The organism is Agrobacterium pusense (assembly GCF_900102105.1).
Classification (GTDB): Bacteria; Pseudomonadota; Alphaproteobacteria; order Rhizobiales; family Rhizobiaceae; genus Agrobacterium; species Agrobacterium pusense.
Genome location: NZ_FNBB01000001.1, coordinates 221,846 through 334,743, shown reverse-complemented (window position 1 = coordinate 334,743; position 112,898 = coordinate 221,846). Strand labels below are relative to the sequence as shown.

Here is a 112,898-nt window from a genome sequence, read left to right as displayed (position 1 = left end):
TCTGCTGCCGGGCCGGGCGCTTGCCGTCACCCTGGGCGATCAACAGGTGTTCGAGGCGGTTGTTGCCGCCCTTGGTCTGCCGCTCGGCTGGCAGAAGCGGCTGGTACAGGCCTTCGGTGACATGGCGCAGCTTGACGCGTTGCTGGAAAGCCTCATGCATCCCAAGCCGATGACCGGGCTGGACGCCGGCGTTGCCGGGCTATTGGCGACCGGGGATGAGGCGGTGCTGGTCGATTATCTCGATACGGTGATGCAGGAAACCGGTTACTCCACCAATGCAAGCCGTTCACCACAGGAAATCGCCCGCCGCCTGAGGGAAAAACTGGCCCTTGCGGCCACACGTCTACCGGATGACAGTTTTGCGCTGCTGAAGCAGTTCCTCGCTTTGAAGGCGCCTTTGCCGCAGGCCTCGCAGGTTCTGGCCGATTTTGCTGCAAAGGCGAAGCTGAAACTGGACGGGGCGCTTTCCGCTTTCGACAAACGTGTCGCAGCTCTTTCTAACGCTGGCGTTGACCTCGAAACCGTCACCTATGGCGCGGCCTTCGGTCGTCCGCTCGACTATTATACCGGCCTTGTTTTCGAGGTGGTGGAAGCGGGTGGAGATAGTGTTCTCGCCGGTGGCGGCCGTTTCGACCGGCTGCTGACGCTGCTCGGCGCACAGGAAAAAATACCGGCCGTGGGCTTCTCGCTCTGGCTGGATCGCATCGAAACGGTGCGCGGGAGTAAGCCATGATCACTATCGCATTGCCCTCCAAGGGCCGGATGAAGGAAGACTCCTCCGCCGTTCTGGAACGCGCCGGGCTGAAAGTCGCTGCCGTCGGCAATGATCGTTCCTATCGCGGCCGCGTCGAAGGGCGCGACGATATCGAGATCGCCTATCTGTCGGCGTCAGAAATCGCCCGCGAGATCGGCGCCGGCACGGTGGATTTCGGCGTGACCGGGGAGGACCTTGTGCGTGAAGGGCTGACCAATGCCGATGCGCAGGTGGAATTCTGCGCCCGTCTCGGTTTTGGACATGCCGACGTCGTAGTCGCCGTGCCGGAAATCTGGCTGGATGTGGACAGCATGGCAGATCTGGGTGATGTCGCTTCGGAGTTCCGCGCCCGCCATGGTCGAAGGCTCGCCATCGCCACCAAATACTGGCGGCTGACGCAGCAGTTCTTTTCACGCCAGCACGGCATCCAGCTTTACCGCATCGTCGAAAGCCTCGGTGCCACCGAAGGCGCGCCGGCGGCGGGGCAGGCGGATATCATCGTTGATATCACCTCCACGGGTTCGACGCTGAAAGCCAACCATCTGAAAATTCTCTCGGACGGTATCATCGTGCGTTCGGAAGCCTGCTTTGTCCGCGCCCGCAAACCGGAACATGACGGCGATGGAAGGATTGAGGAGATCGCGTCGCACATCAGGGCGGCGGTCTGAGCATCAAAACACAAAAGCCGCTGGATCGCTCCAGCGGCTTTTTCGTTGGCGGGACGCCTGAATTAAGCGTGAGCCAGAGCGACGCCGCGCTTTGCATCGACGGAATAAGCGCCGGGACCGAAGGCGGCGAGCAGGATGTAAGCGCCGGCCAGGGTGATGTTTTTCATCAGCATGATGCCGTTCAGCGCATTGATCCAGCCAAGCGCCGGGTCAGGCCAGCCGGGAACGGCAACGGTGCCGCTGTGGAAAACGAGGCCGGTGAAGACGCAGAAGACGGCAAGCGCCCAGGCGGCGATTTTCGTCTGGAAACCGACGAGAATGGCAAGGCCGGTCACGAGTTCGAAGAGGCCTGCGAGATATGCAAGCGCGGTTGCGGCAGGCATGCCGGCACCGGCGATCATGCCGGCCGTACCGGCCGGATCGGTAAGCTTGCCGAAGCCGGCATAGATAAAGATGAAGGAAAGCAGAATGCGGGCAATAAGAACGAGAACGTTCTGGCTGCTGGACATGGAAATCTCCGGTAAATGATCGGCGTTTCGCCGGTTGGGGCAATGTCTGGAGATATCAATGACTGAAAATCATTCGCCAATAAAGATGAACAACAGAAGACGAATTGTCTTTATTTTGTGAACGATGGTGAAACTGGAAACAGGATATCAGGCGGCGAAGCGCATGTCTTCGAAACGGGGAAACAGGAACAGTCCCGTGATACGACCGGGCTGGCCATCTTCAAAATTGAAGGATTCACCCATGCAGATGACCGGTTGCCGCAGCGTCGGCAACATCGAGATGCCGGTTGAAAAGCAGAAACGCGAGGGGGCGGAAGAAGCCTGTTCGAATAGTTCCAGCACCCGGGCGTGGTCAGCGCGGTCGTAACAGCGGACAAGGCTGAGCAGGCCGCATTCACCCGGCGGCAGGCCATGCATGAAAGATGCGTGTTCGCCGAGCCGGATGACACCGCTCGAAAGCTCACTGCTCCATTCTTCCGAAATGAAGAAACGCGCCAAAGTCCGTGGATCCGGTGTGGTGGGAGCCGCGGCGGGCAAAGCATCGTTGCGTCTTGATATTTCGAACAATTCGCGCCCCCGTATGAACATCGCGCCGGCGCCGCTTTTGAAGCGTTATCGCCGGGTCGAACTTCCACCGCCATCCGCAGTCGGACGTATCTGCCAGGCATCGAAACCCCTTCAATGCTTGCGTCCCGTCGCGGCACCCTTACGGGGGCTGCTTATAGTTTATTTTCTTCTACCTACAACAACCAGTCAGTGAGAAATGTAAAAATAATATGTATTTCTTCTTCAAAACCGCGAGACTTGTGAAAAGCCACAACTAAATAGCGTACTTAGAGGTCACTTGGCGCCGATATCGAGTCCCGTGGTGATGATGATTCGCAGAAGCGCCACCGCAATATTCCATAGGCCGCAAAAACGGCTGGACAAATGCGGCGCTGTTCCAAAACGGGACAATATTTGAGCCCTTCCGCGTGGGCCTTCGAAATTGTGCAACCGGTTGATTTTACGAGGCATCTCTCTGGGAAGTGTCGACTTTCTGCTCAGTCTGGCGTCGAGGTTCACAGACTGCGCTCCTTTCTCTTCGGTCAGGGGATAAGGCCGATCCGACAAGTGCCGTTCATTATCCCGATGACAGAACTGGTTAGAAGTCCATGCCGCCCGTCCGGCGCGCTGGCGACGCCGGACCACTCAAGGGGCATGGGTGGCCAACGAAAAAGGGCGATCCGAAGACCGCCCTTTCATTATTCCGGAGACAGGACTGATTAGAAGTCCCTGCCGCCCGTCCGGCGCGCTGGCGACGCCGGACCACTCAAGGGGCATGGGCGGCCAACGAAAAAGGGCGATCCGAAGACCGCCCTTTCATTATTCCGGTGACAGGACTGATTAGAAGTCCATGCCGCCCATGCCGCCGCCCGGCATTGCCGGCATCGGAGCGTCCTTCTTCGGAAGCTCGGCGATCATGGCTTCGGTGGTGATCAGCAGCGAAGCAACCGAAGCTGCGTTCTGCAGAGCCGTGCGGACAACCTTGACCGGGTCGACGATGCCGAGCTGGATCAGGTCGCCATATTCGCCGGTCTGGGCGTTGTAGCCGTAGTTGTCTTCGTTCTTCTCAAGGATCTTGCCAACAACGATGGAAGCTTCGTCACCAGCGTTGTCTGCAATCTGGCGAACCAGAGCCTGCAGGGCGCGGCGGATGATGTTGATACCAGCTTCCTGGTCGTCGTTTTCGCCCTTGACGGCGATCTTCGTGGACGAACGCAGCAGAGCCACGCCACCACCAGGCACGATGCCTTCCTGAACGGCAGCGCGCGTCGCGTTGAGAGCGTCGTCGATGCGATCCTTCTTTTCCTTCACTTCGACTTCCGTCGAACCGCCAACGCGGATAACGGCAACGCCGCCAGCGAGCTTGGCAAGGCGTTCCTGCAGCTTTTCGCGGTCGTAGTCGGAGGTGGTTTCTTCGATCTGGGCCTTGATCTGGGCAACACGACCTTCGATGTCGGACTTCTGGCCGGCGCCGTCAACGATCGTGGTGTTTTCCTTGGAGATCGAAACCTTCTTCGACTTGCCGAGCATGTCGAGCGTAACGTTTTCGAGCTTGATGCCGAGGTCTTCGGAAATGACGGTACCACCGGTCAGGATGGCGATGTCTTCCAGCATGGCCTTGCGGCGGTCGCCGAAGCCAGGGGCCTTGACGGCAGCGATCTTGAGGCCGCCACGCAGCTTGTTGACGACGAGCGTTGCAAGAGCTTCGCCTTCGACGTCTTCAGCGATGATGACGAGCGGCTTGCCGGTCTGAACGACAGCTTCGAGAACCGGCAGCATGGCCTGGAGGTTCGAGAGCTTCTTTTCGTGCAGGAGGATGTAGGCGTCTTCGAGGTCAGCCACCATCTTTTCCGGGTTGGTCACGAAGTAGGGCGACAGGTAGCCGCGGTCGAACTGCATGCCTTCGACGACTTCGAGTTCGGTTTCAGCGGTCTTGGCTTCTTCAACGGTGATGACGCCTTCGTTGCCGACCTTCTGCATTGCTTCAGCAATGTCGAGACCGATCTGACGTTCGCCGTTTGCGGAGATCGTGCCGACCTGCGCAACTTCTTCAGAGGTGTTGATCTTCTTGGCCTTGGCCTGAAGGTCCTTGACGACTTCAGCGACGGCCAGATCGATACCGCGCTTCAGGTCCATCGGGTTCATGCCGGCAGCAACTGCCTTGGAACCTTCGCGAACGATGGCCTGGGCCAGAACGGTCGCGGTGGTGGTGCCGTCACCGGCGATGTCGTTGGTCTTGGAGGCAACTTCGCGAACGAGCTGTGCGCCCATGTTCTCAAACTTGTCTTCCAGTTCGATTTCCTTGGCGACCGAAACGCCGTCCTTGGTGATGCGCGGAGCGCCGAAGGACTTGTCGATAACGACGTTACGACCCTTCGGGCCGAGGGTTACCTTCACTGCATCAGCAAGAACGTCGACGCCCTTGAGCATCTTTTCGCGTGCTGTGCGGCCGAATTTTACTTCTTTGGCTGCCATTTTCAAAACTCCTGGTTTCGAATGGCCGGACGGGGTCCGGCTTGAAATTTAAGGAAGGATGGGGTGGCCGAAATCAGCCGATGATGCCCATGATGTCGGCTTCCTTCATGATCAGAAGGTCTTCGCCGTTGAGCTTGACTTCGGTGCCCGACCACTTGCCGAACAGAACGCGATCGCCAACCTTGACGTCGAGAGCGACGACCTTGCCGGCTTCGTCACGTGCGCCGGAACCGACGGCGACGATTTCGCCTTCCTGCGGCTTTTCCTTGGCGGTGTCGGGAATGATGATGCCGCCCTTGGTCTTTTCTTCGGACTCAACGCGACGAACAACGACGCGATCGTGAAGCGGGCGGAAATTGGTGCTTGTCATTGTCTAATCCCTCGATCAAATGACTGCGCGAGCTTTTGGAACTCGCCTGATGGGTGTTAGCACTCTCGTTTATCGAGTGCCAGCGGAACCGAGATAAGGAGGGCTTCTTCCGGAGTCAAGAACGCCCTGTCTGAAAAATTTCATGGCTTATGGTTACCAGCGTTCCATGACAGGAATTTCTATGTCTGCGCGATGCTATGAAGCTTCACATCGGGAGGCTGGAAGGCTCGAAAAGCGCGCCGCTGTCTTCCTCAGGCTTGTCCCGTGAATATGATCTGACAACGCATTGATTTTCGTGACGGGTTTGGGTGCGCGGGATAAGCCTGAGGATGACGTCGAGTGTGACGCGCCATTCCGTTCAGTCCGAAGCCCGGACCGGCGGCGCTTTTTTCCTTGCCATCGGCGTCCCGCTTTGCGATGTGACGCACACACTCTTCTCGCATCCGGAAAGCATCTCATGGCCCACCGCATTCAAACTCTCGGCGAAATCACTGATGGGTTCGACGTTATCCTGTCGGATGTCTGGGGCGTGCTGCACAATGGCGTCAGCGCCTTTCCGGACGCGGCCATTGCCCTGAGAAGCGCGCGCGAGGCCGGCAAGACCGTGGTTCTCATCACCAATTCACCGCGTCCCGCGCCCGGCGTCATCGCCCAGCTGCGTGTGCTCGGCGTGCCCGACGAGGCCTATGACCGCATCGTCACCTCGGGCGATGTAACGCGTGGCCTGATCGCGGAAGGCCCCAGAAAAGTCTTCCTGCTGGGACCGCAGCGGGATATGCCGCTGTTGGAGGGTCTCGATGTCGAGGTGGTTGGCGAGGCCGACGCGGACTCCGTGGTCTGCACCGGCTTCTTCGACGACGAGACGGAGACGCCGGAGGACTATACCGAAATGCTTAAGGGCTTTATTGCCCGCAACGTGCCGATGATCTGCGCCAACCCGGATCTGGTGGTGGAGCGCGGCGAGCGCATCATTCCCTGCGCCGGCGCCATGGCCGCCTATTACGAACAGCTTGGCGGCGAGGTTCGCATCGCCGGAAAGCCGCATGCGCCGATCTATGAGGCCTGCCTTGCAGCGGCCAAGGAAGTGCGCGGCGCCTTCGCCAAGGATCGCGTTCTCGCCATCGGTGACGGCATGCCGACGGATGTGAAGGGCGCGATTGCGAGCGGTCTCAACCTTCTTTATATCAGCGGCGGTATTCACGTCGCCGAATATACGCTGAACGGCCAGACGGACGAGGCGCTTCTCAATGCCTATCTCAAGGGGCAGGGCGCTTCACCCGGCTGGTGGATGCCCCGACTTGCCTGAGGACGCATTTCTACGTCTCGCCTCGGGAATAGCTGGCGCTGGAATGGATCGACTGTCATGACCGTCTTTCACCGCAATGAAAAAAAAGAGCCGCTGCCCGAAGCTCTTCGTGGCGGCGTCGTCGCCATCGGCAATTTCGATGGCGTGCATCGCGGCCACCGGGCCGTGCTGGATCGCGCGCTGGAACTGGCGGAAGCCCGCGGCGTCCCCGCGCTGGTGCTGACCTTCGAGCCGCATCCCCGTTCCGTGTTCAGGCCCGATACGCCGGTCTTTCGCCTCACGCCTGCGCCATTGAAGGCGCGCATCCTTGAGGCCATCGGTTTCCGCTCGGTTATCGAATATCCGTTCGACCGCGAGTTTTCGCAGCGCTCGGCGGAAGAGTTCGTCCAGTCCATCCTGATTGACTGGCTGCATGCGAGCGCCGTCGTCACCGGTTTCGATTTCCATTTCGGCAAGGGCCGGGAAGGTGGGCCGGCATTCCTGATGGAAGCCGGAAAACGCCATGGCTTCGATGTGACGCTAGTGGACGCTTTCCGCGACGAGGGCGCGGATGTCGTCTCTTCCAGCCGGATACGCTCGCTTCTGTGCGAGGGTGATGTGGCGGGCGCCGCAGGCCTGCTTGGTTACCGTTTCACGGTGGAAAGCGAAGTCATCGGCGGCCAGAAGCTTGGCCGCACGCTGGGTTACCCCACCGCCAACATGGCGCTGGCGCCGGAAACGGAACTGAAGGCCGGCATCTATGCCGTCCGCTTCCGCCGCCCCGATGGCTCGATCCGCGACGGCGTGGCGAGCTTCGGTTATCGCCCGACGGTCACGGACAACGGCGCGGCGTTGCTCGAAACCTTCGTCTTCGATTTTTCGAGCGATCTCTATGGCGAGGTCTGCTCGGTCTCTTTCTTCGGGCATCTGCGCGATGAGTTGAAATTCGATGGTCTCGATCCGCTCGTGGCGCAGATCAAGCGGGATGAAGAAGAGGCGAGGGCGATGCTGTCGGGTGTGCAGCCGCTGAGCGAAGTGGATGCGAAGATCGCGTTTTGAGCAAGCTGTGGGGCATGTCCTTATTCGCCCGCCCCTTGCCGTCGCTTTTCTCTTCCTTTTTACCGGAAAACCGCATAAACAACCGGCCATGTCCCAATACCGGTTGAAATTTGCAGTTCAGATTGGCCGAATTATTGGCCCGGCCTTCCGCCCGCTCTGAGAGAGCCGGAAGGTCCGGGATTTTGGCGCTTCTGTGACAGACGGACGTGGCGCTTTCCGAATTTGCCCTCTTTGCAATTGATATGGCGCGGCCCGCACGGCGCGCAACAACGGTATGATCATGAGCGACACCGCAGAAAAACTGGACTACTCCACCACCCTCTATCTTCCGCAGACGGATTTTCCGATGCGCGCCGGCCTGCCGCAGAAAGAACCGGAAACGGTGAAGCGCTGGCAGGAAATGGGTCTCTACAAGAAGCTGCGCGCCTCGGCCGCCGGCCGCGAGAAATTCGTGCTGCATGACGGCCCGCCCTATGCCAACGGCAACATCCATATCGGCCATGCGCTGAACAAGATCCTGAAGGACGTCATCACCCGCTCGTTCCAGATGCGCGGTTACGACGCCAATTACGTGCCCGGCTGGGATTGCCATGGCCTGCCGATCGAATGGAAGATCGAGGAAGCCTACCGCGCCAAGGGCAAGAACAAGGACGAGGTTCCGGTCAACGAATTCCGCAAGGAGTGCCGTGAGTTTGCGGCCGGCTGGATCAAGGTCCAGTCGGAGGAGTTCAAGCGCCTCGGCATCGAGGGTGACTTCGAAAACCCCTACACGACGATGAATTTCCACGCGGAAGCCCGCATCGCCGGCGAACTTTTGAAGATCGCCAAGAGCGGCCAGCTCTACCGCGGTTCCAAGCCGATCATGTGGTCGGTCGTGGAGCGCACGGCGCTGGCGGAAGCGGAAGTCGAATATCATGACGTCGAGAGTGACACGATCTGGGTGAAGTTCCCGGTCGTTGAAGGCTCTGCGGAGCTTGACGGCGCTTCCATCGTCATCTGGACGACCACGCCGTGGACGATCCCCGGCAACCGCGCCATCTCGTTTTCGTCACGCATCGCCTATGGCCTTTATGAGGTCACGGCGGCGGCCAATGATTTCGGGCCGCAGCCGGGCGAAAAGCTCGTCTTCGCAGACAAGCTGGCAGCCGAATGCTTTGCCAAGGCGAAGCTCGAATTCACACGCCTGCGCGATGTGAAGGCGGAGGAGCTCGCCGGTGTCACCTGCGCCCACCCGCTGGCATCGCTGGGTTACACCTTCCCTGTTCCGGTTCTCGATGGCGATCACGTCACAGACGATGCGGGTACCGGCTTCGTGCACACAGCCCCCGGCCATGGCCGCGAGGACTTTGACGCGTGGATGGCGCAGGCGCGCGATCTGGAAGCGCGCGGTATCTCCTCCAAGATCCCGTTCACGGTCGGCGATGACGGTTTCTACACCGAAGACGCCCCCGGTTTCGGCCCGTCGGCCGAAGGCGGTGCCGCCCGTGTCATGGACGATAACGGCAAGAAGGGTGACGCCAATGACCGAGTCATCAAGGCGCTGATCGCGGAAAACAACCTGTTTGCCCGCGGCCGTCTGAAGCACAGCTATCCGCATAGCTGGCGCTCCAAGAAGCCTGTCATCTTCCGCAACACGCCGCAATGGTTCGTCTATATGGACAAGGAACTGGGTGACGGCACGACGCTGCGCTCCCGTTCGCTTTCCGCCATCGACCAGACCCGCTTCGTGCCGGCTTCCGGCCAGAACCGCCTGCGCGCCATGATCGAAGGCCGCCCGGACTGGGTTCTGTCGCGCCAGCGCAGCTGGGGCGTGCCGATCGCCGTCTTCGCCGACGAGAAAGGTGAAGTTCTGGTCGACGAGGCCGTCAACGCCCGCATCCTCGAGGCTTTCGAGGCCGAAGGCGCGGATGCCTGGTTCGCCGAAGGCGCCAAGGAACGCTTCCTCGGCAATGACCACGACCATGCCAAGTGGCAGCAGGTCATGGACATCCTCGACGTCTGGTTCGACAGCGGCTGCACTCACACCTTCACGCTGGAAGACCGCCCGGACTTGAAGTGGCCGGCGGATGTCTATCTCGAAGGCTCCGACCAGCATCGCGGCTGGTTCCATTCGTCGCTGCTCGAAAGCTGCGCGACGCGCGGCCGTGCGCCTTACAATGCCGTTGTGACCCACGGTTTCACCATGGACGAGCAGGGGCGCAAACAGTCGAAGTCGCTCGGCAACGTGGTTGCTCCGCAGGAAGTCATGAGCCAGTCGGGTGCCGATATCCTGCGCCTGTGGGTGATGACCACGGATTACTGGGAAGACCAGCGCCTCGGCAAGGCCATCATCCAGACCAATGTCGATGCCTATCGCAAGCTGCGCAACACCATCCGCTGGATGCTCGGTACGCTCGCCCATTACAAGGGTGAGGAGATCGCCTATGACGATCTGCCGGAGCTGGAAAAGCTGGTGCTGCATCGCCTGTCCGAACTGGATGGCGTTGTTCGCGAAGGTTATGACGGCTTCGAGTTCAAGAAGATCACCCGTGCGCTGATCGACTTTGCCAATGTCGAGCTTTCGGCCTTCTATTTCGACGTCCGCAAGGACACGCTGTATTGCGACGCGCCGTCGTCACTGAAGCGTCGCGCGGCCCTGTCGGTCATCGCCAAGCTGTTCGATTGCCTGGTGACGTGGCTTGCCCCCATGCTGCCCTTCACCACGGAAGAAGCGTGGCTGTCGCGCTACCCGGATGCGGAGTCTGTGCATCTCGCCCAGTTCCCGGAAATCCCGGAAAACTGGAAGAATGATGCGCTGGAAGCGAAGTGGGAAAAAATCCGCAAGGTCCGCACCGTCGTGACGGGCGCGCTTGAAGTCGAGCGCCGTGAAAAGCGCATCGGTTCTTCGCTGGAAGCGGCTCCGGTCGTCCACATCGCCGACGCCGATCTTCTGGCCGCGCTGAAGGATCAGGACTTCGCCGAAATCTGCATCACCTCGGCCATCACGGTTGTGGGTGACGAAGGCCCTGCCGACGGTTTCCGCCTGCCGGAAGTTCCGAAGGTCGTGGTCGAGCAGAAGCTCGCGGAAGGTGAAAAATGCGCGCGTTCGTGGCGCATCACCACCGATGTCGGGTCCGATCCGGATTATCCCGATGTCTCGGCGCGCGATGCGGCCGCCCTGCGCGAGCTTGCGGCCCTGGCATAATGAAAATGGCCGGATGAATTGCGCTTTGCCTCTTCATCCGGTACACCTGCCTGAAAATGGCCGGATTTACAGGGCAATGCGGGCTGCCGCCTGCCGAAAGACGATGTCTGGCGAAGTGGGACGGACGGCTGGAAGGGTTTCAATGAAGACGATGCAGGGTAATGCGCAGGGTTTGGGCATGTTTCGCACGGTGGTTGGCGTCACGACGATAGGCGTGCTGCTCGGCGCGTGCACGAGCCCGACCTACGGTACGGGCAAGACGGCAGCCGAACAGCTTGTCGACGATCTCGGCAACGCAACCTCGATCACCGGCGACCAGACCAAGCGCAACCTGAAATATGGTCCTCGCCCGGGCCTCGTCGTTCCCGCCCAGGCCCGTGCCGAGCAGCTGGCTCAGCCGCAGCAGAACATGGCGAGCCGCGAAAACAACCCGCAATGGGTCGAATCGCCGGAAGAAACCCGCGAACGCCTGCGCGATGAGGCGGATGCCAACAAGAACAACCCGCATTATCGTTCGCCGCTGCTCGCCGGCAACGGCACCGCCGGTCAGATGACCGAAAGCCAGAAGTGGGAAGCCTTCCGCAAGGCCAAGGCCGAAGCCCAGGGCGGCTCTGTGGTCAACGCCCAGCGCAAGTTCCTCACCGATCCGCCGGCCGAATATCGCAGCGTTCCGCAGGATCAGCTGACCGATCTCGGCGAGCCGGAGCAGAAAAAGGAAAAGCGCCGCAAGAAAGAAGCGGCAATGGCCGGCACCGGCAAGAGCTGGTGGAACCCCTTCCAGTAATCGCGAATGGTTGATGGCTGGCGGGAAGGCTTACGCCTCCCGCGAGTCGCTCAGTCGTCGAGACGTTTCCCGCGGAAAAATTGCCGCAGGATGTCAGCACTTTCACTTTCCGCCAGTCCCGAATAAACATCCGGCGCATGATGGCATGTCGGCTGGCTGAAGAACCGCACGCCACTCTCCACTGCACCGCCCTTCGGGTCTTGCGCGCCATAATAGAGCCGACGGATACGGGCAAATGAAATTGCCGCCGCGCACATGGTGCAAGGCTCCAGTGTCACATAGAGATCGGCACCGGGCAGGCGTTCCTGTCCCAGCGCCTCGCAGGCCATACGGATCACGGCGATTTCAGCATGCGCCGTCACATCGTTCAATTCACGGGTGCGGTTGCCGGAACGGGCAATGACGCGACCGTCCAGTACCAGTACGGCGCCGATCGGAACCTCCTGCCGCTCGCCGGCGGCACGGGCTTCCCAAAGCGCCAGCTCCATGAAATGCGTCCTTTCGGCCATTGCGTTTCAATTTCCTCTTAACCCTTGTGCTTGGACCTGATAGGACAGCCCAAACAACAGGCAAACAGCAAATGACTTTTAAAGACAAGCCGAAGCGTGACGGCGGCAAGACATTTAGCCGAGACAGGAAGCCGAAAGGCCCCGGCAAACCTGCAGCCGAGCGCGAAAAGAAACCTGCCGAGGCAAAGGCCGCCCCGGTGCCGGAAACCGTTGGCGCCTCGAAGCCCGAGCGCATTTCCAAGATCATGGCGCGCGCCGGCGTGGCTTCGCGCCGCGATGTCGAGCGCATGATCATGGAGGGCCGCGTGTCGCTGAACGGCGTCAAGCTGGATACGCCTGTCGTCAACGCCACGCTGTCGGACAAGATCGAAGTGGATGGCATGCCGATTCGCGGCGCCGAGCGCACGCGGCTGTGGCTTTATCACAAGCCCGCCGGTCTGGTGACCACCAATTCCGACCCGGAAGGCCGCCCGACCGTTTTCGACAATCTGCCGAGCGACCTGCCGCGCGTCCTCTCCATCGGCCGCCTCGATATCAATACCGAAGGCTTGCTGCTGCTTACCAATGATGGCGGTCTTTCCCGCGTTCTGGAATTGCCGACCACCGGCTGGCTGCGCCGTTACCGCGTGCGCGCCCATGGTGAGGTGGATCAGGCGGCGCTCGACAAGCTGAAGGAAGGCATCGCCGTCGATGGCGTGCTCTACGGCGCGATCGACGCCACGCTTGACCGTACCCAGGGCCACAACGTCTGGATCAGCATGGGCCTGCGCGAAGGCAAGAACCGCGAGATCAAGAACGTGCTCGGCGCGCTCGGCCTCGAGGTCAACCGTCTGATCCGCGTTTCCTACGGTCCGTTCCAGCTCGGCGATCTGCCCGAAGGCAAGGTGCTGGAAGTGCGTGGCCGGATGCTGCGCGACCAGCTCGGCCCGCGCTTGATCGAACAGGCGGGCGCCAATTTCGATGCGCCGATCTACAATGCCCCCGTTGAGGACGAGGAAGACAACGCGCCGAAGCGGCCCGCGAAGGCCGAATGGGCAAAGAGCGATGCGCCGGAAGGCAAGCCGCGCTTCGAAAAAGGCGGCAAGTCCGAGGACCGCCGTGAAAAGGCGCTTGGCCGCCTCGACACCAAGCGGGGCGACAAGCCCGCCGGCAAGTTCGGCTCCAAGCCTGCCGGAAAATTCGGCGCCAAGGGCCGCACCGAGGACGAGGGTGACGACCGACGCCCCCGCCAGCCTGCCGGCACAAGCCGCACGGCCAATGTCTGGATGGCGCCTGGTGCGAAGCCGACCCGTGACGGCAAGGAACGCAAGTTTTCGGCCCGTGCTGAGGCGGAAAGCCTGTTCAAGAAGCCTTCTGCGCAGGACGAAGCCCGCCGCAGCCTCGTGCGCCATGCCGATGAAGACGGTGAGTGGATTCGTTCCGAACCCACCCGCGACGATGACCGCGGGCAGGGCCGTGGCGATCGCTCCGCACGTGGCGAGAAGAATTTTGGCGATCGTGGCGGACGCGGCGGCAAGTCGTTCGGCGATCGGCCGTTCCGCGACCGTCCCCGTGAAGATGGCGACCGCCCGCGTGGTGCCAAGCCGTTTGGTGACCGTCCGGCCCGGGGCGACAAACCCTTTGGCGACCGGCCCTTCCGTGACCGCCCGCGCGAAGACGGTGACCGTCCGCGCAGCGACCGCCCACGTGGCGAAAAGAGTTTCGGCGATCGCACCGCCCGGGGGGAAAGACCCGCTGGTGACCGTCCGTTCCGCGACAGATCCCGTGACGACGGTGATCGCGCCCGTGGCGAGCGGCCAGCGGGTGACAAGCCCCGCGGCGGCAAGCCGGGCGGCAAACCCGGCTTTGGCAAGCCGTCCTTCGGAAAATCGGGCGAGCGTGGCGAACGTTCGGGGTTTTCCGGAAAAGGCGCTGGCGGCAAGGGCCCCGGCGGTAATAAGCCGGGCGGCAAGGGCCCGGGTGGCAAACCTTCTGGAGGCAGGGGAATGACACGTAATGCGGATCGTAGGCGGTGAGTTCCGCGGCCGGACCTTGGCCGCGCCGAAAACAAATTCCATTCGTCCGACCATCGACAGGACGCGGGAAAGCCTCTTCAACATTCTAAGCCATGCCTATCCGGAAAGTCTGGATGGCACGCGCGTTCTGGACGTTTTCGCCGGAACCGGTGCGGTCGGGCTGGAGGCGCTTTCGCGCGGCTGTCGTGTGGCGCTTTTCGTCGAAAACGGCGTCGAGGGCAGGGGGCTGCTTTGGGAAAATATCGATGCGCTGGGTCTGCATGGCCGCGCCCGCATCTTGCGGCGTGATGCCACCAAGCTCGGCGGCGTCAACAATATCGAACCGTTCGATCTTCTTTTCGCCGATCCGCCTTATGGCTATGGCCATGGCGAAAAGGCTTTCGCGGCTGCCCATAGTGGCGGTTGGCTCAACGCCGGCGCGCTTGCCATTCTGGAAGAGCGTGGCGATGTGACGGTCAATGTCGATCCGGCGTTCAAGCCGCTTGAAAGCCGCATCTTCGGCGACACGAAGATGCATTTCTACCGCTACGAGCCCTGACGGGGAGTGCCCCGTCACGCCACGGTCTTGTCGTGTTTGCCGGATAGGCAGACCCCTTCACCGTGGTAACCAGTTTTGGGTGTTTCGCATGGATCAGGCTGGGAACGAAAGCGTCACGATCGTCCGCGCCGGAGAAGAAGTTCTCGAAGGCGATGGTGCCGGCAATCATGAGCCGACATTCGGACTGGCGCTCGGCGGCGGCGGCGCACGCGGCATCTGCCATATCAACGTTATCGAGGCTTTCGACGAACTCGGCATCCGGCCCGTGGCAATTTCCGGTTCGTCCATCGGCTCCATCATCGGCGCGGGCATGGCGGCCGGCATGTCTGGCCGCGAAATCCGCGAATACACGCTAGAACTCATGGGGCGCAAAGGCTCAGTCGCCAACCGGCTCTGGAGCCTCGGCCCGGCATCGATGCGCCATGCGGTGGACGGTTTTCGTCTCGGCCAGTTCAATCTCGAACTCATTCTCCACGCCTTGATGCCACAGGCGTTGCCGAAGGATTTTTCCGAACTCGCCATTCCGCTGAAAGTGATAACCACGGATTATTACGCCCAGACCGAAGTGGTGGTCGAGAGCGGCGAGATCATCCAGGCGCTGGCGGCTTCAGCCGCCATTCCGGCGCTGTTCATGCCTGTTCGTATCGATGGCCGCATCATGATCGATGGCGGTATCTTCAATCCGGTTCCCTATGAGCATTTGCTGGATCACGCCGATATCGTTATCGGCGTCGATGTCGTCGGTGGCCCGGAAGGGGATGGAACCACCATGCCCAGCCGATTGGAAAGCCTGTTCGGCGCCAGCCAGCTGATGATGCAGGCGGCGATTGCCCTGAAGCTCAGACTGCGCCCGCCACACATTTTCCTGCGCCCTCCGGTTCACCGCTTCGGCGTGCTGGACTTCCTGAAGTCGGAAGAGGTGCTGAACGCGTCGTCCAGCATCAAGGATGATCTTAAACGGCAGATTGAAATGCAGGTGGAGCTGTTTCATCGCGGGCAGGGCGTGGAGGCTTAAGCAGCAATCCCTGAGTATTCGCTAGGAACGAGCGGGTACCACTGGTTTCTTCTCCCCGCCGGCGAGAAGGTGGCCCGAAGGGTCGGATGAGGGGGAACGTTGCCGGATTTCGGAGAACTTGCCCCTTCATCCCGCTGCCGCGGACTTCTCCCCGGCGGGGAGAAGAGACAAGTGGCGCTATCCCAGCCACTACGAAGAACGCATTTCACAACGACACCTCCGTCTCGCTGTCCTCCATATTCTCTTCTTCCTCCCGCTTTTCCGCCTTGTTCTTCGGCTTCATCAGCGGTTCCGGCTTCACCTCGCGTACCGGCTTGTTGTGCAGCATCTGCCGGCCGGCGGCGAGGCCTTCCACGGCTTGCAACTGCAGTCGCTCCTCATCGCGTTCGCGAATGTCGTCGGCAATCGCCAGAGCCCTGTCGCCATCCATATCGAGCCCCTCGAGAATGCGCCTGCCAAACAGCAGGCCGGATTCCAGCGTTTCGCGGAGCTCATATTCCACGCCCTTCTTTCTAAGGTCGATCGAATGAATGCGGTCATAGGAGCGGGCATAGATGCGAACGCTTGGAAATTCCGACTGGATCATGTCGATGATACGGTCGGTGACTTCCTTCTTGTGGGTGCAGACAGCCACCAGATCGGCCCGTTCGATGCCGGCGGCGATCAGCACGTCCTTGCGGGTGCCATCACCGAAAAAGATACGGAAACCGAAACGGGCGGCCTGACGCACGCGATCGGCGGAACTGTCGATCACGGTCACGTCGCGCCCGCCGGCGAGAAGGATCTGCGAGGCGATCTGACCGAAACGGGAAAAGCCGATCATCAGCACATCCGCGCCGGCTCCGTCGAAATCCTCTTCCAGCTTGTCTTCTTCCGCATCCTCCGCCGTCAGCCGGCGTGAAATCACCGCAAGAAGCGGCGTCAGCGCCATGGAGAGCGTAACGACGGCAACGAGGATCGAGGCCGTTGCCTGCGGAAACAGCCCCGAGCCGGCAGCCGTGGTGAAGAGCACGAAACCAAATTCGCCGCCCTGCGGCAGAAGCAGCGCGATGCGGCTCGATGCATAACGCGACGAGCCTGCGATGCGGCAGAGGCCATAGATCAGCGCCGCCTTCACCGCCATCATGACAGGCACGGCGATCAGGATAAGCACGATGTTCTCATAAACGATATAAACGTGCAGCGACATGCCGACGGCCATGAAGAACAATGCCAGGAACAACCCGCGAAACGGCTCTATATCGGCTTCCAGCTCGTGCCGATAGGAGGATTCCGACAGCATCAACCCCGCCAGCAACGCGCCCATGCCCATCGACAGGCCGACCGCCTCCATGATCGCGGCGGCGCCGATGACGACGAAGAGGGCGGCGGCGATCATCACCTCCCGCGCGCCGGTGCGGGCGATGATCTGGAACATTGGGGTGAGAAGATACCGCCCGGCAAGGATCATTCCGGCCACCGCGACGACGGAGGCGATGAGATCGGACACCATGGAGTCCGTCGGCACATCGGGCCGGTTGGAAAGAATGGTGACAAGGGCAAGAAGCGGCACGATGGCGAGATCCTGAAACAGCAGGATCGAGAAGGACCGGTTGCCGTGCCTTGTATTCATGTCGCCGTCATCGGCAAGGATCTGCAGTGCAAAGGCGGTGGAGGAAAGCGCGAGGCCGAAACCTGCGACGAGGCTGCCGCGCCAGTCGATCAGCCCCGCCCACCATACAATCGCCGCAAGCACACTGCCCGTCACCAGTACTTGCGCAAGCCCCAGCCCTAAAATATCGCGCCGCATCTGCCAGATGCGCGACGGCTTGAGTTCCAGCCCGATGATGAAGAGCAGGAAAACGACGCCGAGTTCCGAGACGTTGAAGATGTCCTTCGCATCGGTAACCAGATGCAGGAACGGCCCGATGACGATGCCGGCCACCAGATAACCGAGCACGGTGCCAAGTCCGAGTTTGCGGAAAACGGAAGCCGCAATGACCGCGCCGGCCAGAAGCAGCAAGGGTTCGGAAAAGAGAGCGTCGTGCTCGGTCATGCGGGCGAACTTTCGAATAGGGTGGCGATGGCGCCCTCTAGACGGAGAAAGCGACGTTTCGCCCTTGATGCGGGGTTGCTGGCACAATAAATGGAACAGGAATGAAAGGCCAACTCATGTCCTCAGAAATAGATTCTTCCAAACTTCTCGAGCGCGCCAGCCAGCTTGTCGATCTTGCCCGGGCCGCCGGCGCGGATGAGGCGGATGCTGTTGTCGTGCGTTCGCGCTCACAGTCGGTCGGCGTGCGGCTCGGCAAGGTGGAAAGCACCGAATCCTCCGAAAGCGACGATTTTTCCCTGCGTGTCTTCGTTGGCCGCCGGGTGGCAAGCGTTTCGGCCAATCCCGGCTTCGATCTGAAGACCTTGGCGGAAAGGGCAGTGGCCATGGCGAAGGTTTCGCCGGAAGACCCATTTGCCTGCCTTGCGGACAAGGAACGGCTGGCAACTTCCTATGATGATCTCGAGCTTTTCGATGCAACTGACGTGTCTGCGGATCAATTGCGCGAGGCTGCCCTTGCTTCGGAAGAGGCGGCGCTGGCGGTCAAGGGCGTCAGCAATTCCTCCGGCGCCGGTGCATCGAGCGGGATGGGCGGCCTCGTTCTCGTCACGTCGCATGGCTTTGCCGGCAGCTATATGGGCAGCCGTTTCAGCCGTTCCGTCAGTGTCATCGCCGGCGAAGGCACGAAGATGGAGCGCGACTACGATTTCGACAGCCGCCTTTATTATGCAGATCTCGATGCCGCCGAAGAGATCGGCCGTCGCGCCGGGGAAAAAGTCGTGCGCCGCGTCGGTCCGCGCCAGGTCGATACCGGCAGCAACATCACTGTCGTGTTTGATCCCCGTATCGCCCGCGGTTTCGTCGGTGCGATTGCAGGCGCTATCAACGGCGCTTCCGTTGCCCGCAAGACCAGCTTCCTGCGCGACAAGATGGGCCAGCAGGTGCTGAAAAAAGGCCTGTACCTCACCGACGATCCTCAGATCGTGCGTGGCCCTTCCTCCCGTCCTTTCGATGGCGAAGGTGTTCGCGGCGAAAAGATGACGATGATTGAGGATGGCGTTTTGAAGCACTGGTTCCTCTCCACCTCCGCGGCACGGGAACTCGGCCTGGAAACCAACGGCCGCGGCGTGCGTGGCGGCACTTCGGTCTCGCCGGCCTCCACCAACCTTGCTCTGGAGCCCGGCGATCTTTCGCCGGAGGACCTGCTGGGGCAGGTCGGGTCGGGCTTTTACGTCACCGAGCTCATCGGCCACGGTGCCAACATGATCACTGGTGAATACAGTTGCGGCGCGAGCGGTTTCTGGATCGAGAACGGCGAAAAGACCTTTCCGGTTTCCGAGGTCACGATTGCCTCGAACCTGAAGGACATGTTCATGCGGATCACGCCGGCCAACGATATTGATCGCAAATACGGCATCGCGGCCCCGACGCTCGCCATCGAAGGCATGACGATCGCAGGCAAGTGAGGCGACCTGCGGGGTTTTCGCTGGCGCTTCATATGCAAGTGCGAACAGAAAAACGGGCGCGCCATCTGAGGCGCGCGGAAAAGACGGCAAGATGAACGACATGGATGAGGCCCGCTGGGCCTCCGATCTGAGGCTGGTCCTCGAAGCCGCCCGCAAGGCGGGCGAGACAGCCCTCGGTTTTTTCCGCAAGGATCCCGAGGTCTGGTGGAAGAATGGCGGGCTTTCGCCGGTAAGCGCGGCCGATTACGCCGCCAATGAAATCCTCGAAACCATTCTGCGCTCCGCCCGGCCGGATTATGGCTGGCTTTCCGAAGAGACGGATGACGACGCGGACAGGCTTTCCCGTTCCACCGTCTTTGTGGTCGATCCCATCGACGGCACCCGCGCCTTCATTGGCGGCAGGGATACTTGGTGCATCAGCGTTGCCGTGGTGCATGAAGGGCGGCCGGTGGTGGGCGTGCTCGTCGCACCGGCGCTGTCGGAGGAATTTACCGCGATAGAGGGCGGCGTGGCGTTAAAAAACGGAAGCCCCATCTCCGCAAGCGGCGGCAATACCGGCACCTTCCATCTCGCCGCCGCGGCAGAGTCGATCACGCATCTGCCGGAAACGATGCGCAACAATGTCGAGCGTGTCCCGCATGTGCCGTCGCTGGCCTACCGGCTGGCGATGGTGGCGGATGGTCGTATCGACGGTACGCTGGTCATGCCCAACTCACACGAGTGGGACCTGGCCGCGGCCGATCTCATTCTCGAACGCTCCGGCGGCCGGCTTGCCGATCTGGATGGCAAACCTCTGATGTATAATCGCCGCCGGGTGAACCACCCCGCATTGTGCGCCGCAGCAAATTATGCGCTGCCTGCACTTTTGAAAGCGTTTTCACATCCGTCTGGCAGTTGACGTTTGGCGGGAAATCCCGCAGATGAAGGCCTCTCTCAGAGTTCAAGAAAGAGATAAGACATGACGGAAACTGGCAAACCGAAACAGCTGCTGCACCTCGTCTTCGGCGGCGAACTGGAAAACCTTCAGGATGTTCAGTTCCGGGATTTGAGCGCGCTCGACATCGTCGGCATCTATCCAGATTACGCCTCCGCGCTCACGGCTTGGAAGTCGAAGGCACAGATGACTGTCGATAACGCCCATATGCGTTATTTTATCGTGCATATGCACCGTCTTCTCAATCCTGACGACAAAATTTGAGTCCCTTTGCCCTTGCGTTGTAATACTATTGGATGAAAGCGCGCTTTCCCGTGATTCCTGCGCGAGCGGCGCAGCCCGGGAATGCCGTTACGAGAAAATGTGATCGCGCTTTCGTTTCCGATGACAAAAAATGACGCAATTTGAGAAGAAGTAGGCGGCGATAACAACCAGAACAGGGGCAGGGCATTGCGCGGAATGATCAAGGGCAGACTGTCATGAGCAGCCGTATCGCACGTTTCGCTCTTTCCGGTTACCGCATTGCCGGTATCGCCGCTTACCCGTTTGCCAAGCCCTATCTTTCCTATCGGGCCGCCAAGGGCAAGGAAGACAAACGCCGCCGGCTCGAACGTTTCGGTTATGCGAGTGCCGAGCGCCCGCGCGGGCCGCTCGTCTGGTTCCACGCCGCAAGTGTCGGCGAAACGCTGGCGCTCATTCCGCTCATCCGCGAAATCCGCAAACGCGACATCTTCGTGCTTCTGACCACGGGTACGGTCACCTCGGCCGAACTGACCCGCACCCGGCTCGGCGATGACGTGATCCACCAATATGTGCCGCTCGACATCAAGATCGCGGTCAACCGTTTCCTGACCTACTGGGCACCCGATGCCGCCATCACGGCCGAGTCCGAAATCTGGCCGGTGACGATGATGGAACTGGAGCGCCGGCACATTCCGCAGATCCGGGTCAATGCACGCCTTTCCGACCGTTCCTTCGATCGCTGGAAAGCTCGCCACGACATTGCTGAATCGCTGTTTTCCAAGCTGGCGCTGGTGGTTGCCCAATCCGATCTCGATGCCGAACGTTTCCGCGATCTCGGCTCCTGGCCGGTGGTGATATCGGGTAACCTCAAGGGTGACACCGACCCGCCGCCCTGTGACGAGGCGCTGCTGGAGAGCTACCGCAAGCAGGTCGGCAATCGCAAGACATGGGCGGCGATCTCAACCTTCGACGGTGAGGAGAAGGCCGCGGCCACCGTGCATGCGGCGATCAAGTCGCGCAACGGTCAATTGACCATCATCGTGCCGCGCCATCCCGAGCGTGGCGACGATGTGGAAACCATGCTGAAGGGCATGGGACTGACGGTGGCGCGCCGTAGCCGAAACGACGTGATCACGCCGGAAACCGATATTTTCCTCGGTGATTCCATCGGCGAAATGGGCCTTTACCTGCGGCTGACCGAACTTGCCTTCGTCGGCCGTTCCTTGACCGCCGAAGGTGGGCAGAACCCGCTGGAGCCGGCCATGCTCGGCTGTGCCGTATTGTCTGGCGCGCATGTGCAGAATTTCCGCGAGGCCTACCAGAAGCTCATCCGCGCCGGTGGTGGTCGTATCATCCGCGATGTCGAGATGCTGGCCAAGGCGGTGCATTATCTGCTGGTCAACGATAACGAGCGTTACAAGATGATCGATGCGGGCAATCGGGTCATTCAGGATATGCGCGGCGCGCTTTCCTCCACGGTGAAGGCGCTGGAGCCCTATATCAACCCGCTCACCGTTTCCGCCAAGCTGCAGCCGCGGAGCGCCATCGGATCATGGTAGCGGATATAGAACTCAACGCCGCGCAGTCAATCGCCGCAGTGCTTTTCGACAAGGACGGCACGCTGCTGGGCTATGACGCAAGCTGGGGACCGGTGAACCGCGAACTCGCGTCGATTGCGGCCAAGGGAGATCCCGTCCTCGCCGACAGGCTTCTCTCAGCCTGCGGCATGGATCCCGTTACCGGTCATGTCGTGCCCGACAGTCTTCTGGCCGCCGGCAACACGGCGGAGATCGCCGCCGGTCTCGTCGCCGCCGGCTCGCCCTGCGATGTTGTCGAACTCACGCAACGTCTCGACCGGCTTTTTACCGAGGCCGCGGATAAATCCGTGCCGGTGACCGATCTCAAGGGTTTTTTCGCGAGGCTGAAGGCTCGCGGCTACAAGCTCGGTATCGCCTCCAGCGACAACGAAAACTCCATCCGCCAGACGGCCATCCGCTTCGGTTTCGAAAACGATATCGATTTCGTTGCGGGATATGACAGCGGTTACGGCACCAAGCCGCAGCCCGGCATGGTCCTCGGCTTCTGTCAGGCGATCGGTATCTCTCCCGACCGCGTGGCCGTCGTCGGCGATAATAACCACGATCTGCATATGGCGAAAAACGCCGGCGCGGGTCTCAGGGTCGCCGTTCTCACCGGCACCGGCTCTCGCGAAAGCCTGGGTGCGGATGCCCATTATTGTTTCGATGACATCACCGGGCTCGAAGCGCTTCTGCCGGAACGGGCTGTTTGAGCGGTGCCGCACGGTTTGCATTGTCGCGGCACTCTCCACGTCCCGTCATGCCGGCCTTGAGCCGGTATGACGGAGAAAATGGATATCGCGGCGCGCAGATTGAAGTTCCATGTTAAATCACGGCCAGTCCGTATCAGCACCGGTGCGTAAAGCCGTCTATTCGGATTTTGCAATTTACGGTTTTTTCTGGCAAACAACCTCCCAGACGTGAAATGGCGAACGCAATGCCGTGGGCGACCCGGCCGGGAGCGGGAATAGATGGTTTCTGAAGCGCCGCCCTTCTGGTGGCAGAAAGCGGGCTGGCAGGCGTGGCTCCTGTCTCCTTTCTCGCTTCTTTACGGCAAGGTCGCCGGCCGGCGCATGCGGACGGGAAAAAGGGCAAGTGTCACCGTTCCGGTCATCTGCATCGGCAACTTTACCGTGGGTGGCGCGGGCAAGACGCCGACGGCAATGGCAATTGCAAGGGCCGCCGTTGCGAAAGGCTTGAAACCCGGATTTCTCAGCCGCGGTTATGGCGGCACACTGGATGTCACCACCCTTGTCGATCCCGCACATCATCGCTCTGCCGATGTCGGAGACGAGCCGTTGCTTCTGGCGCGCGAAGCGGTGACGGTGATTTCGCGCCGCCGCGTTGAGGGTGCGCATCGCCTGATCAAAGAGGGCGTTGATCTCATCATCATGGATGACGGGTTTCAGAGCGCGCGTCTGACGCTGGATTATGCGCTTGTCGTCATCGATACAATGCGCGGCATCGGCAACGGCCATCTGGTGCCGGGCGGTCCGGTAAGAGCCCCGCTCGCCGAACAGATGCGGCATATGACCGGGCTCCTGAAGGTCGGTAATGGTCACGCGGCCGATGCCCTTGTGCGGCGAGCCGCAAAGGCTGCCAAACCCGTTTTCGTTGCGGCGATCACGCCGCAGGAGCCGCAGGATTTCAGGGGAAGGCGTGTGCTGGCCTATGCGGGCATAGCCGACCCGGCCAAATTTTATCGAACCGTCGAAGCGCTCGGCGGCGATATCGTGATGCAGCGCTCTTTCCCGGATCATCACCACTTCAGCGATGACGAGATTGCCGATCTTCTGCAGGACGCAGGCAAGGCGGATCTGCAACTTGTCACCACGGCCAAGGATGCCGTGCGGCTTAACGGGCACCACGGCCGGGCAGAGGAATTGCTCTGGAACAGCCTGGTGATCGAGGTCGACATGGTGTTCGACGATCCCAATGCGGCTGGAACGATTATCGATACGGCCGTGGCGAACTGCCGCGCCCGTTTGCTTCGGGATAATTCGCGGACGTCGCGTTAAGGTACCGAAAAAGACAAACCGTCGTGCGCCGGTTTCTCCTCACTGACGTGACGAGCATAGGGACGAGGGAGGCAAACACGCGACACTCGACGCGTCTCTTCCCTCCTTATGCCGGCAAAGTACCAGCCTTCTTTTCGGCTTCCAGAGAAGCCGCGGCATCCACATAGGCCTCCTGCCGCGCCACGCTCCAGTAGCGCAGCTCATCGAGCGGAATGCTCTTGCCTGTCATGGCGCAGATGACATGCGAGCCGGTCTGGACGATGCGGAAGTCACCGTCGAGATATTCGATGACGGCGAGGCGATTGCCGCCTCCTTCAAATCTGTTCATCCGTTTTCGTCTCCTGCTCTGTCCTGTCGGGGCACCCAGTCCGAAACGGCGTAGCGTTTTCCTGAACAATCCGGATGCTCCAGTATCCTGAATTTATATAGGCCGGCGTGGCGCAAGGCCAGCCCCGACGCCCGTGCATGTAAGAAGGCGTCAGCTGCGGCCGAAGAGCCGTTCTATATCGGAAAGCTTCAGTTCGATATAGGTCGGACGGCCATGATTACACTGGCCCGAACCCGGTGTATTTTCCATCTGCCGCAGAAGCGCATTCATCTCCTCCGGCCGCATGCGCCGGCCGGAACGCACCGAGCCGTGGCAGGCCATTGTGGCGGCGACATATTCCAGCTTGTTGGCAAGCGTCGAGGCGGCGTCCCATTCGGCGATCTCGTCGGCAAGCTGGCGCACCATTCCCTGCACGTTGACCTCACCCAGCATGGCCGGGGTTTCGCGAACGGCGACGGCACCCGGCCCGAAACGCTCGATGACGAGCCCCAGCGCATCGAAACCGGTGGCGTGATCCATCAGCCGGTCGCAATCTTCTTCCGGCAGATCAATGATTTCGGGGATGAGCAGCACCTGCGAAGCCGGCCGTTTGGAATGCAGTGCATTCCGCATCTGCTCGAAAACCAGCCGCTCATGCGCCGCATGCTGGTCGACGATGACAAGGCCGTTTTCTGTCTGCGCGATGATGTAGTTCTCGTGCAGCTGCGCCCGCGCGGCCCCGAGCGGGTAGAGCGTGGGCTCGGGCGAGGAGCTCGCGCCGGCTTCATAAGTTTCCCGAGACTCGGCCCGCGCCGTTGGGGTGGTGATGTCCGAGAAATGTGATTGTACCGCCTCCGAAAACTGCGTTGCGCCTGAAACGGCGAGCGGCCGTGACGGCGAGGTCGCGGCGGACCATGGCGCGGGAGCGGTCGTGAAAGGCGATGGCCTGAGGCCAGAAGGGCTATAGCCGGGGCGGAAGGCGTTCATCATCTGGCTGGCGCCCGTCGTTGCCGCCCTGTCGCCGTCACGCGTCAGCGCCTGGCGGATCGCGCCGACGATCAGCCCGCGAATGAGCCCGGGGTCGCGAAAACGAACGTCGGATTTCGCCGGGTGTACGTTTACATCCACAAAGGCGGGATCGAGCGTGATGGAAAGCACCGCGACAGGATATCGCCCATGCGGCACGGTTTCGGCATAAGCACCGCGAATGGCGGATAAAAGCAGTTTGTCCTGCACCGGACGGCCGTTGACGAAGACATATTGATGCGCCGAATTGCCACGGTTGAAGGTGGGCACGCCGGCAAAGCCCGTCAGCGTCACATCCTCACGCCCGGCATCGATTTCAATGGCGTTGTCCTTGAAGTCCGCACCGAGAATCTGCGCCATGCGGGCCAGATGATCGTCACCCGTCGACGGAATTTCGAGCGTCGACCGATCCGTGCCTGACAGCACGAAGCGGATATGCGGAAAGGCGATCGCCATGCGTTTGACGACTTCGGTGATTGCGGCCGCTTCGGCGCGTTCCGTCTTCAGGAATTTCAGCCGTGCCGGTGTGGCGAAGAACAGGTCGCGCACCTCGACGATGGTGCCGGCATTCGAGGCGGCCGGCCTCACATCGGAAACCTTGCCGCCGGTGACGGAAATCACCGAACCCTGCTCCGCGCCCTGCTGGCGGCTGGTGATCGTCAGCTTGGCCACGGAGCCGATGGAGGGCAGTGCCTCGCCGCGGAAGCCGAGCGTGCGTATATCGTCAAGTGTATCGGAAATCTTCGAGGTGCAGTGCCGCCTGACCGCAAGCTCGAGATCGGCCGGAGACATGCCACAGCCATTGTCGGTAATCCGCACCAGCCCCTTGCCGCCGCCCGCCGTGGCGATCTCGATGCGCGTCGCCCCGGCGTCGATGGCATTTTCCACCAGTTCCTTCGTGGCGCTGGAGGGTCTTTCGATGACCTCGCCGGCGGCGATCTGGTTGATAAGGGTTTCTGAGAGCTGCTTGATGGCCATGATCGCCATTTTCGCGGATTCGCGCCGGCTTCGAAAGCAAAAAACTGAGACCGCGGAAATTTGCACATGTTTTGCGGGTTGCATGGCATCGGACCATTTCCGCCAATGCAGTTTAAGCGTTAATCCGCCCTTAATTGCCCTTGTTTATGGTGGGGCAGCTTGAAATGACCGCAGAAACGGGGCCACCTCTGCCGGGTGGTGTGTGACGTCGACTATGGGTGAGCGTCATCTTCTCCTCAAGACTGCTTCAAGCGGCAAACCCTGATGTCTGTTTTCCGGAATTTTCGTTTCATCCCGGCATCTGCCCTGGACGATTCCAATAGAAACAAAAGCCTGACCCATTAAAACAGGCGGGAGTTTGCAGTTGAGTGATTTGGCGTCCTCCGGCGCGGGCGTTCATACGGTGATGCTTGATGCCCTTTGCGACGCGCTTGGCGCGGCGATCGTCGTTTACGACCGTAACGATCACATTATTTTCGCAAGCCGGAAGCTCCTCAGTTTTTTCCCGCTGGAAGAGGCCGTCATCGGCCCCGGCGCGCGCCTGCGCGATTATCTGGGCGCCCTGTACGATTGTTACCATATCGAGACGGAAAATCCTGCCGCCAATGCCCGCCAGCTCGGTCGGGAAGAGTGGATCGGCGAACGGCTGGCTCTGCACTGGAAGGAACGGTCTGAAAAAACCGAACGGCTGAAGGGGGAGAGGTTCCTGCGCTTTGTCATGAACCGCCTGCCATCCGGTCTCGGCATTAGTGTCCTCGCGGATATTTCTGAACAGAAGAAGCGCGAAGAACAATGGCGTATCGATCTCGAGCGCGTACAGCTCCTCGAGGATATTCTCGACAATCTGCCGTTTCCCGTCTTCGTCAAGGACCGGAACCTGGCCTATGCCGCCGTGAATAAATCCGCCTGCACCCTGGTCGAAACCAGCCCCGAGAGCCTGCTCGGACGCACGGTCTTCGATCTCCATTCACGCAAGGTTGCGGGGCGGATCGATGCGGCCGACCGGACGGTACTGGAGAGCGGCACGCCAAGCGTCATTCCGGAAAGGGTGAGACGCCTGAACGGCGAAGAGATACTGACGATCACGCGCAAACAGCGCGTAGGACGGCCAGGCCGTTATTTCCTGGTGACGACGATGGAGGATGTGACTGCGCTCGCCACGCTCGATGCGAACGGCATGCCCGTCATCCCTTCTTTGGAGCATGTGGCATTTGTGTCCTCAACCTATGGAAAGGATGAGGAGAAGGAAGGCCGTAACGGCTTGCTGAAAAGCAAGGCGGTGCTGGTCGTCTCCGAAAACAGTCGCTTTGCAGAGGCCGCCGGCCGCCAGCTCACGGCAGGTGGCATGGACCATGCAGCGGTGACGAGCGAGGAAGAGCAGCGCGCCTTTATCGATGTCGCCGCCTCCGCCGGGGTTGCCATCGATGTTGTTGTCATCGACGCCCAGATGAGCATCGCATGCCTCGATATTGCCGCGGCACACCATCTGCCCGTCGTCAGCATCGAGGAGGACGAGATTGACGCGTCGTTGTTGCATCATGTGGCTGTAGGGCTCCATTCGGTGCCGAAGGAGAAATCGGTAGAGGAGGACTGGGAGATCATGACGCAGGACCTGCCCAAAATCCTCAGCAACGGCGGCGTGTGCGACGTTCTTCTCGTCGAGGACAACCGGGTCAACCAGATCGTTTTTTCGCAGATACTTGAGGGTCTCGGGCTTTCCTGGCGGCTCGCCACGTCGGGCGAGGAAGCGCTGCGTCTCTTCGTGGAACAGGCTCCGTCGGTCGTACTGCTTGACACGACGCTTGCCGATATCGACGGCTTCGAGGTCGCCCGCCGCATGCGCGATCTTTCGGGTGAAAAGCGCATTCCTGTTGTCGGCGTCATTACCCACGCATTCGAAGGCGACCTCGACAAATGCCTCGCATCCGGGATGGAGGACATGCTGCTGAAACCTGTCAGCCCCGATATGGTGGAGGCTGTTTTTGTGCGGCTTTTTGGCAAGGACGTGCTGCAGCTGCAGGCGTGATAGCCCCCTCCATCGAACCGCGTGGCGTAAACATACAATTAATTGCCGCCGCCTCGGCCGTTTTGCGCTGGCAGCGGGTCTCAACGAGGGCGGTCTGCGTTTTTCGGTTCGTCGCTCTATGGCTTTTTTAATACTTGCCCTGCATTGTGATCGCGGTCGATAGAGGATTCAAGAGATGCAGGAATGAAACGGGCAGAGCCGCAAACGTTGCAGGTTAGCCAGAACGAGCTTCAGGCGATGGCCTACAGCGATCCGCTGACAGGGCTCGGCAACCGCTACCGTTTGCGGGACAAGATCCGCATGCTCGCCAGCGAACGCTCCAGCGATCCAGCACCCTTCACGGTCGGCATTGCCAATATAGACGGCTTCAAACCCATCAATGACCTTTTCGGCGTGCAGGCGGGCGATGAAATCCTCTGCCAGGTTGCTCACCGCCTCAAAGCCTGCATTCCCGATGGCGCCATCGTGACGCGCCATGACGGCGACGAATTCGCTTTCGTATTGCCGCTGGTGTTCGAACGCACCGGTGCCGAGCGTGTCGGCAACATGATCAAGGACGTGCTCTCCGCTCCCTATGATCTTGGTGATCGTAACGTCCGGCTTTCCTCCTCGTTCGGCTTTGCCATCTATCCCTTCGCCGGCGATGATTTTGAGGATCTGCTGAAAAGCGCCGAGACTGCGCTCTACCGCTCCAAGCGGCGCGGCCGCGGCCAGATCACCGTCTATTCGCGTGAGATTGCGCAGGAGATGAAGCGCGCCACGCAGCTTGAGCAGGCGCTCAGAAACGCGATCATCACCGATGCGATCGACGTGCATTTCCAGCCCATCGTCCGGCTGGAGGAGGCGAAGGTCATCGGTTTCGAGGCGCTCGCGCGCTGGAACGATCCGGATCTCGGCTTCGTATCGCCTGCGGTTTTTGTGCCGCTGGCCGAAGAACGCGGTTTCATCGATGCGCTTTCGGAGGCCCTGCTCAGAAAAGCCGCGGAAGCGGCGCTTTTCTGGCCGCGTGAGCTCTTTCTGTCCTTCAACCTGTCGTCAGCGCAACTGATGGACCCCAGCACGGCCGACAATATTCTGTCCATACTTTCGCGTGTCGGCCTCGACCCGCACCGGCTGGAGCTTGAAATCACCGAAACGGCGGTCATGACCTCCGCCGATACCGCCCAGCGGATCATCAGCGAGTTGCAGAGCGCGGGCGTTCGTATTTCTCTCGACGATTTCGGCACCGGCCAATCGAGCCTCGGCCGCCTGCGGGATTTCACATTCGACAAGGTGAAGATCGACCGCGCTTTCGTCTCGCGCATCAGCAGCGACCGCCCTTCCGAACATATCATCAAGGCCATCGTCGCCATGTGCGAAGGGCTTGATCTTGAAGTCGTGGCCGAAGGGATAGAGGAGCGGGCGGAAGAGGAAAAACTGCGCGCGCTCGGCTGCGCCATGGGACAAGGCTACTTCTACGGCCGCCCCGCCGACGCCGCGGCGACCCAGCGGTATCTACATGAGAATTACCGCGAGATATTGTCGGATATTTCCTGAGAAACGGAATGACCTTGGACGAGGTGGTGGGGACGCCCCCAACACCCCTCATTCCTGTCTTTGTCACGGGAACCCGGCCGACGCGCGTCTGCGCGGCGAAGAGAGTCCCTTCAGCCCAAGGACTTGGGCTGGCTAGATTCCTGTGACAAGCACAGGAATGAGAAGGCGGTGCGTGCCGCGTCTCAGAGCCTGTAAAGCGGCTCAAACCGGCCCTTGACCTCAACCCCCAGTTCGAACGTCAACCCGTGCTGCGGATTGGCGGCTAGGGCGTCCTCGTCAAGATTTTCACGCGCCGACGTCACGAGAAGGCGCGATGCGTCCGGGCCGACGAAGGCCGGGCAGGTCGTCTGTCCCGCGGGCACCGCATATCGGGCAATATGGTTGCCGTCGGTATCATAACGATCAACCGCGCCTTCGCCCCAACGAGCGTTCCAGATATGCCCTTCGGCATCGCAGACCGAGCCGTCGATACCGCCATCGACTCCTGTCGAATCGATGAAGACTTCAGCCTTGCCGGAGGGGAGGCCGGTCTCGGGATCGAGCGGCACGCGCATCAGCTTGTTCACCTTGGTATCGACGTAATATCCGGTCGCGCCATCGGGCGAAAAGCAGATCGAATTCGGAATGCTGATATCGGCAAACAGCTTCGTCACCGTGCCTTTGTAAACATGATAGATGCTGCCTGCGCCGGTTTCCGCCTTGCGGCCCATGGTGCCGATCCAAAGCGCGCCGCAAGGGTGCATGCGCCCGTCATTGGACCGGTTGCCGGGCAGGTCCTTTTCCAGCTCCGCATGCAGAGTCAGCACACCAGTCTTCGTATCACGCAGGAAAAGCCCGTCATCGGAGGCGATCAACTGTTGGCTGTCGCTGACTTTTGCCAGAGCGCTGCCCATGAAGGGCAGGGCATGGACCGTCTTGAGGCCGGAGGCGAGGTGCAGTTCATGCAATTCCCGCTCGAGAATGTTGAACCACCAGGCCGTGCCGGTCGCAGGGTCGAAGGTCGGGCCTTCGCCGAGCAGCATCGGCGTCTCGTCAAGAACACGTCCGGTAAAGGGAAAAACAGTCGCCAAGCTCTTATCCTCCGATGGCTGCATCATAGGCCGACAGTGTGACAGTGGCGCGTTCGCGCACCTCCGCTGCGGTCATGCCGGGTTTATAGAGGCTGGTTCCGAGCCCGAACGCCATGATGCCGGCCGATGTATAGTCGGCAAAATTCTTATCCGAGACACCGCCGACCGCGGCGATGACCAGATCCTTCGGCAGGATCGTCCGGATCGCATTGATGCCGGCGGGGCCGATGATGCTGGCGGGGAAGAACTTCAGCCCGGTCGCACCGGCTTTTGCGGCCACCAGCGCTTCGGTGGGGGTGAGAACGCCCGGCATTGTCACCATGCCTTTTTCACGTGCAGCTGTAATGACCTCCGCATCGGCATTGGGGCTAACCATCAGCCTGCCGCCTGCCGCGTCCAGCGATGCGACGTCTTCCACGCTCAGCACGGTCCCGGCGCCGATCAGGCAATCGGCGGGCGCCATCTTTGCCGCGATCTCGATGGAGCGGAACGGATCGGGGGAGTTCAGCGGAATTTCGATGGCGCGGAAGCCGGTTTCGATCAGCGCGCCGACAACGCCTTCTGTCTCCTCGGGTTTCAGGCCGCGCAGGATGGCAATCAGCGGATATTTGATGGAAGGAAAGGGAATACGCATGGTCGATCTTTCTTCTTATGGCCAGATGGCTGTTGCAGCGGCCAGCAATCCGCGCCGCACGGCTTCGTCTGCGTCGATGACCGTATAGTGGATATCGAGGGCGGTGAAGGCGCCTTCGTAAAGCGCGCCAAGCGCGCCGGAGCCGATCAGCACCACCGGTGTCTCCCGCCGCGCCGTCGAATGCGCGCCGGCGATCTCCAGCCCGATCATGATGCCGGAAAGCCTAGCCTTGGCATCCGTGGCGGCGAGGCCATGCAGCAATTGACCGGAGCGCATTGTGAACAGCCGGTTGCTGGCGAGCTGCGGATTGGCGTAAATGTCGAGCACGGCCGCTCTGAAGTCCTCGTGTTGGCCGGTGAAAGGCTCCGCCTCGGCCACCGCATGGGACAGGATCGTCTGCTTGGAAATGACCTCGAACAGTTCGCCGGTCATGAAGGTGGCAAAGCCGTTGACGTCGCCATCACGAACGGTCACCCATTTGGAATGCGTGCCGGGCATGCAGACAAGTTTCTCGCCGGTGTCCGAGGAGGCAAGAGCGCCGAGCAATTGCGTTTCCTCGCCACGCATCACGTCGGGCGCGTTTTTATCCCGCTGCGCCAGCCCCGGCAGAATGCGCACATCGCGCGCCTGACCCGGCACGCGAACCGCGCCATCCAGCACGGACGACAGCGATGCCGGCACGTCGATGTAACCCGCTTCGACCCAACCCTGCCGCGCGCCTGCCATACCACAGACGAGAACCGGCAAATCTTCAGGCGCGCCGATGGCGTCGAGATGCGCTTGCAGAACCTCGGCAAAACCGGTCCGCATGGCCGTGGTCATGCCTTCCGAACTTCTGCGCTCCGCCAGCACAGCACCCGAGCGGCTCATGAGCCAGAGCCGGAAACTGGTCGTACCCCAGTCAACGGCGATAAAAGCGGGTTCAGACATTATAGAAGGCCTCCGTCTACGATTATGGATTGCGCCGTGATGGCGCTTGATGCCGAGGATGCGAGAAACAGGCATGGTCCAGACAAATCGGCAGCGACGAGCATGCGCTTCAAGCATTGTCGCGCCGTGGTCGTCGCAATGCCCTCATCCGTCAGCCACAGTTCCTTCTGCCGCTCGGTCACGATCATGCCCGGCAGCAGCGTGTTGACGCGGATATTTTCTGGCCCCAGCCGGCCGGCAAGGCTTTTTGTCAACCCGATGATACCTGCCTTCGCCGCCGCATAGGAGGGAAGTTCGCCCATGTTGAGCAGAAACGAGATGGACGAGAAATTGATGATGGAGGCGTCTTTCGCGAGCCGGAGGTAGGGAAGCGCGGCCTGAACGGTAAAAAACATCTGCTTGAGATTGACCGCCTGATTGGCATCCCAATAGGCTTCTGTCACCGCATCTATGTCATGACGGTCGTCCCAGGCGGCGTTGTTGACCAGAACCTTGATACCGCCTATCGCCGCGGCCGCCTCAGTGACGGTCACGGCTATGGCCGCCACGTCGCGCAGGTCGGCCCTGAAGAAATGGACCGGGTGGGGCGACACCCCGGAAAGCCGCCGGACCAGCGCTTCGCTCGGCTCTTCGGCGATATCGATGAACGCTACCTTTGCGCCCTGCATGGCAAAGGCTTCCACGAGCGAAGCCCCGATGCCGGAACCGCCGCCGGTGATCAGCACGCCCGCATCCTTGAGGTCCGGAAATTGGGCTGTCGTCATCGGCATAATCTCATCCGTCAGGGGCTTGATTGTTCCATTATTTGGAACTAGATTTTAATAAATGGAATTATTCCCTTGGCGCAAGCCTCATGTCAAGGTGAATGACAATGGATGTTGCCATGCCTGATACCAAAATACCCAATGGGAGGATGCGCAGCGCAGTTCCAGCCGCGCGGCAAAAAACCGATAGCGACACCGGTACACTTGGTAAGGCCATCTCGCTCCTAGAACTGATCGCCCTTTCTGAAAGGCAGATGCGTTTCACCGATGTGGTGGAAGCGTGCGGGCAGCCGCGAGGCACCGTCCATCGCCAGCTCGCACATCTGCTTGCCGAAGGCCTGATAGAGCAGGCCCCCGACCAGACCTACGTTGTTGGCCTGAGGCTGTTGCAGTTTGCAGCCAGGGCCTGGAGTGGCAACGATCTGCGCAGCATAGCCGCCCCACACCTGGCGGCGCTGCAGGAGGCAACGCAGGAATCGGTGCATCTCGCGGTTCTGATCGGCCGCGAAGTGACCTATCTGGACAAGATTGAGGGCAAGCACAGCTTGCGCATGCATTCGCAGGTTGGAAAGACCTCGCCAGCCTATTGCACAGGCGTGGGTAAGGCCGCGCTGTCGCTGCTACCCGCCGGCGATCTCGAAGATCTCGCGGCCGGGCTGGATTTTAAGCGCTTCACGGACAACACCATCACCACACCGCAGGCCCTGATGGAGGATGTTTCGGCCATTCGCACCCTCGGTTACGGTTTCGATCTTCAGGAGCACGAGATCGGCATTCATTGCGTTGCGGCGCCGTTACCGGCCCCGGGACGCAGTTTCCGCGCGGCGATTTCAGTGACCGGCCCAGCCTACAGGGTGGATGTGGAACAGCTCCGCGCCTGGGCGCCGCTGGTGCGTGCAACCGCCGATAAAATTTCGGCAGAACTTGTCTATCGCTTATCGCCGGTTGCGGATGATTGACGAAAAGGCGATGCCGCTTATGGGGATGCCCGCCCGCGAAAAAGAGGAGACATGACCGGCTTACGCGAGATAACGCTAATTTTCGAATATTCTGATCTAATTTTCAACTTTTGTTTGCATGAATCGATTTGCTGAGTAACATCCTCAAAATTCCGGGCAGAGGCGGGCCTTTGCGGCGGCATTTCCTCATGCTCGAAGAACAGCTTTCATGCAGAAAACAGAAACGGCCAGCGTTCAGTCGATTGGTGTTGATTGCGTTCGCGAGATCGCCAATCTTAATACGCAGTTCGATATATTCCGCTTCCTGAAGCGGCTGACGGAAGCGTGGGAATTCAGGGCCTTCATGGTACTCGACCTCACTACAGAGGTCTCAAGCGAATTGTCGCATTATACCGTCATCACCAGCTGGCCGGCCGAACTGTTGCAACGCTATGATGAAGAAGGCGAGTTGCAGAACAGCCGCGTCATGGCGCGGCTAAGAAAATCCACTGTACCCTTTTCCGTGTCGCTGGATTTCCTGGTCGAAGGCGAGGGGCATGTCCTGAAGAAAAACGTGGTCGCGCTTTTCGAACGGTTCGAGATGATAAATTCCGTCTGGTTCCCGGTGCATGATGTCACCCTCAGGCGCGGCGCCGTATCCTTTTCCGGCAACAAGACGGCCCTGCCGGAAGCCCGACTTGCGGAGCTTTTTTACATTTCCAGCCACGTCTTTGCCCGGCTGTCCGAAATCCGCCGTCTCGATCTCCGCGTGCCGGAAACATTGAGCGAACGGGAGATCGACTGCCTGAACTGGACGGCAGCCGGCAAGACCAGTGCTGAAATCGCCGAGATCATGATGTTGTCGGAGCATACCATCAATCACTACCTGAACCGCGCGACGAAAAAACTCGATACGGTCAACCGCACCCAGGCGGTCGCCAAGGCCCTGCGCGTCGGACTGATTAAATAGCGAAACTCGCAATTTTATCATTGTGATAAAGCCCTTCCTGGGCGATCCTCTTTTCGAATCACCGGAAAGGAGAAATCGTTGCCGGAGCGGCATAGTGTAAAAGCGGGATTTTCTCCGACTGTCGATTGCGCCGTGCTGATAGTCGCTGCCGAAAAAGGCTTTGCCGCCGATGAAGGCATAGAACTGGAACTGGTCCGAAAGCAGTCCGCACGTGGTGTTCTTTCGGTGCTCGGCGAGGACGGCGTTCAGATCGCGCATTTGCCCGCTCCCGTTCCCGTGGGGTCGGCCGTTGGTCTCCATGATATGCCGGCCAATATCATCGGCGTTTTCACGCTTTCCCTCGGCGGCTCCGCGACCACCGTTTCCCCTGGGTTTTATGATGAACTTTACCGTGAGGGACTGAAGCTGCCGGACCCGGCGGCTTTCGGCCGTGCGATGGCCCGCGTCTGCGCCGCACGCCGGGCCGCGGGTGAAAATCCGCCCGTCTTCGCGGTTGAGGATATCGCCTCGACGTCCTTTTATGCCCTGCGTTATCTGCTCGGAAGCTGCGGTGTGCTGCTTGGCCGTGACATGGAAATCGTCGAAGCGCTGCCGAAGGCGATGCCCGGGCTTCTGGAAAGCGGCGACGTCGATGCGCTCTGTTCCGCTGAACCCGCGGGCAGCGCAGCGGTGCTGGGTGGCGCCGGGCGTATCGTGACGACGGGCGCGCTCATCTGGCACAATGCCCCGGAAAAAATACTTGCCGTGAAGCGAGATTGGGCTGATGCGAATGCCAGCCTGTTGGAGGGGCTGCTACGCGCGCTTTATCGCGCGGGCGAGTGGTGCGCCAACCCCGCCAATATCGAGGAACTTGCCGGTATTCTGGCCGCCCCCCATTATATGAACGTCAGTGGCGAATTCCTGCTTCCGGCCCTGACGGGCTATATTTCGACTTCGCAGAAGGACATGCAGCGTTTTCAGGAATTTTTCGTCACCAGCGCGAAAGCGGCGAATTTTCCATGGCAAAGCCAGGCTCTTTGGTTCTTCAGCCAGATGTTGCGCTGGGGGGAAATACCCGCCGGTTGCCGTTTCGATGCCGCGGTGGTGGAAGCCGCACGCAATGCGTATAGGCCGGATATTTTTCGCAAGGCGATGAAACCACTTTTCGTGCCGGTGCCGGGCGCCAATCTGAAACTGGAAGGCACGCTGAGGGAACCTGTTCATGTCGGCGCATCGCGGACCGGCCTCGTTCTGGGACCCGACTGTTTCTTCGACGGGCGCGTCTTCGATCCGGAGACGCTCGATATGGATGACGAGATTTGAAATCGCAGCGCTAAATCGTCGCGAATGGTTCCTGTTTGCGCTTTGGCATTGGCGAACCGCTTCCGCTTGTCTATGGATGGCGCAAATTGTTTCCCGATCAGGCCGGACGATGTAACGGAGTAAGACAATGGCAGAGGTCAGCAAGAACCAGGTGGAAAAGGCTCTGGACGCCGTCATCTATCCCGGCAGCGGCAGAAGCATCGTTTCCCTCGGCATGGTCTCGGAAATCTTCATCGCAGATGGAAAGGCCTATTTCTCGATCACCGTCCCGGCCGACAGGGCGGCCGAGATGGAGCCGTTGCGCCTGTCCGCCGAACGGGCGGCGAAGGGCGTTCCGGGCATCGCCGGCGCGGTCGTGGCGCTGACTGCCGATCGCAAGCCCGGCCAACAGCAGCCGGCGCCGGCGCGTCCCGCCGCGGCAGCCGGCCGGCCGACGCAGCAGCCGGGCTCGTCCAAGGTGGGCGTCCCCGGCGTCCGTGCCATCATCGCCGTCGCATCGGGCAAGGGCGGGGTCGGCAAATCGACGACATCAGTCAATCTTGCGCTCGGCCTTCAGGCGCTTGGCCTGAAGGTCGGCATGCTGGATGCGGACATTTACGGGCCTTCGCTGCCGCGGCTCCTCAAGATTTCCGGTCGTCCGAAACAGCAGGAAGACCGCATCATACTTCCCATGGAGAATTATGGGCTGAAGGTCATGTCCATGGGGTTTCTGGTGGATGAGGAGGCCGCGATGATCTGGCGCGGGCCAATGGTGCAGTCCGCCCTGATGCAGATGCTGCGTGAAGTCGCCTGGGGCGAGCTCGACGTGCTGGTGCTGGATATGCCGCCCGGCACGGGTGATGCGCAGCTGACCATCGCCCAGCAGGTGCCGCTTGCCGGCGCGGTCATCGTTTCCACTCCGCAGGACCTCGCGCTGCTCGACGCGCGCAAGGGCATCACCATGTTCCGCAAGGTGGAGGTGCCATTGCTCGGCGTCATCGAGAACATGAGTTACTTCATCGCGCCTGATACCGGCGCCCGCTACGATATTTTCGGCCACGGCGGCGCGAAGGCGGAAGCCGAAAGGATCGGTGTGCCGTTCCTCGGCGAGGTGCCGCTCACCATCGCCATCCGCGAAATGTCGGACGCCGGAACGCCTGTCGTCGTTGCCGACCCGGATGGTCCACAGGCTGCGATCTACCGCGAGATAGCGAAAAAAGTCTGGGAGCGTATTGGCGCCGGTGAAAGAAAAGCGGCTCCAAAGATCGTTTTCGAATAAGCTACGGACGGCCGGCAAAACCGCAAAGCGCACCTGCGCTGTGAATAGTCCTGTAAAAACAGAAGATTGATGGCCAGTAGCGGTGCGGTTTCTGGCCATGAAGTCCAGAAGTGCTTCGTCTGCAAAGCTGTCGCGAAAAAATATTGCTTGATTGCATCTCGCTTTGGGCGCATACGCCTGCGCCGTTTGGCTCTTGGTCCATCGGGCTGGCGCGATATGACGTTGCGCCTGTTTCGGTGGTCCCTGAAGTGTCGTCCAAAGGTTTGCCGACAGCAAACAGGATATGTTAAGCAGCATTGCGGCTAAGGCCTGCAATGTGGAGCGGAGAAACGGATTGATAAAAGCCTATCGCGCCAATTGCGAGGCGATCAGCCTGTCGTCAGACGACGGCTCCGTACAGATTCCTGATGACATCGTCTGGATCGATCTCGTCAACCCGGACAGGGCGGAAGAGCAGCATGTGGAAAAGCTGCTGCAGCTCGATCTGCCGACGCGTGAGGATTTGAAGGATATCGAGCCCTCAAGCCGTCTCTACATGGAAGACGGCAATGTTTTCATGACCGCATCGCTGGTGTGGAAGGCGGATTCGGACGACCCCCGCCTCACAGATGTCGCCTTCATCCTCGCCGGCACGCGCCTCGTAACGATCCGTTATGCTGAGCCGAAATCATTCCACCTTTTCATTGCCGCCATCACCCGCGCGCCGCACGAGATGCGCAGCGGCACGGCGCTGCTTTTGAAACTGCTCGAGACAATCGTCGATCGCACGGCCGAAATTCTCGAGAACTCGGTCGCCGGCATCGACAATCTCGCGGCAGACATTCTCGGCAGCCAGGCCCGTTCCAAGCGCAAGGCGCCGCGTTATCTCGAAGACCGCCTGACCAACATCGCTGCCTATCATCGGCTGATTTCGAAGGTCCGCGTCAGTCTTGCATCGCTGGCGCGGCTGCAGACCTTCCTGTCCACCAGCGGCCAGGTTCGGGAAGACAAGGGCGCGAGGGAACAGGGCAAGTCGATTTCCCGTGACATACAGTCACTGACGGAGCACGCATCCTTCGTTTCCGGCAATCTTACGTTCCTGCTGGATGCCTCGCTCGGCATCATCAACATCGAGCAGAACAGCATCATCAAGATATTCTCCATCGCTTCGGTGGTTTTTCTGCCGCCCACGCTGGTGGCTTCGGTTTACGGAATGAACTTTCAGCTCATGCCGGAGTTGAACTGGACATTTGGTTATCCACTTGCGCTGATCGTCATGGTGATGTCCGCAATCGTCCCGTTTCTCTTTTTTCGTTGGAAGGGCTGGCTCTGAGGAGCCAGGATCATCATGTCCCAGATCGCTGACAAGGATGTTGCCGAGAAGCCGGATGCGGATGACGCTCACAAGAACAAGGGGCTTTACGCCGCTATCCTTGGTTCGATTGGCGTCGTTTACGGCGATATCGGCACCAGCCCGCTCTACGCCTTTCGCGAAGCCCTGCGGCCCATCGCCTATGACGGGGTGACGCAGGAAGAGGTCATCGGCCTCACATCGCTGATGATCTGGTCTCTGACGATCATCGTCACCTTCAAATACATCACGCTTTTGCTGCGCGCCGACAATGACGGCGAGGGCGGCACGCTGTCGCTGCTGGCGCTGCTGATGAAGACGGCCGGCACCCATCGCAGCGTTCTTATCGTGCTTGGCCTGATTGGCGCGGCGCTGTTTCTCGGCGATGCCATGATCACCCCGGCACTTTCAGTGCTTTCGGCGGTGGAAGGCCTGAAGCTCGTCACCCCGGAGATGGACGCCTTCATCATTCCGATCTCTGTCGGTATCCTGATTGGCCTCTTCGCCATCCAGTCCCACGGCACCGGCACGGTGGCAAAATTTTTCGGACCGATCACCGCGGTCTGGTTCATCGTCATGGGCCTTGCAGGCCTCATTCATATCGCTGACGACTTCAGCATCCTCTTTGCCTTCAACCCGTGGCACGCGGTCGAGTTTCTGGCGAATGAAGGTTTTTATGGTATTGTCGTACTCGGCGCGGTGTTCCTGACGATCACGGGCGCAGAAGCGCTTTATGCAGACCTCGGCCATTTCGGCCGCCGCCCCATCCAGTGGGCGTGGTTCTGTCTGGTATTCCCGGCGCTGACGCTGAACTATCTGGGGCAGGGCGCGCTGGTGCTGAAAGACCCGGCGGCCATGTCCAATCCCTTCTATCTGATGTTCCCGCAATGGGCGATCCTGCCCGCCGTCATTCTGGCGACCGCCGCGACAATCATTGCCAGCCAGGCCGTTATAACGGGCGCCTTCTCACTGGTTCGCCAGGCGATTCACCTCGGCTACCTGCCGCGCATGGAAATTCTCTTCACCTCGGAAACCAATACCGGGCAGATTTATCTTCCCGCGGTCAACACCATCCTGCTTTTCGGTGTCGTTGCCCTGGTGCTCACCTTCAAGAGCTCGGATGCGCTGGCCACCGCCTATGGTATTTCGGTCACCGGTGCGATGGTCGTCACCAGCCTGATGTTCTTCGAGTTCGTGCGCAAACGCTGGCAATGGTCGATCTGGCTTGCCCTTGCGGTGCTGACCCCGCTTCTGGTGCTGGAACTGATCTTCCTCGGCGCAAACCTTCTGAAAATTCACGATGGCGGTTACGTGCCGGTGCTGCTGGCGATTGCCTTCACGGTCATCATGACGACTTGGCAGCGCGGTTCGAGAATCCTGTTCGCCAAGACGCGCCGCATCGATGTGCCGCTGAAGGCCTTCATCGCCTCGGTGGAAAAGGAAAGCGCCCATGCGCCGGTGCGCGTACCGGGTACGGCGATTTTCCTCACCGGCGATCCGGAAACGGCGCCGGCGGCTTTGCTGCATAATCTGAAGCATAACCACGTCCTTCACGACAAGAACGTCATCCTGACGATCCGCACCGAGGATCAGCCGCGCGTTCATCCGGCAGATCGTTATACGTTGACGAAGATGAGCGACCGTTTCGCCGTGGTCGAGCTGCATTTCGGCTTCATGGAAACCCAGAATGTTACCCAGGCGCTGGGCTATCTGCGCCGCACGGGCTACAAGTTCGACATCATGTCGACCTCCTTCTATCTCGGTCGCCGCAAGCTGGTTCCAGATCCGAAATCGGGCATGCCGGGCTGGCAGAACCGTCTGTTCATCGCGCTCGCCGAAACCGCGGCCGATCCCTCCGACTATTTCCGCCTGCCTGCCAATCGGGTGGTGGAACTCGGTTCGCACGTCGTGGTGTGACGAAGTGGCATGCCCTCAATGTAGCTGGGCGATCTCGTTCTCTCTGTCATACCGGCCTTGAGCCGGTATCCAGCCAGCCCAAGTCCTTGGGGTGAAAGGGTCTTTACGCCGCGCCGACGCGCGACGGCTGGTTCCGGCTCGAGGCCGGAATGACGGATGAGGAGATGCCCTGCGGCGCAGTTCTGATCGGCACATGCGAACTCGACTCCACGCTACACTCATTAGCATTCCCTCACACATTAACGTGAAGACACCTTCCTGCGCGGCGTTAACCAACCATCAAGGTTAATAAGAGATTCTCGAACACCTGTAGAAAATTCGGTTGTCGGTGTTCGGAGTGCTGGTTTTGCGTTCGAAAAGAGTAATGCGTCGTCGGTCCCCCGTGTCCTTTCAGGGATGGGCGTCCAAATGGACGTCACCCGTCGTCTTCGGCCTGGCCGCCTGGCTTGTCTTTCCCTCCCTCGCTGCGCGTGCCGATCTCGCCTCGCTTCTGGCGGGCCTCGACAAGGGCGGCGAACAATGGCGCATGGTGCTGACTGCCTCCCCGGCGGGCTCGACGCATAACGCCTCCCTGACATTCAACGATGCGGAAGGGGACGAGGCGCTGCATGGCGGCGGCATGACCCTGCCCAATGGCAGCAAGGTCGCGTTCGTCACCAACAAGAAGGGCGAGGCAACGACGCCGGACAGCGAGCGGGTGAACCGCGCCGCCAAGAAAGGCCGCATCGTCGCCACCGAAATCATGCAGCCGCCGAAGGCCTTCACCGCCGGTTCGGTGCTGCAGCGCACCTCGATGCTGGATATCGAGCCGCTGAAGCGCAAGGATCGCACCGCCTTCGTCAAGCCGAAGCGCGGCAAGGATGTCGAACTCGCCTCTTTCTATTTCCGCCGCGAGGAAAAGAAGGCGGACAAGAGCGTCTCGCCGATGCTGGCGGAACTCGTCACCAACCGCACGCCGGACATCCTGGCGACGGCCTATGCGCCCGCCGAACCGGATTTTGCCCGGGAGTCTCCCTTCGACGCCATCCTGAAGAAGCCCGAGGCCGGCCGCTTCGTGCCGCAGATCAACCCAGATGACCACGCCTGGGCCGCAACGCCGCTGCCGGCAGCCGTGTTTTCTCCGGCCGAACAGCAGTGCCTTGCATCGGGCATCTATTTCGAGGCGCGCGGTGAGTCCGTTAAAGGTCAGGCGGCGGTGGCGCAGGTCATCCTCAACCGCGTGCGCAATCCGGCCTATCCGAAAACCATCTGCGGCGTTGTCTACCAGAACAAGGACTGGCGCAATCGCTGCCAGTTCTCCTTCGCCTGCGATAATATCAAGGACCGGGTGAATTCCGAACGCCACTGGAAGATGGCGCGCGAAGTGGCCATGGCGACTACGGCCGGCAAGATCTGGCTGAAGGAAGTTGGCTCTGCCACCCACTATCACGCCGTTTACGTGCGTCCCGCCTGGGGCAAGTCGATGAAGAAGGTCGGCAGAATCGGCCTCCACGTCTTTTACCGTACCTATGGTGGCGGCTGGAGCTGATACCACCGCCAATTTGTCGCATTTTGCGTGTCAAAAATGCCGATTCCCCGGCGAAACATCGCCCCCAAACCGTGGTTTCTAGTCAAGGCATTGTTTTTGCATGATTAATTTGTGCCTAAACAACCGCTCGCAGTGCCTTGACTAGAGAAGCCCCTAAAACTATGTTGCGCGCGACTTCAGAGCGGGCTGGAACAGGCTTAATCCGTCACCGTTTACAACTCCAAAGGGTTCTGGCATGGCTGGAACGGAGAAAATGGGTGGGATTTTAAGATGACTGGCAACCGTGACGATAGTCTGGACGAGCGCCGCAAACGCCTTGCTGACGAGTTGGCAAAGGTGAAGGCGGAGGATGAGGCGGAAGTGAGGGCGGAGACCAACGCTGCGGAGAGCCGAAAAGGCTTTGCGATGGCGGTTAAGCTCTCATCGGAGTTCATTTCGGCCATCGTGGTCGGCGCTATGCTGGGTTATCTTCTGGACTATTTTGCCGGCACGACGCCGTGGGGGATGATCGTTCTTCTTCTTCTCGGTTTCTGCGCAGGCGTATTGAATGTGTTGCGTTCGACGGGCGCGGTGGCCAAGCCGCCGCTGCTTGAGAAGGCGGACAGACGAGACGAGGGTGGAAAACGCGGCCTTTGAGGCTGTTTTTCCTTACAGTTGAGATGCCGCGACAGGCGGCGACAGGTAAAGAGGGCAGCCGGTGGCAAACGATCCGACCCATCAGTTCTTGGTGCAGCCGATCATTCCGATCGAAATTGGCGGCGTCGATTTTTCCTTCACCAATGCGTCGCTCTTCATGGTCGCGACCGTGGCTGCTGCTTCGGGTTTCCTTTATTTCGCAACGTCGAACCGCGGTCTGATCCCCACCCGCATGCAGTCCGTTGCCGAAATGTCCTATGAGTTCATCGCCTCCATGCTGCGCGAAGGCGCCGGCAAGAAGGGCATGGTGTTCTTCCCCTTCGTTTTCTCGCTGTTCATGTTCGTGCTGACGGCAAACCTGCTCGGCATGTTCCCGTATTTCTTCACGGTCACCAGCCAGATCATTGTCACCTTCGCGCTCGCCTGCCTCGTCATCGGCACGGTCGTGGTTTACGGTTTTTATAAGCACGGTCTGCATTTCTTCGGCATTTTCGCCCCCTCCGGCGTGCCCAAGGCGCTTCTGCCGCTTGTGGCGTCGATTGAAATGATCTCCTTCCTGTCGCGCCCGATCAGCCTTTCCGTTCGTCTTTTCGCGAACATGCTGGCCGGCCACATCACGCTCAAGGTTTTCGCAGGCTTCGTCGCCTCCATGAGCGCGCTTGGCGCGCTCGGGGTCGGCGGTGCAGTCCTGCCTCTCATCATGACGGTCGCCATGACCGCTCTCGAATTTCTCGTTGCCTTCCTGCAGGCTTACGTCTTCGCGGTACTGACTTGCATGTACCTGAACGACGCCGTGCATGGTGGTCACTGAGAAGTAAAGTCGCTGGCCCCGGCAACGGGCGTCAAAAACAGCCGCAACAACCAATATCTCAAGGAGTCTCACATGGAAGCGGAAGCAGCAAAGTACATCGGCGCAGGTCTCGCATGCCTCGGCATGGCTGGTACGTCCCTCGCACTCGGCCGTATCTTCGGTGATTACCTGTCCGGCGCACTGCGCAACCCCTCTGCTGCCGACAGCCAGTTCGGCCGTCTGGTATTCGGCTTCGCCGTTACGGAAGCTCTGGGCATCTTCTCGCTGCTCGTTGCTCTCCTTCTCCTGTTCGCTGTCTAATATCGGCATCAGGTCTGGATCACGGCCCGCAACATAGCGTGCCGTGATCCTTCGCATTTGCAGTCCCCCTGGAGGTGAGCATGTTCGTGACCGAGGCTTATGCCCAGTCAGCACCGACCGTAGGTGAAACGCATACGGAAACTCCGGCCGTTGGCCAGCCGCAACCGGAAGCCACGCACACGGAAACCGGTGTAGCGCATGGCGCCGAGCACGGTTCTTCCGGCGTTTTCCCGCCGTTCGACCAGTCTACTTATGCATCGCAGGTCCTGTGGCTGGCGATTACGTTTGGCCTTTTCTACCTGCTCATGCAGAAGGTCATCGTTCCGCGCGTCGGCGGCATTCTGGAAAACCGTCATGGACGCATCGCACAGGATCTCGACGAAGCGGCACGGCTGAAAGCTGAAGCTGACGCTGCCGTCGAAACCTATGAAAAAGAACTCGCGGCAGCCCGCGCCAAGGCAAGCTCGATCGGCGCCGCGGCCCGTGACGCCGCCAAGGCGAAGGCCGATGCCGATCGCGCCGCTATTGAAGCCGGTCTCGCCGAAAAGCTTGCCGCTGCCGAAAAGCGCATTGCCGGCATCAAGGATCAGGCTTTCGCCGATGTCGGCGCCATCGCCGAGGAAACCGCGACCGCAATCGTCGACCAGCTGGTTGGCGCAAAGGTCAAGGACACGGACGTGAAGGCAGCGATTGCCGCCGCTTCGAACGTGAAGGGAGCCTGATATGGCATTTGATGCATCATTTTTTGCTCTCGTCGGTCTCGTTCTCTTCTTCGTCCTGATCGCTTACCTCAAGGTGCCGGGCATGCTCTCCAAGTCTCTGGACGAGCGCGCGCAGAACATTCAGGACGAACTGGCCGAAGCCAAGCGCCTGCGTGAAGAGGCCCAGCACCTGCTGGCCGAATATCAGCGCAAGCGCAAGGAAGCCGAAGCCGAAGCCGCCGGCATCGTTGCCGCCGCTGAACGCGAAGCCGCCGCATTGACGGAAGAGGCCAAGCAGAAGACGGAAGAATTCGTCGCCCGCCGCACGGCCCTTTCGGAACAGAAGATCAAGCAGGCCGAAGAAGACGCCATCGGCGCCGTCCGCGCCGCCGCCGTCGACATCGCCATTGCCGCTTCCGAGAAGCTGCTGGCCGAAAAGACGACGGCCGCCGCAAAGGCCAAGCTTTTCACCGCCACGATCGGCGAAGTGAAGTCGAAACTGAACTGAGATTTATCTCGGACTGATTAGAACCCCTCCAGCGCGAGCTGTGAGGGGTTTTTTGTTGTCAAAGCCAGTCTGAAAGGAAGGTACGGTAGGGGCGGGCAGGGCGCTAATGCCAGTGATGTACTCGACCGCGTCGTGCTTGTTTTGAAATGCAACCGCGCATGCCGCGCATATTTAAGCCTTCCAAGCCCCGTCGAAGCCATTTTTCGCGGCGCGGACCGCATCGAAAGCGGCACCCCCGCATAGATCAGATTTTGATGAACGGTTCCCGCTCGTATGCCTTCCGGAGAATGTCGGTGAAGGTCGACGACACCGGTATTGGCGTAGTATTGAGCGCACTGACCCCCACACCGGGTGTCCATGAATTCATCACCGCCGCACCCTGCATCTCCGCGACACGGTCAGGGCTGATCGGCTCCTCCCTTTGGAAAATCCCGAGTGCTTCAAGCTGGCGGCGAATGATTCTCCTTGTGACGCCGGGCAAAAGCACTGCTTCAGGCCAGATCACGGCTTTGCCATCCCAGAACGCTATGTTCCAAATCGTGGCTTCACTAATGCGTCCATGCCTATCGATGAAAACCGCGTCGTCATAACCCTTTTTGACAGCCTGCCGAAGATAATGGGTTTTTGATGCTTCGCCGACATGTTTGATCGTCGGGAAGGGTCTTTCATGCTGAACGCTATACAGACGTAGAGGTCCGGCGGGGCCTTCAAATGGTGGTGCTGTGCGTATCAAAATGGCAGGGTCGTCTGCGGCGCCCATCGAGGTAAATTCGCCGCTGCGTGAGAACATTGTGACGGTCAGCGAAAGGGCTGAAGGAGCCCCCTTGATGGCGTGACGAATATGTTCTCGCACCAGATTGTCGGGAAGGGCCTGCCCAAAAAATTCGATTGAAGCCGATCTTAGTCGCTCCAGATGAAACTCCAAGCCGCGTACTGCCCCTTCGCGCACTTGCATTGCCGTGAAATGTGCGAAGCCAGCAAATGCGAGTGGGGAAAGCTCTTCTGCCGTCGCTGTGCGGCCATTGATCTCGGTCCGAAACCTCAATTTCTGATTCATTTCTACGCTCCCGTAATTTACATGGTGGAGCGTCCTGCCTACAGTGTGACACCGCTGTCAGAGTCAAGGACTGATAATGAAAATCGGCGAACTATCCCGACGAACCAGCGTCAGCATCAGGATGCTGCGCTATTATGAGGCCGAGGGCCTTCTCGCGCCTGTTCGCACCCAAACCGGATATAGAGATTACGGTCCTGCCGACGTGGAGACAGTGGAGCGAATCCGGCTGCTGGGACATGCTGGCCTGACGCTGACGGCCATTCGAGAATTTTTGCCGTGTGCTCTCGAACGAATGAAGGGCTTTGAGCCGTGTGATGAACTGAAGGCGAAGTTACGTATTCAAATCGGCTCGATTGACGAACAGAGCCGAAAACTCTCGGAGAGCCGAAATCTGTTGACCGAGCTTTTGGACGCATTTGAAGCGACAACGCCCGCTTGAACTCGCCTGTAGACGCCGTTCGGTGGCGGTTGGAACGTCCGCTATCTTTTCAATCAAGCGGAAGGGAATGCCGACTTTCAGTTGCCCCGCGTCAGACCTGAGGCCTTTCCTGAACTGAGGGCATAAGTTCGGGATGCACTTCCGTTAAGCGCTTCCATCAATCCCGCTTCAGTGGCCGAAAGCTCATCCTGTGCAGCGCGCAAGGCCCGTGGCTTTCGATGGCGCGCAGGTGGGCCGGTGTGCCGTAACCGGCATGCCCTTCGAAGCCATAGGATGAATGCACGACACCCGCACGTTCCATCATCCGGTCGCGGGTCACCTTGGCTACGATTGAGGCGGCGGCGATGGAGAGGGAGCGGGAATCGCCCTTGATGACGGCCTTGGCTTCGCAGGTGATGCCTGGGGGCCTGTCGCGGCCGTCGGCCAGTACGAGGGCGGGGGAAATTTCGAGTCCGAGGACTGCGCGGCGCATGGCGTCGAGGCTGGCGCGCAGGATATTCATCGTGTCGATCAGGCCCGGGCCGGAGGAGGCGACCGATACGATCGAGGTTTCCATGATCTGGACGAACAGGCTCTCGCGCTTTTGCTTCGTCAGTTTCTTGGAATCATCCATTCCGTCAGGAATATTGTCCGGATCGAGAATGACGGCGGCCGCAACCACAGGGCCGGCGAGCGGGCCACGCCCTGCCTCGTCCGTGCCGGCGACCGGCCAGAGGCCCCTCTTTCGCGCTTCCAGTTCGAACGAGAAATCCGGGCCGGTATCGGCAAGGTCAAAAAGGGCAGGAGAATCGGGTGTGGCCGTGCGTTTCATGCGGCGAAACTGGCACACACACCCGATCTCCTGCAAGCCCCCGGAAGCGGGCGATGACAGGCAAGATGAGCCGGGGTCAAGGGGCGTGGCTCACCGTGCCCAAGGTCGTCATGACCTTTTATCCTCCAGCAGGGCGGCGGAGGAAAAACGATCGCACGCGAGGCGGCGGTTCCAGGGGCGATGTCCGGCGGGCCAGGGAAAACCAGCCGGGCATTTCGTCGAGAGCAACACGATGAGACGGTTGCTCCTGTCATTTTGAATTCGGTTTATTAAAAGCTCACAGCACCTCGTATTGTCGGCGCGTTATCCCATGCTCGATGTCCTCTCGGGCTTGACCCGAGATCCTGTCACGCTCGGTTCACGTTCCAGGGTCGAGCCCGAGGGTAGCGTCTGGTTCATCACGGGCATTCGTTACCTTCAGTCACTTTCACCATGCGGCTCTCAAAGCAGAGACAATTGCACCCCGGCACCGCCCGGAGGCACGAACAGGTCGTCGCGCAGGTTGATGCCGCGGCGGATGAGACCAAGTCTTTTGGTCGCCATCTCGAATCGCCTGCCGATCTGCCAGGCATAAGGGCCATCACCCTTCATGCGCTTGCCGAACTCCGCGTCATAGTCCTTACCGTCGCGCATGGAGCGCACCAGCGACATGACATGACGGTAACGGTCCGGATAGTTGCGCAGCAGCCAGTCGCGGAACAGCGGGCTTACCTCCAGCGGCAGCCGCAAAAGCACATAGGAAGCCTCGGTCGCGCCAGCAGCCTTGCCGGCCTCAAGAATGCGCTCGATTTCATGATCGTTAAGCGCCGGGATGACGGGTGCCATCATCACCGCCACCGGAATTCCGGCATCCGTCAGCGCCTTGACGGCCTCCAGCCGCTTCTCCGGCGTGGCGGCGCGCGGCTCCATCGTGCGCGAAAGCTTGCGATCCAGCGACGTGACGGAAATGCCGACCTTGACGAGCCCCTTTTTTGCCATTGGCGCGAGAATATCAATATCCCGCTTGATCAGCGCCGATTTGGTGACGATGGCGACGGGATGATCAGCCTTGGCCAGCACTTCCAGTATCTGCCGCATGATGCGCCATTCGCGCTCAATCGGCTGGTAAGGGTCGGTATTGGTGCCGATGGCGATTACCCGCGCCTTGTAGCCGGGTTTCGCCAGTTCCCGTTCCAGAAGTTTGGCCGCATCAGGCTTGGCAAACAGCTTGGCCTCGAAATCAAGTCCGGCCGAAAGGCCCATGTAGCTGTGAGTGGGCCTGGCAAAACAGTAAATGCAGCCATGTTCGCAGCCCCTGTATGGATTGATGGAACGATCGAAGGGGATATCGGGCGATTCATTGCGGGTGATGATGCTGCGTGGCTTTTCCACCTGCACCTCGGTGCGGAACTCCGGCATCTCTTCCAGCGTCTGCCAGCCATCGTCGAAGACCTCACGCTGCAAGGCTTCGAAACGTCCGTCGGGATTGAGCCCCGCACCGCGGCCGCGGCGACGGTCAATCTCGATGCGCAGGCCGGATGCATCGGCCAGCGCATTGGCAATGTCAGGCATATGGCTCGGCTGGAAGGCAGCCTGCCCCGAAAGCGAATGATTTCTCATCTGGATGCTCCCAAGACGTCGCACGCCTTTCGAGGCACGCTGAACGCCCTAAACCGTTTCCATCCGGAGAGGCCTCATCGCCCCTCGAATGATTAAATTCCTACACCATGAATGAGAACAATACAAGAACAAAATTGTAAATTTGGCTGCTTTTGTACTGCGGGGGCCAGCGCCAGGACGGGCACGCCGGCACCTGAGATCGCGGAAAGCGACATCAACCCCCGCGGATTTTACCGCGACGAGCATGGTGGCAATTTATTGTGCGATGCGTTAGAGCTATGCACATGTTGACAGTCATAATGGAATGCCGGGATCAGGAGCCGGAATTGGCGCATACGCTGTCTGCGCTTGTCACCGGTGCCGTGGAAGGGCTTGTAAGCGATGTTGTGATTCTGGATCACGGTTCGCGCGATGGATCGTCGCGTGTGGCCGATGCGGCCGGCTGCCGTTTTTATGGGCAATGGGAACTGGAGGATATCGTCAAGTCCGCGCGTGGCGGCTGGTTGCTGCTGATCGAGCCGGGCGCACGCCCGCAGGCAGGCTGGATCGATGAAATCCTGGAATATGTCGCGATCTGCGAACAGCCAGCGCGCTTTTCCCCATCACGTTATCACCGGCGGAATGTTTTCAGCCGTGTCCTGCGCCGCACCCCGCCGCTGGAGCATGGTTATCTCCTGCCGAAGAAGCACGCGATGTCGATTGCGAAATCGGGCATGAGCCTGACGCAATTTGTCGGCGCGCAGAAGCCGCGCCGGCTGAATGCGGAAATGGTGCCTGCTTGGGCATTGCGGGCTTCGGCCTGAGGCGGGAAGGGTTATTCCGCCAGCACCTTACCGGGGTTCATGATTCCGGCGGGATCGAATGCGTGTTTGATGCGCCGCATCAGCTCCATTTCGATGCCGCGCCGGATGGCGGCCAGTTCGTCGCGCTTTAACTGGCCAATGCCGTGTTCGGCGGAAATCGAACCGCCCAGCGACAGCACGATGCCGTGCACGATTTCGTTCATGTCCCGCCAGCGGGCGAGGAATTGCGCCTTGTCCGCCCCCACCGGTTGGGAAATATTGTAATGGATGTTGCCGTCGCCCAGATGGCCGAAGGCGCAGACACGGGCGCCCGGGATGGCAGCAAGAACCGCCTTTTCCGCCGTCGCCATGAACTGCGGTATTCTGGAAACCGGGACGGAGACATCGTGCTTGATGGAGCCGCCCTCCGGCTTCTGCGCATCCGACATGCTCTCACGCATGTGCCACAGTGCCTGACGCTGGGCTTCGGAGGCGGCGATCACGGCATCCTCGACCAGTCCGGCCTCAAAACCACGCTCCAGCAGCAATTGCATCATCGTATCCGCCGTCTCGGCCGAATCGGAGGTGGAGATGTCGATGAGTGCGTACCAGCCATGGGGCTGTTTCAGGGGATCGCGCACGCCGGGAATATGTCTGGCGGTAAACTCCACGCCAATCCGTGGCATAAGCTCGAAGCCGGTCAGCGCCGTGCCGCAGAGGTTTGACGCCATCTCGAACAGCTTCAGCGCATCTTCGGTGGAGGTCAGCCCGGCGAAGGCCACCTGATGGCCGAGTGGCTTCGGGAAAAGCTTCAGCACCGCGCCGGTGATGATGCCGAGCGTACCTTCGGAGCCGATGAAGAGATCACGCAGATCGTAACCGGTATTGTCCTTTTTCAGCCGGCGCAGCCCGTTCCAGATCTCGCCTGTCGGCAACACCACTTCGAGCCCGAGGCAGAGCTGGCGCATATTGCCATAAGCAAGCACTGCGGTACCGCCGGCATTGGTGGCGAGATTGCCGCCGATGCGGCAGGACCCCTGAGAGCCGAGCGACAGCGGGAACATGCGTTCAACCGAATCGGCGGCTTTATGGATGTCATCGAGAATGCAGCCGGCATCGGCAACGATGATATTGGCGACGGGATCGATGTCGCGAATGCGGTTCATGCGCTCCAGCGAAAGAATGATGTCAGTTCCCCCGGCGCGCGGCGTTTGCCCGCCGACAAGGCCGGTGTTGCCCGTCTGCGGCACGATTGGGGTACCCGTCTCGCTGGCGAACTTCAGGATGGCCGATACTTCCTCGACCGATCCGGGTTTGAGGAGCAACGGCGAAGCGCCACGATAAAGCCCGCGATTTTCCACCAGCCGCGGGGCCATCTCTGCCGCATCGCGCACCGCATTCCTGTCTCCGACAATGGCGGCAAATCGGTCGAGGATGTCGGAGGAGGGGACGGTTGTCATCAGGCGTCTCTCTGTCATTTGAAACGGTGGGCGAATGGTCGGCGGGCCTCAGCTCCGCGGTGCGGCGGCGCGGGAAAGGCGGTCATTGATCGCCTCTCCAAGACCGTGAGTGGGAATGCTGGTGATGGCGATGCTGTCTGCGCCGCTTGCATCGGCGGCCTTGAGGTAATCGAACAGGTTGGCGGCGGCCTCGGAAAGATCGCCGGAGGGGCTGAGATCGAAAACGGCGCGGGCGGTCTCTTCACCCGCAACCGGGATGCCTTCGAACCGGATCAACGCTTCGCCAGGCGAAACCGATGTGGCGTTGAGGCGCACGGCGGCGCCGGGGGCATAATGCGAAGCGAGCATGCCTGGCGCCTCGATGGCCGCCGACGCTTTTTCAGAACGTTCAAGCCGCTTGCCCGCAACACGCTCTATTTCGGCCGTGACGACGCCGCCAGGACGAAGCAGACGCACCCTTCCACCCTCTTCCACCTTGACGATGGTGGATTCGACGCCGACCGAAGCCGCCCCGCCGTCGAGAATGAGGTTGATTTTCTGACCGAGATCGGCCTCCACATGGGCGGCGCTTGTCGGGCTGATCTTGCCGGAACTATTGGCGCTGGGGGCTGCGAGCGGTTTGCCGAACCGGCGGATAAGATCGCCGGCAAAACCTTGTGGTACGCGAATGCCGACCGTATCGAGCCCGGCCGTCGCCAGCGCATGAATATCGCTTGCCGGTTTCAGCGGCAGCACCAGTGTCAGCGGGCCGGGCCAGAAGGCCTCTGCAAGATCAAGCGATATGGGATCGAAGATGGCGTAACGTTCCGCCATGGCGATATCTGCCATGTGGCAGATCAACGGGTTGAATTGCGGCCGGCCTTTGGTCTCGTAGATACGGGCAATGGCTGCAGGGTTGGTGGCATCGGCGGCAAGGCCGTAGACGGTTTCCGTCGGCAGGGCGATCGGCTGGCCGGCGGCAAGCTCCGTGACGGCTGCTTGAAGGGCGGTTTCCCGCTCGTTTTCAATATGGATATGACGCGCCATGATGCTGCCTTTCAGGGCGGTCAATAGCGTATTTCCGGGCAGAATGGAAAGCGCTAATGCACATTGTCCGAAACTGGTCGTCGGTTTCGGGAGAACGACATGCCTAAGAAAGAAAGATGAAGTCCCTGGGGGCTTTGTCGCTGCTATATCGCCTTGATGATCCTGCGCATCTCCTCCGAGCGCGCGCCGAGCATGAGGACGTTTTTCAGCGCCACGCGCGGATCGTGGGTCTGGAACAGCAGGCCGCCGCGATGAACGGATGTATCGACGGCGATTTCCTGATCGGGAAGGGCGTTGATGGCGACAGCGAAATACATCCGCGAATAACGCGCATCGATATTTTCGAAGAAGTTTTCGGCACCGCTCAGTTCCGCGAAGAAATTCGCGAAATAGAAGGACCATAGCACATGACGCTCTGCATCGAAGCTGGTCGTCGCCGCCGTGACGTGGCAATAACCCAGATGCGGCCGGTCATTCAGCAGATGGTGAAAAACCATCTTCGGAAAACGGATGGACTGGTGAAAACCGTTCAGGCGGCTGTGGGTGGCATCGGCGGCAGCTTCCAGCTTTCGCCCGGTCAGCGCAGCCACTTCGTCATGGCTGTAGTAGACGCGTTCTTTCGGCAGCCACCGCTCTTCGTAACGGCTGATGCGCCCTGTCCGCAAAAAATCGGAATGCGCGGTCTTCGAGCGTATCGGTGTGACCGAATGCCTGCTCGCATCGAAATAGCGTATGCGTGTCGCCTTCTCCACCGGGAACACCCTCGTTGCTGTCGATCCGGTAAGATAATTTAGGGTGCGTTAATACTCCGTTGCGCTGCAGCCCCTGTTTTTTGATGGGTGGGCAGTGGCTGCGCCATCATTCGTCATATTGCGACGTCGTTGCAGGCGGTAAATAGTTGCCGGATTTTGCAGTGGAATGGCCTGAAGACGCCGTTTGGACATGTCGCAATTTGTCGCCAATGCGGAAGCCGATGTCGCTGTCTGTGCTGCCGCAAATGACGGCCGATGATTAGATGAGGACATACTTCCGCAGCCCCCGCAAATGGTGTCGGGCAGGGCGGTTTGATCGAGGATTTGGCCATGGAATTGCGTGATACCGTATTGCGCCAGCTGAAAAACCGCCGCGAAGGTTTTAGCCTGGAACAGCCCTTCTACACGGACCCGGATTACTTCAAGCTGGATATGGAAACCATCTGGTATCGCGACTGGCTGTTTGTCGGCCATGATTGTGAGGTTCAGAAGTCCGGCAGCTATTTCACCGTGCAGGTCGGCGCCTATTCGGTCGTCATCGTTCGTGGCCGCGACGGGCAAATCCGCGCGTTCCACAATTCCTGCCGCCATCGCGGCTCCCGCGTCTGCACCACGCAGAAGGGCCAGTCGGCGCGTCTTGTCTGTCCCTATCACCAGTGGACCTACGATCTTGACGGCAAGCTGCTTTTTGCCCGCCACATGGGCGAGGAGTTCGACAAGGGCGATTTCGGCCTGAAGCCTGTCGCCTGCGAAACCGTCGCTGGCTACGTCTTCATCTGCCTCGCCGATCAGCCGGCGGATTTTGAGCCCATGCGCGCCGAAGTGGAGAGCTACATGGCGCCGCACCGCATATGGGAAGCCAAGGTCGCGCATGAGAGCACCATCATCGAAAAGGGTAACTGGAAGCTCGTCTGGGAAAACAACCGCGAGTGCTACCATTGCGCCGCCAACCATCCGGAACTCTGCCGTACCTATCCCGAAAACCCGAGCGTGACGGGAACGGATGGAGGGGCAAGCGACCCCGAGATCGGCGGCCACTGGGCACGCTGCGAAGCAGCCGGCCTGCCCAGCCGTTTCAAGATTGACCCGAAGGGCCAGTTCCGCGTGGCGCGCATGCCGCTGATCGGCGAAGCGGAAAGCTACACAATGTCGGGAAAACGCGCCGTGCGCCGGCCGCTGTCGGACGATGTCAGCATCAGCCATATCGGCGCGCTGCTCCTGTTCCATTACCCGACGACCTGGAACCACTTCCTCGGCGACCACACCATCTCCTTCCGCGTGCTGCCGCTCAGCGCCAACGAGACGATGGTTACCACCAAATGGCTGGTGCACAAGGATGCGGTGGAGGGCGTGGATTACGATCTTGAGGATCTCACCCATGTCTGGAACGAAACCAACGATCAGGACCGCCGCATCGTCGAGGAAAATGCCTTCGGCATCCGCTCGCCCGCTTATGAGCCCGGCCCTTACTCCATGGAGGATGAAGGCGGCGTGATGCAGTTCGTCAACTGGTACGCCGATTTCATGATCGACCGGCTGTCCGGCGACAAGGCCCGGCTTTCGGCTGTAGCGTGAAGATGAACATGGTCGTGACATATAAGCATATTGACGAGATGAAGCCGTGGAGCGACAAGCTCCAGCTGCTGGAATGTATTTCGGTAACCCCCGAAACACAGGATGTGATGACGTTCCTGTTCCGCTCCGAGGATCAGAACTGGTTCCGTTATCTGCCGGGCCAGTTCGTCACGCTGGAACTGCCGGTGGGCAAGGAGCCGCTTTACCGCACCTACACATTGTCATCCAGCCCGTCGCGGCCCTATTCACTGTCGGTCACGGTCAAGGCGCAGGCCAACAGTATCGGCACGCGCTGGATGTTCGACAATCTGAAGCCCGGCATGAAGATCCGGGCGCTTGGTCCGCTCGGCGATTTTTCCTACGTCAAGCATCCCGGGGACAAGTATCTCTTCATCTCCGCGGGCTCCGGCGTCACGCCGATGATGTCGATGGTGCGCGACATGAGCGACCGCGCCCCGCAAAGCGACATTGCCTTCATCAATTGCTCGCGTACACCCGGCGATATCGTCTTCCGTCACGAGCTGGAATATCTCGCCCGCTTCATGCCGAACCTGTCGCTCGGCTTCATTGTCGAGAAATGTGGACGCACCGATCTGTGGTCCGGCCTGAAGGGCATGGTCGACAAGGCCAAGATCGCGCTGCTCGCCCATGACTTCATGGAGCGTACCGTCTTCTGCTGCGGGCCGGAGCCGTTCATGGCCGCCGTCCGCTCCATGCTTGAAGCCTCCGGCTTCGACATGGGCCGTTACCATCAGGAAAGCTTCTCGCCTGCTGCTCCCGTCGCCGTCGGCGAGAGTGTTCTCACCGATGATGGCGAAGCGTTGTCGATGGTGGGTTTTACCCTTTCCGGGAAAGAAATGCCCTGCCAGCCCGGGCAGACCGTTCTGATGACGGCGCGTGCAGCCGGTGTGCGGATCGGCGCAGCCTGCGAATCCGGCATCTGCGGGACTTGCCGGGTCTTGAAACTTTCCGGCGAGGTGGAGATGAACCACAATGGTGGCATTCTCGATGAGGAAATCGAGGAGGGCTATATTCTCGCCTGCTGCTCGCGGCCTTTGACCGATGTCAAGGTGGAGGCATGATGCCGGCAGGCGTTTGAGGCTTTCCTTCCATTACCATTGTCTGGAACCAAATTTCCGTAAATTCGTTTGCACGTCATCCAATTCTTCTCGGGCATGAAGCGGGGCTGACCCTAATCTCCGAAAAGAGTGAGTGGGTGAAAAGCGTGGGTCAACGCGCTGAAGCAAACGGAGGAAGATCATGATAAATTTCCGGACAACGAGTGTCGCCACGGCCCTCGTCGTGTTCCTGACCAGCTTTACGCCGTCGCAGGCGTTCCAGGTTCCTGTGCCGATCCAGAAGCCGGCGGTTTCCACCGACAATGTCGTGCAGGTGCAATATCGCGAATGGGACCGTCGACATGATCGCCGCCACGGCGACCGCATGTATCGCCCGCGCCCGCCGCGTGACGGCTATTACAATGGCCACCGTGGTTACCGTGACCGCCGTCCGGGTTACCGTTATCATAACGGCTACTGGTTCCCGCTTGCCGCTTTCGCCACCGGCGCCATCATCGGCGGCGCGATTCAGCAACCCCGTCCGGCCTATGGCGGCAGCCATGTATCCTGGTGTCAGAATCGCTGGCGCTCGTATCGTGCCTACGACAACACCTACCAGCCCAACAGCGGTCCGCGCCGCATTTGCGTATCGCCTTACAGCCGCTAATTGCACAAGCAGAAGCCCGGTCTTTACCGGGCTTTTGTCTGGCCCTGAAACGCCGTGGTTTTGATAAACGAAGCGTGATCGGACCGTTAATCGTAGGTTCAGCCACACGTCCCTAGGCTGTAGAAGTATACGACACCGCCCGGACAAAGGCGGAATAGAACAACAGAAATTCACGTCTTACGGCCTGTCGACCGTCGTGAATGGAGGAAGTCAGATGAAAAGCTATGTGAAGAATATCCTGGCTGTCGGTCTTTCTGCAATCGTGGTTGCAGGAGCGATTGTTCCGGCCGAAGCCGCCATGCCCCTGCCTGTAGCGCCGAAGAGCGTTGAGACCTCGGGCAACGATGCCAGCAAGAATATCGTGAACGTGCAATATTGGCGTGACCGTGACGGCTGGGGCGATCGTCGCGGCTGGTATCGCGGTCACCGCGGTTACCGCGATTATCGTCCGGGTTACCGCCACCATGACGGTTACTGGTTCCCGCTCGCAGCATTTGCAACGGGCGCAATCATCGGCGGCGCTCTTTCGCAGCCGCGCGAAGTCTACCGTCCGGTGCCGGAATATCGCCCGCGCCCGGTCTATCGTGAGTATCGTCCGGTCCGCCGTGGCGGCATGAGCCAGGCGCATGTGAACTGGTGCTATGGCCGCTATCGCTCCTACGACGCCTATAGCAACACGTTCCAGCCGTATAACGGTCCGCGTCAGACCTGCTATTCGCCCTACGGCTGATAGGTTGGCCAAGACCGAGATTGACAGAGCCGTCCGGTGTCGACCGGACGGCTTTTTGCTGTCAGAGGATACGCGCGCGTTTCAACACGAACCAGGCGAGCACGACCGAGATGACGATGAAGATGCTGGCCGCCATGGTGCCACCGGTCCCGACCGTAAACGGCAGCTCATCCGTGTTCATGCCAAAAAAGCCGGTTACCAGCGACGGTGGCAGCAGGAACGCCGTCATCAGCGACAGTATATAGAGATGCCGGTTGGTTTCAGACGAGAGTTTTGAATCGATTTCTTCGTGAAGCAGCCTTGCGCGCTCCTGCAGGGCATAGACGTCATGATCAACAGCCTCGAGGCGCCCCATCAGCCGTGAGGCGACATCCTCGAAACCGTCAGGCATCTCGTCGTCATCCGCTGCCGAAGCCCGCCGCATCAGGGTGAGGACGGTGCGTAAATGCCGGTGCAGGCGCACCACCGTGCGGCGCAGCGGTGCGAGTCGTCGCCTTTCGTCGCGGGTCTCGCTGTCATAGACCAGATCCTCGATGGCGTTTAGTTCTTCCGTCGTCTCCATGACCAGATTGATCAACGAACGCTGGAATTCGGCGACAAGGCCTTCGAAGACGTGGGAAGGTGTGAGATAGCGGTTGGAGTTCTTGTCGACCGCCGCCTTTAGCCGGTCTACCGAATGCAGCGGCTGAAGGCGGGTGGTGATGATGAAACGGTCGCTCACCGCAAAATGCAGCCAGCCGAAATCGCGCGTTTCCTTGTCGAATTCCCGTTGGAAATCGACCAGGGTGCCGTAGAGCGATTTTTCGTCGACAACAATGGACGGATGCGTTTCGTGGGTGGTGAGGCTTGCCCGTGCTGCCGGATCGAGACCCTCAACCGTCTCCAGAAAACCCGCCACGCGCTGATCGGCGAGATTGAGATGCAGCCAGAAGAACCCGTCGCGTCCCGCCATCTCGTCAAAGCCGGCATCGGGCGCCAGCCTGCGGCATGGGGCCTTCCCGGGATGAAATTGATAGGCCCAAACGAGGCCGGGAATGGTGGGCGTTATGAGGTCCATCGTGGCAGTCCTGACCGGCGGGATGGGAGGAGAGGGGTGCCCGTCGCACCGGGAGGAGGCGAAAGGAGCGCGTCAGGGCACCGTCAACATGCTGAGCAAATTCATATGACAGTTTTATAACAAGCCCGTAGAAATACCCGGAATTTTCAAATTGACGTTTACGTAAAAATCATTTAGCCCGAAGGCAGTAGCAGGATACAAGAGCTTCGGGAGGAGGCAGCATGTATAGCGCGCCGGTGGATGATATCGCCTTTACACTCAAACATGTAGCGGGTCTCGGAGACGCGCTTTCCAGGGGTGTGCTGGGAGATCTGAGTGAAGATCTCGTCGATGCCATTCTGGAGGAAGCCGGACGTTTCGCCACCGGAGAGGTCGCGCCGCTCGCCGAAATCGGGGACCGTCAGGGCGCAAAACTTGCCGATGGCAGGGTGACTACGCCCGATGGCTGGGCCGATCTTTACCGTCGCTGGGCGGCGGCGGGCTGGAACAGCCTGACTGCCCCGGAAGAATTCGGCGGCCAGAACCTGCCGCATATGCTGAATGTTGCAGCGCTCGAAATGTGGAATTCCGGCTCCATGGCCTTCGCGCTGGCGCCGACGCTGACAATGGGTGCGGTGGAAGCCATCGTCGCCCACGGCAGCAACGATCTCAAGCGAAGCTATTTGCCGAAACTCGTCTCCGGCGAATGGACCGGCACGATGAACCTGACCGAGCCGCATGCGGGTTCCGATCTTGGTGTCCTGAAGACCCGGGCGGAGCGCAATGGCGACGGCACCTACCGCATCTTCGGCCAGAAGATTTTCATCACCTGGGGTGAACACGACGCGGCTGATAATATCATCCACCTCGTTCTCGCCCGTCTTCCGGATGCGCCGGCGGGAACGCGTGGCATTTCGCTGTTCCTCGTGCCAAAATTCCTGCCCGATGAAAACGGCGCGCCGGGCAGCCGCAACGATCTTTTCTGCCACTCTCTCGAACACAAGCTCGGTATTCACGGTTCGCCAACCTGCACCATGATCTTCGGTGACGGCAAATTTGGTGACGAAAAGGGTGCGCTCGGCTGGCTGGTCGGCGAGGAGAACAAGGGCCTCGCCTGCATGTTCACCATGATGAACAACGCCCGCCTTGCCGTTGGCATGCAGGGCGTGGCGATCTGCGAGGCGGCGACCCAGAAGGCGATCGAATACGCGAGGGAACGCACGCAGGGCAAGGCGCCCGGCTGGCAGGGTTCGGGCATGAGCCCGATCATCGAACATCCTGATATCGTGAGAACCCTTCTGACAATGAAGGCGCTGACGCAAGGATCACGGGCGATTTCCTTCAGCTGCGCGCACGCCATCGACATGGCGCATGCGACTGAAGACGCCCGGCAGCGCGCTCACTGGCAGGAGCGCGCTGCCCTTCTGACACCGATCGCCAAGTCCTTTTCCACCGATGCCGGTGTCGATGTCGCATCCATGGGCATTCAGGTGCATGGCGGCATGGGCTTCATCGAGGAAACCGGCGCGGCGCGTTATCTGCGTGATGCCCGCATCGCGCCGATCTACGAGGGCACCAACGGCATTCAGGCCATCGATCTGGTCCTGCGCAAGTTGCCGCTCTCCGAGGGCGCGCAGGTGCGCGGTTTCATCGCCGAACTGCGTGAGATCGCCGCCCGCACGGCCACATCGAACCGTGACGATCTCGGAGAGACCGCCCGTTATCTCGATGCCAGCCTCACCGATCTGGAAACGGCAACCGACTGGCTGCTCTCCCGCATCAAGGCGGGCGAAACCGAGATGGCACTTGCGGGCGCCACGCCCTATCAGCGTCTCTTCGGTCTTGCCTTGACGGGCGCTTATCTCGCCAAGGGCGCATTGGTCTCTGTCGATGATGGCAGGGGCGGGCATCGTGCCGCGCTTTGCCGTTTCGCGGCGGAAAACCTGCTGGCGGAAACGGCGGCGCTGAAGGACCGCATTGTGTCAGGCGCGGCAAGCCTTGCCGTCGCCCGTACTGTTTTGGCTTGAGGAGCTTCAGATGTCGGACGACCATATTCTTGTCGCGCGTGTCGGCCATGCGCCTGACGTTCTGACCATCCGCTTCAACCGACCGGAAAAGAAAAACGCCATCACCGATGCCATGTATCTGCGCATGGCCGAGGCTCTGCACGCCGCCAATACGGATCCGGACATCCGCGTCGTTGCCTTTCTCGGCACGGAAGGCTGCTTTTCCGCCGGCAACGACATGGCTGATTTTCTCGCCTTCGCCATGTCAGGTGGAAAGGGCAAGCTCGCTGCCCTCGAACTTCTGAAAGCGCTGGTCGCCTTCGAAAAACCGCTGGTATCCGGTGTCGATGGGCTCGCCATCGGCATCGGCACCACGCTGAACCTGCATTGCGACCTGACGGTCGCTTCCAGCCGCAGCCTGTTCAAGACGCCCTTCGTGGATCTCGCATTGGTGCCGGAAGCGGCCTCCAGCCTGCTCGTGCCAAGGCTCATCGGCCACCAGCGCGCCTTTGCGCTGCTCGCCATGGGTGAGGGTTTTTCCGCCGAGCAGGCATTGCAGGCCGGGCTGATCTGGAAAGTCGTTGCCCCGGAACATGTCGAAGCCGAAACGCTGGCGCTTGCCACCCGCCTTGCCGCCAAACCGCAGCAGGCGCTGAAGATCGCTCGCGATCTGGTCCGCGGCAACCCGGCCGATATTCTCGCCCGCATCGAAGAGGAAGGTCGTCATTTCATCGCGCAGCTGCAAAGTGCCGAAGCGCGCGCCGCCTTCGAGGCATTCATGCGTCGTTAAGTGTGCGGGCAGGAATTCCTTGCGATTAAGAAACCGGGCAATATGGCTTGGGTTAGATAACGCACCGTCATTGTCCGAAGGCCACCCACATGCGTCACTTCGTTTTCGCCCTGACTGTCTTCCTATCCGCCGCGACGATTGCTGAAGCGGCGGCGATAACACGCGCTCCAGCGGCTTCCACCAACGATGTCATTCTGGCGCAGTCCACGGACGACGATAGTCCGAACTTCTATTCCGGCAATAACCGCGACCGCCAGCGCCGCGCGCGTTTCGTCTGCGTCATCGCCCCCCCGGACAGCGCCAACCGCCGTCGGCCCTATATCTGCCCGCTGGAGCGCGGCCGTGTGGGCGGTGCCTGCCGCTGCTCGGGCGTGGTGGGCAACGGCACGGTCGATACGGCCTGGTAAGACTCCCAGGCTTCATCTCCACTCTCATTCCTGTGACAAGCACAGGAATGAGGGCTGTTGGGATTGCGGGCATATGAATCGTTGCGTTGCCTCAGCGTCGCTGAGCGGCTCTCCGCCCGGATTGCTTATTTCTCCAGCGTCGCCACGGCTTCCACATGCGGCGACCACAGGAACTGGTCAACCGGCGTGACGCGGGTGATGCGATAGCCGCCCTCGGTCAGGATGGCGAGATCGCGCGCCAGTGTCAGCGGGTTGCAGCTCACGGCCACGATCTTCTTTACCGTGCTGCGTGCCAGTTCCTTGCACTGGAATTCCGCGCCCGCGCGTGGCGGATCGAAGACGACGGCGTCGTAATTCTTGAGCTCGCTTGTCATCAGGGGGCGGCGGAAGAGATCGCGCTTCTCGACGCTGACCGGCTTCAGGCCCTGCGTGTTGCGGGCGGCGAAATCCAGCGCCTTCAGCGGCTTGTCTTCCGCCTCCACCGCATGCACCTTGCCAACGCGCGCAAGCCGCAGCGCAAATGTACCGGAGCCGCAGAAGAGATCGGCAATGCGTTTGGACTTGCCGACATGGGCAAGCACCAGCTCCGCCATGGCGTCCTCCGCCTGCTTCGTCGCCTGCGTGAAGCTGCCGGCCGGCGGCGATACCGCCACCCCGCCAAACTCGATGATCGGCTTCTGGGGTTCGATCAATATTTCACCCGACAGTGAAACACGCGCAATGCCGCGCATGGCAAGAACCGTTTCCGTGAGCGTGCGGCGCTGCTTGTCGCTGACCGACTTGATGCCGTCGACGGAAATATCGAGGCCGGAAAGGGTCTCCAGCACCGTCATCCGGAAGGGTTCCGCATTCGCCACCATTGAAAGTCCGATGGCGCGGATGGCATCCAGTCGCGAGACGATGCCGGGCGAGGTGACGGGACATTCCTCAATGGCGACGATGTGGTGGCTGTTCGCCTGGCTGAAGCCGAGCAGCAGGCCCTTTTCCGTCTTGCGGGCGGCGAACACCGCACGGCGGCGCTCGCCAGGGCGACAGATGACGAGATTATCCACATCGGGCGTCAAGCCCTTCGATTTCAGTGCCGAGACCACCAGTTCCCGCTTGTATGCATGGTAAGGCTCGTCGGCGAGATGTTGCAGCGAACAGCCGCCGCAGGTGCCATTCTTGCCATCCGGGCCGAAATGGCGGCAGGCGGGTGTACGGCGCTCGGGTGAGGCTTCCGTAATCGACATGACGGTGCCGTGATCCTTCACCTTGGCGATGGCGACCGTCTCGCCGGGCAACGCGAAAGGCACATAGACCGGGCCGTCGGGACAGTGCGCAATGCCATCGCCCTGGGCGCCGAGGCTCTTGATAGTGACGGTTTGTGTGCTCATGGCTTTTCGCCTCCGAGAAGAAATTCGACATTGCCGTCACCGCCGGAAATCGGCGAGGGAATGAGGCCGAGACTTTTCCAGCCCATGTCCTCCGTCAGCCAGCGCTCCAGTTCGGCCGCCACTGCGGGCGCGGTTTCGGGTTCCTTCAGAAGCCCGGCCTTGCTGATGGCGTCACGCCCTGCCTCGAATTGCGGTTTCACCAACAGGACAGCACGAGCACCCGGCTCAGCAAGATCAAGCGCCGGGGCGAGCGCGAGCTTCAGCGAAATGAAGGACACGTCCGAGACAATGAAGCCGATGGGCTGGTCATCGATATCGTCCGCCGTCAGGAAGCGGGCATTCAGCCCCTCCAGATTGGTGACACGCGGATCGTTCGCGATCCTTGCATGCATCTGCCCGTGGCCGACATCGATGGCGATGACGTGGCTGGCGCCCCGTTCCAGCAGCACCTCGGTAAAACCGCCTGTGGAAGCGCCGACGTCAAGACAGTGATGGCCGGAAGGATCGAGCCCGAAATGATCGAGTGCGGCCACGAGTTTCAGAGCTGCGCGGGAAACATAGGCCTGCGCTGGATCGCTGATGGCGATCTCGGCATTGCCGGCGACGGTCTGGCTCGGTTTGGTGACGGTCTTGCCGTTGACGCTCACGGTGCCGCGCGCAATCGCGTCGCGCGCACGCGAGCGACTGGCAAAATGGCCGAGCGACACGAGAAGCTGGTCAAGCCGTTCATTTTCAGGTGTTTTGGACATGATCCCGTGTCAATGACTGCCAAACTCCGCCGATGCAAGCGATTTATCGCGATGCGGAGCCGACAGCGCCTGAGCCACGGCCTTATGAGGCTTTTGCGCCGCAAAATCAGCATATCAGATTAATCCAATATAAAGGCTTGTATTGCAGGGTGTGCCAAGGCCCGTGCGGCCGGTCGGAACCCGCCATGATGGCATCTTCTCCCATTTCTGAAATTGCGGCCGTTGCAGCGCAGACGCTTGCTCCGAGGCATCGGGTCGCCGAGAGAGTTTGCGATGTCGCTGAAAAATCTCCCCATTAATCTGAAGCTCATAGCCACCTTCTGTGCCTTGATGGGCGTGTGCCTGCTCGCTTCCGCGGTCGTATTCTGGCAGACGCTGGGGAGCGAGCGTGTCACGATTGAAAACAACCGCACCAAGGATATCATCCAGGCCGTGGATGGCGCGACAGCAGCCATGCTGGAACAGGCCGTCAATCAGCGCGGCTTCCTGCTGTTCCGCAGTGACAGCACCTATAATGACGTGTTCGCCCAGCGCGATATCATGCTGAAGAAGCTTGATGAAGCGCGCGCCCTTGCTGCCGGCCAGCCGGACATCCTGAAATCCATCGACGACATGCAGAAATCCGCCACCGTGTTCTTCAAGGAACTGGCGGAACCGCAGATCGCCGCACGCAAAACGACCGAAGCGCCGATTTCCGAAATCATCGAAATCGGCCGCAATCAGGCCAAGGGCCAGCTTGACGGCTTCCGTGCCTCGGCCGCCAAGATCAAGGAACAGCTGAATGGCCTGTCCACCGCTTACGCTGCAGAACAGCAGGCTGCTGCCCGCAAGCTGGAATATGCCCTTCTCGGCGGTGGCGCCGTCGCCGGCCTTCTCGCCGTGATCCTGATCTGGGCGCTTTCGCGCTCCATCGTTACGCCCATCGTCGGCATGACAGCGGCGATGAGCCGGCTTGCCGATGGCGATCTGACGACGGAAGTTCCGGCCACGGATCGTGGCGACGAAGTCGGCAAGATGGCAAAGGCTGTAATGGTCTTCAAGGAAGCCGGGCTTGAAAAAGCTCGCCTTGCCGGTGAGACCGATCGCATGCGCTCCGCGACGGAAGCAGAACGTCGCCGCACCGAGGAAGAAAAAGCCAGGGACGAAGCCGCCAGCGCTTTTGCCAGCGCCGAGCTTGGCAAGGGCCTTGCGGCTCTCGCGGATGGCGATCTTTCCTATCGCATTGAAACGCCTTTTGCGCCTGCGATTGATCCGGTTCGTGTGAATTTCAACAGCGCCGTCGAAAAACTCCAGCAGGCATTGCGCACGGTCGGCGAGAACGCGGCCGCCATCAATGCCGGCGCTTCGGAAATGCTCTCCGCCGCCGACGACCTGTCGCGCCGCACCGAACAGCAGGCGGCCTCCATCGAAGAGACCGCTGCGGCGCTCGAAGAAGTCACCACCACCGTGCGTGATAGCGCCCGTGGTGCGGAAGATGCCGGCAATCTGGTCCAGCGCGCCCGCGCCGGTGCGGAAAAGTCGGGTGTTGTGGTCCGCAAGGCGGTTGCCGCCATGCGCGAGATCGAGAAGTCCTCGGGCGAAATCGGCAACATCATCGGCGTCATCGACGATATCGCTTTCCAGACCAACCTCCTGGCGCTGAATGCCGGTGTGGAAGCCGCCCGTGCCGGTGATGCCGGCAAGGGCTTTGCGGTGGTCGCGCAGGAAGTCCGTGAACTTGCCCAGCGTTCGGCCAATGCCGCCAAGGAAATCAAGACCTTGATCAGCGCTTCCAGCCAGCAGGTGGAAAACGGCGTCAATCTCGTCGATGAAACCGGCAAGGCGCTGGAACTCATCGTCTCGGAAGTCGAAGAGATCAACGCCCATGTCAGCGCCATCGTTGTCGCTGCCCGCGAACAGGCCACCGGCCTGCAGGAAATCAACACGGCCGTGAACACCATGGATCAGGGCACGCAGCAGAACGCCGCCATGGTGGAGCAGCAGACCGCCGCCAGCCATTCGCTGGCCCGCGAAGCGGAAGCGCTGAACAGCCTGCTTGGCCAGTTCAGGATGGGCGGCGCACGCACCGCCGTTGCGAGCGCCGGCGGATATTCCGCTCCGCGCCCATCTTCGGCCAAGCCTGCCTTTCAGCCTGCGCCAGCCGCGCCGATCCGCAAGGCTCCGGTAAAATCGGCCTCTGCAACAGCAAGGCCTGTCGCATCGCCGGCCCGTGCACTCGGCCAGAGCCTTGCCCGCGCCTTCGGTGGTGCTGCCGAAGCACCGGCCGCGAAGGATCAGGACTGGACGGAGTTCTGAGCGGGGCTTCAGATTGAACCTACGGATCGGGGGCCGAAAGGCCCCCTTTTTGCGTCGGCATTTTTAAATGGGAGGCCGCCTAGGCGCGCTGTAGCCGGAACATCCGTGCAAAAAAAAGCTCATCCGACAGGCGGTGGAGCAGGGCGGCAATGACGGCGGTTGCGGCAATGGCGAAAACGAGACGTCCGGCGAGAACCCCGTAGACATCCGCACCCAGCGACATGACCACAAGCGTGTCTTCAATCACGCTATGGGCAAAACCCATGAAGACGCAGGACAGAAATACCTGCCGCGGTGATATCGTCCCCGATTGCGCCTCGCGGATCAGGAAACCCGCGCCGTAGGAAATGCCGAGGAACAACCCGATGGCAGTGAGATGCTCGGCTTCGCCGCGAATGCCTGCAAGACGCAGCAGGGGCGAGAGCGCTTTCATCATCAGCGCGAGCAGGCCGGTCAGCCTGAGAATTTCAAGGCAAAGGGAAAGGGCAAGGAGGATGGCGAGCATCCAGGCCATGGTTTCACCGAGACCGAGGAAATAGGCGGACCATTCAGGCGTGGCGCTCATCGCAATCCAGGCCGGGCTCGCCGGTCCAGACAACCAGCCGGTCGATTCCAGAAGCTGGTGCAGGAGAAAGGCATAAAGCAATCCGCCGCCGACGCGCAGCCCCGTCGTGACGATCATGCCGGGGCCCGCCTTTTCGATGATTTTCTGTTCGATTGGCAGGCCATGGGCGAACAGGATGAGCGCCGAAAAAACGGTAATATCAGCCACGGTCAGTGAAGACGCGGGAACCAGCGTGAAGATGAGCGGCACGGCACCCCATATGCCGACCAGCATCGCGGTCAGCCAGGCAAGGCCAAGTTCAGGCGGCAGGCCGATGAGGTTCATGACCGGCGCAAAGGCAGGCGCCACCGCCTCGATCGCCCCCATCCTTGATAGCAGCTCGGTCAGTATGGCGATCGGGACCGTGATCCGCACCAGCACCCAGTAGATTGCAAGCGTTTCCCGCGTTTTTTGCCAGACGGTCTGTAGAACTGACATATCAAGGCTCCCCTGAAAGTTGTTTCCATCCACTACTCCAGGCCGGTTCGCATTTGCGGTCAGAGATTGCAGTTTCATGCAATTTTATTGCAAAGATGGCGGCGGGCGATATGCTGCCCGCATGGACAGGATCGACCGGAAACTTCTGAACCTTTTGCAGAACGATGCCTCGCGCACCAATGTGGATATGGCTGACGAAGTCGGGCTGTCGCCATCCAGTTGCCTGCGCCGCCTGCAGCGGCTGCGCAAGTCGGGCGTAATCGACCGCATCGTGGCGATCCTCAACCCGGCAAAGGCGGGACGCGTGCTCAAGGCTCTGGTGACGGTGGAGCTGAAACTGCACGGCGAGCAGCAGATGCGCCGCTTTCTGGATATTGCCTGCGCGGAGGAGGCGGTGTCGCAGGCCTATGCCGTCACCGGCGCAAGCGATGTCGTACTGATGTTACGCCTGCGGGATATGGAAGAATTCGACGCCCTGTGCGACCGCTTGTTCCGCGATCAGCACAATGTGGCGCGCTTTTTCACCATGGTCGTCATCAAGACGGCGAAAGAAGAAACGGCCATCAAGCTTTGAAACTGATAATATGGCCTTCTGGGTAGGCATTTGATCCTCCCCTTCAACCCAAGGAAAGCGTCTGGCTTTCGGGAAGGCAGTTTACAGATGGCGCCTCGCGTTAAGTTAAGGCTCCTTGAGGGCACCTACGGAGTGGCCCGGCTTTCTGCCGATGCATCCGTTCCAGCCTGGGCCGATGGCACAGGTTTTCTCAGCATCAGCCGGACTGATGATGAGCTTTCCGTCGTTTGCCGTCAGGAGCGTATCCCTCATGATGTTAAGGCCGACACCGGCTGGAACTGTCTCAAACTTCAGGGCCCGTTCGCCTTTGATGAGACCGGCATCGTGCTTTCGGTGATCGAACCGCTATCGACCAACGACATCGGGATATTCGTGGTTTCCACTTTCGATGGCGATCACCTGCTGGTCAAATCGAAAGATCTTGAGAAAACGTTTGAGCTGCTGGCAAATGCAGGGCACTCGCGCATCTAAGCTCCGTGAGCGTGATCCGCCCGCATGGGATGCCAGACGGAAATATCGCGCGGCGCGTCCAGAAGCTCGGGCAGGGCATCGTGCCATGCCTGCCGATAGGGCCGGTAGATCTGAACGTCGATGACGTCCTGATGGTCAGTCCAGGTCTCATGCAGCAGGAACCGGTTCTCGTTTTCGCAATCCCGGTGCAGGGTTGCGTTCACGAAGGTCTTTTCGTGCCGCATGGCGTCGAGCAGCGCATTTAGCAATTCCAGAAAACGTTCGCGCTGGGCTGGACGGACCTGAAAGCCGATAAGATAGGTGGTGTGCACGGGTCTTACTCCTTGGCGCCTTGCATCAGTGCGTTGCGGGTTGCCGCGTCGGCGGGATAAAAACACTCCAGCACGAGTTCGGAGAGCGTGACGTCCGTCGCTGTCCCAAAAACCGTGGTGGTTGAAATGAAGCTCAATATGCCGTCCGAAGATGGATCGCGAAGCTGGAGCGGTATGGCCAGAGGGTCGGCCCCGACGGTATGCGGGGCGCCCTTTGGCGCGGGATAGGCCGCAAGCTCCGCATGCAGCCGAGAAAGCACTTCGTCTCCGGTTTCCTCGACCTGACGGCGCAGGCGTTCCAGCAGGTGATGGCGCCATTCGGCCAGATTGACGATGCGTGAACTCAGACCCAGCGGATGCAGGCTCAGCCTCAAGGCGTTGAGCGGCGGGTAAAGCAGCTCTTCTGAAACGCCGGCCAGAAGCGACGTGATCGCCCCATTGGCGAGAACGACATTCCAGTGCCGGTCGACGGCAAGAGCGGGGAATGGCATATGCCCATGCACTACCGTTTCGACGGCTTGTCGGGCGGCTGCCATATCAGGTGCATCCAGTGATCGTTCGGAATGAACGGGTGCATAACCTGCAGCCAGCATCAGCCGGTTAGCGGCGCGGGCCGGCATCGAAAGCTGCTCCGCCAGCCTCACCAGCATGTCGCGGCTGGGCGATGATCGCCCGCTTTCAACGAAGCTCAGATGGCGTGCTGATATTTCAGCCTCCACCGCCAGATCCAGCTGGCTCAATCTGCGGCGGGCTCGCCATTCCTTCAGCACCTGGCCGACATGTTCTCGATGATGTGTCATGCCCCGCAGCCTAGCAGAAGATATCGCGGATGCGATTACCTCGGAGGTAATTGTTCCGCTTCCCGACCCCCGGCATGTTTGGGCCGTCAACCACAAGGAGCGCAATCATGACGCAGCATCTCGCAATCGCCGAAACCTATCTCGCAGCCTGGAATGAGGAAGACAATGAACGCCGCAGGCACCTCATCGGTCAGGCATGGGCAGAAAATACGCGCTACGTCGATCCGCTGATGCAGGGCGAAGGCCAGCAGGGGATTGCCGCCATGATCGAGGCGGCGCGGCAGAAATTTCCGGGATATCGTTTCGTTCTTGCCGGCACCCCGGACGGACACGGCAAATTCACCCGTTTTTCCTGGCGCCTTATCTCGCCTGACGGGGACGATGTGGCTGGTGGCACCGATGTCGTCAGCCACGATGCCGGGGGCCGGATCGAAAATGTCGTTGGTTTTCTCGACGGCGCGGCATCCTGAGGTAAAGGCGGGATAGTCCCGCCTCCTGTCCCGGCAATTTTGTCAGCCGGCGAAACCGACGTCGGCCTGACGCTGGCCGAGCGCATTGAACACCGTGGAAATGATGCCGGCCCGGTCGAGGCCGGCATTGGCATACATGGTCTCTGGCTTGGCCTGTTCCACCCACTGGTCGGGCAGTGTGAGTGTCCGCACCTTGGGGCCGTGATCGAGCAGGCCGGCGCTTGCCATGAAATGCAGCACATGTGCGCCAAAACCGCCGACCGAGCCTTCTTCTATCGTCACCAGAACCTCGTGATGGGCGGCAAGCTGTCGGATGAGATCGAGATCGAGCGGCTTGGCGAAGCGTGCATCGGCAACCGTGGTGGAAAGACCGGCGGCGTCCAGGTCTTCGGCCGCCGCCAGGCATTCCGCAAGGCGGGTTCCGAAGGAAAGCAGGGCAACCTTCGTGCCTTCCTTGATGATGCGACCCTTACCGATCTGAAGAATCTCCCCACGCGCGGGCATCTCGACGCCGACACCTTCTCCGCGCGGATAACGGAAGGAAATCGGGCCTTCGTCATAGGCGGCCGCCGTGCGGACCATGTGTTTCAGCTCCGCCTCATCCGAGGCCGCCATAACTACCATGCCGGGCAGGGTGGCGAGGAAAGTGGTGTCGAAGGAGCCGGCATGGGTCGGCCCGTCGGCGCCGACAAAACCGGCGCGGTCGATCGGGAAACGCACGGGAAGGCTCTGGATCGCCACATCATGCACCAGCTGGTCGTAACCGCGTTGCAGGAAGGTGGAATAAAGCGCACAGAATGGCTTGTAGCCATCCGCGGCAAGTCCTGCTGCAAAGGTAACGGCATGCTGTTCGGCAATGCCGACATCGAAGGTGCGCGCCGGGAACAGCTCGGCCATCTTGTCGAGGCCGGTACCGTTGGGCATCGCGGCCGTCACACCGATGATTTTCTCATCGAGCGTGGCTTCCTGGATCAGCGCCTCGGCAAAGACGCTGGTATAGCTCGGCGCATTCGGCTTGGCTTTCGCCTGCGCGCCGGTGATGACGTCGAACTTGTTGACGCCGTGATATTTGTCGGCTGCGGCTTCCGCCGGCGCGTAACCCTTGCCCTTCTGCGTCACCACATGAATGAGGACGGGGCCTTTCTGGTTGTCGCGCACATTGCGCAGCACCGGCAGAAGATGGTCGAAGGAGTGTCCGTCGATCGGGCCGATGTGATAGAAACCAAGCTCCTCGAACAGGGTGCCGCCGGTTACGTAACCGCGCGCATGGGTCACGGCGCGGGTAATGGCGCGGTCGATCGTCTTCCCGAGATACGCCGTCAGCTTCTTGCCGAAATCGCGAAAACCCATATAGGTGCGGCCGGAGGCGAGACGCGCCAGATAGGCGCTCATCGCGCCCGTCGGCGGCGCAATGGACATGTCGTTGTCGTTGAGGATGACGATCAGTCGTGCATCGAGCGCACCGGCATTGTTCAACGCCTCAAACGCCATGCCGGCAGACATGGAACCGTCACCGATGACAGCAATGACCTTGCGGTCGCTGCCATCCAAGCCCGCCGCCACCGCCATGCCGAGACCGGCGGAAATGGAGGTGGAAGAATGGCCGGCGCCGAAATCATCATATTCGCTTTCCGCACGGCGGGTGAAACCGGAAAGGCCACCTTCCTGCCGCAGCGTGCGGATGCGATCACGCCGGCCGGTCAGGATCTTGTGCGGGTAACATTGATGGCCGACATCGAAGATCAGCCGGTCTTCGGGCGTGTTGAAGACCTTGTGGATGGCAATCGTCAATTCCACCACGCCAAGGCCGGCACCCAGATGCCCACCAGTTTTCGACACGGCGTCAATCATCTCGTCGCGCAGTTCCCTTGCCAGTTCCGGCAAGTCGCGATCATCGATCTCCTTGAGATCGGAGGGAAAATTCACCCGGTCAAGCAATGGTGTCTGTGGCATTCCGGTCAATCGTTCGGCCTTTTCTGGTGGTCCCCGCGCGGCGCGTGAGAACGTCTTTCATCGCGAAAGCCGCCGGGTGAACCATGCATGTCGTATACTTCTATAGAATTTCAACCTTCCGGCAAAGGGACAAACTCTTCTTCGTCGCCGGGAACGATGTCGAAGCGTCCCGTTCTCCACTCCTGTTTGGCCTGTTCTATGCGTTCTTTTGATGACGAAACGAAGTTCCACCAGATGTATCGGCGCTCATTCAGCGCTGCCCCGCCAAAGATCATGATGTGACAGCCATTGCTGCCGGCCTGAAGCGTGATGTCGTCACCCGGCCGGAAGACGAGCAGCTGGTCGGCGGCGAAGATATCGCCCGCCACATCCAGCGAGCCGGACAGGATATAGATCGCCCGCTCCTCATGATCGGCGGAAAAGGGAAACTTTGCCCCCGGCTCCAGCGTCAGGTCGACATAAAGCGTATCCGTGAAGGCCGCAACGGGGGAGGTGAGGCCCTCGAATTCACCGATCACTACACGACCCGACGCGCCCTTGATATCGATCAGCGGCATCTCTTCCTTTGCCGTGTGGGCAAAGGCCGGGTCGATTTCCTCCATATGGTCGGGCAGGGCAAGCCATGTCTGCAGGCCCGACATGGAAAGCGGATGGCCGCGCAGGTTTTCCGGCGTGCGTTCCGAATGCACGATGCCGCGCCCGGCCGTCATCAGGTTGATGTCGCCGGGGCGGATGACAAGCTCGGTGCCGAGACTGTCTCGATGCTTGATTTCGCCGTCGAACAGATAGGTGACGGTGGAAAGCCCGATATGCGGATGCGGCTTCACATCCAGCGCCTCACCGGCCTTCAGTATCGCCGGACCCATGCGATCGAAAAAGATGAAGGGACCGACAAGCCGCCGCTGCCGCGTCGGTAGCGCGCGCCGCACCGCAAAGCCGCCAATATCGCTGGTGCGGGGGATGATGAGGTTCTCGATGGCGTCGCAGGCAAAGGCATCGCCCGCGACGGGATCGTTACCGGGAAAGAAGGACATGGTCAGCTCCTCGTATCGTCTGGCGGGAGTTTAGCATAACCGAGGGGGAGGGGAGCATCGCGATATCGAACGCAGCGTCAACGATCCTTGTTAACACGACATTGTGAGAACACCTTACGGCCGGGGAAAGTTCTCAAACCTCTCCTCCGTCATCCTCGGGCTTGTCCCGAGGATCTAAACACGTCAAGAAACTCAATGCATTGCAGATCCTCGGGACAAGCCCGAGGATGACGTCGAGTGTTTAAATCGGGAGGTGGCTACCTTATCGAATCCCGTCCGAACGCTCACCCTAAACGCAATCACTCCCCGTCCAGCGGCTCCACACCCTGCGGCTTGCCGGCGCGGTCGAGACGAATCTTCTCGATGCGCTTTTCGGCAGCGTTCAACAGCGTCTCGCAATGCTTCTTCAGGGCTTCGCCGCGCTCATAAATGGCGATGGATTCGTCCAGCGCCACGTCGCCGCGTTCCAGACGTGCGACAATGCTTTCCAGCTCGGCGACGGCTTTCTCGAACGAATAACCGCTGACATCGGCTGTGTTGGCATTTTCCGTCATGTTCAACCCTTCATCATTCTCAAAATATGCATGGCTGCCGATTCCGCCAGCCCTTCCAGATCATAACCGCCTTCCAGCAGGCTGACGACCCGGTTCGAAGTGTATTTATCCGCCATCTCCAAGAGCCGGCCCGTCGCCCAGTCGAAATCCTCTCCCACCAGATTGATCTGCGCCAGCGGATCACGGTGATGCGCGTCGAAACCGGCGGAGATGAGAATGAGATCGGGCGAAAAATCCGCAATCGCCGGCAAAACGCGTGATTTGAATGCCTCGCGGAAATGTTCGCTGCCGGTGTTGGGAGAAAGCGGTGCGTTGACGACGTTGTTCTTCACGCCGGTTTCGTTTTTATCGCCGCTCCACGGATAAAGCGGCATCTGGTGGGTGGAACAGAACAGCACGGATGTGTCGTTCCAGAAGATGTCCTGCGTGCCGTTGCCGTGGTGCACATCCCAGTCGATGATGGCGACGCGCTCGGCACCATGCGCCTTCTGCGCGTGGCGGGCGGCGATCGCCACATTGTTGAAAAGACAGAAGCCCATGGCCTTGGCGGTCTCGGCATGGTGGCCAGGCGGGCGGGCTGCAACGAAGACATTGTCGGCAGCGCCGGTAAAGACATCGTCTACTGCCGCCATTGCGGCGCCGATGCCGGTCAGCGCCGCCTGCAGGCTTTTTTGCGAAACGTAAGTGTCGGCCTCAATGCGGTTGATCTCGCCATCCTCTTCCGGAATCTGTCGCATCACGGCAAGCAGATGCTCTTCCGGATGCGCCAGCAGCACCGCATCCTCATTGGCCTGAGGCGCTTCTTTGCGATCAAGGCGCTCGAAATTCGGATGTTCGAGCGCGATGTTCAGCGACCGCAGGCGGTCCGGCCGCTCGGGATGGCCGGAAGGCGTGATATGCTCGAGGAAGATCGGATGTTCGTATAAACGCGTCGCCATTCTTTTCCTCCCGAAGAAAGTGTTTTCAGGCGCGCTGCGGCAGCAGCGGATAACCCGCCATGACGGCGCGGCCGGCAAGGGCTGCCAGCACGGCCTTCAGCGCATCACCCGGGATGAAGGCGAGCGAACCCATGAAAGCCTTTTCAAAACCGAGACCGACGACCACCGCCAGGTAGGTGATGCCGAAAGCATAAAGCACGACCACGCCGCCGATCAGGCTGGCGACGAAAAAGCCAACACCCTGCGCCAGAGCGGACTGGCTGCGATTGACGAGTTTTTCCGAGAGCGTGCCGGTGACGAAAACGGCTGCGATCCAGCCGATCAGGAAGCCCGTTGTCGGCGTGGTGAAGATCGAAAGACCACCACGTCCGCCCGAAAGCACCGGCAGGCCGATGGCGGCAATCAGGATCGTCAGCAGAACCGCGAGCGTGCCGCGTTTTGCGCCGAGGACGACGCCGGCGAGCATGACGCCGAGCGACTGCGCGGTAATCGGCACCGGAATGAAACCGAGCGTGATCGGCGGCAAAAGCCCGAGCGCGATGATGATGGCGGAAAACAGCGAAATCAGCACAAGGTCGCGGGTCGTCATGGCTCGGAAACTCCGGATGGTTGTCTGGCCGTCAGCTTTGGCCTCTGAAACCGCGCGCGTCAATGGCGGCGGCAATGGCATCGGCATCCTTCAACGTCATAATGACGAGGGGCACGATGATGGTCGCCATCCGCACGGGCAGGCCACGCGCCCGGTGGGCATCGCGCACCGCATGGTAACGGTTGACGATCTCAGGCACGAAGCGCACCACCAGCCCGACTGCAAGCCCGATATCGGCGGCCTTGAGCAGCCCCAGCCTTTCCAGCGGGGAGGCAGCACGTGTAATTTCGTCCATGAACTGCGAAATGCTGACGGTGATGGTGACCGCGGTGGCGAGCAACGCAAGTGCCGTCAGCCGCATAAGATTGACACTGGCATCGTGGGCCGGAAGCAGGAGATAGCTGAAGCCGGCGACGAGGAAGATCGTCAGCATCACCGGCCGCAGCCGCAGGGCGATGTCCTTGAGGGGCAGCCGCGTCGCGCCCAGAACTAGCGCGGCCAGAACCATCGCGCATGCGAGAACCAGCAAGTCGCGGGTGAGGAACAATGCAATGCTGAAGCCCATGAGCGTCAGAAGCTTGAGGCGCGGCGAGACGCGGTATAGCCAGCCGGTGCCCTCGACATGCAGCGATTTCATCGCGACGCCACCTCCAGATAGCGCGCCACCGCCTCTTCAGGTGCAGCATCTGCAATAAGCGCACCCTCATGGAAAACCAGCACCCGGTCGAAACCCCGAAGCAACGGCAGATCGTGGGTTATGACAATCAGCGCCTGGGACAGCGCCGCCATGGTTATTTCCACGACTGCGCGGTTTTTGAGATCAAGCTGGTTGGTTGGCTCATCGAGAATGAGGATTTGCGGTTCGGTCACCAGAAGGGCGGCAAGCGCTGCAAGCTGTAGCTCACCGCCGGAAAGCTCATGCGCGCGCCGGTCTTCCAGCTGCGCGATGCCGAGTCTGGCCAGAACGACCTTCACCCGATTTTCAGTTTCGGCCTTGCCGAGGCCGAGCCGCTTCAGCCCGAAGGCGACATCGTCGCGCACGATCGGCAGGATGATCTGGTTTTGGGGATTTTGGAAGATGAAACCGACCATCTGCAGGATGGTCCTGACGTCGCTCACGGTGTCGAGACCGTTCACCGAAACCTTGCCCTCGCTTGGCTTGTTCAGCCCGTTGATCAGCCGGGCAAAGGTGGTCTTACCGGAACCATTGAGACCGATTACGCCGATACGCCGTTCCGTCAACGTCAAGGACAGCGGCTGCAGGACCTGCCGGCCCTCGAAAACGACACCGGCGGCATCGAAACGGATTTCCAAACTTACATCCTCGCGCTCGTTTCCGGTTCTATATCCCGTCATCAACAGAAGTGAAACAAGGAACAAAAAAAGAACATTGCATTCGCGAAAAAGCCGTCATACCTTCTGGGCCATGACGATCAAGGTTTCGAACGAAGCAGCAAGGCGGATTTTTCTGGCGCGGCAGGGCCTTTCCTCCCCGCCCGGCAAGGCGCTTTCCAAGGATGGGTTGCTGCAGCTCATCACCGATCTCGGCTTCGTGCAGGTGGACAGCATCGGCACGGTGGAGCGCGCCCATCACCAGATTATTTTCTCCCGCAACCAGACCTACAGGCGCAACCATCTGACCACGCTGCTGGAAAAGGATCGCGCGCTTTTCGAGCACTGGACGCATGATGCCTCCATCCTGCCGACGGAATTTTATCCCTATTGGAAACACCGCTTCCGCCGCCGCGAGCCGATCATTCAGGAACGCTGGCGCAAATGGCACGGTGAGGGCTTCGATGCCGCGTTCGGCGAAACGCTGGAGCGCATCGCCGCAACCGGGCCGGTGCTGGCGCGGGAGCTTAAAGAGGAGGGACACCAGTCCGGTGGCTGGTGGAACTGGCATCCCTCCAAGACCGCACTCGAATATCTCTGGCACACCGGCAAGCTTGCAATTGCCGGCCGTGTGAACTTCCAGAAGGTCTATGATCTGGCCGAACGGGTCATTCCCGGTGAGCATCACGAGACCGAAGTGGAGCACGCCGAATTCGTCGACTGGGCCTGCCGCGAGGCGCTGAAACGGCTGGGGTTCGCCACCCACGGCGAAATCGCCGCGTTTTTCGATCTTGTGACGCCGCAGGAGGCGAGAGACTGGGTCAAAAACCATCGCGATGAATTGTGCGAGGTCTCGCTTCTCGCAAGTGACGGCGATACTGCCCGCCAGTCCTATGCCTTTGCCGATTTTACTGCCGACCTGACGGACGTACCGGAACCGTCCTCCCGCGTTCGCGTGCTGAGCCCCTTCGACCCTTTGCTGCGTGACCGAAACCGCACGGAGCGGCTATTCGGCTTTTATTATCGCATCGAGGTTTTCGTGCCGGAGCCGAAGCGGCAATATGGCTATTATGTTTTTCCGCTTCTGGAAGGCGACCGTCTGATCGGTCGCATCGACATGAAGGCGGAGCGCAAAGGCAGCACTCTGGATGTACGCCGCCTGTGGCTCGAGCCCGGCGTGCGCGCTTCGGCCGGGCGGCTGGAAAAGCTCGATGCGGAATTGTCGCGGCTTGCGAAGTTCACAGGGGTCGAGAGCGTGAATTATCTGGAAGGCTGGCGGGAGGAAAACTGAGTTTTTCGCACGGATGATCGCGAGAGAGGTGCCCTCGGACTCAAGGTTACCGATCCGTGATACCCCATTGTAGCGCGGCGTTGCGGCATATTTCTTCTCCCCGCCGGGGAGAAGGTGGCCCAAAGGGTCGGATGAGGGGGCAACGGTAGAGATTTACGGAGAGCTAGCCCCCTCATCCCGCTGCCACGGACTTCTCCCCGGCGGCGAGAAGAAGCAGGCGGAACCCGCTCGCCTCACAATTGCGTGGCGAGACCAGGCAAAACCCAGGCTCACCCGATATCCGTCGCGGAAATCTTGATGCCGAATCCTTCGAGACCGACATAATGGCGTTCGCGCGTGGTCATCAGCTTGATCGAGCTGATGCCGAGGTCTTTGAGGATTTGCGCGCCGAGACCGATTTCCAGCCATTCGTTTTCCCGCGAGCGGGCCTGGGCGTGTGCCTCGTCCGGGTCGCGCGCCTTGCGCCGCCCCGCAACCTGGCCGACGCCGACGGAGCCTTCACGCAGATAGACGATGACGCCGCGGCCTTCCTCGGCGATCTTCTGCATGTAGTGCCGCACCGGCTGGCGGTCGCCGAACACGTCGTCAGCGACGTTTTCCGGGTGCAGGCGCACGGGAATGTCGACACCGTCCCTGATGTCGCCGAAAATCACCGCCATGTGCTGCATCCGGTCCCAGGGAAGGGAGTAGGTCTGCGCTCTGGCCGGGCCGAAGGGCGTTTCGATGGTGAAGGAGGATTCCATCTCCACCAGCGTTTCCTTGCGCTGGCGGTAGGCGATGAGATCGGCAACCGACACCTGCTTGAGCTGGTGTTTCTCCGCAAAGGCAGTGACCTGCGGTCCGCGCGTCACGGTGCCGTCGTCATTGACGAGTTCGCAGATGACACCGATCGGCGGCAGGCCTGCCAGCTTGCAGAGGTCGACGGCGGCTTCCGTATGTCCCGAGCGCATCAGGACGCCGCCCTCACGGGCAATCAGCGGGAAAATGTGTCCGGGCCGGGTAAAATCGGCGGCTCCGACATTGGGATTGGCGAGATTGCGCACCGTCAGCGTGCGGTCATCGGCGGAAATGCCCGTTGTGGTGCCGTGCTTGAAATCGACGCTGACGGTGAAGGCCGTGGTATGGGCGCTGTCATTTTCGGCCACCATGGCATTGAGGTTCAGGCGCTTGGCTTCTTCGCGCGGCATGGGGGCGCAGACGATGCCTGACGTGTGGCGCACGATGAAAGCCATCTTTTCTGCCGTGCAGTGGACCGCTGAAATGATCAGATCGCCCTCGTTCTCACGGTCATCATCATCGGTCACGACAACGATTTCACCGGCTTCGAAAGCGCGGATGGCATCGACAACGCGTTTCTGGTCATAGGCCATGGCGGAAATACCTCACTTCAACCGGCCGGTCTGGCCGCGATCCCTCAGATAATGGTCGGCAACGGTGCAGGCCACCATCGCTTCGCCGATCGGCACGGCACGAATGCCGACGCAGGGGTCGTGGCGTCCCTTGGTGCGCACGTCGACATTGTTGCCATCGGCATCGATCGACTGGCGCTCGGTCAGGATTGACGAGGTCGGCTTGATGGCAAAGCGCGCGATGACGGGCTCGCCGGTCGCAATGCCACCCAGAATGCCGCCGGCATGATTGGAGAGGAAGATCGGCCTGCCGTCATTGCCCATGCGCATTTCATCGGCATTCTCCTCGCCGGAAAGCTCGGCGGAGGCGAAACCCTCACCGATTTCCACGCCCTTGACGGCGTTGATCGACATCAGGCTGGAGGCAATATCCTGGTCAAGCTTGGCGTAGATCGGTGCGCCGATACCCGCCGGAACGCCTTCGGCGATCACTTCGACAACGGCGCCGATGGACGAACCGGCCTTGCGGATGCCGTCGAGATATTCTTCCCAGACGGGCACCATGGCGGCATCAGGGCAGAAGAACGGGTTCTGATCGACCTGATCCCAATCCCAGTTGTCGCGGTTGATCCTGTGTTTGCCGATCTGCACCAGCGCGCCGCGCACGTTGAGGCTGGGTACCACCTTTCGCGCGATTGCGCCGGCAGCGACACGCGCCGCCGTCTCGCGCGCGGAAGAGCGACCGCCGCCGCGATAATCGCGAATGCCATATTTCAGGTCATAGGTGAAATCCGCATGTCCGGGGCGGAATCGCCTGGCGATCTCGCCATAATCCTTGGAGCGCTGGTCGGTATTTTCGATCAGCATGGAAATCGGCGTGCCTGTTGTCGTCATCGTCTCGCCGTCCTCATCCAGCATGACGCCGGAAAGGACCTTGACGATATCGTCCTCGCGCCGCTGGGTGACGAAGCGGCTCTGGCCCGGCTTGCGCTTGTCCATCCAGTGCTGCACCTCGGCAAGGGTAAACCGGATGCCGGGCGGGCAACCATCCACCACGCAGCCAAGTGCCGGCCCGTGGCTTTCTCCCCAGGTGGTAACGCGGAAAAGATGACCGAAACTGTTATGCGACATAATTCTCAAACCGGAAAACGGGGCGCCTGTGGACAGCGCCGTTTAAAACAAGCGGATTTGTCTTAGTGGAAAATCCGGGCAAGGCAAAAGCCTTTCTTTCATCGCAAACGCGATAAGAAGGTGACGTACCGTCCACGACTCGCGAAAGGACGAAAAACGACAGTCCCGCCATGGGCGACGGAAAGTGATTCGACCGGATCGACGGTTTTTTGAGATGACGAAATTGTAAAAGAGCCGGAGTTTTCCACCCTAAACCCGAGTTTTCCAATATTGCCGGAAAATGCGGTGTAAAAATCACTAACGGCTTGAACAGGATTTGAAATCCGTTCATCAATTGGGCCGAAAATGTCATGGTTGCGGGCAATTTCCGCCACATTCGAAAGGCAATTCTTCATGCATGTAAGGTTTTCACGCAAATCCACGAAAGCTAGATCGATGCGTATGATGATTGCCGCCCTTCTGGCCACCGCCAACCTCCTGATGCCGATCAACGGCTTCGCCCAGAGCGTCGACGTGGAAGGCACGATCAGCAAGATCGACGCGAACGGTCTAAGTATCACGCTGAACGACGGCAAGACCTATCGTGTGCCGGAAGAATTCAATTTCGAAGGTCTGAAAGCGGGCGTGAAGGTCGTTGTCTTCTACACGGAAGTGGATGGGAAACGTGTGGTCGACGATCTGCAGGTTGTGGAGTAAGCAGCCGCCTACCAAGTCAAAACCCCCTTTGTGAAACGAGCGGGTGCCACCTGTTTCTTCTCCTCGACGGGGAGAAGTCCGCGGCAGCGGGTAAGGGAGCAAGCTCTCCGAAATCCGGCAACGTTGCCCCCTCATCCCACCCTTCGGGCCACCTCTCCCCGGGGGAGAGAAGAAACAAGCTGCGACGTCCTGCCAATCATGGGAAAGCTGCCAGCCCCTAGGAAATCCACTCCACGCTGTTCCTGTCGATCTCGACCTTCAAAATCTGGTCCTGCGGGATTTGCGTCCGCGACGCCTCATCCTTGTCCATGCCTGAAACAAGTCTGAAAATCGAGCGGATGACGCCGCCATGGCAGACGCAGACTGTCGGCCGCTCCACGGAGGAGAGCCATGCGCCGATGCGCCAGGAGAGGATTTCATAGCTTTCGGCGTCCTGCCCGGGGGGAATGAAATCCCACTTGTTGGCCTTGCGCGCCTTCACCCGGTCCGGAAATTCCTTCTTGAGCTCGGGCAACGTCTGCCCTTCCCAGTCACCGAAGGAAACTTCGATGAGGCGGTCGTCGGTGCGATAGGCCTTGGGATCGAGCCCCATCGCGCCGCGCATCAGTTCCATTGTCTCGCGCGTGCGCCCGAGCGGGCTTGCTACATAATCGAAATCCGCGGCCTGATCCCCCAGGAGGCGGGCGAGAAGCAGACCATTGCCGACCGCCTGCTGGCGGCCGAAATCATTGAGCGGAATGTCTTTCTGGCCCTGAAGCCGGCGTATCGCATTCCAGTCCGTTTGTCCGTGCCGGATCACATAGACGAGCAAGGCGATACCCCAGTTTCAAGCATTCCCGGTTGTCGTCAGTCCTTCACCACCGAAATGTCAGGCGCATCCACCGCCTTCATGCCGATGGTGTGGTAACCGGAATCGACATGGTGGATTTCGCCGGTCACGCCGGTCGAAAGGTCGGAGAGCAGGTAAAGCGCCGACTTGCCAACTTCCTCGATCGAAACGGTGCGCTTCAGCGGCGCATTATATTCGTTCCACTTGAGAATGTAACGGAAGTCGCCGATGCCGGAAGCAGCGAGCGTCTTGATAGGGCCGGCGGAAACGGCATTGACGCGGATGCCGCGATTGCCGAGGTCGACGGCGAGGTAACGCACGCTTGCCTCAAGCGCGGCCTTGGCCACGCCCATGACGTTGTAGTTCGGCATCACCTTTTCGGCGCCGTAATAGGTGAGCGTCACGATCGAACCACCGTCATTCATGACGGGCTCCGCCCGCTTGGCAACGGCGGCCAGCGAGAAGACGGAAATGTCCATGGTGCGGTTGAAATTGTCGCGGCTGGTGTCGAGGTAACGGCCGGTCAGCTCATCCTTGTCGGAAAAGGCAATGGCGTGCACGACGAAGTCGATCTTGCCCCAGTGCTTTTCCAGGCTGGCAAAAACCGCATCGATCGTCTCGAGATCGGTCACATCGCAGTGACCGGCCATGAAGGCGCCGAGTTCCTGGGCCAGCGGCTCGACACGCTTCTTCAGCGCATCGCCCTGCCAGGTGAGAGCCACTTCCGCGCCCGCGTCGGCGCAGGCCTTGGCGATGCCCCAAGCGATGGAACGATTATTGGCGACACCCATGATGAGGCCGCGTTTGCCAGCCATGAGGCCGGATGCCTGAGCCATTTTATGCTCCCTAGTACTTTTGATCGGTCCTGCCTATGGCATAGGCTGCAATCCTGTTCAAGATTGCCAAGGATCATCAACTGTTAGGGAACGTAACAAAGGGTGCGTTGTCCCGGTTATTCGCAAAACTTTCACAAATAAAGGCCTTCGCGCATGTGGCGCATCAGGTCCGTCACCTTTTCATCGGGCTTCTCGTGCAGGACGATGCGCAATTCGATGACGAGATCGCCGGAGCCGCCATTGCCGTCGGCAAGACCCTTGCCGGCAATCCTGAGCGCGCGGTCCGAGCCTGACCAGGCTGGAATGGTGATGTTTTCCTCGCCAAGCGGCGTCTTGACCTTTGCTTCGCAGCCCAGAACCGCATCGCTGAGCGAGATCGGCAACGTCGTGTGGATATCGAAGCCACGAAGGGAAAACGCATCCTCGCGCGCGGTCAGCAATGTCACGGCGAGATCGCCGCGGGCCATGTTCGGAAGCTTCAGCCCCTGTCCCTTCAGCCGCACCACATGTCCGTCGGTCATGCCGGCTTCCAGCTGGAAGCGAACCTCTCGTTCATCGGCAAGCGATACGGTAATCCACTTTTGCTCCAGCAGATCGGCGACCGTGACGATGGCCTCCGCCGTGATATCGGGCGCCTTTTCGGGAGCTGGTTGCGGCGTGCGGAACCGGCGTACGAGAGCGCTGAAGAGATTGGCGGCAAGCGAGACGGGCGCCGCCCTGTCATCGCCAGCGCCGGACTGGACGGCCTCGCCGGCGGCAGGCGCATCGGCTCTTGCGGCGCTTGCGGCAGCCTTTGCCGCTTCCGCCGCCTGCTGTACCTTGGGATCGTTCTGTGCCTCCGCGCCGAAAATCCGCTCGACGATGTCTTCGGCACTTTCCGTCCTGGCGTCGGTTTTCTGGCCGGTCTGCGTCCGGTTGCGGGCGTCCGCCCGGGCCAGTTCTTCCATCAGCTTTTCGGCCGCCCTGGCGCGTTCAGCCGCCTCGCGCGCGGCTTCCCGCTGCTGCATGATGGTCTGATCGCGCTGCTTTTTTTCTGCAGCCTTGCGGGCCTGATCATAGAGATCGCGCTTTTTCGGGTCTTTCAGAAGGTCGTAGGCCTGTCCGATCTCGGCGAATCGCGCCGAGGCATCGGGATCGTCGCGATTGGCGTCCGGATGAACGGTTTTCGCCTTCGTGCGCCAGGCGGCCTTGATTTCCTCGTGGCGGGCGTCACGTTTTACGCCGAGGATCGAATATGGATCGCGCATGCGAAACACCAGTTACGTTGGCTCAGGCGCCTGCCGCCCGTCATGGCGCAATCCTGAAGCTAACCCCTCCGAAAAGGGGTGCCCGCGATCATTCGCCTGCACGCCCTCGGTTTAATCAACGTCGACTGTTGCAATAAGTTGCTAATCACTCCTTTACGGAGCAGGTTCGACGCACCGGGGCCGCGCCTATTCCCCATGGAAGGGTAAACAGATTATTTCTGCTCGAAGCGGGTCATCAACCATTCGCCGGTTTCCGACAGGCAGGCCTGTCCGGAATAAGCTGCCACCCCTTCGAAGGAGTGGCGCGTCGTCTTGAAATCGCGGCAGACGAAACCGCTTGATTTGTCTTCGTGAATGGCGGTCACGACGCCGGCGCTGCCGGTGGCGGCGTTCGCCCAGGGCAGCGGCTGGTCGGCAAGTTTGGCGAGATCGGCCGATGTCACCGCATTGCGAATGGTCACATCGTCGGTCTGGGCGCTGCCATTCTGCTGGTTCGGCACGGAGGCAGTGGAAAGCGAGCGGTCAACCTTGTCGCCGCCGAACAGATCGAGGCTGACGCATCCGCTCAGCACCGCAAGCATCGCCACGACGGCGGAAACTTCCGCTACCGACGAAAGGAGGCTCTTTGTTCGACTGTTCGACTTTGCTATGACGGTCACCATCTTTCACCAGAGATCATCTCTGGGGTCCAAATCAGCTCGGGAGCATTTTAGTCAATATGTCGGAAACGGGGTTAACATCCAGTGACTTCACGGAAGAAAATGAACCTTTCACGCTTTTTGCCGAATGGCTGAAGGATGCGACGGCTTCCGAGATCAACGATCCGAACGCGGTGGCACTCGCCACCGTGGACGAAAATGGCCTGCCGAATGTGCGCATGGTGCTGCTGAAAGGCGTCGATGACCGCGGCTTCGTGTTCTACACGAATTTCGAAAGCCAGAAGGGCCGGGAGATCCTCGGCCAGAAAAAAGCGGCCATGTGTTTTCACTGGAAGAGCCTGCGACGTCAGGTGCGCCTGCGCGGCGAGGTGGAGATCGTGAGCGACGAGGAGGCGGATGCCTATTACGCCTCCCGGCCGCGCGGCAGCCGCATCGGCGCCTGGGCATCCAAGCAGTCACGGCCGCTGGAAGGCCGTTTCGCGCTGGAAAAGGCGGTGGCTGAATATACCGCCAAATATGCGATCGGCGATATTCCGCGCCCGTCCCATTGGTCCGGTTTCCGCATTCGCCCCGTCAGCATCGAATTCTGGCATGACCGCAAGTTCCGCCTGCATGACCGCATCGAATTCCGCCGCGACACGCCAGACGGTGCCTGGTCCAAGGTCCGCATGTACCCCTAAGGGCGTCAGGCCGCGCCATTGGCGCCTGCCTGTTTAAGCAGCAAATCAAACAGCGCCGGGCCAAGGGGGCCCGGCAGACGCTCGTCGCGCAAATTCCATCCGCCGTCCGCTTTCGAATCGACGCTGCCGGAGAATCGTGATTAGAGTTGGATATCACGAACAAAGGATGAACAAATGCTTCTGTCCATGATGCGCCAGTTCGAGGCGGCCTCGCAGAAATATGCCGATGAAAACGGGATCGCCCGTGATCCCGACTGGTTCATGCTGAAGCTTCAGGAGGAGGTGGGCGAGGTGACGCAGGCCTGGAACCGGCTGACGGGGCGGGGGCGCAGCAGGGGCAGAAGCGAAGAGGAGATGAAGCGTGATCTGGCTGACGAAACCGCCGATCTGCTCGGCCACGTGCTGCTGCTGGCGCATCGCAACGGTCTCGATCTCGAAAATGCGATAGAACGCAAGTGGCGCTTCAAGCCGGGAGCCTGACGCTCTGCCGAGGACCATTCGATCCTGCTGCGTCGCGCCTCCGCGATCCGCTAGGAGAACGCGATGACAAAGAACAGGATCGCAAGAGCGGCAGCCACAGGTGCCATGACCAGCTGCTCCGGGCGGCTTTTCGACATTGCGTTCAATCCGATGCTCACCGCCATGTAACAGACGATGATCCAGATTCCAGGTTCAACCCAGCCAGACGGCCAGATGTCGGCCCAACCCGCCTTTTGCAGCGGGAAGGAAACGAAAAGCGCATAAATGAGCGGTGTCGCTGCGCTGGCTATCCTTTGCCGTCCCGGCAATACCGTTTGCGCGCCGCCCCAGGCAAGGCGGCCGAAAGGGGCGCCGGCGGCGAGCGCAATCTGGAACAGGGACAGAACCAGCAGTATCAGCGTTATGAGTGACACGGCGACAGGCGTCATGATTACCCCGGTTATGGATACGCCGGCGGAGCCGTTTGCCCAGTAGCGGCGCCCCAGCCCGACATGCGTTTCATCATGACGCCAAATCGCGAAGCACGTATGACGCCGTCTCGCGCCCCCAGCCCGATTTTCATTCTACTCAGGCCTGCGCTTTTTGCAGAAGGGCGGCCACCATATGCAGGTCGCTGGCGACGGCCACGCATTTCTCCCGCATTTCCTCGGTCGGCGGTGCAACGTCAGGCACCATGATCGTCATCATGCCCGCCGATGTCGCCGAGCGTACACCCGAGTAGGAATCCTCCAGGGCAAGACAGCGCCCGGGATCGAGGGACAGTCGTCGCGCGGCTGTCAGATAGGGCATGGGCGCCGGTTTCGGCTCCGTATAGTCGCCGCGCGCGACAATTGTGTCGAAGCGTTTGAGAAGATCGTGGGGCCCAAGATGGCGCGTCACCGAATCGTGTCGCGACGAGGTGGCGATGGCGCGGCGGATATCGAGGCTGTCGAGAAGGTCGAGTATCTCGGTGACGCCCGGCTTCAACGCCACGCCATCAGCCATCATCACGCCAAGATGCCGGAGCCAGGCGTCTCGGAAACTGTCGATGGGAAAATCCGCGCCATAATCAGCAAAAATGGTGCCGGTAATGACGTCCCACGGGCTGCCGCAGACCTTCTGATAGGTCTCCACCCTCATGCCGTGGCCGCCTTCTTCCGAAGCCGCCAGAAATGAATCGCGATAGAGCCGCTCGCTCTCGATCAGCAATCCGTCCATGTCGAAAACCACGGCCCGCGGGAGAAAAGGCAGCATGGCTCAACCGAACCGGAAAGGGCGTTCGCCAAGGCTCTCGAACGGACGGATCAGGTAACCATCCGGATCGGCGACGATGAACTGCCGGTTGCCCACTTCGACCGTGCCGCGCCTGTACCATTTTTCTTCCAGCGGCATGACGAGGTCGATGGAGGATCGCTCCAGCCGGGAAAGAATGGGTTGCAGCGAGGGGACGGCAAGCTGCAGGTTCATGCCGCGGCCAAACGGAAATTCGAGCACGGCATTATCAGTCACGAATGTCCGCGTCGCGCCAATCTGGTCGATCATCAGCTGGGCATCCCCCAGCGCCAGATAGGTAAAGCCCTCTTCGGGGCGCTCATAGACCACATGAAAACCGATCAGGTCGCAATAAAATGCGCGGCTTTTCTGCCAGTCACTGACGGCAAGTTCAGGAACGAGGGCATTTCGTATGATGGTCATGGTCTCCTTTGCGCATCGGCCGGATCGGGATGTGGCCTTAGGGTAGGGGCTGATCTTAACGTCTTCCCGGCGGCATACCAGAGGAAACCGCATCATGGCAGCCATGTGTGTGGTCAGGGGCTGACGAGGCGCCGACAGGCTCAGTGTGGCTGCAACTCTTTCTTCCGTCATTCCGGCCTTGAGCCGGAATCCAGCCAGCCCAAGTCCTTGGGCTGAAAAGAGTCTTCCCGCCGCGCCGACGCGCATCGGCTGGATTCCGGCTCAAGGCCGGAATGACGGGTGATGCACCGATACATCACTTTATCCGCGCTACAGATACGCATTAACAGTCGTTACAGGCAGGGTCGGGAGATTTACGCCTTCGTGCCGCCCACGGTGATCTGGTCCATGCGCAGATGCGGCTGGCCGACGCCAACAGGCACCCATTGCCCGGCCTTGCCGCAATTGCCGATGCCGGTATCGAGTTTCGAATCATTGCCGATCATCGAGACGCGCTTCATCGCATCCGGCCCGTTGCCGATCAGCATGGCGCCCTTCACCGGCGCGCCGATCTTGCCGTTTTCGATGAGATAGGCCTCGGTGCAGCCGAACACGAATTTACCCGAGGTGATATCGACCTGGCCGCCGCCGAAGGAGACGGCATAGATGCCCTTCTTGACGGAGGCGATGATCTCTTCCGGCGTCTTGTCGCCCGACAGCATGTAGGTATTGGTCATGCGCGGCATCGGCACATAGGCATAACCCTGACGGCGACCGTTGCCGGTGGGCGTCGCACCCATCAGCCGGGCGTTCTGGCGGTCCTGCATGTAGCCCACCAGCTTGCCGTTCTCGATCAGCACGTTGTAACCGGAAGGGGTGCCTTCATCGTCCACGGTCAGCGAGCCGCGGCGGCTGTCGATAGTGCCGTCGTCCACCACGGTCACGCCGGGCGCGGCGACCATTTCGCCCATCAGGCCGGCGAATGCGGACGTCTTCTTGCGGTTGAAATCGCCTTCCAGACCGTGACCCACGGCCTCATGCAGCATCACACCCGGCCAGCCGGAGCCGAGCACCACATCCATCGTGCCGGCCGGCGCATCGATGGCGGTGAGGTTGACGAGCGCCTGACGCAGTGCCTCATCGGCGCCGCGCTGCCAGTTTTCCGTGGTAATGAAATCGCCGAAACCGACCCGGCCGCCAATGCCATAGGAGCCGCTTTCCTGCCGATCGCCTTCACCCGCCACGACGGAGATGTTGATGCGGGTCATCGGCCTGACGTCACTGACGCGGTGGCCATCGGCGCGCAGAATGTCAACCACCTGCCAGCTTGCGGAAATCGTCGCCGTCACCTGCCGGACATTGGGGTTCTTGTCACGCAGATAGGCATCGATATCGGTGAGAAGCTTCACCTTCTCTTCGAAGCTCGGGCTGCCGATGGGATTCTCGTCGCCATAGAGCTTCTTGTTGGTGCGCTGCGGTGCGGCGGCATAGGAGCCGGAATAACCTCTCGTCACTGCGCTGACCGCATCCGATGCACGTTTCAGCGCGCTTTGCGAAAGCTCGCCCGCATGGGCGTAACCCACCGTCTCGCCGGCGACCGCCCGCAGGCCGAAACCCTGGTCTGTATTGAAGGAACCGCCCTTGAGCCGGCCATTATCGAAAGTCAGCGACTCGGCCTGCGCATGTTCGATGAAAAGCTCGCCATCGTCAGCGCCGGCGAGCGCCTCGCCGACGAGCTTGCGCAATTGCGTTTCGTCGCAATCGAAGAGTTTTACAAGATCGTCGGTCATAGGAGGCTCCAGTCATTATCGTTCGTGACCGATTTAGGCACTGGAGCGGGCGGACGCAAGGCTGTCCGGTACGGCAGCCTTCAAGGAAGCGCGTCGTAACCTTCGGCAAACCCCGTCAGTTCGATCGGAATGCCGACGCGGTCCTGATCGACGGATTCACGCAGTGCAAAAACGGCGTTCTTGCCGGCGCGCAGAACCTTCAGCAACTCGTCGTCAATATCAACTTCCACATAGCAGCCTTCGGAGAAGCAGCGGGTGAAATAGGCGCGGCCGATATTGTTATTGTCGATATAGAGTTCCATGCCGTCCTTCAGAAGCACGCCCAGCGGTGCGAGGATGCGGAGGATGCGCGACTTGCGGTCGGCCGTCTTCAGCACCACCACTGAAAGACCGACTTCCGGGCGGTCGTCGGCAATCACGTTCTGCATCAGGGCGCATTGTTCTTCCGAAGCGCCCGCCGGCTTGTCACAGATGACAGACCATGCGCCATGCGTCGACTTCGGCGTTCCGGGCTGCGGCTGTTGCGCCAGCGCCGCGGCGGCGGGGGCGATGATGGCAAGACCGGCGGCGGCAAGAAAAGTGCGCGCGAGCGGGGAAAGACGCATGGATACCTCTGGGATTCGAATCAGTGCGGCTATTTTGACGCCATAATCCGGAAAAAAAAGCCTCGGGCTTTCAATTCCAGCCGAGTTGGGCGGAAATAGGACCTGTCGGTCCTGATGGCAGCCGGATTTGTTCGCGGCATCGGTCGTCATCCCGCGATCAAACCGGCTGGAAGACGGGGCTTGCCGCATTTTTTCGTCGCGAAATCGTCTTCGGCAGACGAGCCGACGCACAGGCTGCAGGAAAGTCGCGCGCGGATTGATCAATGGCAAAATTGGGGCGCATCCGTGGCGTGACGCATATTGCGGCAGAGGGCAAACTGTGGTTTGAAGTTATTACCATTAGCATGGATTCTGCGCCTGTGATTGATCTGGATCAGGCGCGTGAGGGAGAGGGTACCGTGAGGAATAGGATTTACGCAGCACTGGCGGGGATGACCTGTCTGCTCACGGCTGTCGGCGCCCACGCCGATCAGCCGGTGCATTGGCAAATGGGCATGCAGGAGGCCGCCACGCCGATCATGCACGAAATACGCTGGTTCGAACAATATACGCTCTGGTTCATTGTTCCGGTTACGCTTTTCGTTCTTGCGCTGCTCATCGTCGTCGTTCTGAAATTCCGCGCCTCGGCCAATCCCGTGCCTTCGAAGACCAGCCACAACACGGCAATCGAAGTGGTCTGGACGCTGGCGCCGGTTCTCATTCTCCTGTTCCTTGCTTTCCCGTCGTTCAATCTTTTGAACGCGCAGCTCACACAGCCGGAAAACCCCGACGTGACGCTGAAGGCGACCGCCACGCAGTGGCTGTGGAGCTACGAATATACGGCTGCCGAGGGCGCCGAGCCGGTCTCCTTCGACAGCTACATGCTGAAGGATCAGGATCGCGCCGCCGCCGGCAAGGAGGACAAGGCCCGCTATCCGCGTCTTCTCGCAGTAGACAATGAAATGGTTGTCCCGGTCGGCAAGACCGTTCGCCTGCTCGTCACCGCCGCGCCGACGGATGTGATCCATTCCTTCGCCATGCCGGCTTTCGGCGTCAAGATCGACGCTGTTCCGGGCCGCCTGAACGAAACCTGGTTCAAGGCGGAAAAAGAAGGCCTTTATTACGGCCAGTGTTCCGAGCTTTGCGGCAAGGATCACGCCTTCATGCCCATCGCCATTCGGGTGGTTTCCGAACAGCAGTACAACACCTGGCTCGCCGCCGCCGGTTCTGACCTGAACGGCGCGAACCGGGCGCTGATGGCCTCTGTCGATGGCGCTCCGCGCACCGTCGACGTTGCCGCCAACGAAACCAACTGATTCTGGAGTGAGGACAATGGCTGGACCTTCCGCACACGACGATCATCACTCGCATGGTCATTCCGCACATGATGGGCACGCGCATGACGACCATTCGCATGATGCACATCATTCCCATACGCCGGGCTTCTTCGCCCGCTGGTTCCTGTCCACCAACCATAAGGACATCGGCACGCTCTACCTGATCTTTGCGATCATGGCCGGTATCGTCGGCGGCGGGCTTTCCGTCGTCATGCGCATGGAACTGCAGGAGCCGGGCATCCAGATTTTCCACGGTCTGGCCTCCATGGTCTACGGCTTTGAGGGCGACGCTGCCATCGACGGCGGCAAGCACATGTTCAACGTGTTCACCACCGCACACGCCCTGATCATGATCTTCTTCATGGTCATGCCGGCGCTGATCGGCGGTTTCGCCAACTGGATGATCCCGATCATGATCGGTGCGCCGGACATGGCTTTCCCGCGCCTGAACAACATCTCCTTCTGGCTGATCGTTCCGGCCTTCATCCTGCTCATTCTGTCGCTCTTCGTCGAAGGGCCGGCGGGTGCTTATGGTGTCGGCGGCGGGTGGACCATGTATCCGCCTCTGTCGACAAACGGCATGCCCGGACCGGCCGTGGATCTGGCGATCTTTGCGCTGCACGTTTCGGGCGCGTCGTCGATCCTCGGTGCGATCAACTTCATCACCACCATCCTCAACATGCGCGCCCCGGGCATGACGCTGCACAAGATGCCGCTCTTCGCCTGGTCGGTCCTTGTCACTGCGTTCCTGCTGCTGCTTTCGCTGCCGGTTCTGGCGGGTGGCATCACCATGCTTCTGACGGACCGCAATTTCGGCACGGCATTTTTCTCGCCGGAAGGCGGCGGTGACCCGATCCTCTATCAGCACCTGTTCTGGTTCTTCGGCCATCCGGAAGTGTACATCCTGATCCTGCCCGGCTTCGGCATCATCAGCCACATCGTGTCCACCTTCTCGAAGAAGCCCGTCTTCGGTTATCTCGGTATGGCTTACGCCATGGTCGCGATCGGCGCGGTCGGCTTCATCGTCTGGGCGCACCACATGTATACGGTTGGCCTGTCGCTGGAAGCACAACGCTACTTCGTCTTCGCAACCATGGTCATCGCGGTGCCGACAGGCATCAAGATTTTCTCGTGGATCGCGACGATGTGGGGCGGCTCGCTGACCTTCTCGACACCAATGGTCTGGGCAATCGGCTTCATCTTCCTGTTCACGGTCGGTGGCGTCACGGGCGTCCAGCTCGCCAATGCCGGTCTCGACCGCTCGCTGCACGATACCTATTACGTGGTGGCCCATTTCCACTACGTTCTGTCGCTCGGCGCCGTCTTTGCGATCTTCGCCGGCTGGTATTACTGGTTCCCGAAGATTTCCGGCTACATGTACAGCGAGTTCATCGGAAAACTGCATTTCTGGGTCATGTTCGTCGGTGTGAACCTGATCTTCTTCCCGCAGCACTTCCTCGGCCTTGCCGGCATGCCGCGCCGTTACATCGATTATCCCGATGCCTATGCCGGCTGGAACCTGGTGTCGTCCTACGGGTCCTATATTTCGGCCGTCGGCGTGCTGATCTTCCTTTTCGGTGTCTGGGAAGCTTTCGCCAAGAAGCGGATCGCCGGCAACAATCCCTGGGGTGAAGGCGCGACGACGCTCGAATGGCAGCTGTCTTCCCCGCCGCCGTACCACCAGTGGGAACAGCTTCCGCGCATTCGCTGATGCACGGATCGGGACGCGCGGTAAGGCTCGCGGGTCCCGAGCGCTGAGAAAGAGGGCGGCACGGTCAGGCCCGTGCCGTTTTCCCGAACGGGCTGCCTTTACTGCCGCGTGACATTTTGTCCAAGCGATGCTTGCCTTCCAGCGTGATACATGCGCCGGGATATGATAAATGCCAGTTTTGGCCTTTATGAATGGCAAGCGCAGACGAATGGCGGCAGGACACGGCGTAAGGCCGGGCAGATGGCATCGGTTGAACCGGCTGCCGGTCAGGCCGTGACGTTCGGGACCCATGGATCGACGCATCGCGCATTCCGGAACTCTCACTCGTGTTTCCGGCCGATGCAGGGAATGTCGCGACAGGCGGCGTTCGAAGGAAGCAGGACAGGAAATGACCGTTATCGACAATCGCGAAATGCTGGGCGCGGAAAGCTCCGAACTCTCGGAAGCCGGCGCGCGCGATTATTTCGAATTGCTGAAACCGCGCGTCATGTCGCTCGTGGTCTTCACGGCCTTTGCGGGCCTCGTGCTGGCGCCGGGTGAAATCAACCCGATACTCGGCATCATCGCTATTCTCTGCATCGCCGTCGGCGCGGGCGCGTCCGGTGCGCTCAACATGTGGTACGATGCCGATATCGATGCCGTCATGAGCCGCACCGCCAGGCGACCGATCCCGTCCGGCCGTATCACCCCGCGCGAGGCGCTGGCCTTTGGCCTGACGCTGTCGGCCTTCTCGGTAGTCATTCTCGGCCTTGCGATCAACTGGTTCTCGGCCGGTCTTCTGGCCTTCACCATCTTCTTTTATGCTGTCATCTATACGATGTGGCTGAAACGCTCGACGCCGCAGAACATCGTGATCGGCGGCGCGGCAGGCGCTTTCCCGCCCATGCTTGGCTGGGCCTGCGTCACCGGCGGCGTTTCGCTGGACAGCATCATCCTGTTCCTCATCATCTTCCTGTGGACGCCTGCGCATTTCTGGGCGCTGGCCCTGTTCAAGATGCGTGATTATGGCGCCGTTGGCATTCCGATGATGCCGAATGTTGCTGGCGAGCGCTCCACCAAGAACCAGATGATCTGTTATGCGGTGTTGACCACAGCCGCAGCCGTCGCGCCTTATTTCACTGGTCTGGCAAGCGCCGGTTACGGTATTTTCGCGGCAGTGCTGAGCGCCATCTTCGTATACTGTTCGCTCGATGTCCGGCGCATGCCGGAGGGTGACGAAAAGATGTTGCCGGCCAAGAAAATGTTCGCTTATTCGGTGCTTTACCTTTTTGCGATTTTCTCCGGCCTTCTGGCCGATCATTTCGCGCCGGCCCTGAAGGCCGTCATGTCGGGAGTCCTGTGATGGAAACGGTGGAACTGAGCGCGGCGCAGAAAAAATCGAGACGCGGGCGCAATATTGCGCTCGGCGTCCTGCTCGCCGGTCTGGTGGTGCTATTCTACATCATCACCATCATCAAGATCGGTTCGCACTGACGGGCTGATCGAGGGGGAAGGAGGAGGATATGGCGAATATGGAAGCGCAGACAACGGGGACCGAGCGGCAGCGGGTGAGCAATCGCTCCATCCTCGTGCTCTGTCTGGTGTTTTTCTGCGCCATGATCGGCATGGCCTACGCCGCCGTGCCGCTTTATACGCTGTTCTGCCGTGTCACCGGTTACAACGGCACGACCCAGCGCGTCGAGCAATATTCCGATGTGATCCTCGACAAGACCATCAATGTCACCTTTGACGCCAATACGTCGAACGGCCTCAACTGGGATTTCCAGCCGGTCGACAGGAAGGTCACGCCGAAGATCGGCGAAACGGTGCAGGTGACCTTCAAGGCGACGAACCGTTCACCGGTGGCGACCACGGGCACGGCGGTCTTCAACGTCACGCCCATGGAAGCCGGCGCCTATTTCAACAAGGTGGAGTGCTTCTGCTTCACCGAAACGACGCTGCAGCCCGGCGAAACGCTGGAAATGCCGGTGGTGTTCTTCGTCGATCCTGACATCGCCACGGCGCGTGAGACCAAGAGCATTCATACTTTAACGCTGTCCTATACGTTTTATCCGGCCAAAACCGAAAAACCGGTTGCGTCCTTGCCGGTAAAAACCGAATCTGGCGAAAGCAAATTGTGAGAGGAGATCCGGCCTTTGCCGAGGCCGGATCAGGGAAGAGACACCAGGGGATTGTCGCAATGGCAGATACGCATCAGAAGAACCACGATTACCACATTATCGATCCAAGCCCCTGGCCGCTTCTGGCCTCGATCGGCGCTTTCATCCTGACTTTCGGTGGCGTTTGTTACATGCGTTACCTGTCAGGCGGCTCCTTCAAGCTGTTCGGCGCGGAACTCGCCAATCCCTGGCTGTTCTATATCGGTCTCGTCATCGTGCTCTACACCATGTATGCGTGGTGGGCGGATACGATCAAGGAAGGCCGCGAGGGCAATCACACCCGCGTCGTTTCGCTGCATCTGCGTTACGGCATGATCATGTTCATCGCCTCAGAGGTGATGTTCTTCGTCGCATGGTTCTGGGCATATTTCGATGCCAGCCTCTTCCCCCATGAAGCTATTCAGGCGTCGCGTCTCGAATATACCGGCGGACAATGGCCGCCCAAGGGCATCGAAGTCATCGATCCATGGCATCTGCCGCTCTACAACACCGTCATCCTGCTGCTGTCGGGCACCTGTGTCACCTGGGCGCATCATGCTCTGCTGCACAATGACCGCAAGGGCCTGATATCGGGTCTGGTGCTCACCGTTGCGCTTGGCGTGCTGTTCTCCACCGTGCAGGTTTACGAATACATGCACGCCCCGTTCGACTTCAAGAATTCGATCTACGGCGCGACCTTCTTCATGGCCACCGGTTTCCACGGTTTCCACGTCTTCGTGGGCACGGTGTTCCTGCTGGTCTGCCTGTTCCGCGCCATTGCCGGCGGGTTCACGCCCACGCAGCATTTCGGTTTCGAAGCCGCTGCCTGGTACTGGCACTTCGTTGACGTTGTCTGGCTGTTCCTGTTCTTCGCCATCTATATCTGGGGTGGCTGGGGCGCGCCAATTCACGGCTGATAGGGCCAAGGTAAGGCATCCGGTGGAGCGAGCGGGTGCAATCGTTTCTTCTCCCCGCCGGGGAGAAGTCCGCGGCAGCGGGATGAGGGGGCTCCGGTAGAGATATCCGGAGAGCTAGCCCCCTCATCCGACCCTTCGGGCCACCTTCTCCCCGGCGGGGAGAAGAAGACGCGACGCGATCGAGCAAGAAACAAGTGCCCGGGTTTTGAGGCAGGTTTCCAAGAGATCGACGTCACCCTCGGACTTTGGCCGACTTTGCGGGAGGTTTCACCATGTCAGAGCCATCAGGCAGCAAGTTCGCCCCGGTCGACCCGATCAAGGTGGGCTTGAAGGGCTGCTGCCCTCGCTGCGGCAACGGGCGCCTTTTCGATGGTTTTCTGACGGTAAAACCCGCCTGCAGCGCATGCGGACTGGATTACGGTTTTGCCGATGCGGGTGATGGCCCGGCGGTTTTCGTCATGCTGATCGTCGGTTTTCTGGTTGTCGGGCTGGCGCTCTGGTTCGATCAGCATTTTGCGCCGCCCGTCTGGGTGCATGTCATCTTGTGGTTGCCATTTACGGTGATTGTCTCCCTCGTGCTGCTGCGCAAGCTCAAGGGCATCATGATCGCGCTGCAATACCGCAACAATGCAAGCGAAGGCAGGCTTGACCGTGAATGAAGTGTCCCAAATGAAGGCGGCGGATAGGCGGGTCTGGTTCGCTGCGCCGCTGGTTCTGCTGGCGCTTGCCATTCTTCTCGGGCTCGGCACCTGGCAGGTAAAGCGGCTTTACTGGAAAGAGGCGCTTCTCGCCGATATAGAAGAACGGCGAAACGCTGCCCCCGCCACGGTTGCCGAAATAGAGGCGATTGCCAAAAGCGGTGGCGATATCGAGTATCGCAAGGTCAGTCTGTCCGGTACCTTCGATCACGCCCGCGAGCGGCATTTCTTCGCCACCCACCAAGGCAGAACCGGCTATTACATCTATACGCCGCTGACGCTTGCCGATCGCCGCGTCCTCTTCGTCAATCGCGGTTTTGTGCCCTTCGAGATGAAGGATCCGGCCAAGCGATCCGAGGGGCAGGTGACGGGCGAGGTGACGATTACGGGGCTGGCGCGTGCGCCGCTTGTCGCCAAGCCTTCCTCGCTGTTGCCGGACAACGATATCGCCAAGAACATATTCTACTGGAAGGATCTGGCGGCCATGGCCTCCAGTGCGGATATTCCGCCGGACCGGCTGGTCAAGCTTTTCGTGGATGCCGATGCCGCCCCCAATCCCGGCGGCTGGCCGCAGGGCAGGGTGACGCTGATAGATTTGCCCAATAATCACCTGCAATATGCGATAACGTGGTATGGTCTGGCTGCAGCCCTTGTCATCGTCGCCGGTTTTGCCTATTTCCGGAACCACAAGGCGCGCGATGAATAGTGCGCCTGCCGCCCGGCAGGGCTGGCCATCGGCAGGGCACGGAGCACGCCTAAGGAGCTGGAATGAACATCGCCGTTTCCAAACCCCCTTTGACGATAAGGCTGTGCGGACCGCGTGGCTTTTGCGCGGGCGTGGACCGGGCGATCCAGATCGTCGTGCTGGCGCTGAAGGCCTATGGCGCGCCCGTTTATGTTCGCCACGAAATCGTGCATAACCGCTATGTGGTGGAAGGGCTGGAAGCCAAGGGTGCGGTCTTCGTCGAGGAACTGCATGAAATTCCGGCCGAACATCGCGAGCAGCCGGTGGTTTTCTCGGCGCATGGCGTTCCTAAATCCGTGCCTGAGGATGCGCAGGCGCGCAACCTGTTTTATCTCGATGCCACTTGCCCGTTGGTCTCCAAGGTCCACAAGCAGGCCATGCGCCACCAGCGCCTCGGCCGCCATGTGGTGCTGATCGGCCATGCCGGTCATCCAGAGGTCATCGGCACCATGGGCCAGCTTCCCGAAGGCACCGTCTCACTCATCGAAACGGTGGAGGATGCCGACCGTTATGAGCCGCTGGACCGCGAAAATCTCGGCTTTGTCACACAGACGACCCTGTCGGTCGATGACACGGCAGGCGTGATCGCCAGGCTGCAGGAACGCTTCCCGGCCATTCAGGCGCCCGCCGCCGACAGCATCTGTTACGCGACCACCAACCGTCAGGATGCGGTGAAACAGGCAGCGCCCGGCTGCGACCTGTTCATCGTCGTCGGCGCCCCCAATTCCTCCAATTCCAAGCGGCTGGTGGAAGTGGCCCTGCGTGCGGGTGCGAAGCGCTCTGTCCTGGTGCAGCGGGCCTCCGAAATCGACTGGAATGAAATCGGCGATATCCGCACCGTCGGTCTCTCGGCCGGCGCATCCGCTCCTGAAGTCATCGTCGATGAAATCATCGAAGCCTTCAAGGCGCGTTTCGACACCACGCTCGATCTCGCCGTGACGGTTGAGGAAACGGAACATTTCCTCGTCAATCGCGAGTTGCGCAGCATCGAGCTGACGACGGATGATATGGCTTTCGTCAACGGCAATGCCAGCAACGCGCTGCCGCCTAAGGCTGCAGCCGGCGCCTGACATGGTTTGGCGGGAAGGGTGGTATTCGCCCCGCGCCGCTCTGCCGGATTTCCACTCCATCCTTCACCAAGAGATTTAAAATTGGCAGTTTATACTGATATCACCGAAGATGATCTGAGGAATTTCCTCACGCAGTACGACGTCGGCAGCCTCACTTCCTACAAGGGCATTGCCGAAGGCGTCGAAAACTCCAATTTCCTGCTGCATACCACCAAGGACCCGCTGATCCTGACGCTTTATGAAAAGCGTGTGGAAAAATCCGATCTGCCTTTCTTCCTCGGCCTCATGCAGCATCTGGCCGCCAAGGGCCTGTCCTGCCCCTTGCCGCTGCCGCGCAAGGATGGCGAGTTGCTGGGAGAGCTGTCGGGCCGCCCCGCCGCGCTTATCTCCTTCCTTGAAGGAATGTGGCTGAGAAAGCCGGAGGCGAAACATTGCCGCGAAGTCGGCAAGGCGCTGGCCGCCATGCATCTGGCGGGCGAAGGCTTCGAGATCAAGCGGCCGAACGCGCTCTCCGTCGAGGGCTGGAAGGTGCTGTGGGAGAAATCCGAAGACCGCGCGGACGAGGTGGAGACGGGGCTGAAGGACGAGATTCGCCCCGAGATCGATTATCTCGCGGCCCATTGGCCGAAGGACCTGCCGGCCGGTGTCATCCATGCGGATCTGTTCCAGGACAATGTGTTCTTCCTCGGCGACGAACTCTCCGGTCTGATCGACTTTTATTTCGCCTGCAACGACCTGCTCGCTTATGATGTGTCGATCTGCCTCAATGCCTGGTGCTTTGAAAAGGATGGCGCTTACAACGTCACCAAGGGCAAGGCGTTGCTGGAAGGTTACCAGTCCGTGCGGCCGCTCAGTGAAGCGGAGCTGGAAGCCCTGCCGCTTCTGGCGCGCGGTTCGGCTCTGCGCTTCTTCCTAACGCGGCTTTACGACTGGCTGACAACGCCGGAGGGCGCGCTGGTGGTGAAAAAAGACCCGCTGGAATATCTGCGCAAGCTGCGGTTCCACCGTTCCATCGCCACTGTCGCCGAATACGGGCTGGCCGGCGAATGAAGCATGTCGATATTTTCACCGATGGCGCCTGCTCCGGCAATCCGGGTCCGGGAGGCTGGGGTGCGGTGCTGCGTTACGGCGAGGTGGAGAAGGAACTCTGCGGCGGCGAGGCCGAGACCACCAACAACCGCATGGAACTGATGGCGGCGATTTCCGCACTCAATGCGCTCAAGGCCCCCTGCGAAGTCGATCTTTACACCGACAGCGCCTATGTGAAGGACGGCATCACCAAGTGGATTTTCGGCTGGAAAAAGAAGGGCTGGAAGACAGCCGATAACAAGCCGGTCAAGAATGTCGAGCTATGGCAGGCATTGGAAGTGGCGCGCGAGCGCCACAAGGTTACCTTGCACTGGGTGAAGGGCCATGCCGGCCACCCGGAAAACGAGCGCGCCGATGAATTGGCGCGAAAAGGCATGGAGCCTTTCAAACGGCGGTAATGCAAGACTGCTCTATTTTGCGCCGGACAAAATCCGAGCCGGCACGCCCCCATCCGGGGTTGTGAAAACCGAAACCCGACCTATCTTGTCGTCAAGGGGTGCTCCGGTGGTGCCCAACGGAGGAGAAAAATCCGGATGATCCTGCATTGTGTCTTTCTACGCTTCAAGGCCGCGACGGCCGCTTCTGAAAAACATGCAGTTTTCGAGGCGATCGCCGCCCTGAAAGACGTGATACCCGGCATCGTCGATGTGAAATACGGACAGAACGTTTCACCCGAAGGGCTGAATGGCGGTTTTGTCGATGGCTTCATCGTGACGCTTGAAAGCCCGGAAGCCCGGGACGAATATCTTGCCCATCCCAAGCATATGGAGGTGGGGGAGCGCCTCGTGTCACTCACCGATGGCGGTCTTGCCGGGCTTCTGGTGTTTGATATGAATGTTTGAGAAGGCGGCGCCCCGCCGCTCTCTTGCCTCATGCTCGGGCCGGCCCCAAACATCTGCAGCATTTCGTTTTTGGTGAAATGATTGGATCCCCGGGACAAGCCCGAGGATTTATGGCTCGGCCTGTGGCCAAACATTTGGCCTTAAAGCTGCTCGATCATCGCCGCAGCGGCAGAGACCGTCGCCTGACCGGGGTTCTCTTCCACGTTGAGTGACTTCACGACGCCGTCTTCCACCAGCATCGAATAACGCTTGGAACGCACGCCGAGGCCGCCGGCGGAGAGGTCGGCATCAAGGCCGAGCGCCTTGGTGAAGGACGCATCCCAGTCGGCGAGGAAGTGGATTTTGCCCTGACCGCCCGAAGATTGCGCCCATGCGCCCATCACATGCCAGTCGTTGACGGCAACGACTGCGATATCGTCAACGCCTTTGGCCAGAATAGTGTCGCGGTTTTCAAGATAACCCGGCAGGTGGTTCAGCGAGCAGGTGGGGGTGAAAGCGCCGGGAACGGCAAAGAGAACAACCTTCTTCCCGCCGAAAAGCGCGTCCGTGGTGGTTTCCACCGGGCCATCGGCCGTCTTTTCCTTGAAGGTTGCGGAAGGCAGTTTATCGCCGATCTTGATGGTCATGTCCGTGCTCCTATGGCCGTTCGGTTCGCGCGACTATAGAGTTTGCCAGGGAAAAGTGGAACCCGGTTTTCCCTGGAAGACAAACGAAAACAAGCTGTCCGGATACTGGCAGGTTCGCAACGAATCCAACGGTATCAAGAGCACGGAAATGAAATCCGCCATGCGGTTTTCACGGTGGATTCCACCGCGGAGCCACCGTTCAGGGCTTCGGGAAATTCAGCATCGTCTCCATGGCCCGGTCGCCCGATTTGACCAGAATGGGCCAGCTGTTGCCCTGCACCTGATAGGTTTTCGGCAGGCCCTTGATGTTCATGTAGAAGGAGAGCTTGCGCTTGTCGCGTACGAGGTTCTGCGGCTCGTAATAGGCAAAACCCGAGGGGCCGGCGATGAAGATTTCGGTCTCCTTCGGCGCGTTTTCCGGAAGCTGCAGCTGCACGCCAAGCATGGTCTTGTCAGGCGTGATGTGGAAATCGATCACCTTGAAATCGTCGGATGCCGCTTCGGGCAGTGTTTCGCGCGCCTCTTCGAGAAGGCGGCGCTCCTCGCTGTCATCATCACCAGCCGTGCCCCGGTCGATGGAGAACTTCGCCTCGAAGGGGATACAGATATTCTGGCAGACGCCGATGAATGCGGTGAGGTCGATCTTCCCGCCTGCTGCCGGATCGGTAACCTTCAGCTGAAAGGGAAGGCTGACGGCGTGGTCATAACCGATATCGGTTATATCGCCGTTTTCGATCAACTTCGGAACCGGATAAGCCATGGCGGTCAGCATCGCACCGCTGGTCGGATCAGGCGTGATCTGCGGCGGTATGCCTGCTTCTCCGGGTTCGCGCCAATAGGTTATCCAGCCGTCCTTCGGCTCGATCTGCAATACGCCGCGCACCACGCCGTTTGCATCCACGGCAAGGCTCGCGACGCGCATCTGGCCGCCCTCGCTTCTGGCCCAGTCGGTAATGTCGGCCCGGGCGGCTTGCATGCCGCCGAGGAGGGCGGCAAAAGCAGCCGCGAGGTGAAGATGTGAAAATCGAAAGAATAACCTGACGCTCATGCTTCCCGTCTAACCCAACATCGACCGGCGGACCAGTTACGAATTCGTGGGGTTCATCATTTTCGGTTGATTGATCGGGCGGTATGCCGCATCCTGTCCTTTGTCGAAGTGCGAACGCCGTTTTCCGTTAAACGACGGAATTCGGCCTGCTGGAGGCGCCTGTGAGCTTTTCAACCCTGATGGACAAGCGCGAACGTGGCTTTCTCGACGGCCAGTTCCTCATTGCGATGCCGGGGCTGGACGACGGCAATTTTGCCCGTGCGGTGATCTATATCTGCGCCCACTCGGACGCCGGGGCCATGGGTTTCATCATCAACCGGCCGCAGCAGATTACCTTCACGGACATACTGCTCCACCTGAAACTGGTGGACAGCAACGACGCCATCATGCTGCCCAACCGCACCCGTGAGTTCCCGATCCAGTGCGGCGGCCCGGTGGAATCCGGCCGAGGTTTCGTTCTGCATTCGGATGACTATTTAAGCGAATCCAGCATTCCCGTCAGCGATGACATTTCGCTGACCGCAACGCTGGATATCGTCCGCGCCATTTCCAACGGCCGCGGCCCGCAAAGGGCCACCATGATGCTCGGTTATGCCGGCTGGGGGCCAGGACAACTGGAAAACGAGATCGCCAATAATGGCTGGCTGAACTGCCCGGCTGCGGAGGAGCTGATTTTCGACCGCGGGTTGGACAATAAATACGAGCGGGCGCTCGCCCTGATGGGCGTTGATGCACGCATGCTCTCCACAGATGCGGGGCATGCCTGAGCCTCATCTTCCCGCTCGTTTTGGCTGGAACCATTCTTCTCCCTTTGGCGTTACTTACCCGGAAAGCCGCACAGACAGTACGGTTCAACTAGGGAGCAGTAATATGGGTAGCACATCTGACAAGGTCGCCGGTAAAGCCAATGAAGTTGCTGGTAAGGTGAAGAAGAACGTCGGTGAAGCGACCGGCAATAATGAATTGCGCGCCAAGGGTGCCGCCCAGGAAACCAAGGGCAAGGTACAGTCCTCCGTCGGCAAGGCGAAGGATGCCGTAAAGGGCGCCGTCGACCGCATGTAATATCGCCGTATTGATTGCGCCTCTCTGATGATGGGGCGCGCGGAGCGCATGTGTTCAAGAGCACATGCGCTCTTGTCGTCTGAGCGCCGGAACGCTCTTCCTGTTGCGCCGTTCATGCCGTCGTCCCAGATTTGCCTCCGAGCAACTGATCCATCGCAAGGGTTTCATCAATGAAGCTTTTTTCCTGCGCATCCTGCGGCCAGCCGGTGCATTTCGACAATCGTTTTTGCGTTTCCTGCGGTCATCGTCTTGCCTTCGTGCCGGAGCGCCTGTCCATGGAGGCGCTGGCCCCAGCCGGTGAGCCGAACTGGCAGATCGTCGCGGAACCGCAAAAACAGGTGCGGTTTTGCGCCAATGAAGTGAACGATATCTGCAACTGGTCGGTGCCCGCGGGAAGGGAAAGCGCATTTTGCCCTGCCTGCAGCCACAATCGCCTTGTGCCCGACATTGCGACGCAACAGGGCATTGAGCAATGGCGTCGTATCAGCCAGGCGCAGCGTCATCTGTTTTATTCTATCCTGCGGCTCGGCCTCCCGCATCCCAACCGTGATGCCGATCCCGCTGGCGGCCTTGTCTTCGACTTTCTGGTGGATGAGGTGGCGCCAGATGGTTCCGTCATTCCGGCCATGACCGGTCATGACGAGGGGCTGATCGCCATTCGTGCGGCCGAGGCCGACGATGCTACGCGCGAACAGGTGCGCGCCAATATGAACGAGCCGTACCGCACAATGCTCGGCCATTTCCGCCACGAAGTCGGTCACTTCATCTGGAACAAGCTCGTACGCGATGCAAACCGACTGGAGGCCTGCCGCGCCGTCTTTGGCGATGACAGAGAAGATTATGGCGCTGCCCTGCAACGCAATTACGACGAGGGTCCACGTCCCGACTGGCAGGACAGCTTCATCAGTTCGTATGCCTCGGTCCACCCTTGGGAGGATTTTGCCGAGTGTTTCGCGCATTATCTGCATATCGTCGATACGCTTGAGACCGCGCGCGCCTTCGGCGTGGCAATCGACCCCGACGGGCATGAAGAAATGGCGGCGGAGGTGACTTTCGATCCTTACAATGCCCGCAGCGCTGCACAGCTGGTCAAGGCCTGGATTCCGCTCAGCGTTGCGATCAACTCGATCCAGCGCAGCATGGGGGAAGCGGACCTCTATCCCTTCGTCCTGACGCCGCCGGTGGTTGCGAAGATGGAGTTCATTCACGACCTGCTGCATGGGAGGGTGGCGGCGGATGCGTCAACACCGGTGCAGGCTGCCGTGGTTCAGTGAATATCGACAAGCGAGGAGTAAAAGCCGGCAAACGCGGTGTTTCCTCCTCCGGTCGTGCCGGACTTGATCCGTATACAACCAGCTCAAGTCCTTGGTTTGAAAGGGCTTTTCCCGCCGCGCCGACGCGTGTCGGCTGACGGGGGTAGATACCTCGCGTTTCAATACTTCGCTTACGAAGCCCGCTTCGTCGGCTGGAACCGCTCCCGAAGAAGCTTTAGCGCCGCATCGCCGGAAACCGGCGTGCCAAACAGGAAGCTCTGGCCGAAATGGCAGTTCATGCGGGCCAGTTCGGCCGCATCCTCAGGCGTTTCGATGCCTTCCGCCACCACCTGCATGTCGAGCGCCCGCGCCATGGCAATGACGGAGCGCAGAAGCACGTTACGCTTGTCGCTGGTATTGGCCACCAGCGCCTTGTCGAGCTTGATCGTATCGAAGGGGAAACGGGTGAGATAGGCGAGCGATGAATAGCCCGTGCCGAAATCGTCCATGGCGAGGCTAAGGCCGGTTTCCTTGAGCTTGGAAAGCACAAGCCGCGCCTGTTCCGGATTTTCCATGACGACGGATTCCGTCAGTTCCAGCTTCAGCTGCTGCGGGTTGCAGCGCGTGCGGGTGAGCATGCCGCGAACGTCGTTATAGAGTTCGTTGTTCAGCAGTTGGGCACTGGAAATATTGACGGAGATGAAGATCGGCATCTTGTCGATGGCATGTTGCCAGTCCATCAGGTCGGTCGCTGCCCGTTCCAGCGCGAACATGCCGAGCGGCTCGATCAGGCCGGAGGCTTCGGCAATCGGAATGAACTCGCTTGGCGGGATATTGCCACGCTTCGGGTGCTCCCAACGCATCAGCGCCTCGAAACCGGCAAGTTCCCCATCATCGAGCTTGACGATCGGCTGATAGGCAAGTGACAGCTCCTTGCGCTCGATAGCGCGGCGAAGGTCACTTTCCATCTGCAGCCGGTCGGTGCCCGAGGTGCGGAAGGCGGGGCGGAAAGGCTCAACGCGATTGCCGCCGGCGCGCTTGGCGCGATACATGGCCAATTCCGCATCGCTGAGCAGACCTGCCGCACTTTCCTGTTGGTCGATCCACGAGACGAGGCCGATAGAAGCGGTGAGAATGATTTCGCGATTGGCGAAATTGATCGGCACCATGATCGCCTTGTTCACCGCATCGGCGAAATCCGCCACACGCTGCGGATCGCGCTCCGAGGTCAGGATCAGGCCGAATTCGTCGCCGCCGAGACGAGCCAGCGTGTCCTGCGGTTTGAGCAGGCGACGCAGGCGCCGGGTGAGGGCAATCAAAATATTGTCGCCGGCAGCAATGCCGAGCGTGTCATTGACCAGCTTGTAGCGGTCGATATCGATCGCCATCACGGTTGGCCGCACGCCCTCGCTGTCCGGCGAGAGGTTGAGGATCGATTGCAGGCGGTCGAGGAAGACCTGCCGGTTCGGAAGCCCGGTCAGATTGTCGTTCATCGCGTCCTGCAGCAGCCGCTCGACCGAATTTCTCTGCTCTGTAATATCGGTTATGGTGCCGACGCAGCGGATGATTTCGCCGTTGGAGCCAAGAACGGGACGCGCACGGATTTGCAGCCAGTGGAAGTGGCCATCCTCGGCGCGAATACGGAATTCGTGGTTCAGGCGACCCTTGCGATGGTCGAGCAGCACGTCAAGTGTGGCCTTGAACCGGTCGCGGTCATCAGGGTGCAGGCGCGGCAGCCAGTTGCGCGCGGCGCCATGCATAGTTCCGGGCTCCAGCCCCAGGCGGTTGGAAATATCTGGTGTGGTGACGATGCGGTCACGCGTAACGTCCCAGTCCCAGACCGTATCGCCGCTGCCCGTGAGCGCCAGCGACTGGCGTTCCAGATCGGAGAATAGCCCCTGCTGATAGGCGCTGCCGGCAAAGGCGTGCTGGATGACCGTAAAGCCGATCAGAAGGACGATCAGCACCAGCCCGCCGCCAAGCGCAGGCTGCACGATGTCGTTGTCCAGCTGTCCCGTCACCGTCAACCAGCTGCCGAACAGCCAGACGAGGATCAAGGCCCAGGATGGGACGAGCAGGATAGCCCGGTCGTATTTGTTGAAACCGAGATAGATGATGAGCGCGATGCCCGCCGTCGCCGTCAGCGCGAAGGAAACACGCGCGATACCGGATGCAACCGAGGGATCGTAGATTGCCACGCCAAACAGCAGCGCCAGCCCCACCACCCAGGCAAAGGTCGCATAACCCAGATGTGCGTGCCATCGGTTCAGGTTGAGATAGGTGAAGAGAAAGACGACGAAGCTGGAGGCGAGCGCCACTTCCGCGCCCGCCCTCCATATTCGCTGATCGCTTGAGGTGACGGTGATGAGTTTTTCGAGGAAGCCGAAATCAACGCATATATAGGCAAGCACGGCCCAGGCGAGGGCAGCAGACGCGGGCAGGACCGAGGTTCCCTTGACCACGAAGAGAATGGTCAGGAGCACGGCAAGCAGGCCGGCAATGCCGAGCACGATGCCGCGATAGAGCGTGAAGGCGTTGATCGTATCCTTGTAGGCTTCCGGTTCCCACAGATAAAGCTGCGGCAGCTGCGGCGTGGAAAGCTCGGCGACGAAGGTGATGACGGAGCCGGGATTGAGCGTGATGCGGAAGACGTCGGCGTCCGGGCTTGGCTGCCTGTCGAGCGCAAAGCCTTCGCTGGGCGTTATCGCCATGATGCGTTGCGAGCCGAGATCCGGCCAGAACAGCTTGGAATTGACGAGACGGAAATGCGGCGCGACGATCACGCGCTCCAGCTGCTCTTCGGAGACATTGGCAAGCGCGAACACGGCCCAGTCGCCCTGGTGATCGTCGGAACTGGCGCGCACCTCGATGCGCCGGCGGATGCCGTCAGGACCCGGCGCGGTGGAAACCTGAAAGGCTTCGCCCTGATTGGCATAGATATCCGTGGTGGCGGTGAGATCGAGCGCCGTGTCGTCACGGGAGATCTTGACCGGCTCGAAGGCGAAGGAATGGGAGGCAAAAAGCAGGAAAAGCAGAAAAAACGGCGCAGCCAGCGCGATTGCCGCCAGACGTTTCGTGAGGCAAGGCGCAGTGTGATTGTAGGTCATGTATCGTACTTCGTTCCGCCGGAGCTTTGCTTGTCGGCAAGAAGGGAAAACATCATATGATCCCGCCATTGGCCATTGATTTTCAGATATTCCCGCAAGAGACCTTCCCGCTGGAACCCGGCATTTTCGAGGAGCCGGATGCTTTTGAAGTTTTCCGGAATACAGGCTGCCTCGATACGGTGCAACTGAAGTCCGTTGAAGATGTAGGGTATTACCAATTTTAATGCGGCAGACATATGGCCTTGGGCGGCATGCCGTTCACCGATCCAGTATCCGATCATGCAGCTCTGCGCCGCCCCGCGGCGGATATAGCCGATGGTGATGCCGCCGACCAGAAGCGTCTCTTTTTCGAACAGCAGGAAGGAAACGGCGGTGCCGGAAGAAAATTCCTGTCCGTTACGCACCACGCGCATGCGGAAGGCGCCCTCCGTCAGTTCGTCCGGCCGCCAGGTCGGTTCCCACGGCTGTAGAAACTGCCGGCTCTCGGATCGCAGTACGTGCCACTGCTTGAAATCGCTGTAGCGCGGCAGTCTGAGAAGGTGATTGGCGCTGCGCAATTCGGGTGTGTCATTATGTCGGGAAAGAAAACGCAGCATTCACGATCCCTGTGAGGCAGATATCGCCATCCGCGAATGGGATGGCGAAAAAGATGAGCGGTCTTCACCTTCAAATCCCGCTCTCATATCGGTTTATCCGTTCGCCTTTATCCTTGCGGGCTGCTGCGCGGACAGCGCGGCCGTGATGTCGGAAAGAGGCGGCAGATGTTCGAGCGGGCCAATTGCAGACAATGTCGGAACTGTATCGAAAAACAGCCGTCCTGCAAGATCGGTCAGGCGCGTGCGGGTGATGTCGCCCAGCCGCTCCATCATCTCTTCATTCGGAATGGGTCGGCCGTAAAGCATCATCTGGCGGGCGATCTGGCCGGCGCGGGCAGCCGGGCTTTCCTGGCCCATCAGCAATTGCGCGCGGATCTGCGCACGGGCCCGGTCGATTTCCTCCTGGTGGATGGTCTGCGAGGACTTGCGCAGCTCCTCCAGAATGACGGGAACCAGTTCAGGCAGGTCGTTGCCGCCGGTGGCCGCATGCACGCCGAAGATACCGGTATCGGAAAAACCCCAGTGGAACGCATAGACGGAATAACACAGGCCGCGATATTCACGCACTTCTTGGAAAAGGCGGGAAGACATGCCGCCGCCGAGAATATTGGCGAGAATCTGCGAACAATAGAAATCGCGGGCATGATAGGCCTTGCCCTCGAAGCCGAGAAGCACCTGTGCATCCATCAGGTCGCGGGTCTCGCGGATTTCTCCGCCGGTATAGACAGCCTTTTCAAGCACAGGTGTCGCCACGGGCAGCTGCGGCAGCGAGGCGAAACGCTCTTCCACCTGCTTGACGAAGCTCTCGTGATCGACCGCGCCGGCCGCAACGACGAAGATGCGGTCCGTCGTATAATTGCGGGCGAGATAATGCCTGATCTGGCCTGTCGTGAAGGATTGCACGGTCTCGGGCGTGCCCAGGATCGGCCGGCCGATCGTCTGGTCGCGATAGGCGACACCGGAGAAATTGTCGAAGATCACGTCGTCGGGCGTATCGGTGGCGGCACCGATCTCCTGCAGGATGACGTTCTTTTCGCGCTCCAACTCGTCTTCATCGAAGAGCGATTCCGTCAGGATGTCGGCAAGGATATCGACCGCGAGCGGAACGTGATCCTTGAGGACGCGGGCGTAGTAGGAGGTTGTTTCCGTCGACGTCGCGGCGTTGACTTCGCCGCCGACATTTTCGATCTCTTCGGCGATCTGACGGGCGGTGCGGCGCGCCGTGCCCTTGAACGCCATATGTTCGAGAAGATGGGCGATGCCATGTTCGGCAGTCGTCTCGTTGCGGGAGCCGGATTTGATCCACACCCCAAGAGCGACGCTTTCGAGATGTGGCATTCTTTCCGTGACAACGGTCAACCCGGACGAAAGCCGGGTCAAATTTACTCTCATACTCAACGTCTTTCCGCGTCTCTATTTGCCGGCGCGTGCATGTTTGCCGATGAAGCTTTCCACGGCTTTGAGCTCCGCATCCAGAATGTCGAAACGCTCCTCCCGGTTCATGATGTCAGCGAGCCATACTGGAAGCGCCGGGTCGATTGCGCAAGCGGATTTTACAGCCGCCGGGAATTTTGCCGGATGGGCGGTCGACAGAACCACCATTGGCGTTGCGGGCTTTTCGTGCTTTTCCGCCACGAAAACACCTGTTGCCGTGTGCGGGTCGATCAGGTAGCCGGTCTTTTCAAGCGTGTCGCGAATGGTCGCCGCCACCTGCTTTTCGGTGGCGCGTCCGGCGCGGAAATCCTTCTTGATGAACTTCAGCGCCTTTTCCGGAATTTCAAACGCGCCCGATTGCTTGAGGCCATCCATCGATGACTTTACGGCAGCGGAATCGCGGTCGTAGGCTTCGAACAGCAGTCGCTCGAAGTTGGACGAAATCTGGATATCCATCGAGGGCGAGGTGGTGGGCTTGACGCCGCGCATCTCGTAACGGCCGGTCTTCAGCGTGCGCGCCAGAATGTCGTTGTCATTGGTCGCGATGACCAGCTTGTCGATCGGCAGGCCCATCTTCTTGGCGACGTAACCGGCGAAAATATCGCCGAAATTGCCTGTCGGAACGGTGAAGGACACCTTGCGGTCGGGGCCGCCGAGCGACAGAGACGCGGTGAAATAATAGACCACCTGCGCCATGATGCGCGCCCAGTTGATGGAGTTGACGCCGGAAAGCTTCACGCCGTCGCGGAACTTCACGTCGTTGAACATCTCCTTCACCAGCGTCTGGCAATCGTCGAAATTGCCGTTGATCGCCAGCGCATGCACGTTGGAAGCGGTGGAGGTCGTCATCTGGCGCTGCTGCACCGGAGAGACCTTGCCGTTCGGGAAAAGGATGAAGATATCGGTACGCTCGCGCCCGGCAAAGGCGTCGATCGCCGCCCCGCCCGTATCGCCGGATGTGGCGCCGACAATGGTGGCGCGCTCGCCGCGTTCCGTCAGCGTATAGTCCATCAGACGGGCGAGGAGCTGCATCGCCACATCCTTGAAGGCGAGCGTGGTGCCGTGGAACAGCTCGAGCACGAAGGTGTTCGGACCGGTCTGTGTCAGCGGAACGACGGCCGGGTGGCGGAAGGTCGCATAGGCGTCGTCGATCATCGCCTTGAACTTGTCTGCCGGAATTTCGCCGCCGGTGAAGCGGTAGAGAACCTCGAAGGCGACATCCTGGTAGGACTTGCCGCGCAGGTTGCGGATTTCCTTTTTCGACATGGACGGCCATTTGCGCGGCACGTAAAGCCCGCCATCGCGGCCAAGGCCTGCCAGAAGCGCGTCGCAAAAACCAAGCGAAGGGGCCGCACCCCTGGTCGATACATATTCCACGAGATAGTCCCTTATCCGTTGCCGATGTGATCGGCGTCTTTTCCGCAGCGTCTCACCGAAATGAGGCGATTGGCGAGGTCATGAAGCGCTTTTTTGAAAATTCAAGCAAAACCGAACATGCCAATCGATTTTTTCCGGCGTCGCTGCTATAGACCATCGCCAACCTGGGTGAAAGGTCAATAAACAGCGTCTCCGGTTCTGTTCCGGGACAATGGAGAGGGAATTAGAAGAGTGTCAGGGAATTTCTTGCGTTTGTCCGCCGCGATGTCGCTTCTCGTCGTTGTTGCAGGATGCAATTCCTCCAACCCGTCGGACTCGCTTGCCGTCAACCCGCCGGCGGCGCAGACCGCGCCAACGGCTGCCGTGGTTCAGGCCAATTGCCCGGCCGTGACGGTTCTCGACGGCAATGCCGTTCATCGCGTCTATGCCGGCGGCGCCAAGGACGATCCGCAGAAACTCGCCTATCAGGTCTCGCTGTCCGATACGACGCGCTCCTGCACCGCCAATGAATCGACGCTCACCGTCAACGTGCTGGCCCAGGGCCGCCTCGTTCCCGGCCCCATGTCGAAGGGTGGCCGTGTAACTGTGCCGATCCGTGTAACGGTGAAGGATGGCGACGGCGAGATTTTCGGTGAAACGACCAATTTCGCCATCGATGTTCCCGCAGGCGGGGCCGGCACGCAGTTCATCTTCAACAACGACCACGTCGCCATTCCCAACGGACCGGGCGGCGCGCCGAGGTCCGTCAGCGTTTATATCGGCTTTGCAGAGCAGGGCGCGAAGGCTAAGACGAAGCGCCGGTGATTTGACGGGCAAAATGTAAAAGCCGGAGGCTGCTCGGCAGGCTTCGGTCAGATCGCGGAAAAACCATTCCTCACACGCGACGTCATCCTCGGGCTTGTCCCGAGGATCCAAACACGTATCGTAAAATCAAAATGTTGCAGATGCTCGGGACAGGCCGAGCATGACGAAGTAGCGTTTGTGACAAAGCCACAACTTAAAACGCGCCTTCCCACTCCGCCATTGCCGCAATCACGGCCGGCAGGTCCTGCATGCGGGAGATCACCGTTTCGGCGCCCGCATCTGTCAGCCGGTCGGCGTGGCTGGGATAGGTGTGGGACGCGCCGGTAAAGCCGATGACGCGCATGCCAGCGGCCCTTGCGCCATGGATGCCGTGCACGGAATCTTCGACCACGACCACGCGATCGGGGGAAACGCCAAATTGCGCTGCGCCGTGCAGGAAGATGTCGGGCTTCGGCTTCACGCGATCAGCGCCGAGATCCTTGGCGGAATAGATATGCGGCGCGAAATACGGCTTCAGGCCTACTTTCGTGAGCATCATGTCGAGGCGGTGGCTCGAAGAGTTCGAGCAGATGCAGCGGGGCGTCGTCAGGCGGGACAGGGCGAACTTCACGCCCTCGATGATCTTCACGTCGCGTTCCAGCCGCATGTCGAGCAGTTTTTCCGATTTGTCGAGCAGCGAGGCTGAGAGCGGAATGCTGGCTTCGCTTTCCACCTGCAGGAGGATGTTCTTCCAGGTCATGCCGGCGAAACGCTCCCCCATTTCCTCGACCGAGATCGGATAACCGGCTTCGGTCAGAAGGCGGGATTCCACCTGTGCCGCGATGATTTCGGAATCGACCAGAACGCCGTCGCAGTCGAAAATAATGAGGTCGAAGCCGCTCATGGGCGCTCCCTGTATCGGATTTGGCTGGAAGAAAATGATGCCGGGCTTTTAGACCATGTCCGCGCCAAGCTCAACCGGCTCGCCAGCAAAGGACAGTCCCGTCAGGCTCATAGCTTGAAGGCCGCGGGCAAGGGAGCCGCGTGTCATAACAGTCTGCTCTGGCTTGCTGCAAAAACCTCTACACACGGTCGCGCCATATGCGCTATGGGATGTTATGCCCAAGACAGCAAAAAATTCGCCTGAAGATACCATTGCCGCCCGCATCAGCCGCACGCTTGCCGACCGCATCGTTCGCGGTGAGCTGTCGCCGGGCGAAAGGCTGCGGCAGGATCACATCGCCGCCGAATTCGGCGCCTCGCATGTGCCGGTGCGCGAGGCATTCCGCCGGCTGGAAGCGCAGGGACTTGCCGCCAGCATTCCGCGCCGGGGTGTCAGGGTCGCGGATTTCGGTCTCGATGATGTGCGCGAGGTGGCGGAAATGCGTGCCGCTCTTGAGGTTCTGGCTTTGCGCCACGCCATTCCCAACATGACGTCAGCCATTCTCGATCAGGCGGAGGCAGCCACGCTCGAAGGCGACAGCGCCGTTGATGTCGAGCATTGGGAGGAGGCCAATCGCCGCTTCCACCGCCTCATTACCGCGCCCTGCAACATGCCGCGCCTGATGGAAGCGATCGATGGCCTGCATGCGGCAAGCGCCCGTTTCCTGTTCTCCGCCTGGCGGGCCGGCTGGGAGCGCCGCACCGATACCGATCACCGCGCGATCGTCGACGCGCTGCGCGGCGGCCGCGCCGAAGAGGCGGTG

At 60.3% G+C, this 112,898-nt stretch carries 113 protein-coding genes (2 of these 113 running past the window's edge); 63 read left to right on the top strand and 50 right to left on the bottom strand.

All coding sequences use genetic code 11. The annotated features are described in order from the left end of the window. Together BLU28_RS01735 and hisG are read left to right on the top strand one after the other, a co-directional pair. On the top strand, positions 1–733 hold the 3' portion of the coding sequence (locus tag BLU28_RS01735) for an ATP phosphoribosyltransferase regulatory subunit (protein WP_077986679.1). The gene continues 392 nt to the left of window position 1, outside the view; the window shows 733 of its 1,125 coding nt (coding positions 393–1,125); the start codon falls outside the window, past its left edge; it ends in the stop codon at positions 731–733. Continuing rightward, positions 730–1,422 (top strand): ATP phosphoribosyltransferase, encoded by a 693-nt coding sequence (gene hisG / locus BLU28_RS01730; protein ID WP_077986680.1) that lies wholly within the window; start codon positions 730–732, stop codon positions 1,420–1,422. The genes BLU28_RS01735 and hisG overlap by 4 nt, the downstream gene beginning before the upstream one ends. A gap of 62 nt (positions 1,423–1,484) precedes the next feature. Here hisG and BLU28_RS01725 read toward each other — a convergent pair whose 3' ends face one another. From BLU28_RS01725 to groES, 4 genes are all read right to left on the bottom strand, one after another. Then, the gene (locus tag BLU28_RS01725) at positions 1,485–1,931 is read right to left on the bottom strand and encodes a DoxX family protein (RefSeq protein ID WP_004440191.1); all 447 of its coding nucleotides are present in this window, start codon (positions 1,929–1,931) and stop codon (positions 1,485–1,487) included. A gap of 147 nt (positions 1,932–2,078) precedes the next feature. Further along, on the bottom strand, positions 2,079–2,519 hold the full coding sequence (locus tag BLU28_RS01720; RefSeq protein ID WP_222856660.1) for a hypothetical protein: 441 nt from the start codon (positions 2,517–2,519) through the stop codon (positions 2,079–2,081). Between the two features lie 798 nt (positions 2,520–3,317). Continuing rightward, positions 3,318–4,952 carry a chaperonin GroEL gene (groL, locus tag BLU28_RS01715; protein WP_004440194.1) on the bottom strand — a complete coding sequence of 545 codons (1,635 nt, stop codon included), beginning with the start codon at positions 4,950–4,952 and terminating at the stop codon, positions 3,318–3,320. 73 nt (positions 4,953–5,025) lie between these two features. Then, the gene (gene groES, locus BLU28_RS01710) at positions 5,026–5,322 is read right to left on the bottom strand and encodes a co-chaperone GroES (RefSeq protein ID WP_004440196.1); all 297 of its coding nucleotides are present in this window, start codon (positions 5,320–5,322) and stop codon (positions 5,026–5,028) included. A gap of 457 nt (positions 5,323–5,779) precedes the next feature. Between groES and BLU28_RS01705 the strand changes: the two genes are divergently transcribed. The 4 genes from BLU28_RS01705 (at position 5,780) to BLU28_RS01690 (ending at position 11,634) form a co-directional block, all read left to right on the top strand. Continuing rightward, on the top strand, positions 5,780–6,628 hold the full coding sequence (locus BLU28_RS01705; RefSeq protein WP_004440197.1) for a TIGR01459 family HAD-type hydrolase: 849 nt from the start codon (positions 5,780–5,782) through the stop codon (positions 6,626–6,628). 57 nt (positions 6,629–6,685) lie between these two features. Further along, the gene (locus BLU28_RS01700; protein WP_035211500.1) at positions 6,686–7,666 is read left to right on the top strand and encodes a bifunctional riboflavin kinase/FAD synthetase; all 981 of its coding nucleotides are present in this window, start codon (positions 6,686–6,688) and stop codon (positions 7,664–7,666) included. Between the two features lie 280 nt (positions 7,667–7,946). After that, positions 7,947–10,850, top strand: a complete 2,904-nt coding sequence (gene ileS / locus BLU28_RS01695; RefSeq protein WP_077986851.1) for an isoleucine--tRNA ligase — start codon at positions 7,947–7,949, stop codon at positions 10,848–10,850. Positions 10,851–10,992: 142 nt separating this feature from the next. After that, a complete protein-coding gene (locus BLU28_RS01690; RefSeq protein WP_004440212.1) occupies positions 10,993–11,634 on the top strand; it encodes a hypothetical protein in 642 nt (213 codons plus the stop codon). Positions 11,635–11,684: 50 nt separating this feature from the next. Here BLU28_RS01690 and BLU28_RS01685 read toward each other — a convergent pair whose 3' ends face one another. Further along, the gene (locus BLU28_RS01685; protein ID WP_004440213.1) at positions 11,685–12,143 is read right to left on the bottom strand and encodes a nucleoside deaminase; all 459 of its coding nucleotides are present in this window, start codon (positions 12,141–12,143) and stop codon (positions 11,685–11,687) included. A 71-nt stretch (positions 12,144–12,214) separates the two neighbouring features. Between BLU28_RS01685 and BLU28_RS01680 the strand changes: the two genes are divergently transcribed. From BLU28_RS01680 to BLU28_RS01670, 3 genes are all read left to right on the top strand, one after another. Then, positions 12,215–14,158 (top strand): pseudouridine synthase, encoded by a 1,944-nt coding sequence (locus BLU28_RS01680; RefSeq protein ID WP_077986681.1) that lies wholly within the window; start codon positions 12,215–12,217, stop codon positions 14,156–14,158. Continuing rightward, on the top strand, positions 14,139–14,696 hold the full coding sequence (gene rsmD / locus BLU28_RS01675) for a 16S rRNA (guanine(966)-N(2))-methyltransferase RsmD (protein WP_077986682.1): 558 nt from the start codon (positions 14,139–14,141) through the stop codon (positions 14,694–14,696). The genes BLU28_RS01680 and rsmD overlap by 20 nt, the downstream gene beginning before the upstream one ends. An 88-nt stretch (positions 14,697–14,784) precedes the next feature. Beyond that, positions 14,785–15,711, top strand: a complete 927-nt coding sequence (locus BLU28_RS01670; protein WP_006699507.1) for a patatin-like phospholipase family protein — start codon at positions 14,785–14,787, stop codon at positions 15,709–15,711. Positions 15,712–15,916: 205 nt separating this feature from the next. Here BLU28_RS01670 and BLU28_RS01665 read toward each other — a convergent pair whose 3' ends face one another. After that, a complete protein-coding gene (locus BLU28_RS01665) occupies positions 15,917–17,746 on the bottom strand; it encodes a monovalent cation:proton antiporter-2 (CPA2) family protein (RefSeq protein ID WP_077986684.1) in 1,830 nt (609 codons plus the stop codon). A 116-nt stretch (positions 17,747–17,862) separates the two neighbouring features. Between BLU28_RS01665 and BLU28_RS01660 the strand changes: the two genes are divergently transcribed. From BLU28_RS01660 to lpxK, 6 genes are all read left to right on the top strand, one after another. Continuing rightward, positions 17,863–19,209: a TldD/PmbA family protein gene (locus BLU28_RS01660; protein WP_006699509.1), complete on the top strand. Its 1,347-nt coding sequence runs from the start codon at positions 17,863–17,865 to the stop codon at positions 19,207–19,209. A 91-nt stretch (positions 19,210–19,300) separates the two neighbouring features. Beyond that, positions 19,301–20,107 (top strand): 3'(2'),5'-bisphosphate nucleotidase CysQ, encoded by an 807-nt coding sequence (locus BLU28_RS01655; protein ID WP_077986685.1) that lies wholly within the window; start codon positions 19,301–19,303, stop codon positions 20,105–20,107. Between the two features lie 60 nt (positions 20,108–20,167). After that, positions 20,168–20,407 carry a DUF4170 domain-containing protein gene (locus BLU28_RS01650; RefSeq protein ID WP_004440223.1) on the top strand — a complete coding sequence of 80 codons (240 nt, stop codon included), beginning with the start codon at positions 20,168–20,170 and terminating at the stop codon, positions 20,405–20,407. Positions 20,408–20,622: 215 nt separating this feature from the next. Beyond that, positions 20,623–21,945 (top strand): lipid IV(A) 3-deoxy-D-manno-octulosonic acid transferase, encoded by a 1,323-nt coding sequence (gene waaA / locus BLU28_RS01645; protein WP_035211801.1) that lies wholly within the window; start codon positions 20,623–20,625, stop codon positions 21,943–21,945. Further along, positions 21,939–22,676, top strand: coding sequence for an HAD family hydrolase (locus tag BLU28_RS01640; RefSeq protein WP_004440228.1), 738 nt, complete (start codon positions 21,939–21,941; stop codon positions 22,674–22,676). Before waaA ends, BLU28_RS01640 begins: the two co-directional genes overlap by 7 nt. 258 nt (positions 22,677–22,934) lie before the next feature. Next, positions 22,935–23,981 carry a tetraacyldisaccharide 4'-kinase gene (lpxK, locus tag BLU28_RS01635; RefSeq protein ID WP_035211803.1) on the top strand — a complete coding sequence of 349 codons (1,047 nt, stop codon included), beginning with the start codon at positions 22,935–22,937 and terminating at the stop codon, positions 23,979–23,981. A 106-nt stretch (positions 23,982–24,087) separates the two neighbouring features. On the opposite strand, the gene BLU28_RS01630 is transcribed toward lpxK, so the two are convergent. Together BLU28_RS01630 and mutL are read right to left on the bottom strand one after the other, a co-directional pair. Then, positions 24,088–24,309: a DUF2093 domain-containing protein gene (locus BLU28_RS01630; RefSeq protein WP_004440232.1), complete on the bottom strand. Its 222-nt coding sequence runs from the start codon at positions 24,307–24,309 to the stop codon at positions 24,088–24,090. A gap of 150 nt (positions 24,310–24,459) precedes the next feature. Then, positions 24,460–26,292 carry a DNA mismatch repair endonuclease MutL gene (gene mutL, locus BLU28_RS01625; protein ID WP_035211815.1) on the bottom strand — a complete coding sequence of 611 codons (1,833 nt, stop codon included), beginning with the start codon at positions 26,290–26,292 and terminating at the stop codon, positions 24,460–24,462. A gap of 406 nt (positions 26,293–26,698) precedes the next feature. Between mutL and BLU28_RS01620 the strand changes: the two genes are divergently transcribed. Next, entirely contained in the window at positions 26,699–28,318 is a 1,620-nt protein-coding gene (locus BLU28_RS01620) for a response regulator (protein ID WP_051634519.1), read from the top strand. A gap of 183 nt (positions 28,319–28,501) precedes the next feature. Continuing rightward, positions 28,502–29,854: a putative bifunctional diguanylate cyclase/phosphodiesterase gene (locus tag BLU28_RS01615; RefSeq protein WP_004440238.1), complete on the top strand. Its 1,353-nt coding sequence runs from the start codon at positions 28,502–28,504 to the stop codon at positions 29,852–29,854. 182 nt (positions 29,855–30,036) lie between these two features. Here BLU28_RS01615 and BLU28_RS01610 read toward each other — a convergent pair whose 3' ends face one another. From BLU28_RS01610 to BLU28_RS01595, 4 genes are read right to left on the bottom strand one after another with little or no spacing between them, the layout of a single operon-like run. Continuing rightward, the gene (locus BLU28_RS01610; protein ID WP_077986687.1) at positions 30,037–30,924 is read right to left on the bottom strand and encodes an SMP-30/gluconolactonase/LRE family protein; all 888 of its coding nucleotides are present in this window, start codon (positions 30,922–30,924) and stop codon (positions 30,037–30,039) included. A 4-nt stretch (positions 30,925–30,928) separates the two neighbouring features. Further along, the gene (locus BLU28_RS01605; RefSeq protein WP_004440240.1) at positions 30,929–31,558 is read right to left on the bottom strand and encodes a 2-dehydro-3-deoxy-6-phosphogalactonate aldolase; all 630 of its coding nucleotides are present in this window, start codon (positions 31,556–31,558) and stop codon (positions 30,929–30,931) included. Positions 31,559–31,573: 15 nt separating this feature from the next. Beyond that, entirely contained in the window at positions 31,574–32,488 is a 915-nt protein-coding gene (locus BLU28_RS01600; protein ID WP_077986688.1) for a 2-dehydro-3-deoxygalactonokinase, read from the bottom strand. Then, on the bottom strand, positions 32,488–33,258 hold the full coding sequence (locus BLU28_RS01595) for an SDR family NAD(P)-dependent oxidoreductase (protein WP_045532630.1): 771 nt from the start codon (positions 33,256–33,258) through the stop codon (positions 32,488–32,490). The genes BLU28_RS01600 and BLU28_RS01595 overlap by 1 nt, the downstream gene beginning before the upstream one ends. A 113-nt stretch (positions 33,259–33,371) precedes the next feature. Here BLU28_RS01595 and BLU28_RS01590 point away from each other — a divergent pair, with 113 nt between their 5' ends. The 12 genes from BLU28_RS01590 (at position 33,372) to BLU28_RS01535 (ending at position 45,451) form a co-directional block, all read left to right on the top strand. Then, positions 33,372–34,211 carry an IclR family transcriptional regulator gene (locus tag BLU28_RS01590; protein WP_077986853.1) on the top strand — a complete coding sequence of 280 codons (840 nt, stop codon included), beginning with the start codon at positions 33,372–33,374 and terminating at the stop codon, positions 34,209–34,211. A gap of 208 nt (positions 34,212–34,419) precedes the next feature. Beyond that, positions 34,420–35,160: a helix-turn-helix transcriptional regulator gene (locus BLU28_RS01585; RefSeq protein WP_004440251.1), complete on the top strand. Its 741-nt coding sequence runs from the start codon at positions 34,420–34,422 to the stop codon at positions 35,158–35,160. Between the two features lie 78 nt (positions 35,161–35,238). Then, positions 35,239–36,462, top strand: a complete 1,224-nt coding sequence (locus tag BLU28_RS01580; protein ID WP_004440252.1) for a CmpA/NrtA family ABC transporter substrate-binding protein — start codon at positions 35,239–35,241, stop codon at positions 36,460–36,462. Positions 36,463–36,589: 127 nt separating this feature from the next. Further along, entirely contained in the window at positions 36,590–37,720 is a 1,131-nt protein-coding gene (locus tag BLU28_RS01575; RefSeq protein ID WP_077986690.1) for an Mrp/NBP35 family ATP-binding protein, read from the top strand. 334 nt (positions 37,721–38,054) lie between these two features. Continuing rightward, the gene (locus tag BLU28_RS01570; protein WP_168247076.1) at positions 38,055–39,032 is read left to right on the top strand and encodes a magnesium transporter CorA family protein; all 978 of its coding nucleotides are present in this window, start codon (positions 38,055–38,057) and stop codon (positions 39,030–39,032) included. Between the two features lie 15 nt (positions 39,033–39,047). Beyond that, positions 39,048–40,967 carry a potassium transporter Kup gene (locus tag BLU28_RS01565; protein ID WP_004440255.1) on the top strand — a complete coding sequence of 640 codons (1,920 nt, stop codon included), beginning with the start codon at positions 39,048–39,050 and terminating at the stop codon, positions 40,965–40,967. Between the two features lie 364 nt (positions 40,968–41,331). Continuing rightward, complete coding sequence (locus BLU28_RS01560) at positions 41,332–42,495, top strand: cell wall hydrolase (protein WP_035209376.1); 1,164 nt, start codon at positions 41,332–41,334, stop codon at positions 42,493–42,495. A gap of 270 nt (positions 42,496–42,765) precedes the next feature. Then, the gene (locus BLU28_RS01555; protein WP_022555707.1) at positions 42,766–43,131 is read left to right on the top strand and encodes an AtpZ/AtpI family protein; all 366 of its coding nucleotides are present in this window, start codon (positions 42,766–42,768) and stop codon (positions 43,129–43,131) included. A 61-nt stretch (positions 43,132–43,192) separates the two neighbouring features. Further along, on the top strand, positions 43,193–43,942 hold the full coding sequence (locus BLU28_RS01550) for a F0F1 ATP synthase subunit A (RefSeq protein ID WP_004440258.1): 750 nt from the start codon (positions 43,193–43,195) through the stop codon (positions 43,940–43,942). Between the two features lie 72 nt (positions 43,943–44,014). Then, the gene (locus BLU28_RS01545; protein ID WP_003494147.1) at positions 44,015–44,242 is read left to right on the top strand and encodes a F0F1 ATP synthase subunit C; all 228 of its coding nucleotides are present in this window, start codon (positions 44,015–44,017) and stop codon (positions 44,240–44,242) included. A gap of 80 nt (positions 44,243–44,322) precedes the next feature. Continuing rightward, complete coding sequence (locus tag BLU28_RS01540; RefSeq protein WP_004440268.1) at positions 44,323–44,964, top strand: F0F1 ATP synthase subunit B; 642 nt, start codon at positions 44,323–44,325, stop codon at positions 44,962–44,964. 1 nt (position 44,965) lies between these two features. Next, a complete protein-coding gene (locus BLU28_RS01535; RefSeq protein ID WP_004440269.1) occupies positions 44,966–45,451 on the top strand; it encodes a F0F1 ATP synthase subunit B in 486 nt (161 codons plus the stop codon). A gap of 244 nt (positions 45,452–45,695) precedes the next feature. Here the strand turns inward: BLU28_RS01535 and BLU28_RS01530 are convergent, their stop codons facing one another. Beyond that, positions 45,696–46,508, bottom strand: coding sequence for an aminotransferase class IV family protein (locus BLU28_RS01530; RefSeq protein WP_077986692.1), 813 nt, complete (start codon positions 46,506–46,508; stop codon positions 45,696–45,698). Between the two features lie 76 nt (positions 46,509–46,584). On the opposite strand from BLU28_RS01530, the gene BLU28_RS01525 reads away from it, so the two are divergent. Beyond that, positions 46,585–46,947 carry a MerR family transcriptional regulator gene (locus tag BLU28_RS01525; protein ID WP_006699902.1) on the top strand — a complete coding sequence of 121 codons (363 nt, stop codon included), beginning with the start codon at positions 46,585–46,587 and terminating at the stop codon, positions 46,945–46,947. A gap of 157 nt (positions 46,948–47,104) precedes the next feature. Here the strand turns inward: BLU28_RS01525 and BLU28_RS01520 are convergent, their stop codons facing one another. Beyond that, the gene (locus BLU28_RS01520; protein WP_077986693.1) at positions 47,105–47,758 is read right to left on the bottom strand and encodes a ribonuclease HII; all 654 of its coding nucleotides are present in this window, start codon (positions 47,756–47,758) and stop codon (positions 47,105–47,107) included. 441 nt (positions 47,759–48,199) lie between these two features. Continuing rightward, the gene (locus BLU28_RS01515; protein WP_022555710.1) at positions 48,200–49,357 is read right to left on the bottom strand and encodes a PA0069 family radical SAM protein; all 1,158 of its coding nucleotides are present in this window, start codon (positions 49,355–49,357) and stop codon (positions 48,200–48,202) included. Positions 49,358–49,641: 284 nt separating this feature from the next. Here BLU28_RS01515 and BLU28_RS01510 point away from each other — a divergent pair, with 284 nt between their 5' ends. After that, positions 49,642–50,160, top strand: a complete 519-nt coding sequence (locus BLU28_RS01510; protein WP_004440279.1) for a hypothetical protein — start codon at positions 49,642–49,644, stop codon at positions 50,158–50,160. Positions 50,161–50,171: 11 nt separating this feature from the next. Here BLU28_RS01510 and BLU28_RS01505 read toward each other — a convergent pair whose 3' ends face one another. From BLU28_RS01505 to BLU28_RS01495, 3 genes are all read right to left on the bottom strand, one after another. Further along, complete coding sequence (locus BLU28_RS01505; protein ID WP_092651127.1) at positions 50,172–51,599, bottom strand: FAD-binding oxidoreductase; 1,428 nt, start codon at positions 51,597–51,599, stop codon at positions 50,172–50,174. A 48-nt stretch (positions 51,600–51,647) separates the two neighbouring features. Further along, positions 51,648–52,625: an L-threonylcarbamoyladenylate synthase gene (locus BLU28_RS01500; protein WP_006699900.1), complete on the bottom strand. Its 978-nt coding sequence runs from the start codon at positions 52,623–52,625 to the stop codon at positions 51,648–51,650. 143 nt (positions 52,626–52,768) lie between these two features. Further along, the gene (locus tag BLU28_RS01495) at positions 52,769–53,377 is read right to left on the bottom strand and encodes a DUF6656 family protein (protein ID WP_004440288.1); all 609 of its coding nucleotides are present in this window, start codon (positions 53,375–53,377) and stop codon (positions 52,769–52,771) included. Positions 53,378–53,707: 330 nt separating this feature from the next. Here BLU28_RS01495 and BLU28_RS01490 point away from each other — a divergent pair, with 330 nt between their 5' ends. The 4 genes from BLU28_RS01490 to BLU28_RS01475 all read left to right on the top strand — a co-directional run bounded on the left by BLU28_RS01490 (position 53,708) and on the right by BLU28_RS01475 (position 57,407). Further along, positions 53,708–54,952, top strand: a complete 1,245-nt coding sequence (locus BLU28_RS01490; protein WP_006699899.1) for an aromatic ring-hydroxylating oxygenase subunit alpha — start codon at positions 53,708–53,710, stop codon at positions 54,950–54,952. Positions 54,953–54,960: 8 nt separating this feature from the next. Further along, positions 54,961–56,034, top strand: a complete 1,074-nt coding sequence (locus tag BLU28_RS01485; RefSeq protein ID WP_004440293.1) for an FAD-binding oxidoreductase — start codon at positions 54,961–54,963, stop codon at positions 56,032–56,034. A gap of 178 nt (positions 56,035–56,212) precedes the next feature. Then, a complete protein-coding gene (locus BLU28_RS01480) occupies positions 56,213–56,677 on the top strand; it encodes a BA14K family protein (RefSeq protein WP_004440296.1) in 465 nt (154 codons plus the stop codon). Positions 56,678–56,891: 214 nt separating this feature from the next. Continuing rightward, positions 56,892–57,407, top strand: coding sequence for a BA14K family protein (locus tag BLU28_RS01475; protein WP_004440298.1), 516 nt, complete (start codon positions 56,892–56,894; stop codon positions 57,405–57,407). Between the two features lie 61 nt (positions 57,408–57,468). Here BLU28_RS01475 and BLU28_RS01470 read toward each other — a convergent pair whose 3' ends face one another. After that, the gene (locus tag BLU28_RS01470) at positions 57,469–58,464 is read right to left on the bottom strand and encodes a transporter (RefSeq protein ID WP_077986695.1); all 996 of its coding nucleotides are present in this window, start codon (positions 58,462–58,464) and stop codon (positions 57,469–57,471) included. A gap of 221 nt (positions 58,465–58,685) precedes the next feature. Here BLU28_RS01470 and BLU28_RS01465 point away from each other — a divergent pair, with 221 nt between their 5' ends. The 3 genes from BLU28_RS01465 (at position 58,686) to BLU28_RS01455 (ending at position 61,646) form a co-directional block, all read left to right on the top strand. Next, on the top strand, positions 58,686–60,470 hold the full coding sequence (locus BLU28_RS01465; protein WP_077986696.1) for an acyl-CoA dehydrogenase family protein: 1,785 nt from the start codon (positions 58,686–58,688) through the stop codon (positions 60,468–60,470). A 10-nt stretch (positions 60,471–60,480) separates the two neighbouring features. Next, positions 60,481–61,239, top strand: coding sequence for a crotonase/enoyl-CoA hydratase family protein (locus BLU28_RS01460; protein WP_022555715.1), 759 nt, complete (start codon positions 60,481–60,483; stop codon positions 61,237–61,239). An 89-nt stretch (positions 61,240–61,328) separates the two neighbouring features. Continuing rightward, the gene (locus BLU28_RS01455) at positions 61,329–61,646 is read left to right on the top strand and encodes a hypothetical protein (RefSeq protein WP_077986697.1); all 318 of its coding nucleotides are present in this window, start codon (positions 61,329–61,331) and stop codon (positions 61,644–61,646) included. 125 nt (positions 61,647–61,771) lie between these two features. Here BLU28_RS01455 and BLU28_RS01450 read toward each other — a convergent pair whose 3' ends face one another. Both BLU28_RS01450 and BLU28_RS01445 read right to left on the bottom strand, forming a co-directional pair. After that, entirely contained in the window at positions 61,772–63,022 is a 1,251-nt protein-coding gene (locus tag BLU28_RS01450) for a class I SAM-dependent RNA methyltransferase (RefSeq protein WP_077986698.1), read from the bottom strand. Then, the gene (locus BLU28_RS01445; RefSeq protein ID WP_077986699.1) at positions 63,019–63,771 is read right to left on the bottom strand and encodes a TlyA family RNA methyltransferase; all 753 of its coding nucleotides are present in this window, start codon (positions 63,769–63,771) and stop codon (positions 63,019–63,021) included. Before BLU28_RS01445 ends, BLU28_RS01450 begins: the two co-directional genes overlap by 4 nt. A 273-nt stretch (positions 63,772–64,044) precedes the next feature. Between BLU28_RS01445 and BLU28_RS01440 the strand changes: the two genes are divergently transcribed. Then, a complete protein-coding gene (locus tag BLU28_RS01440; protein ID WP_004440310.1) occupies positions 64,045–66,066 on the top strand; it encodes a methyl-accepting chemotaxis protein in 2,022 nt (673 codons plus the stop codon). A 79-nt stretch (positions 66,067–66,145) separates the two neighbouring features. Here BLU28_RS01440 and BLU28_RS01435 read toward each other — a convergent pair whose 3' ends face one another. Beyond that, positions 66,146–67,108, bottom strand: coding sequence for a nucleoside recognition domain-containing protein (locus BLU28_RS01435; protein ID WP_077986700.1), 963 nt, complete (start codon positions 67,106–67,108; stop codon positions 66,146–66,148). A gap of 121 nt (positions 67,109–67,229) precedes the next feature. Here BLU28_RS01435 and BLU28_RS01430 point away from each other — a divergent pair, with 121 nt between their 5' ends. Further along, positions 67,230–67,682 (top strand): Lrp/AsnC family transcriptional regulator, encoded by a 453-nt coding sequence (locus tag BLU28_RS01430; protein WP_022555720.1) that lies wholly within the window; start codon positions 67,230–67,232, stop codon positions 67,680–67,682. 87 nt (positions 67,683–67,769) lie between these two features. Then, entirely contained in the window at positions 67,770–68,153 is a 384-nt protein-coding gene (locus BLU28_RS01425) for an ACT domain-containing protein (RefSeq protein WP_077986701.1), read from the top strand. Here the strand turns inward: BLU28_RS01425 and BLU28_RS01420 are convergent. Both BLU28_RS01420 and BLU28_RS01415 read right to left on the bottom strand, forming a co-directional pair. Further along, positions 68,150–68,464, bottom strand: coding sequence for a putative quinol monooxygenase (locus BLU28_RS01420; protein ID WP_077986702.1), 315 nt, complete (start codon positions 68,462–68,464; stop codon positions 68,150–68,152). The genes BLU28_RS01425 and BLU28_RS01420 overlap by 4 nt on opposite strands. 5 nt (positions 68,465–68,469) lie before the next feature. Beyond that, positions 68,470–69,264 carry a helix-turn-helix domain-containing protein gene (locus BLU28_RS01415; RefSeq protein ID WP_035209399.1) on the bottom strand — a complete coding sequence of 265 codons (795 nt, stop codon included), beginning with the start codon at positions 69,262–69,264 and terminating at the stop codon, positions 68,470–68,472. Positions 69,265–69,371: 107 nt separating this feature from the next. Here BLU28_RS01415 and BLU28_RS01410 point away from each other — a divergent pair, with 107 nt between their 5' ends. Beyond that, positions 69,372–69,734 (top strand): nuclear transport factor 2 family protein, encoded by a 363-nt coding sequence (locus BLU28_RS01410; RefSeq protein WP_077986703.1) that lies wholly within the window; start codon positions 69,372–69,374, stop codon positions 69,732–69,734. Between the two features lie 42 nt (positions 69,735–69,776). Here BLU28_RS01410 and dxs read toward each other — a convergent pair whose 3' ends face one another. The 7 genes from dxs to BLU28_RS01375 form a co-directional block, all read right to left on the bottom strand. Next, positions 69,777–71,696: a 1-deoxy-D-xylulose-5-phosphate synthase gene (dxs, locus tag BLU28_RS01405; RefSeq protein ID WP_077986704.1), complete on the bottom strand. Its 1,920-nt coding sequence runs from the start codon at positions 71,694–71,696 to the stop codon at positions 69,777–69,779. Between the two features lie 101 nt (positions 71,697–71,797). Continuing rightward, positions 71,798–72,721, bottom strand: coding sequence for a pirin family protein (locus BLU28_RS01400; protein WP_035209401.1), 924 nt, complete (start codon positions 72,719–72,721; stop codon positions 71,798–71,800). A 299-nt stretch (positions 72,722–73,020) separates the two neighbouring features. Next, positions 73,021–73,275 (bottom strand): exodeoxyribonuclease VII small subunit, encoded by a 255-nt coding sequence (locus BLU28_RS01395; RefSeq protein WP_003503059.1) that lies wholly within the window; start codon positions 73,273–73,275, stop codon positions 73,021–73,023. 2 nt (positions 73,276–73,277) lie between these two features. Beyond that, on the bottom strand, positions 73,278–74,213 hold the full coding sequence (locus BLU28_RS01390) for a histone deacetylase family protein (RefSeq protein ID WP_006699885.1): 936 nt from the start codon (positions 74,211–74,213) through the stop codon (positions 73,278–73,280). A gap of 25 nt (positions 74,214–74,238) precedes the next feature. Beyond that, positions 74,239–74,802: a biotin transporter BioY gene (locus BLU28_RS01385; protein ID WP_004440332.1), complete on the bottom strand. Its 564-nt coding sequence runs from the start codon at positions 74,800–74,802 to the stop codon at positions 74,239–74,241. 31 nt (positions 74,803–74,833) lie between these two features. Beyond that, on the bottom strand, positions 74,834–75,439 hold the full coding sequence (locus BLU28_RS01380) for an energy-coupling factor transporter transmembrane component T family protein (protein WP_077986705.1): 606 nt from the start codon (positions 75,437–75,439) through the stop codon (positions 74,834–74,836). Then, positions 75,436–76,116, bottom strand: coding sequence for an energy-coupling factor ABC transporter ATP-binding protein (locus BLU28_RS01375; RefSeq protein ID WP_006699883.1), 681 nt, complete (start codon positions 76,114–76,116; stop codon positions 75,436–75,438). The genes BLU28_RS01380 and BLU28_RS01375 overlap by 4 nt, the downstream gene beginning before the upstream one ends. Positions 76,117–76,228: 112 nt before the next feature. On the opposite strand from BLU28_RS01375, the gene BLU28_RS01370 reads away from it, so the two are divergent. After that, entirely contained in the window at positions 76,229–77,425 is a 1,197-nt protein-coding gene (locus tag BLU28_RS01370; protein WP_004440339.1) for a winged helix-turn-helix domain-containing protein, read from the top strand. 269 nt (positions 77,426–77,694) lie between these two features. Here BLU28_RS01370 and ribB read toward each other — a convergent pair whose 3' ends face one another. The 3 genes from ribB to BLU28_RS26240 form a co-directional block, all read right to left on the bottom strand. After that, on the bottom strand, positions 77,695–78,795 hold the full coding sequence (gene ribB, locus BLU28_RS01365; RefSeq protein WP_004440341.1) for a 3,4-dihydroxy-2-butanone-4-phosphate synthase: 1,101 nt from the start codon (positions 78,793–78,795) through the stop codon (positions 77,695–77,697). 12 nt (positions 78,796–78,807) lie between these two features. Next, positions 78,808–79,905: a chorismate synthase gene (aroC, locus tag BLU28_RS01360; protein WP_004440343.1), complete on the bottom strand. Its 1,098-nt coding sequence runs from the start codon at positions 79,903–79,905 to the stop codon at positions 78,808–78,810. Between the two features lie 98 nt (positions 79,906–80,003). Further along, a complete protein-coding gene (locus BLU28_RS26240; RefSeq protein ID WP_168247062.1) occupies positions 80,004–80,300 on the bottom strand; it encodes a hypothetical protein in 297 nt (98 codons plus the stop codon). Positions 80,301–80,340: 40 nt separating this feature from the next. Here BLU28_RS26240 and BLU28_RS01355 point away from each other — a divergent pair, with 40 nt between their 5' ends. Continuing rightward, on the top strand, positions 80,341–80,601 hold the full coding sequence (locus BLU28_RS01355; RefSeq protein WP_006699882.1) for a DUF1344 domain-containing protein: 261 nt from the start codon (positions 80,341–80,343) through the stop codon (positions 80,599–80,601). Positions 80,602–80,818: 217 nt separating this feature from the next. Here the strand turns inward: BLU28_RS01355 and BLU28_RS01350 are convergent, their stop codons facing one another. The 4 genes from BLU28_RS01350 to BLU28_RS01335 form a co-directional block, all read right to left on the bottom strand. Then, positions 80,819–81,412 carry a histidine phosphatase family protein gene (locus BLU28_RS01350; protein WP_006699881.1) on the bottom strand — a complete coding sequence of 198 codons (594 nt, stop codon included), beginning with the start codon at positions 81,410–81,412 and terminating at the stop codon, positions 80,819–80,821. Positions 81,413–81,447: 35 nt separating this feature from the next. Next, positions 81,448–82,266, bottom strand: coding sequence for an enoyl-ACP reductase FabI (gene fabI, locus BLU28_RS01345; RefSeq protein ID WP_004440350.1), 819 nt, complete (start codon positions 82,264–82,266; stop codon positions 81,448–81,450). Between the two features lie 131 nt (positions 82,267–82,397). Next, positions 82,398–83,513, bottom strand: a complete 1,116-nt coding sequence (locus BLU28_RS01340; RefSeq protein WP_077986706.1) for a DnaJ C-terminal domain-containing protein — start codon at positions 83,511–83,513, stop codon at positions 82,398–82,400. A 212-nt stretch (positions 83,514–83,725) separates the two neighbouring features. Further along, positions 83,726–84,175, bottom strand: a complete 450-nt coding sequence (locus BLU28_RS01335; RefSeq protein ID WP_077986707.1) for an RT0821/Lpp0805 family surface protein — start codon at positions 84,173–84,175, stop codon at positions 83,726–83,728. Between the two features lie 56 nt (positions 84,176–84,231). Between BLU28_RS01335 and pdxH the strand changes: the two genes are divergently transcribed. Both pdxH and BLU28_RS01325 read left to right on the top strand, forming a co-directional pair. Further along, positions 84,232–84,852, top strand: a complete 621-nt coding sequence (gene pdxH, locus BLU28_RS01330; protein ID WP_006699879.1) for a pyridoxamine 5'-phosphate oxidase — start codon at positions 84,232–84,234, stop codon at positions 84,850–84,852. A 174-nt stretch (positions 84,853–85,026) separates the two neighbouring features. Further along, positions 85,027–85,332 carry a pyrophosphohydrolase domain-containing protein gene (locus BLU28_RS01325; protein ID WP_006699878.1) on the top strand — a complete coding sequence of 102 codons (306 nt, stop codon included), beginning with the start codon at positions 85,027–85,029 and terminating at the stop codon, positions 85,330–85,332. Between the two features lie 50 nt (positions 85,333–85,382). Here BLU28_RS01325 and BLU28_RS01320 read toward each other — a convergent pair whose 3' ends face one another. From BLU28_RS01320 to BLU28_RS01300, 5 genes are all read right to left on the bottom strand, one after another. Further along, positions 85,383–85,760 carry a hypothetical protein gene (locus BLU28_RS01320; RefSeq protein WP_077986708.1) on the bottom strand — a complete coding sequence of 126 codons (378 nt, stop codon included), beginning with the start codon at positions 85,758–85,760 and terminating at the stop codon, positions 85,383–85,385. Between the two features lie 139 nt (positions 85,761–85,899). Further along, positions 85,900–86,565, bottom strand: coding sequence for an HAD family hydrolase (locus BLU28_RS01315; RefSeq protein WP_077986709.1), 666 nt, complete (start codon positions 86,563–86,565; stop codon positions 85,900–85,902). A 3-nt stretch (positions 86,566–86,568) separates the two neighbouring features. Next, positions 86,569–87,006 carry a bleomycin resistance protein gene (locus tag BLU28_RS01310; RefSeq protein ID WP_006699875.1) on the bottom strand — a complete coding sequence of 146 codons (438 nt, stop codon included), beginning with the start codon at positions 87,004–87,006 and terminating at the stop codon, positions 86,569–86,571. Positions 87,007–87,359: 353 nt separating this feature from the next. Continuing rightward, positions 87,360–88,775, bottom strand: coding sequence for a metalloprotease TldD (tldD, locus tag BLU28_RS01305; RefSeq protein ID WP_077986710.1), 1,416 nt, complete (start codon positions 88,773–88,775; stop codon positions 87,360–87,362). Between the two features lie 80 nt (positions 88,776–88,855). Continuing rightward, complete coding sequence (locus tag BLU28_RS01300; protein ID WP_022555736.1) at positions 88,856–89,380, bottom strand: invasion associated locus B family protein; 525 nt, start codon at positions 89,378–89,380, stop codon at positions 88,856–88,858. A gap of 431 nt (positions 89,381–89,811) precedes the next feature. Between BLU28_RS01300 and coxB the strand changes: the two genes are divergently transcribed. The 12 genes from coxB to BLU28_RS01240 all read left to right on the top strand — a co-directional run bounded on the left by coxB (position 89,812) and on the right by BLU28_RS01240 (position 99,906). Continuing rightward, on the top strand, positions 89,812–90,675 hold the full coding sequence (coxB, locus tag BLU28_RS01295; RefSeq protein WP_034496285.1) for a cytochrome c oxidase subunit II: 864 nt from the start codon (positions 89,812–89,814) through the stop codon (positions 90,673–90,675). Positions 90,676–90,691: 16 nt separating this feature from the next. Next, positions 90,692–92,407 carry a cytochrome c oxidase subunit I gene (ctaD, locus tag BLU28_RS01290; RefSeq protein ID WP_004440364.1) on the top strand — a complete coding sequence of 572 codons (1,716 nt, stop codon included), beginning with the start codon at positions 90,692–90,694 and terminating at the stop codon, positions 92,405–92,407. 388 nt (positions 92,408–92,795) lie between these two features. Further along, positions 92,796–93,749: a heme o synthase gene (locus BLU28_RS01285; RefSeq protein ID WP_077986711.1), complete on the top strand. Its 954-nt coding sequence runs from the start codon at positions 92,796–92,798 to the stop codon at positions 93,747–93,749. Then, complete coding sequence (locus BLU28_RS26755; RefSeq protein WP_003521105.1) at positions 93,749–93,880, top strand: hypothetical protein; 132 nt, start codon at positions 93,749–93,751, stop codon at positions 93,878–93,880. Before BLU28_RS01285 ends, BLU28_RS26755 begins: the two co-directional genes overlap by 1 nt. Positions 93,881–93,909: 29 nt before the next feature. Further along, positions 93,910–94,527, top strand: coding sequence for a cytochrome c oxidase assembly protein (locus BLU28_RS01275; RefSeq protein WP_004440369.1), 618 nt, complete (start codon positions 93,910–93,912; stop codon positions 94,525–94,527). Between the two features lie 59 nt (positions 94,528–94,586). Continuing rightward, positions 94,587–95,462: a cytochrome c oxidase subunit 3 gene (locus BLU28_RS01270; RefSeq protein WP_004440371.1), complete on the top strand. Its 876-nt coding sequence runs from the start codon at positions 94,587–94,589 to the stop codon at positions 95,460–95,462. 272 nt (positions 95,463–95,734) lie between these two features. After that, positions 95,735–96,121: a DUF983 domain-containing protein gene (locus BLU28_RS01265; protein WP_004440372.1), complete on the top strand. Its 387-nt coding sequence runs from the start codon at positions 95,735–95,737 to the stop codon at positions 96,119–96,121. A gap of 10 nt (positions 96,122–96,131) precedes the next feature. Next, positions 96,132–96,866: an SURF1 family protein gene (locus BLU28_RS01260; protein WP_077986712.1), complete on the top strand. Its 735-nt coding sequence runs from the start codon at positions 96,132–96,134 to the stop codon at positions 96,864–96,866. A gap of 62 nt (positions 96,867–96,928) precedes the next feature. Next, positions 96,929–97,975: a 4-hydroxy-3-methylbut-2-enyl diphosphate reductase gene (gene ispH, locus BLU28_RS01255; RefSeq protein WP_004440375.1), complete on the top strand. Its 1,047-nt coding sequence runs from the start codon at positions 96,929–96,931 to the stop codon at positions 97,973–97,975. 81 nt (positions 97,976–98,056) lie between these two features. Continuing rightward, complete coding sequence (locus BLU28_RS01250) at positions 98,057–99,025, top strand: homoserine kinase (RefSeq protein WP_077986713.1); 969 nt, start codon at positions 98,057–98,059, stop codon at positions 99,023–99,025. Beyond that, positions 99,022–99,462, top strand: coding sequence for a ribonuclease HI (gene rnhA, locus BLU28_RS01245; RefSeq protein ID WP_004440380.1), 441 nt, complete (start codon positions 99,022–99,024; stop codon positions 99,460–99,462). Before BLU28_RS01250 ends, rnhA begins: the two co-directional genes overlap by 4 nt. A gap of 135 nt (positions 99,463–99,597) precedes the next feature. Continuing rightward, positions 99,598–99,906: a Dabb family protein gene (locus BLU28_RS01240; protein ID WP_077986714.1), complete on the top strand. Its 309-nt coding sequence runs from the start codon at positions 99,598–99,600 to the stop codon at positions 99,904–99,906. Between the two features lie 140 nt (positions 99,907–100,046). Here the strand turns inward: BLU28_RS01240 and BLU28_RS01235 are convergent, their stop codons facing one another. Together BLU28_RS01235 and BLU28_RS01230 are read right to left on the bottom strand one after the other, a co-directional pair. Then, entirely contained in the window at positions 100,047–100,532 is a 486-nt protein-coding gene (locus BLU28_RS01235; protein WP_006699978.1) for a peroxiredoxin, read from the bottom strand. 199 nt (positions 100,533–100,731) lie between these two features. Further along, positions 100,732–101,580 (bottom strand): protein-disulfide reductase DsbD domain-containing protein, encoded by an 849-nt coding sequence (locus BLU28_RS01230; protein ID WP_004440386.1) that lies wholly within the window; start codon positions 101,578–101,580, stop codon positions 100,732–100,734. 161 nt (positions 101,581–101,741) lie between these two features. Between BLU28_RS01230 and BLU28_RS01225 the strand changes: the two genes are divergently transcribed. From BLU28_RS01225 to BLU28_RS01215, 3 genes are all read left to right on the top strand, one after another. Beyond that, on the top strand, positions 101,742–102,347 hold the full coding sequence (locus tag BLU28_RS01225; protein WP_004440387.1) for a YqgE/AlgH family protein: 606 nt from the start codon (positions 101,742–101,744) through the stop codon (positions 102,345–102,347). A gap of 103 nt (positions 102,348–102,450) precedes the next feature. Continuing rightward, entirely contained in the window at positions 102,451–102,642 is a 192-nt protein-coding gene (locus BLU28_RS01220; RefSeq protein ID WP_004440389.1) for a CsbD family protein, read from the top strand. A 170-nt stretch (positions 102,643–102,812) separates the two neighbouring features. Continuing rightward, complete coding sequence (locus BLU28_RS01215; protein WP_077986715.1) at positions 102,813–103,916, top strand: zinc-binding metallopeptidase family protein; 1,104 nt, start codon at positions 102,813–102,815, stop codon at positions 103,914–103,916. Positions 103,917–104,086: 170 nt separating this feature from the next. Here BLU28_RS01215 and BLU28_RS01210 read toward each other — a convergent pair whose 3' ends face one another. The 4 genes from BLU28_RS01210 to thrC form a co-directional block, all read right to left on the bottom strand. Then, positions 104,087–107,002 carry a sensor domain-containing phosphodiesterase gene (locus BLU28_RS01210; protein WP_004440393.1) on the bottom strand — a complete coding sequence of 972 codons (2,916 nt, stop codon included), beginning with the start codon at positions 107,000–107,002 and terminating at the stop codon, positions 104,087–104,089. Then, complete coding sequence (locus tag BLU28_RS01205; protein WP_004440394.1) at positions 106,999–107,598, bottom strand: GNAT family N-acetyltransferase; 600 nt, start codon at positions 107,596–107,598, stop codon at positions 106,999–107,001. The genes BLU28_RS01210 and BLU28_RS01205 overlap by 4 nt, the downstream gene beginning before the upstream one ends. A gap of 93 nt (positions 107,599–107,691) precedes the next feature. Next, positions 107,692–108,990, bottom strand: a complete 1,299-nt coding sequence (locus BLU28_RS01200; protein ID WP_004440396.1) for a M16 family metallopeptidase — start codon at positions 108,988–108,990, stop codon at positions 107,692–107,694. Between the two features lie 21 nt (positions 108,991–109,011). Then, positions 109,012–110,409: a threonine synthase gene (gene thrC, locus BLU28_RS01195; RefSeq protein ID WP_072494052.1), complete on the bottom strand. Its 1,398-nt coding sequence runs from the start codon at positions 110,407–110,409 to the stop codon at positions 109,012–109,014. 264 nt (positions 110,410–110,673) lie between these two features. On the opposite strand from thrC, the gene BLU28_RS01190 reads away from it, so the two are divergent. Continuing rightward, on the top strand, positions 110,674–111,213 hold the full coding sequence (locus BLU28_RS01190) for a PilZ domain-containing protein (protein ID WP_168247096.1): 540 nt from the start codon (positions 110,674–110,676) through the stop codon (positions 111,211–111,213). A 193-nt stretch (positions 111,214–111,406) separates the two neighbouring features. Here BLU28_RS01190 and BLU28_RS01185 read toward each other — a convergent pair whose 3' ends face one another. After that, positions 111,407–112,096, bottom strand: a complete 690-nt coding sequence (locus tag BLU28_RS01185; protein ID WP_003520496.1) for an HAD family hydrolase — start codon at positions 112,094–112,096, stop codon at positions 111,407–111,409. Positions 112,097–112,310: 214 nt separating this feature from the next. Between BLU28_RS01185 and BLU28_RS01180 the strand changes: the two genes are divergently transcribed. Next, positions 112,311–112,898, top strand: the 5' portion of a protein-coding gene (locus BLU28_RS01180) for a GntR family transcriptional regulator (protein ID WP_006699981.1). The gene runs 93 nt beyond the window's last position; only the first 588 of its 681 coding nucleotides appear in the window; the start codon lies at positions 112,311–112,313; its stop codon lies beyond the right edge, outside the window.

Coding starts and splice junctions, on each gene's coding strand:
- BLU28_RS01265 (WP_004440372.1), top strand. CDS start 95,735: ATGTCAGAGCCATCAGGCAGCAAGTTCGCCCCGGTCGACCCGATCAAG.
- BLU28_RS01480 (WP_004440296.1), top strand. CDS start 56,213: ATGATAAATTTCCGGACAACGAGTGTCGCCACGGCCCTCGTCGTGTTC.
- BLU28_RS01210 (WP_004440393.1), bottom strand. CDS start 107,002: ATGACCTACAATCACACTGCGCCTTGCCTCACGAAACGTCTGGCGGCA.
- BLU28_RS01565 (WP_004440255.1), top strand. CDS start 39,048: ATGTCCCAGATCGCTGACAAGGATGTTGCCGAGAAGCCGGATGCGGAT.
- BLU28_RS01430 (WP_022555720.1), top strand. CDS start 67,230: ATGGACAGGATCGACCGGAAACTTCTGAACCTTTTGCAGAACGATGCC.
- BLU28_RS01440 (WP_004440310.1), top strand. CDS start 64,045: ATGTCGCTGAAAAATCTCCCCATTAATCTGAAGCTCATAGCCACCTTC.
- BLU28_RS01490 (WP_006699899.1), top strand. CDS start 53,708: ATGGAATTGCGTGATACCGTATTGCGCCAGCTGAAAAACCGCCGCGAA.
- BLU28_RS01340 (WP_077986706.1), bottom strand. CDS start 83,513: ATGCGCGATCCATATTCGATCCTCGGCGTAAAACGTGACGCCCGCCAC.
- BLU28_RS01585 (WP_004440251.1), top strand. CDS start 34,420: ATGCAGAAAACAGAAACGGCCAGCGTTCAGTCGATTGGTGTTGATTGC.
- BLU28_RS01605 (WP_004440240.1), bottom strand. CDS start 31,558: ATGCGTATTCCCTTTCCTTCCATCAAATATCCGCTGATTGCCATCCTG.
- waaA (WP_035211801.1), top strand. CDS start 20,623: ATGAGCAGCCGTATCGCACGTTTCGCTCTTTCCGGTTACCGCATTGCC.
- mutL (WP_035211815.1), bottom strand. CDS start 26,292: ATGGCCATCAAGCAGCTCTCAGAAACCCTTATCAACCAGATCGCCGCC.
- BLU28_RS01595 (WP_045532630.1), bottom strand. CDS start 33,258: ATGCCGATGACGACAGCCCAATTTCCGGACCTCAAGGATGCGGGCGTG.
- BLU28_RS01685 (WP_004440213.1), bottom strand. CDS start 12,143: ATGGCCGAAAGGACGCATTTCATGGAGCTGGCGCTTTGGGAAGCCCGT.
- pdxH (WP_006699879.1), top strand. CDS start 84,232: ATGTCGGAAACGGGGTTAACATCCAGTGACTTCACGGAAGAAAATGAA.
- BLU28_RS01235 (WP_006699978.1), bottom strand. CDS start 100,532: ATGACCATCAAGATCGGCGATAAACTGCCTTCCGCAACCTTCAAGGAA.
- BLU28_RS01470 (WP_077986695.1), bottom strand. CDS start 58,464: ATGGACCTCATAACGCCCACCATTCCCGGCCTCGTTTGGGCCTATCAA.
- BLU28_RS01270 (WP_004440371.1), top strand. CDS start 94,587: ATGGCAGATACGCATCAGAAGAACCACGATTACCACATTATCGATCCA.
- BLU28_RS01435 (WP_077986700.1), bottom strand. CDS start 67,108: ATGTCAGTTCTACAGACCGTCTGGCAAAAAACGCGGGAAACGCTTGCA.
- BLU28_RS01450 (WP_077986698.1), bottom strand. CDS start 63,022: ATGAGCACACAAACCGTCACTATCAAGAGCCTCGGCGCCCAGGGCGAT.
- ispH (WP_004440375.1), top strand. CDS start 96,929: ATGAACATCGCCGTTTCCAAACCCCCTTTGACGATAAGGCTGTGCGGA.
- BLU28_RS01230 (WP_004440386.1), bottom strand. CDS start 101,580: ATGAGCGTCAGGTTATTCTTTCGATTTTCACATCTTCACCTCGCGGCT.
- BLU28_RS01310 (WP_006699875.1), bottom strand. CDS start 87,006: ATGACCATCATACGAAATGCCCTCGTTCCTGAACTTGCCGTCAGTGAC.
- BLU28_RS01220 (WP_004440389.1), top strand. CDS start 102,451: ATGGGTAGCACATCTGACAAGGTCGCCGGTAAAGCCAATGAAGTTGCT.
- BLU28_RS01660 (WP_006699509.1), top strand. CDS start 17,863: ATGTCCTCAGAAATAGATTCTTCCAAACTTCTCGAGCGCGCCAGCCAG.
- BLU28_RS01505 (WP_092651127.1), bottom strand. CDS start 51,599: ATGACAACCGTCCCCTCCTCCGACATCCTCGACCGATTTGCCGCCATT.
- BLU28_RS01485 (WP_004440293.1), top strand. CDS start 54,961: ATGGTCGTGACATATAAGCATATTGACGAGATGAAGCCGTGGAGCGAC.
- BLU28_RS01400 (WP_035209401.1), bottom strand. CDS start 72,721: ATGTCCTTCTTTCCCGGTAACGATCCCGTCGCGGGCGATGCCTTTGCC.
- ribB (WP_004440341.1), bottom strand. CDS start 78,795: ATGGCCTATGACCAGAAACGCGTTGTCGATGCCATCCGCGCTTTCGAA.
- groL (WP_004440194.1), bottom strand. CDS start 4,952: ATGGCAGCCAAAGAAGTAAAATTCGGCCGCACAGCACGCGAAAAGATG.
- BLU28_RS01390 (WP_006699885.1), bottom strand. CDS start 74,213: ATGGCGACGCGTTTATACGAACATCCGATCTTCCTCGAGCATATCACG.
- BLU28_RS01275 (WP_004440369.1), top strand. CDS start 93,910: ATGGCGAATATGGAAGCGCAGACAACGGGGACCGAGCGGCAGCGGGTG.
- BLU28_RS01315 (WP_077986709.1), bottom strand. CDS start 86,565: ATGCTGCCTTTTCTCCCGCGGGCCGTGGTTTTCGACATGGACGGATTG.
- BLU28_RS01425 (WP_077986701.1), top strand. CDS start 67,770: ATGGCGCCTCGCGTTAAGTTAAGGCTCCTTGAGGGCACCTACGGAGTG.
- BLU28_RS01540 (WP_004440268.1), top strand. CDS start 44,323: ATGTTCGTGACCGAGGCTTATGCCCAGTCAGCACCGACCGTAGGTGAA.
- BLU28_RS01640 (WP_004440228.1), top strand. CDS start 21,939: ATGGTAGCGGATATAGAACTCAACGCCGCGCAGTCAATCGCCGCAGTG.
- BLU28_RS01465 (WP_077986696.1), top strand. CDS start 58,686: ATGTATAGCGCGCCGGTGGATGATATCGCCTTTACACTCAAACATGTA.
- BLU28_RS01545 (WP_003494147.1), top strand. CDS start 44,015: ATGGAAGCGGAAGCAGCAAAGTACATCGGCGCAGGTCTCGCATGCCTC.
- BLU28_RS01370 (WP_004440339.1), top strand. CDS start 76,229: ATGACGATCAAGGTTTCGAACGAAGCAGCAAGGCGGATTTTTCTGGCG.
- BLU28_RS01500 (WP_006699900.1), bottom strand. CDS start 52,625: ATGGCGCGTCATATCCATATTGAAAACGAGCGGGAAACCGCCCTTCAA.
- BLU28_RS01555 (WP_022555707.1), top strand. CDS start 42,766: ATGACTGGCAACCGTGACGATAGTCTGGACGAGCGCCGCAAACGCCTT.
- BLU28_RS01530 (WP_077986692.1), bottom strand. CDS start 46,508: ATGAATCAGAAATTGAGGTTTCGGACCGAGATCAATGGCCGCACAGCG.
- groES (WP_004440196.1), bottom strand. CDS start 5,322: ATGACAAGCACCAATTTCCGCCCGCTTCACGATCGCGTCGTTGTTCGT.
- BLU28_RS01380 (WP_077986705.1), bottom strand. CDS start 75,439: ATGAAATCGCTGCATGTCGAGGGCACCGGCTGGCTATACCGCGTCTCG.
- BLU28_RS01725 (WP_004440191.1), bottom strand. CDS start 1,931: ATGTCCAGCAGCCAGAACGTTCTCGTTCTTATTGCCCGCATTCTGCTT.
- BLU28_RS01215 (WP_077986715.1), top strand. CDS start 102,813: ATGAAGCTTTTTTCCTGCGCATCCTGCGGCCAGCCGGTGCATTTCGAC.
- BLU28_RS01445 (WP_077986699.1), bottom strand. CDS start 63,771: ATGTCCAAAACACCTGAAAATGAACGGCTTGACCAGCTTCTCGTGTCG.
- BLU28_RS01285 (WP_077986711.1), top strand. CDS start 92,796: ATGACCGTTATCGACAATCGCGAAATGCTGGGCGCGGAAAGCTCCGAA.
- BLU28_RS01575 (WP_077986690.1), top strand. CDS start 36,590: ATGGCAGAGGTCAGCAAGAACCAGGTGGAAAAGGCTCTGGACGCCGTC.
- BLU28_RS01620 (WP_051634519.1), top strand. CDS start 26,699: ATGCTTGATGCCCTTTGCGACGCGCTTGGCGCGGCGATCGTCGTTTAC.
- rsmD (WP_077986682.1), top strand. CDS start 14,139: ATGCGGATCGTAGGCGGTGAGTTCCGCGGCCGGACCTTGGCCGCGCCG.
- coxB (WP_034496285.1), top strand. CDS start 89,812: ATGACCTGTCTGCTCACGGCTGTCGGCGCCCACGCCGATCAGCCGGTG.
- BLU28_RS01260 (WP_077986712.1), top strand. CDS start 96,132: ATGAAGGCGGCGGATAGGCGGGTCTGGTTCGCTGCGCCGCTGGTTCTG.
- BLU28_RS01700 (WP_035211500.1), top strand. CDS start 6,686: ATGACCGTCTTTCACCGCAATGAAAAAAAAGAGCCGCTGCCCGAAGCT.
- rnhA (WP_004440380.1), top strand. CDS start 99,022: ATGAAGCATGTCGATATTTTCACCGATGGCGCCTGCTCCGGCAATCCG.
- BLU28_RS01475 (WP_004440298.1), top strand. CDS start 56,892: ATGAAAAGCTATGTGAAGAATATCCTGGCTGTCGGTCTTTCTGCAATC.
- BLU28_RS01705 (WP_004440197.1), top strand. CDS start 5,780: ATGGCCCACCGCATTCAAACTCTCGGCGAAATCACTGATGGGTTCGAC.
- BLU28_RS01590 (WP_077986853.1), top strand. CDS start 33,372: ATGCCTGATACCAAAATACCCAATGGGAGGATGCGCAGCGCAGTTCCA.
- BLU28_RS01455 (WP_077986697.1), top strand. CDS start 61,329: ATGCGTCACTTCGTTTTCGCCCTGACTGTCTTCCTATCCGCCGCGACG.
- BLU28_RS01190 (WP_168247096.1), top strand. CDS start 110,674: ATGTCGCTTCTCGTCGTTGTTGCAGGATGCAATTCCTCCAACCCGTCG.
- BLU28_RS01615 (WP_004440238.1), top strand. CDS start 28,502: ATGAAACGGGCAGAGCCGCAAACGTTGCAGGTTAGCCAGAACGAGCTT.
- BLU28_RS01630 (WP_004440232.1), bottom strand. CDS start 24,309: ATGAACAGATTTGAAGGAGGCGGCAATCGCCTCGCCGTCATCGAATAT.
- BLU28_RS01460 (WP_022555715.1), top strand. CDS start 60,481: ATGTCGGACGACCATATTCTTGTCGCGCGTGTCGGCCATGCGCCTGAC.
- BLU28_RS01410 (WP_077986703.1), top strand. CDS start 69,372: ATGACGCAGCATCTCGCAATCGCCGAAACCTATCTCGCAGCCTGGAAT.
- BLU28_RS01535 (WP_004440269.1), top strand. CDS start 44,966: ATGGCATTTGATGCATCATTTTTTGCTCTCGTCGGTCTCGTTCTCTTC.
- BLU28_RS01200 (WP_004440396.1), bottom strand. CDS start 108,990: ATGAGAGTAAATTTGACCCGGCTTTCGTCCGGGTTGACCGTTGTCACG.
- BLU28_RS26755 (WP_003521105.1), top strand. CDS start 93,749: ATGGAAACGGTGGAACTGAGCGCGGCGCAGAAAAAATCGAGACGCGGG.
- BLU28_RS01600 (WP_077986688.1), bottom strand. CDS start 32,488: ATGTCTGAACCCGCTTTTATCGCCGTTGACTGGGGTACGACCAGTTTC.
- tldD (WP_077986710.1), bottom strand. CDS start 88,775: ATGACCGACGATCTTGTAAAACTCTTCGATTGCGACGAAACGCAATTG.
- BLU28_RS01515 (WP_022555710.1), bottom strand. CDS start 49,357: ATGAGAAATCATTCGCTTTCGGGGCAGGCTGCCTTCCAGCCGAGCCAT.
- fabI (WP_004440350.1), bottom strand. CDS start 82,266: ATGGCTCAGGCATCCGGCCTCATGGCTGGCAAACGCGGCCTCATCATG.
- BLU28_RS01415 (WP_035209399.1), bottom strand. CDS start 69,264: ATGACACATCATCGAGAACATGTCGGCCAGGTGCTGAAGGAATGGCGA.
- hisG (WP_077986680.1), top strand. CDS start 730: ATGATCACTATCGCATTGCCCTCCAAGGGCCGGATGAAGGAAGACTCC.
- BLU28_RS01650 (WP_004440223.1), top strand. CDS start 20,168: ATGACGGAAACTGGCAAACCGAAACAGCTGCTGCACCTCGTCTTCGGC.
- ctaD (WP_004440364.1), top strand. CDS start 90,692: ATGGCTGGACCTTCCGCACACGACGATCATCACTCGCATGGTCATTCC.
- BLU28_RS01385 (WP_004440332.1), bottom strand. CDS start 74,802: ATGACGACCCGCGACCTTGTGCTGATTTCGCTGTTTTCCGCCATCATC.
- BLU28_RS01205 (WP_004440394.1), bottom strand. CDS start 107,598: ATGCTGCGTTTTCTTTCCCGACATAATGACACACCCGAATTGCGCAGC.
- BLU28_RS01300 (WP_022555736.1), bottom strand. CDS start 89,380: ATGCGTCTTTCCCCGCTCGCGCGCACTTTTCTTGCCGCCGCCGGTCTT.
- BLU28_RS01520 (WP_077986693.1), bottom strand. CDS start 47,758: ATGAAACGCACGGCCACACCCGATTCTCCTGCCCTTTTTGACCTTGCC.
- BLU28_RS26240 (WP_168247062.1), bottom strand. CDS start 80,300: ATGAAGAATTGCCTTTCGAATGTGGCGGAAATTGCCCGCAACCATGAC.
- BLU28_RS01525 (WP_006699902.1), top strand. CDS start 46,585: ATGAAAATCGGCGAACTATCCCGACGAACCAGCGTCAGCATCAGGATG.
- BLU28_RS01320 (WP_077986708.1), bottom strand. CDS start 85,760: ATGACGCCTGTCGCCGTGTCACTCATAACGCTGATACTGCTGGTTCTG.
- BLU28_RS01690 (WP_004440212.1), top strand. CDS start 10,993: ATGAAGACGATGCAGGGTAATGCGCAGGGTTTGGGCATGTTTCGCACG.
- aroC (WP_004440343.1), bottom strand. CDS start 79,905: ATGTCGCATAACAGTTTCGGTCATCTTTTCCGCGTTACCACCTGGGGA.
- BLU28_RS01325 (WP_006699878.1), top strand. CDS start 85,027: ATGCTTCTGTCCATGATGCGCCAGTTCGAGGCGGCCTCGCAGAAATAT.
- ileS (WP_077986851.1), top strand. CDS start 7,947: ATGAGCGACACCGCAGAAAAACTGGACTACTCCACCACCCTCTATCTT.
- BLU28_RS01510 (WP_004440279.1), top strand. CDS start 49,642: ATGTTGACAGTCATAATGGAATGCCGGGATCAGGAGCCGGAATTGGCG.
- BLU28_RS01680 (WP_077986681.1), top strand. CDS start 12,215: ATGACTTTTAAAGACAAGCCGAAGCGTGACGGCGGCAAGACATTTAGC.
- BLU28_RS01655 (WP_077986685.1), top strand. CDS start 19,301: ATGAACGACATGGATGAGGCCCGCTGGGCCTCCGATCTGAGGCTGGTC.
- BLU28_RS01665 (WP_077986684.1), bottom strand. CDS start 17,746: ATGACCGAGCACGACGCTCTCTTTTCCGAACCCTTGCTGCTTCTGGCC.
- BLU28_RS01240 (WP_077986714.1), top strand. CDS start 99,598: ATGATCCTGCATTGTGTCTTTCTACGCTTCAAGGCCGCGACGGCCGCT.
- BLU28_RS01560 (WP_035209376.1), top strand. CDS start 41,332: ATGCGTCGTCGGTCCCCCGTGTCCTTTCAGGGATGGGCGTCCAAATGG.
- BLU28_RS01185 (WP_003520496.1), bottom strand. CDS start 112,096: ATGAGCGGCTTCGACCTCATTATTTTCGACTGCGACGGCGTTCTGGTC.
- BLU28_RS01335 (WP_077986707.1), bottom strand. CDS start 84,175: ATGGTGACCGTCATAGCAAAGTCGAACAGTCGAACAAAGAGCCTCCTT.
- BLU28_RS01720 (WP_222856660.1), bottom strand. CDS start 2,519: ATGTTCATACGGGGGCGCGAATTGTTCGAAATATCAAGACGCAACGAT.
- BLU28_RS01670 (WP_006699507.1), top strand. CDS start 14,785: ATGGATCAGGCTGGGAACGAAAGCGTCACGATCGTCCGCGCCGGAGAA.
- BLU28_RS01395 (WP_003503059.1), bottom strand. CDS start 73,275: ATGACGGAAAATGCCAACACAGCCGATGTCAGCGGTTATTCGTTCGAG.
- lpxK (WP_035211803.1), top strand. CDS start 22,935: ATGGTTTCTGAAGCGCCGCCCTTCTGGTGGCAGAAAGCGGGCTGGCAG.
- BLU28_RS01355 (WP_006699882.1), top strand. CDS start 80,341: ATGCGTATGATGATTGCCGCCCTTCTGGCCACCGCCAACCTCCTGATG.